This window comes from Kitasatospora sp. NPDC058048 (assembly GCF_042885555.1).
GTDB classification, from domain to species: Bacteria; Actinomycetota; Actinomycetes; order Streptomycetales; family Streptomycetaceae; genus Kitasatospora; species Kitasatospora lactacystinica.
The window spans coordinates 58,749-172,185 of record NZ_JBHVRT010000018.1 but is presented as its reverse complement, the minus strand read 5'-3'; the positions used below and the strand labels follow the sequence as shown (position 1 = coordinate 172,185).

The following is a 113,437-nucleotide window of genomic DNA, read 5'->3' as shown; positions in this document are numbered from 1 at the left end:
GCGCGCTTCTCCTCGCGCCGGTCGGCGTTGGCGAGGACGGCGTCGTGCAGCCACTGGGCCAGGCCCGGCGCGATCTTCTCGTAGGCCTCGGTCCAGCGCGGGTCGGAGACGTACAGCCCGGCCAGGCCGCGGTGGATGGTGTACGTGCAGTCGTAGAAGTTCCGGCAGATGTGCTGCCGGTGCTCCTCGGCGAGGTCCGTGGCCACCGGACCGTCCGCGGGCTCGCCGGCGGTGATCGCCTCGGCCAGACGGTCGTTGAGCCCGGTCATTTCGGCCTGGATCCGCTGCCAGTCGGCCTTGGAGTAGCCGCCGGTGCGGCGCTGCGACTCGGCCCAGGCCGCGGTGTCGCCCCAGCGCTGCTCGGCCTCCTGCTCCCAGTCCTCCTGGTAGTCCTCGCCGAAGATCTCGAACTTCTCCTCCGGGGTCAGCTGAATGCCCATTCTCCGTGCCTCCATGGCGTGTTCGACGGCTGAGGCGAGTTCCTGGAGGTGACTGATCCGGTCGGTGAGCAGCCGGTGCTGCCGCCGGAGGTGTTCGGTCGGGCTGACCGAGTCGTCGTCCAGGATCGCCGCGATCTCCTCCAGGGGGAACCCGAGTTCTCGGTAGAAGAGGATCTGCTGCAGCCGGTCGAGGTCGGCGTCCGTGTACCGGCGGTAGCCCGACCGGGTACGGCCGGCCGGGGACAGCAGACCGATCCCGTCGTAGTGGTGCAGGGTGCGGACGGTCACCTTGGCGATCTTCGCCACGGCGCCGACCGAGTAGCCCTCACTGGTCATCGGAGTTCCTCCCTGGTGCTGACCACCACCCTCGGCTCTCACGTCGCGTGAGGGTCAAGCGGTGAACGGGGGCGGGCCCTCCCGCGTCAGACCCCGGCGCCGGCCGGCACCCGCACGCGCCGCCGCCCGCCCCGCCGGCCGACGGCACCGCCCTCGCCGTCGCCCGGCGCACCGGACCGCGGCCGGCGGGACCGCTGCGCGGGCCAGAACAGCACGTACGCGGCGGAGACCACCACGAAGGCGAGCCGGACGAAGCCGCGGGCCGCGTCCGACGGGAGGAACAGCGTGCCGCCGTACAGCGCGGCCAGCGCGATCCAGCTCCACCACGGGACGAGCCGCTTCTGTCCCACCGCGTCCCAGAGCAGGGTGCCGAGCAGGATCGAGGCCGTGTAGTAGGTGTAGACGCTCGGGTCGAGCAGGACGCGGGCGTCCGCGCCCAGCAGCACCACGGCCGGCCAGCGGCCGCGCCAGACGGCGACGCAGCCGAGCCCGATGCCGAGCGCGAACTGGGTCGGCCGGTCCCACCAGGGGGTGGCCGGGTCGGTGACCCCGAACCAGCGCAAGGCGGAGGCGGGCTGGTTCGGGATGGTGAACTTGGCGGCCGCCATGGTGTCCAGGTTGCCCAGGTAGAACGGCAGCCAGGCGATCGCCACCAGGGCGCAGAACCAGAGCGCGGTGCGCAGCCAGGCGGGCCGGGGCAGCGCCAGGATCAGCGGGGCGAAGGCGATCGCCCAGGGCTTGGAGTCCACCGCCAGCGCCAGGAGCACCGCGACCTGGACGGGCTTGCCGCGGGCCAGGGCGTGCGCGGCGAGGGTGGTGAAGAACAGCGCGAGGACGTCGTCCAGGTGCGCGAAGCGGACCGAGACCTCGACCCACATCGGGATGAACGCCAGCCCGGCGATCAGCAGCCGCTGCTGGAGCCGCCGGTGGTTGATCCCGGTGCCGAGGTAGTACAGGGCGGCGGTGCGGCCGACCACGACCAGCATCACCAGGCCCAGCCCGGCGCTCACCGCCTCGGCGATCAGCTCGCCGGTGTGCGGTGCGAACGGGGCGGTGAGCCTGGCCGCGGCCAGGCTCACCGGGCCGATCTGGAGCTCCGGGTGGCGGGCGTAGAGCGACAGGCCGCCGTCGGGCTGATCGCTGAAGAGCAGTTGCTCGCCCTGGCGCAGGTAGTGCCAGGAGAAGCCGCCGCTGGGCTCGACCAGGAGGAACCAGAGCACCGTCCAGGCGGCCAGCAGGACGTGGTGCCTGCGCAGCGGCAACCCGGCGATCCGCCCGGTCGCCGCCTCGTAGTCGGTGGTGGCCCGTGCCGTGCGTGCTGTCCGCACCTGTCCTCTCCCCGCCGTTCCGCCCCCCTCCGGCCGGACATCCTATGTGACGGAGGAGAACCGTCCGCGCCGCCCGCGGATCCGTCCGACGGGACGGTGCGGGCGGCACGGGGGGCTCCGGGGGCGCGGCCGGAACGGCGGGAGCGGGCGTGCCCGGGAAACACCGGGGGGCGGGCCGGGAGGGGACACCGCCCGGGAACGCCGGGAGGGCCGGGCCGGCGTCAGCCGCGGCCCGGCCCTCCCGGGCGTCGGTGCGCTCCGGGTCAGCCCTGCTGAGCGGACTTGCGGCGGCGCAGCACCACGAGGGTGCCGACACCGGCCGCCAGGACGGCGCCGCCGGCGACCGCGATGGCGGTGGTGTCGTCACCGCCACCGGTCTGGGCCAGGGCCTTGTCGCTGCCGTCGGCGGCGGCCTTGGCCTTGTCGACGGCGGCCGGGGTCAGCGGCGGCGGGGTGATGACCGGGGGCACGACCGGGAAGTCGATCGGGCCCGCGGTGTCGCCGCTGCTCTCGGCCGGGGCCGGGGCGGTGGCCGAACCGGAGGGCTCGCCGGTGGCCGGGGTGGTCGGCTTCTCGGTGGGCTTCTCGGTGGGCTTCTCGGTCGGCTTGCCGGTGGGCGTCTCGGTCGGCTTCTCCGTCGGCGTGGTGGTGGCCGACGAGGAGCTGCTCGGGGTCGGGCTGGGCTTGCCCGTCTGGGTCGGGGTCGGGCTGGGCTTGCCGGTCTGCGACGCGGTGGGCGTCGGGGTCGGCTTGCCGCCGCCGTGCGCCTTGATGACGAAGCCCACGCCGCCGTCGCAGCTCAGGTGGCCGTTGTCGACCGGCTGGTGGCTGGAGTCGTCGAGCTCGGCGGCGAAGACGACCGGGATGACGCCGGCCCGGCCGAGCGGGGCACCGTCGGTGAAGGACGCGCGGACCTTGATCGGGACGTTCTTGCCGCGGTTCACTCCGAGCAGGTCGTCGCCGACCGGGTTGCCGGCCCCGTCGAGGGTGCCGAGCATCATCAGGACGGAGTCGTTCTTCTCCCCGCTCTGGTCGGGGGCGACCACGGCGTTCTGCCACTCGCCCCCGGGGAGCCGGTACTGGACCTTGAGGTCCTTCGCCTGGAGAGAGCCCGCCTTGTTCTTGAACTTGAGCAGCGGGATGAAGACGAAGTCGTGCTTCGTCCTGTTGTCGACCTTGAAGGTGAACTCGCGGGCGTCACCGCCGGCGATGAAGGTGCCGGGCACGCCGTTCAGCGAGAGGTCGAGGCTCGCGTGCGACGCCTTGTCGGCCTGCTGCGCGACGGCGGACGGGGTGCCGGTGGCACCGACGGCCATGGCGCCCTGGGCGCCGGCCAGGACGAGCGAGGACGCGAGCGCGACGGCTCCGGCAAGGGCAAAACTGCGACGTATGGACAAGGAGACCTCACGGAAGTGTCCGGGCGAGGCCCGGGGCGCGAGGGGGCGGCCGCAGACGCCACGTACCCCCCGCGAAGCTGAAAGTCCGACGGAGAGTACCGAACGACCCGACCGGTCCGGAAGCCGGGTGGCACGCTACGAATCGAACCCGGCGGCGGAGTGCCCGAATCATCCAACTCTGGCCACTCGTAAGGCTTTTGCGCCTTGCCCCGGGTCGCCCTCCGGGGTGCCGCGTGACGGGTACACGCCCGAAGGGCGATAACGCGCGGCCCCCGGCCCGGGGTTCAGCCCGCGAAGAACGACTTGGCCGCGATCACCGCCCGCTCGTCGTCCAGCACCTCGCCCGGGCGGCTGCCGTTGCCGAGCAGCACCCCGCCCCAGCGCATGCCCATGTACTCGGCGGTCAGCCGGAGGGTGCCGATCAGCGGCTCGGCCTTGTCGTCCTCGGTGGCGAGGGCGGTGACGCCCCAGAGCGTGCCGCCGCCCAGCCGGGCCTTGAGGTTCACCCCGGGCACCCGCATCCAGGCCGACCAGTGGTCGAGGTAGAGCTTGGCGCTGGTCGGCAGCGAGTACCAGTACAGCGGCGCGACGAAGACCAGGTCGGTGGACGCCAAGGTGGCGTCCAGCAGCGTCCGCTCGTGGCCGGCCGGCTCGGGGTAGCTGCCGTCGCCGGTGTGCCGCAGGTCCTGGAAGGGCGGCAGCGGGTGCTCGTCGAGGCGCAGCCAACGCTGCTCGGCACCGGCCGGCAGGCTCGACCCTGCGGCCAGCCGGGCGAGCCGGGCCGAGTTGCCGTCGGCGCGCGCGCTGGCGTCGAGGAACAGGAAACGACGCGGCGCCTCGGCGCCGGACGGCTGATCGGCCATCAGGACTCCTCCGTCGTGGGTACGGTGCGGACGCAGGAGTGAGCAGCCCTCGAACGCCGGTTTATTCCGCGCCCATGCCAAACCGCGGGCGCGGAGCACCGGGCGCGGGCCGGGGGCCGGCTCGGCCGACGGTCAGTCGGGCAGTCCGGCCCGGCGGCGGGCGACGGCCGCGACGGCCGCCCAGTCCTTGTCCCCGTCGCCGTGGGCCAGCGCGTCCAGGAAGGCGTCCCGCAGGATGCTGCCGAACGGCAGCGGAACGTTGCGCGCGGCCCCCGCCTCCAGCGCGAGGCCGACGTCCTTGAGTCCGAGCGGCAGCCGGAACCCCGCCGGCTCGTAGCGGCGCTCGGCCACCATCGAGCCGTAGCCGCTGTGGATCGGCCCGGGGAAGAGCGTCCCGCTGAGCATCTCCACCAGGTCGGTCGGCCGGACGCCGTGCGCCTCGGCCAGACTGCACGCCTCGGCCATCGACTCGATCGCGCAGGCGATCAGGAAGTTGGCGCTGATCTTGGCCGTGTTGGCCTGCCGGGGGCTCTCACCGAAGTGCCAGGTGCGCTCGCCCATCGCGGCGAACAGCGGCTCGGCCCGTTCCAGCAGTTCGGGCGCGCCCGCGACCAGGATGTTCAGCCGCCCCTCCGCCGCGACCGGCGGACGGCCGAGGACGGGCGCGGCGACGTAGCCGATGCCGTGCTCGGCGTACCGCTCCTCGGCCCGCTCGGCGAGGGCGAGCGAGACGGTGGCCATGTTGACGTGCAGGGTCGCCGCGGCGCCGGCCAGCAGCGCGGGGTCGAGCAGCTGCTCGACCGCCGTGTCGTTGGCGAGCATGGAGACCACCGTGTCGGCGGCGAACACCTCGGCGAGCGAGTCGGCCGCCTCCGCGCCCTCGGCCACCATGGCGGCCACCGGCCCGGGCGAGCGGTTCCAGACCCGTACGGTGTGGCCGGCCCGCAGCAGGCTGCCGGCCATGCCGCGCCCCATCGAACCCAGCCCCACGAAGCCGATCGTCCGCCCGGTCATCCCCGCACTCCCGTCGCCGCACCTGCTCGTGCACGACCGACTGTACGTCAGAACGCCCGCGGGCCGGCCGGTGACCCGGGCGGCGCACCCGCGGCCGGGCAGCGGCTCACGCGCAGGCGCGGGCCGGCATCGGGGTGCGGTCGTCGGCCGCCCCGCGCTCCAGTTCGGCGACCACCCGGCCGCGCAGCAGCTCGTACTGGGCCTGGAGCCGGCCGGGGCGGGCCGGTCGGGCCACCGGGCGGCCGGGACCGACCAGTTCGTCCGGCCCGAACTGCTCACGGGTGAGGTCGATCTCGAAGCCGGTGGCGAAACGGTTCCACCAGTGGAGGTCCGTCCGCACCCCGTCGACGTACACCTCGCCCATCATGAGCTCGCCGCCGAGCAGGTCGTGCACCACCATCGCCGTCACCCCGCACTGGCCGCGGGCGGGATTGTCGGGACGCCAGTGGGCCAGATCCTCGGGCGCACAGGTGTCGACACCCCAGGAGGAGCGGATCGCACGTTCGATGTCGTTGAGGGTCCACGCCGTCATACCGGGAAGCCTGCCACGCGCCACTGACAGTGGCACCGGCTTTTCGAAGGGTCATCCCGTGTTCTGCGGCGACCCTCCCGGTGTTCACCCGAACGAGACCATGACCCGGCCGCCGGCCCTCCCCTCGCACGGGGCGGTCCGGCGGCCGGGCTCACGTCACTTCGCCAGCTCGGCGACGCCGGCCTGCGCGAACTGCTCGTCCAGGTCGCCGCTGGGCGCACCCGCGACGCCGACGGCCGCGATCGGAGCGCCCTTCGACTGGATCGGGGCACCGCCGGCCAGGAACAGGGTGCCCGGGATGTCCTTCAGGTTCGGGGCCTGGGCCAGCCGCTTGGCCAGCTCCGAGGTCGGGGCGTTCCAGGACACCGCGGTGAAGGCCTTGCGCTCGGCCGAGACCGGGGCCTGCGGGCCGGCGCCGTCGCCCTTCAGCAGCACCCGGGTGACACCGTCGCGGTCGACGACCGCGACCGACACGTGCTGGCCGGCCTTGGTGGCCGCGTCCAGGGCCGCCTGGGCGGCGCGGGTGGCGGCGTCGATGGTCAGGCCGCTGCTCGCGGCCAGGTTCTTGTTCTGGGTGTCGGCCTTCGCCGCCACCGGGACGGCCGGGGTGTCGGTGGACTCGGCGCTCGCCGAGACGGCGCCCACGGTGGCGGCGGCGAGCGCGGCGGCGGCGACGGTGCCGGTCAGCACCCGGGTGCGCACGGAGGTCTTCTTCATGGTCCAGCTCCTCAGCGGATCTGCGGGGTGGGTGTGGCGGGGGTGGCGGGGGGTCGGGGGCCGCCGGGCCGTTGGGGGGATCGCCCGGCGGCGTGCTTCGATCCTCCGCCCGGGGAAGGCGCCGCCACATCGACGGTCCGGCGCGGACGTCCGGGCATGATGGTGGACGCCGGGGTCAACCGATCGGCTGATGCGGCCCCGGGCCGGACGGGTCACCATCGAGGGATCGACGCAGGTCGGTGCGGGGCGGCGCCGCGACGGTACGGGCCGGTGCAGGCCGGTCCGGGCCCGTGCCGACCGCGCCCGCACCACCCGTTCAGCCAGGAGCCACCCGTGCAGCAGCCCCGCCCGACCGCCGGCCGCGGCGCTGCGGACCGCACCGGCGCCGGCCGCCGGGACGCCCTCGGCACCCGCACCGGCACCGGCACCGACGACACCCGCGACACCGGCGACCCGGACGCGGGCCGGTTGGCACTGCTGCTGGACTCCGCCTTCCTGCTGCTGCTCGCCGCCTCGCTCAACCGCTACCTCAGCCACCACTCCGGCACCGCGCAGGCGCCCTGGGTGATCGGGCTGAGCGCCGCCCTCGCGGTCGCCCGGCCGGCCGGGTCCTGGCTCGACCACCGCCGTCCGCCCGCCCCGGGCCGGCCCCGCCGGTGGCCGCTGGCCCTGGTGGTGGCCCTCTGGGTGGTGCTGGTGCTGCTCGCGCCGAGCTTCGCCTGGTGCGCCGTCCCGCTGATCTACAGCGTGCTGCGGGTGCTGCCGGCGAGGGCGGCCATCCCGCTGGTCGGGGCGCTGACCCTGCTGGTGGTGATCGCCGAGATCCGGCTGCCCGGCGGCACCGACGCCACGCTGGTCCTGCTGCCGCCCGCGGTGGCCGGGCTCGCCACCGGCGTCTTCCTCGTCATGGCCCGGCAGGCCGCCCGGCAGCGCGCGCTGATCGCCGATCTGGTCCGCACCCGGCGCGAACTCGCCGCCACCGAGCGGCGGGAGGGCACCCTGGCCGAGCGCGAGCGGCTGGCGATGGAGATCCACGACACCCTGGCGCAGGGCCTGTCCAGTCAGCAGATGCTGCTCCAGGCCGCCGAGCGCACCTGGGACACCCACCCGGCGACCGCCCGCACCCACGTCCGCACCGCCGCCGAGGTGGCGGCCCGGAACCTGGCCGAGGCCCGCCGCTTCGTCCACGACCTCGCCCCGGTGGAGCTGTCCGACGGCCGCACCCTCGACCGGGCACTGCGGTCGCTGGCCGAGCGGGAGTCCACCGAGAGCGGGCTGCCGGTCCGTTTCCACCTGGACGGCACGCCGGTGCCGCTGCCCGCGGCCGCACAGTCCGCGCTGCTGCGGATCGCCCAGGGCGCACTGGCCAACGTCCGTGAGCACGCCGGGGCTTCGGCCGCCGCGATCACGCTGTCCTTCCTCGGCGACCAGGCCGTGCTGGACATCGCCGACGACGGACAGGGCTTCGACCCGGACGCGGCCGGGCCCGGGGGCGGGCGCGGGTACGGCCTGCCGGCGATGCGGGCCCGGCTGCGGCAGCTGGGTGGCAGGCTGACCGTGGAGAGCACGCCCGGTGAGGGCACCGTCGTCTCCGCCGCGATCCCCCTGACGCAGCGATGAGTGCGGAGCACCCGTGCACCCGGCGCGGCGGCGACCGGCCCGGAGCAGCCATGACCTTGGAGCAGAGATGAGCACGACTCCCGTCCGGACGACCCCGGTCCGCCTGCTGGTCTGCGACGACCACGCCGTGGTGCGGGCCGGCCTGCTGGCGTTGCTGGCGAGCGCCGGCGACATCGAGGTGGTCGGCGAGGCGAGCACCGGGGAGGAGGCCGTCGCGCTGGCCGCCCGGCTGGCGCCGCAGGTCGTGCTGATGGACCTCCAACTCGGCGACGGCATCGACGGGGTGGAGGCCACCCGGCGGATCACCGCCGCCCCGGGCGGACCGCACGTCCTGGTGCTCACCACCTACGACACGGACGCCGACATCACCCGGGCCATCGCCGCCGGCGCCACCGGCTACCTGCTGAAGGCCGAACGGCCGGAGGAGCTGTTCGCCGCCGTGCACGCGGCCGCGCGGGGCCGCACGGTGCTCTCGCCGCCGGTCGCCTCCAGGGTGATGGCGCAGATGCGGGCGCCCTCACCGCAGCTCACCGAACGCGAGCAGGACATCCTCGAACAGCTGGCGCAGGGGCTGGGCAACCGGGAGATCGCCCGGGCGCTGTTCATCAGCGAGGCCACGGTGAAAACGCACCTCGGCCGGATCTACGACAAGTTGGGCGTGGACACCCGGGCGGGCGCGGTGGCGGTGGCGAAGGAGCGCCGGCTGCTGCGCTGAGGCCGCCCACCCCCGCTTTCCGCTCCCCCGCTCCCCGTTCTCCCGGCTGCGCTGGGCGCTCGCCCGGTGTCACTGCGTGCTGCCATGATGCTCGGAATGTCGGATTCCGAGCCGATGCCCGCCCGTGAGCTCCACCGGCCCGGTGCGGGCGGCTCGGTCGCCGGCCGTCCCGGATCGGCCACAACTCCCTGGTCCGAGGCCTTTTCGGGTTCCGCCGAGGCCCTCGCCACAATGTGGATGTTTCGTGGATTTCGCTATTGACAAACCAACCACGCGGTTTGTTAGTTTGAGATCAACGACGTCCCCGGGGGGTGGGGGCTCGCCGGGGCCTGTGCGGACCGCTCTCGCCGGAGGGTGTGGCCAGGGGGGAACGGCGGGTTTGCCCGGGGTGTCGGGGGGAGCGGCAGCGCCGAAGCCGCGCGACGAGGCGGCGTGGAGCGGGTCCGGGGGGACTCGCTCCACGCCTCCCCCGGTCCCCTTCCGCCGGCCCCTCCGGCCTCCCCGGCGAGTCCCGGCGCGTTCCGGCACCTACGCCAGGGCGCTCCAGTACGGACAGCGGACGTACGGCAGCGGCGGCGCGCAGTGGTCGACGCTCCCGGACAGCACCGGGCCCCGCTCCGAGCGGGCCACTCCGGGCGAACTCGCGGTCAGCCCGGCCTCGCCCGACTCGCCGAAGCGCAGTGCCAGCCGGTAGCCGTCCGGGGTGGTCGCGGCGACGCCCGGGCGCTCCTGGCCGGCGTTCAGCGAGGTGATCGTCCAGCCGCGCCGCCGCCAGTGCTGCTCCACCACGTCCGCGAGCACCGCCCGCCGGGGCAGCGAGACGACGGTGAGGAGGTCCCGGCCCCGGGTGACGTACCAGAGCAGCTCCGACTCGCGCCCCGGCAGCGGCAGCCGCGCCCCCGCCCGTGCGGGCGCCCCCTGCCAGACCGGCGCCGGACGGACGGCGTCCAGGGTGTCCTGGAGCAGCGTCTCGCAGCGCTCGGCGGCGTCGAGTTGATCGACCGTCACCCCCGGCTCCGCCCCCGGCCCGGACCCGGACCGACGGACCGGCGCGACCCGCGCGCCCCCGGGGCCGCCGCCCGGACATCCGACGTTCAGCTCGGCACCACCTGACTGCACAGGGCCCTCCGTACTCCTCCCGGTGTTCAACCCGGGCAGGCATTCCGTCACTGCTTGGACGGCGGGCGGGTACGGGCAGTTCCCCTCCCGGCTCCATCCCTCACCGTTCCCACACCCTCAAAGTGCACTGCACGGTGCAGTTGAATCACTGATCTGCACCGTGTAGTTTACTTCTCGTGCCGAGCCGCCGGTCCGCCGGTCCGAAACCGCCGTCCAGCCGCTTGCCGCACGTCTCCTGACCCACCGTCCGCCCCCTGTCGAGAGGACCCGCCATGCCCGTCATCACCGTCGGCACCGCCCGCATCCCCTACCGCGTCGTCGGCGACGGCCCCGACACCCTCGTCCTGGTGCACGGCACCGGCCCCGGCTCGGCCATGTGGGACGGCCTGCTGGACGCCTTCACCGACCGCTGCACCGTGCTGCTGCCCGACCTCTCCGGCAGCGAGGCCGCCGACGACGACGGCGCGCCGCTCACCCTGGAGGCGCTGGCCGCCCAGGTCGCCGCCGTGATCGAGGACGCCGGCCGCGGCCCCGCCGACGTCCTCGGCTTCTCGCTCGGCGCCGTCGTCGCCACCGCGACCGCCGCCCTGCACCCCGAGCGGGTACGCCGGCTGATCGCCGCCGCCGGCTGGATCAGCGCGGAACAGGACGAGTACCTGCGGCTCTCCATGGCCACCTGGCTCTCGCTCGCCGACCACCCCGCCGCGTTCGGCGGCTACGCCACCCTCACCGCCTTCAGCCGCGGCTTCCTCGACCGGATCGGGCGCGCCGCCGTCCAGGCCAACACCGCCTACATGCGGCCGACTCCGGGCACCCTGCGGCACATCGCCCTCAACCTCGGACTGGACCTCGGCCCGCTGCTCCCGCGCGTCCAGGCGCCCGCCCTGGTGATCGGCTGCACCCAGGACGCCACCGTCCCGGTGGAGAACGCCCGCCGGCTGCACACCGCCCTGCCCGGCAGCGCCTACGCCGAGTTCGACACCGGCCACATCGTGCTCGCCGAGGAGACCGAGGCTTTCACCGGCGCCGTCCGGGACTTCCTCACGGCCGCGTGACCGACCGCCGCACGACCGACCGTCGCACAACCGACCGCCGTACGACCGGCCGCCGCGCAACCGACCGCCGGGAGGGAGCGGGCGGCGGCGTACGGGGGGTCCGGTCGGCGGGCGCGCACGGCCCGGGCGACCGGCGCGCGGAGCACACCGTTGCCCGAGAGGCAAGCCCTGCTCCAGAAAGGCCGATTACCGCGCATGGCGATCCTTATCAAATTGACTGAACGTCAACTTCAAAGGTGAGACTGCCTTGTCAGCGACATTCGCAAGGAGACCGCCATGCGCATACTCTTCACCGGCCCCACCGCGGCCGGTCACCTCTACCCGATGGTGCCCACCGCCCAGGCGCTGCGCGCCGTCGGGCACGAGGTCCTGTTCGCCGTCGGACAGCCGATCGAGCTGATCCGGTCCGCGGGCTTCCCCGTCGTCCAGATCGGCGACGGCCGGAGCCTGCGGGAGATCATCGAGGAGGCTCTCGGCGGCAAGGTCGAGTACGTCAACCAGAACAGGACCCAGGACGAGATCCTCGACATGGCGGCCGCGATGTTCGCACGCGCCTCCCGTCCCGACGTGGACGGCCTGCTGGCGGCCGCCACCGACTGGGGCGCCGACCTGATCGTCCACGACTCCTTCGCCGCCGCCGCCCCGCTGGTCGCCGCCCAGCTCAAGATCCCGTCGGTGGTGCAGAACTTCGGTGCCAGCCCCGGCCGTCCCATGGCCGAGCTGGTGGCCTCCCACGTGTCCGACCTGTACGAGGAGCGCGGCCTGACCGGCCCGGACATCACCGCGGTACTCAACGTCGGCCCGCTCGGCGGCGACCCGGACGGCCTGCCGATGCGCTACGTCCCGTACAACGGTGGCGGCATCGTCCCGGCCGAGTTCCTCCGCAAGGCCGACCGCCCGCGGGCGGTCGTCACCCTGGGCACCGTGCTCGCCGAGCTCGACGGCGTCCGCGCGGTGGTCCGCCTGGTCGAGGCGGCGGCCGAGGTCGACGCCGACTTCCTGCTCGCGGTCGGCAGCGCCGACCTCGCCCCGCTCGGCACCCTGCCCGCCAACGTCCGCGGCCTGCCCTGGGTCCCGCTCAACGAACTGCTCGGCCGCGCCGACGCGCTGATCCACCACGGCGGCTCGGGCACCATGCTGACCGCCCTCCAGGCGGGCCTGCCCCAGCTGCTGCTCCCCCAGGGCGCGGACCACTTCCTCAACGCCGACGCCATCACCGCCACCGGCGCCGCCCTGAGCTCCACCTCCGACGCCGTCGACACCCCGCTGCTCACCCGCGTCCTCACCGACGCCGCGCTGCGCGACGCCGCCCGCCGCCTGCAGGCCGACAACGCCGCCCTGCCCACCCCGGCCACCCTGGTCCCCGCCCTGGAGGGCCTCGCCGCCCGCCGCTGATCCACTGCCGGCTCCGGCCCACCCGGAGGCCGCACGACAGCCGCGGGCCGGTCGGCCTGCGGCTGTCGGCCGTCTGCGGGCGTCTGTCGGCGGGGCCGGGTCGCGCCGGGGCTCGCCGCACACCCGCGCCGGGTGGGCACGGCGTGCGGGGGCGGGACGGGTTCGGGCCCGTCAGTCGCCCCGGAGCAGGGCGCGCAGCCCGGCGGTGTCGACGACGTCGGCCCGGGAGGGGAGGACCCGGCGGAGCAGGACCTCGTGGACCTCCGGGTCCGGGTCGGCGACGCCGTCGGACAGGACGAGGAGCCGGTAGTCGCGGTCGGCCGCGTCGAGGACGGTGGACAGGACGGCGCCGCCGGTGGCGAGGCCGCAGACGACCAGCGTGGTGATGCCGCGCTCGCGCAGCCGCCGGTCGAGGTCGGTGGTGGACAGGGCCCCGTAGCGGGTCTTGCGCACGAGGATGTCGCCGTCCCCGGGCGCCAGGTCCTCGTGGACGGCGGCGGCCGGGTCCTCGTGGTGCATGGCGCGGTGCCGGGCCAGCGGGGCGAAGGTGGTGTTGGCGGCCGGGACGGCGTCCCAGTCGGCCTCGGTGAAGCCGACGCGTACGTGGGCGACGGTGCCGCCCCCGGCGCGGACGTCGGCGATCGCCCCGGCCACGCGGCCGAGCAGGGCCTCGCGGTCCCCGTCCCCGGGCAGCGCGGCCAGGATCGCGGGCTGGCAGTCCAGGACGAGGAGGGCGGTGTGCGCGGGTTCGAGTGCCCGGTCGGTGCTCATGCGGGTGTCCTCCGTACGGATGGTGCGGCCGGTGGGGTGCCCGGTACGGCGTCCGGCCGCGTCCGGTCGGGTCGGGGAAGCAGGAAGGGGGTGGCGAGGATGAGCAGTCCCGCGACCGTGAGGGCGGTGCGCGGGCCGGTGGCGTCGGCGAGCAGCCCGCCGAGCGCGGTGCAGACGGCGATGGACGCCTGCTGGCCGATCGACCAGGCCGACAGGGTGCGGGCGACGAGGTGCTTGGGCGTGCGTTCGAGCCGGTAGGTGGCGAGCACCGGGTTGAACAGGCTCATGTTGATGATGATCGCCAGCTCGACGGCCATCACGGTGACGAGCCCGACCACGCCGGGGCGGACGAAGACCAGGCCGATCAGCCAGACGGCCCGCAGGGTGCCGACGACCCGGAAGACCCGGTCCCGCCCGTGGCGCTCCACGACCCGCCGGGCCAGCCGGGAGCCGATCAGCCCGCCGAGGCAGGGGGCGGCGAAGGCGAGGCCGTACTCCCAAGGGGCGAAGTGGAGTTGGCGCAGGAGGAGGACGGCGATCACCGGCTCGGTGGCCATGATCAGACCGGCGACGAGCATGTTGTTGAGGTAGAGCGCCCGCAGACCGGGGTCGCCCAGGATGTGTCGCCAGCCGTCGAGCACCGCGCCGGCCCGGAGCGGGTTCCCGCCGGCCCGGACGGGCGGCTCCTCCCGGTCGCGGATCGCGGTGACGCCCAGCGCGGAGAGCAGGTAGCCGAGCGCGTCGGCCACCACGGTGGTGACCGGCCCGAACCAGCCGATCGCCGCCCCGCCGAGCGGCGGCCCGATCGCGATGGAGCTCCAATTCGTCGACTCGAAGCGTGCGTTGGCCACGAGCAGGTCCTCCGGCCGGACGAGCGCCTTGAGGTAGGCCCCACTGGCCGCGCCGAACGCGATCTTGGCCGCGGCGATCACGATCGAGACCGCGAGCAGCTGGACGAAGCCGAGCCACCCGAAGGCGTAGGCCACCGGGATCGTCGCCATGGCCGCGAACCGGATCAGGTCCGTCGCGATCATCACCGGCCGCTTGCGCCGGAACTCCACCCACGGCGCGAGCGGCACCGCGACCAGCGCACCCACCGCGGGCCCCACCGCGGACAGCGCGGACACCTCGGCGGGCCCGGCGTGCAGCACCAGGACGGCGATCAGCGGCAGTGCCCCGAACCCCAGTCCGGACCCGTACGCACTCGCCGCGTACGCCGCCCACAGCCATCCGAACCGCCGGCCCAGCCGTTTCCCGCCCGTCATGCGCGGTGCGCTCCCCTCGACGTCCCGACCCCGGCCGAACAAACCGGGGTTGACCGGTGAGAGCCAATCGGGCGCCGCTGCGGCAGGTCAAACAACCGATTCACCCACTCCGCACAACCCCTGGTTGTTCCCTAAGGTGGGTCGCGTGGACCTCGAAGCAGTGCGCACCTTCGCCGCCATCGCGGAGGCCGGCCAGTTCCAGAAGGCCGCCGTCGACCTGTCCGTCACCCAGCAGGCCGTCTCCAAGCGCATCGCCGCACTGGAGCGCGACCTCGGCGTGCGGCTGTTCACCCGCACCCCGCGCGGCGCCGAACTCACCATCGACGGGCAGGCGTTCCTGCCCCACGCCCGCGAGCTGCTGCGGGTCGCCGAGCGCGCGGTCGCGTCCGTGCGCGCCGGCCGCCGCCCGCTGCGGGTCGACGTGATCAACTCACGCGGCGCGGTCTCGGGCCTGATGCGCGGCTTCCACCGCAGCCACCCCGACATCGACCTCGACGTGCTGATGCTGTTCGACATCGACACCGCCGTCGCCGCCATCCGCTCCGGCACGATAGACGCGTCCTTCCGCGCCGTCGCCGCGCCCGGCAGGCCCCTGCCCGAGGACATCGAGTCCGTCCGGGTGCTCGACGAACCGCTCCAACTCCTCACCGGCCCCGACCACGCCCTCGCGGACGCCGGGTCCGTGACCGTCGCCGAACTGGTCGGCCACCGGATCTGGATGCCCGGCATCGCCCCCGGCACCGAGTGGGGCGCCTACTACGCCGACCTGGTCGCCGAGTTCGGCCTCACCATCGAGGCCACCGGCCCCAACTTCGGCTCCGACGTGCTCCTCGACACCATCGCCGACACCCCGGCCCTGGCCACCTTCATGAGCGAGCGGACCCGCCTCGTCTGGCCCGCCGGCCACGGCCTGCGCCGCATCCCGGTGACCGACCCGACGCCCGTCTACCCCCACTCCCTCCTCTGGCACCGCGACAACCCCCACCCGGCGCTGCCCACGCTCCGCGCCCACCTCGCGGCCGCCCCCGCGGACCCCGCCGCCCCGGACACCTGGACCCCCGCCTGGGCCCTCCCCCACTGACCACCCGAACCGGCCCGGGCAACGCGGCCCGAACCGGCCGGGACGGCACTTCAGAGAGCCTCGGTGCCGTAGCTGTAGTCGGAGATCAGTTCGCCCTCGGCGTCGGAGAGGTGTGCGGTGTCGCCCTTGTCGTTCCAGATGGCGCGTCCGCTGCCGTAGGAGTAGCCGCCCCACTCGGCATGGACTTCGTTGGTGTGGATGCGGATCCGCTGACCGGCCTTGAGCGTGGTGCCGGACGGGAAGGTGAAGTTCTGGCCGGGGTCGTCGGCGTAGAGGATCCAGCCGGAGATGTCCGCGTGCGCCGTGCCCTGGTTGACGATCTCCACGTACTCGTCGGCCTGGGTGTACTTGACCTCGCCCTTGTGGTGGACGTGGGTGATGACCACGTCCGGGGCGCCCACACGGGAGAGCACGGCGACGATGTCGGCGCTGTTGGCGCCGTTCTCCGGGCTGAGGAACTTGTTGACGATCTCTCCGTTCCGCTTGAAGCCGGTGATCACGGCGGCGTATTCCTCGCCGTCGATGGTCACGCTCTCCGGGGACACCCGCGTGGGCAGATCGACCTCGTCATCGGGCGTGGGGCCGTCGTTGGGCGTCTCGAAGTGGTGGAAGCTGAAACTGAAGTCGCGGTCCTTGTCGTCCTCTTCGAACCGGATGCGGACCACCAGATCGACATCGAACTGGTTGATGCCGCCGCCCATGATGGGGAAGTTCTGGTGGGTGAAGGTGCCAAGTGTCGCCTCTGAACCGTCGGCCTTCACTTCGACCGTGCCACCGGAGAACGAATAACCGCTCTTTCCGCCCCCGACGGGGACACCCCAGGTGATGTCGCTGGTGTTGAGGCCCGAAACGTTGGGCGGGGTCGGGGTGACAGCAGTCCAGGTTCCCGACGTCGTGACTGTGGACATGCTCGGACAACTCCTCGATTCGATGGGGTGGACACGCCGCCCGCGACACGGCTGCACGCGTTTCGTGGGCACCCGTCCCCGAGGGGACCTCGCCGGCGGATACCCACAGCGCCGGTTCGGCAGGAAGCCCGCCGCCGCCGCCGGCACACGAACGCTAGCCCCCGACCTCCCGACGAGCCCTGGGTTTCGCGCGCGATTCACCGGTTCGTGTGGCGCGGCCGGCTCCGCCGCTGCGCCGCTTCGACCAGCGCTCGAATCGGCCCGGACAACGCGAAAGCCCCAGGCCACTGGCCTGGGGCTTTACTGCTGGAGCGGGCGACGAGAATCGAACTCGCGCTCTAAGCTTGGGAAGCTCATGTTCTACCATTAAACTACGCCCGCCTGATGAGCCGTCAGAGACCGCTCGATCCAGTGTCACTGTACCCCATCTGCGACGGTGGTTGCACAGGGGGTCGGTGGACGTGGCGGAGCACGGTGGGGCGGGTGCGGGGGCGTACTGTTTGGGCCGCGTGCGAGTGCCCCGGTGGGTGGGGGCCGGGGCGGCGAGCCATGGTGAGGAATGTCCGGAACATCCCTTCGTGTGACGCTGTCCCGGGGCTCGGCCGCCGGGGCACGTGAGTACGGGTGAGTACTGGGTTAGGGATGGGAAGGGGATCGATGGAGCAGCGCGCCGTCGTTCGTTGTGCCGAGGGGCACCTGTTCAGCACCACCACGTTCCCGATGCAGAACCTCGGTCCGGGCCGGATCGGCCCCGGGCGGTTGATCCGATGTCCGCAGTGCGGACGGCTGCGGAGTTCGGTGCTGGCCGACGTGCGGGAGCTGTCGGAGCCGCAACTGGCGCGGGCGATGCGGCTGGAGGCCGCGGAGTTCCTGGCCTGAGGGCCGGCGGAAGGGCGGACGGGCTCCGGGCGGATTCGTCCGGGGCCCTTTCTTGCACGTAACCTCGAAGCGTGCTGCTCTCTGACAAGGACATCCGGACCGAAATCGACCGGGGCCGGGTCGTCGTCGACCCGTTCGACCCGTCGATGATCCAGCCGTCGAGTATCGACGTGCGCCTCGACCGCTTCTTCCGCGTGTTCGAGAACCACAAGTACCCGCACATCGACCCCTCGGAGGAGCAGCCGGACCTGACCCGGCTGGTCGAGCCGGAGGGCGACGAGGCGTTCATCCTGCACCCCGGCGAGTTCGTGCTGGCCTCGACGTACGAGGTCATCACGCTGCCCGACGACGTCGCGTCCAGGCTGGAGGGCAAGTCGAGCCTGGGCCGGCTGGGCCTGCTCACCCACTCCACGGCCGGCTTCATCGACCCCGGCTTCAGCGGCCACGTGACGCTGGAGCTGTCGAACGTCGCGACGCTGCCGATCAAGCTGTACCCGGGCATGAAGATCGGGCAGCTGTGCCTGTTCCGGCTCTCCTCGCCCTCGGAGCACCCGTACGGCTCGGAGCGCTACGGCTCGCGCTACCAGGGCCAGCGCGGCCCGACGCCGTCGCGCTCGTACCTGAACTTCCACCACACCAAGGTCTGAGCCGAAGGGCTCCGCAGAGCGCACGCACGACGGGCGGCCACCCCCTTCCGAGGTCGGAAGGAGGGGTGGCCGCCCGCGGCGTTCCTCAGGCCCGCTTCGGGCTGGTGACGGCGACCAGCTCGGTGCCGTCCTCGGACAGCCGCAGCTCGGTGCGCAGCTCGGCCAGCTCGCCGAGGTGGTGCAGGTGGGTGCCGCCGCAGGCGATCTGCGCGCCGCCCTCGGGCAGCTCGCAGTGCCACTGGCGGCGGGCGGTCAGCTCGGGGCCGGGCACCTCGATGCGGACCGGGGCGTCCGCGGCGACCCAGGCGGCCAGCCGGGCGTTGACGGCCTCGGTGAGGGCCGGCAGGGCGTCGGCGAGGGCCGGGAACTCCTCGGTGGCGTCCACCGTGAAGCCCTTCTTCTTCAGCGACTTGCCGAGCCGGTAGGTGTCGGTGCTGGCCGCGGTGTCCATCACCGAGCTCGCCATGGCGAGGCTGTCGAAGTCGGGGTGGCCGAAGGCGTCCGAGCGGCCCGGGTCCTTGCGCCAGCGCGGGGCGAGCGCGGCGTTCAGGGCGAGGGCGAGCAGGTGGCAGCCGCTGTGCGAGGCGCTGAGGGCGCCCCGGCGGTCGGCGTCGACGGCGAGCGCGGCGGTGCGGCCGACGATGTCACCGGGGTCGCCGCCGAGGACGTGCAGGACCAGCCAGGACCACTCCTCGTCACCGCGCCGGACCGGGATGTCGGCGCCGACCAGCAGCTCCCCGCCGTCCGGGCCGACGGCGCCGGTCAGGCAGTCGACGACGGCCAGCCCGGTGCCGTCCACGGTCAGGGTGCCGAGGTCGGCCGGCTGGTCCGGCCAGGTGTGGTCGAGCGGGTGGAACGGGGTCGCCTCGGTGACGACGGCGTACCGGCCGTCGGCCAGCGGGTGCACCGCGAGCACCCGGGACTCGCCGGTCACCGCCCCGGCCGGGAAGCTGACGTGGGTGGTGGGGAGGGTCATTCCTGGCTCCGGTGAAGGTGGGACGACGAGGGTGGGCGGGCCCGGCGCTCGGCCGCGGCCCGCCCCCATTCTGCCTTCCGCCCGCCGAAGGGTTCCGCCCGCCGGAGCCCGCCGGAGCCGTCCGCCCGCCGAAGGGCTCGGCCCGCCGGGGCGATCAGCCCAGCGTCGGCAGCTTGATCAGCACCAGCAGCGCGACCAGCTGTACCGCCGAGGCGGCCGCGGCCTTGCCCCAGGGCAGGTCGTGCAGCCGCCGGACCATGCTGGTCAGCAGGTACGCGCAGAGCATCCAGGTGGCCCAGCCGACGACCTGGACGACGGCGCTGCCGGAGGGCAGCACCAGGTCGAGCAGCAGCCGGGGCGCGTCGGTGAGCCAGCCGATCAGCGCGGCCAGGCCGACGGTCGCCTTCCACGGACCGTCGCCGCCGAGCTGGCGGGCCAGCGCGTAGGTGACTCCGCCGAAGAGCGCCCCGGTCACGGTGAAGCCGATGGCGGCGGCGAGGATGCCGGTGAGCGCCACGGTGAAGGTCGAGTTGACGATGTCGTCGTGGGTCAGCCCGATGCCGAGCACCGCGAGCGCGCCGTACAGCAGCGAGACGGTGAGGGCGGGCAGCCAGACCTGGTGGTCGCGGGTGCGGTCGAAGATGGCGGTCGGGGCGCGGAACAGACCGGTGAACAGCTCGCGCCAGTGCGGCCGGGGCCCGGCGACGTGCGGGGCGGACTGGCCGCCGGCCCGGTAGACGGCGACGTTGTCCTGGCCGTACGGCTGCTGGTCGTACCCGTGATCGGGCTGGTGCCCCTGGTCGGGCCCGTACCCGTGGTCCGGACCGTAGCCCTGATCCGGGCCGTAGCCCTGCGCGGGCCCGTACGGCGGCTGCTGCGCGTACGGGCCGCCGTCCGCGTACGGGTCGCCGGTCGGGAAGGCCCGGGTGCTGCCGGGCCGGTCCGCCGCGTACGGGTCGTACCCGTCCCCCGCCGGGTGCCCCGGACCGCCGGGCGGGCCGGCGGGCCCGCCGGGCGTCGCCGCGTGCGGGGCCGTGAAGTACTCCGGCCCGTCCGTCCCCCCGTGCCCCCCGGGCACCGACGGCGGCGGAGGGGCCGACCACCCGCCGTGCGGACGGTCGGCGCCCTGACCGCTGTCGTATCGATTACCAGCCACGGTCCGAAGGTACCCGCCCGGCCCGGCCCGCGTCGGCCCCGGACGGAGCCGGGGCCGGTTTGCAGCGAGGCTGAGACGAACGGGGCCGAAAACCCGCCGGAACGACCCCCGGGAGCCCGGCACCCCGGGAGCCCGACAGCCCCCGGAGGCGCTACCGCTGCGCGCCGACCGACGGCCCGTGCACCGCCGCGGCCGCGCTGGTGCCGGCCGGGCAGCCGCCCGGCCCGGCCGTGGTGCGGACGGCGCCGACCGGCAGCAGGGTGCCGCAGGCGATCCGGATGCCGTTCGGCAGCTCGTTGTCCGACTCCACGATCGCGCCGTCGCCGATCACCGCGCCGTCCAGCGCCGAGCGGTCGCCGACGGTGGCGAAGGCGCCCACGATCGAGTCCTTGACCAGGGTGTCCGGGCCGATCACCGCGCCCGGCAGGATCACGCTGCCCTCGACGATCGCGCCGGCCTCGACCACCGCGTCCTCGGAGACCACGGTGCCGCCGCTGAGCACCGCGCCCGGGTGGACGGTGGCGCCGGGCAGCAGCAGGGCGTCGCCGGTCGGGCCGGGGACGGCCGGGGAGTCGACCTTGCCGAGCACCAGGTCGGCCGAGCCGCGGACGAAGGCCGCCGGGGTGCCCAGGTCCAGCCAGTACGAGGTGTCGACGACGCCGCGCAGCAGTGCGCCGGTGGCCAGCAGCTCGGGGAAGGTCTCGCGCTCGACGGACACCTCGCGGCCGGCCGGGATGCGGTCGATCACGGACCGGGTGAAGACGTAGCAGCCGGCGTTGATCTGGTCGGTGACGATCTGCTCGGGGGTCTCCGGCTTCTCCAGGAACTCCAGCACCCGCCCGTCCTCGTCGGTCGGGACGAGGCCGAAGGCGCGCGGGTCCTCGACCCGGGTCAGGTGCAGGGTGACGTCGGCCCCGGCGGCCACGTGGCCGTCGCGCAGGGCGGCGATGTCGACACCGGACAGGATGTCGCCGTTGAAGACCAGGACCGGTTCGTCCGGGCCGCAGGTCAGCCCGGACGCGGCGTTGCGGATGGCCCCGCCGGTGCCCAGCGGCTCGCGCTCGGTCAGGTAGACCAGCTCGATGCCGTACGGGGTGCCGTCCTGGAAGTGGTCCTCGAACACCTCGGCCAGGTACGACGTGGCCAGCACGACGCGTGTGACGCCGGCGGCGGCCGCGCGGGCCAACTGGTGCGCGATGAACGGGACGCCTGCCACCGGCAGCATCGGCTTGGGGGTGTGGGTGGTCAGCGGACGCAGTCGCGTGCCCTTACCACCGACCAGCATGATCGCCTCGGTCATGGTCTGCGCTGTTCCCCTTGTGTCTCTGCGGCCCGGCCCGGCGGGCCGACACCTCGTCGTCGGTCTGGACCCGGCCGTCCGGCCGGCGCGGGTCGCCACCCGTCCGGGGCTTCCGTCCGGAACGGGTCGACCGGCACGAAGCCGGTCCGGGCCTACTGTATTTGCTTCCGACCGAATGCCCGTCCGGCGCCTGTGCGATTGCCGTCACTCCCCGTACGCCCGCCGTACCGGCGCGCGCCGTCGGGCCGCCCAAAAGCCCGGCCCGGCGGGCGCGTTCGGGGCGTCCACCGGGCCGGGCGGTTGTAGCAGAACTGTCGAACAGCGGGCTCTGCGGCGGGCGTTACGCGTCCACCGTCGCGGGCTGCTCCTCGCTCCCGGCCGGCGGGAGGGCCTTCACCGAGTCGAGCAGCAGCTGGGCCACGTCGACCACCTTCAGGTGCTCCTTGGCCGCGCCCTCGTTCTTCTTGCCGTTGACCGAGTCGGAGAGCATCACCAGGCAGAACGGGCAGGCGGTGGAGACGATGTCGGGGTTGAGCGACAGCGCCTCGTCCACGCGCTCGGTGTTGATCCGCTTGCCGATGCGCTCCTCCATCCACATCCGGGCACCGCCGGCGCCGCAGCAGAAGCCGCGCTCCTTGTGCCGGTGCATCTCCTGCTGGCGCAGACCGGGGACCTTGTCCATGATCTCGCGCGGCGGGCTGTAGACCTTGTTGTGGCGGCCCAGGTAGCAGGGGTCGTGGTAGGTGATCAGGCCCTCGACCGGGTTGACCGGGATCAGCTTGCCCTCGTCGATGAGGTGCTGGAGCAGCTGGGTGTGGTGGATGACCTCGAAGTGGCCGCCCAGCTGCGGGTACTCGTTGGCGATGGTGTTGAAGCAGTGCGGGCAGGTGGCGACGATCCGCTTGACCGGGGCGTCCTCCAGGGCCGCGTTCAGCGTCTCCACGTTCTGCGCGCCGAGCATCTGGAACAGGAACTCGTTGCCCAGGCGGCGGGCGGAGTCACCGGTGCAGGACTCCTCCTTGCCGAGGATCGCGAACTTCACGCCCGCGGTGTGCAGCAGCTCCGCGAAGGCCTTGGTGGTCTTCTTGGCGCGGTCCTCCAGGGCGCCGGCGCAGCCGACCCAGTAGAGGTACTCGACCTCGGCGGGGTCGATGTCCTCACCGATCACCGGCACCTCGATGCCGGTCTCCTTCTTGAGCTCCTTGACCCAGTCCAGGCGGGCCTTGGTGGCCATGCCCCACGGGTTGCCCTTGTTCTCCAGGTTCTTGAGCATCGTCCCGGCCTCGGTCGGGAACGAGGACTCGATCATCACCTGGTAGCGGCGCATGTCGACGATGTGGTCGATGTGCTCGATGTCCACCGGGCACTGCTCGACGCAGGCGCCGCAGGTGGTGCAGGACCACAGCACGTCCGGGTCGATGACGCCGTTCTCCTCGGCGGTGCCGATCAGCGGGCGCGCGGCCTCGGCCAGGGCGGCCGCCGGGACGTCCTTGAGCTGCTCGGAGGTGGCCTTCTCCTCGCCCTCCATGTCCTTGCCGCCGCCGGCCAGCAGGTACGGCGCCTTGCCGTAGGCGTGCTCGCGCAGGCTCATGATCAGCAGCTTCGGCGAGAGCGGCTTGCCGGTGTTCCAGGCCGGGCACTGCGACTGGCAGCGGCCGCACTCGGTGCAGGTGGAGAAGTCGAGGATGCCCTTCCAGGAGAAGTGCTCGACCTGGGAGACGCCGAAGACGGCGTCCTCGGCCGGGTCCTCGAAGTCGATCGGCTGACCGTCGCTGGTCATCGGACGGAGGGCGCCGAGCGCGGTGCCGCCGTCCTCCTCGCGCTTGAAGTAGATGTTGAAGAAGCCGAGGAAGCGGTGCCAGGCCACGCCCATCGAGGGGTTGAGGCCGATGGTGGTCGCCCACGCGAACGAGATGCAGATCTTCAGCATCGCGAACAGGTAGATCAGGTTCTCCAGCGTGCCGTGCGACAGGCCGCTCAGCGCGGAGACCAGCGGGTACGAGACCAGGTGCTCCGGCCCGTACGAGTCGACGCCGTTGAGGGCGCCCTCCAGGCCGCGCAGCATCAGGATGCACAGGCCGATGCCGAGGATCGTGTACTCGACGTAGAAGGCCTGCCAGGCGATCGAGCCGGCGAACCGGGACTTGCGGCCCGACCGGGACGGCAGGCTCATCAGCCGGATCACGATCAGGACCAGGATGCCCAGGGTGGTCAGGGTGCCGACCAGCTCGACGAAGAGCTGCCAGATCGTCCAGTGGCCGATGATCGGCAGCGCGAAGTCGGCGTCGAAGAGCTGGCCGAAGGCGTTGACGATGGTCAGCACCAGGCTGAAGAAGCCCACCGCGACGAACCAGTGGGCGATCCCGACGATCCCCCAGCGGTTCATCCTGGTGTGGCCGACGAACTCGGTCGCGACGGTCTTCACCCGCTGGGCGGGCTGCCCGAAGCGGGTGGAGTCCGGCGCACCGGTGCGGACCACCTTGTAGATGTACAACGCCGCACGGGCGGCGAGCGCGGTGCCGATCACGAATGTGACCAGCGAGATGACGATCGCTGCTAGCTGCATCGGCTCTCCGTCTCCTGCGGCTTTGCGGTTGAGCAGGCTCTGCGGTTCCACGTTCTTCGGGAACCGAGTGTACTGGTCGGTAACTTGCCGGGCCGACGGCCCGGACATTACCGGTGCACAACGGTTCTCCAGAAGATTCCCAAGCTATGGCGGCAGTCACGTGGGCGCACCCCGCCACGGCGCGGCGGGGCACTCCGGCGGCGGGCGCCCACCGATCCGCTCAGCAAAGTTGAGCGAGCCGCACTCATACCTGTTGACGCCGCCCACCGAGTCATGCATCCTTGAGCCCGTAAAGCTCAACTCTTCCGTGGAGGTATCTACGATGGCACGCGCGGTCGGCATCGACCTCGGTACGACGAACTCGGTCGTCAGCGTTCTGGAGGGTGGCGAGCCCACCGTCATCACGAACGCCGAGGGTGCGCGGACCACGCCGTCCGTCGTGGCCTTCGCCAAGAACGGCGAGGTTCTGGTCGGCGAGGTGGCCAAGCGCCAGGCGGTCACCAACGTCGACCGCACCATCCGCTCGGTCAAGCGCCACATGGGCACCGGGTGGAAGATCAACATCGATGGCAAGGACTTCAACCCCCAGCAGATCTCGGCCTTCGTGCTGCAGAAGCTGAAGCGGGACGCCGAGGCGTACCTGGGCGAGACCGTCACCGACGCCGTCATCACCGTCCCGGCGTACTTCAACGACTCCGAGCGCCAGGCCACCAAGGAGGCCGGTGAGATCGCGGGCCTCAACGTCCTGCGCATCGTCAACGAGCCGACCGCGGCCGCCCTCGCGTACGGCCTGGACAAGGACGACCAGACCATCCTGGTCTTCGACCTCGGCGGCGGCACCTTCGACGTCTCCCTGCTGGAGATCGGCGACGGGGTCGTCGAGGTGAAGGCCACCAACGGTGACAACCACCTCGGTGGTGACGACTGGGACCAGCGCGTCGTCGACCACCTGGTCAAGGTCTTCCAGGCCGGCCACGGCGTCGACCTGTCCAAGGACAAGATGGCCCTGCAGCGTCTGCGCGAGGCCTCCGAGAAGGCGAAGATCGAGCTGTCCTCGTCCTCCGAGACCTCGATCAACCTGCCGTACATCACGGCCTCCGCCGAGGGCCCGCTGCACCTGGACGAGAAGCTCACCCGCGCCCAGTTCCAGCAGCTGACCGCGGACCTGCTGGAGCGCTGCAAGGTCCCGTTCCACAACGTCATCAAGGACGCCGGCATCTCGCTCTCCGAGATCGACCACGTCGTCCTCGTCGGCGGCTCGACCCGCATGCCGGCCGTCGCCGAGCTCGTCAAGGAGCTGACCGGCGGCCAGGACGCCAACAAGGGCGTCAACCCGGACGAGGTCGTCGCCATCGGCGCCGCGCTCCAGGCCGGTGTCCTCAAGGGCGAGGTCAAGGACGTCCTGCTGCTCGACGTCACCCCGCTGTCCCTCGGCATCGAGACCAAGGGCGGCATCATGACCAAGCTGATCGAGCGCAACACCACGATCCCGACCAAGCGCTCCGAGATCTTCACCACGGCCGAGGACAACCAGCCGTCCGTGCAGATCCAGGTCTACCAGGGCGAGCGCGAGATCGCCGCGTACAACAAGAAGCTCGGCATGTTCGAGCTGACCGGCCTGCCGCCGGCGCCGCGCGGCCTGCCGCAGATCGAGGTCACCTTCGACATCGACGCCAACGGCATCATGCACGTCGGTGCCAAGGACCTCGGCACCGGCAAGGAGCAGAAGATGACCGTCACCGGCGGCTCCTCGCTGCCGAAGGACGAGGTCGACCGCATGCGCCGCGAGGCCGAGCAGTACGCCGAGGACGACCACAAGCGCCGCGAGGCCGTGGAGACCCGCAACTCCGCCGAGCAGCTCGTCTACTCGACCGAGAAGTTCATCGCCGACAACGCCGACAAGCTGCCGGGCGACGTCAAGACCGAGGTCGAGACCGCCATCGGCGAGCTCAAGGAGGCCCTGAAGGGCGAGGACATCGCGAAGATCCGCGAGGCCTCGGAGAAGGTCTCCACCACCGCGCAGAAGCTCGGCCAGGCGCTGTACGCCAACGCCGACGCCGCTGCCGGTGCCGCCCCCTCCGGTGACTCCGCCCAGGCCAAGGACGACGACGTCGTCGACGCCGAGATCGTGGACGACGAGAAGCCCAAGGGCGGTGCGGCATGACGGACAAGCCGCAGGGCGGTAAGCCCGGCGACGACTCCGCCGCCGAAGAGGCCGTGATCAAGGCTGCCGAGGAGGCCGCCGCGGCCGGCTCCGGGGAATCCGGTTCGGACGACCTCGCCACCGCCAAGCGCGAGCTCGCCGAGCGCACCGGTGACCTCCAGCGCCTCCAGGCCGAGTACCAGAACTACCGCAAGCGCGTCGAGCGCGACCGGCTGACCGTCCGCGAGATCGCCGTCTCCAACATCCTGGAGTCGCTGATCCCGGTCCTGGACGACATCGGCCGCGCCCGCGAGCACGGCGAGGTCACGGGCGGCTTCAAGTCCGTCGCCGAGTCGCTGGAGACGGTCGTCGCCAAGCTGGGCCTGCAGCAGTTCGGCAAGGAGGGCGAGCCCTTCGACCCGACCATGCACGAGGCGCTGATGCACAGCTACTCCTCGGACGTCACCGAGGACACCTGCGTGCAGATCCTCCAGCCCGGCTACCGCATCGGCGAGCGGATCATCCGCCCGGCGATGGTGGCCGTCGCGGAGCCCCAGCCCGGCAGCCAGGCGTCCGCCCCGGACGCCGAGCCGAAGTCCGCCGACGCGGACAAGTCCGACGGTGACTCGGACAGCTGACAACCTGTGACAGCTGACAACCAGTGCGCTGCGGAGTCGTACGCCGGCCAGTACGGCGGCCGGCTCCGCAGCGCTCTGTCAGCAGCCGTTTGCTCACCGGCTGTTGACAGCACAGTGACGATGGACATCGGGAGGTGGCGGAAGCCATGAGTGGCAAGGACTTTGTCGAGAAGGACTACTACAAGGTCCTCGGCGTGCCCAAGGACGCCACCGCCACCGAGATCAAGAAGACCTACCGCAAGCTCGCGCGCGAGTTCCACCCCGACGCCAACAAGGGTGACTCCAAGGCCGAGGAGCGGTTCAAGGACATCTCCGAGGCGTACGACGTCCTCTCCGACGAGAAGCGCCGCAAGGAGTACGACGAGGCCCGCAGCCTCTTCGCCAACGGCGGCTTCCGGGCCGGCGGCGCCCCCGGCGGCAACGGCAGCTACAGCTTCGACTTCGGCGACCTCTTCAGCGGCAGCCAGGGCGGCGCCGGCCAGGCCGGCGGCGGCCTCGGCGACGTGTTCGGCGGCCTCTTCAACCGCGGCGGCACCCGGCAGGCCCAGCCCCGGCGCGGCGCCGACGTCGAGACCGAGGTGACGCTCTCCTTCGAGGAGGCGGTGGACGGCGCGACCGTCCCGCTGCGGATGACCAGCCAGGCCCCCTGCCGGGGCTGCAACGGCACCGGCGCCAAGTCCGGCACCACCCCGCGGGTCTGTCCGACCTGCGTCGGCGCGGGCACCGTCAGCCGCGGCCAGGGCGCCTTCGCCCTCTCCGAGCCGTGCAAGGACTGCCGCGGCCGGGGCATGATCGTCGACGACCCGTGCCCCGACTGCCACGGCAGCGGCCGGGCCAGCTCGGCCCGCACCATGCAGGTCCGGATCCCGGCCGGCGTCCAGGCCGACCAGCGCATCCGGCTCAAGGGCAAGGGCGCCCAGGGCGAGCGCGGCGGGCAGCCCGGCGACCTCTACGTGACCGTGCACGTCGACCCCCACCCGGTCTTCGGCCGCAAGGGCGACAACCTCACCGTGACCGTCCCGGTGGCCTTCCCCGAAGCCGCGCTCGGCGCCACCATCGAGGTGCCCACGCTGAACGGCCCGACCGTGAAGCTCAAGCTGCCCCCGGGCAGCGCCAACGGCCTCACCATGCGCGCCCGCGGCAAGGGCGCCACCCGCAAGGACGGCACCCGCGGCGACCTCCTCGTCACCGTCGAGGTCGTGGTGCCCCAGCACGTCACCGGCGACGCGCTGAACGCCCTTGAGCAGTACCGCGAGGCCACCGCCTCCGACGATCCGCGCGCCGCCCTGTTCCGGGCGGCGAAGGGAGCGTGACGACCAGATGTCCCCGATGTCCCCGATGAACCCGATCGACCCCGACACCCCGATCGGCCCCGGCCTCGGCGAGGGCCTGCCCGGCGCCGGCCCCCGCCGCACCCGCCGCACCGCGGCCCCGCCGACGTACATCCTCACCGAGGACACTCCGGTGTACGTCATCTCCGTGGCCGCCGAACTGTCCGGTCTGCACCCGCAGACCCTGCGTCAGTACGACCGCCTCGGCCTGGTCTGCCCCGACCGCACCGCCGGCCGCGGCCGCCGCTACTCCGCGCGCGACATCCAGCAGCTGCGCGAGGTCCAGCGGCTCTCCCAGGACGAGGGCATCAACCTGGCGGGCATCAAGCGGATCATCGAGCTGGAGAACCAGGTCACCGCCCTGCGGTCCCGGGTCGCGGAACTGGTCGACTCCCTGGAGGGCGCCGCCACCGCCCTCCAGCAGCGCGAGGCCGCCGTCCACGCCTCCTATCGGCGCGACCTCGTCCCGTACCAGCCCCCCACCCCGCAGTCCAGCGCCCTCGTCGTCTGGCGCCCCAAGCGCTGACCGAAACACCCACCGGCCGCCGGCCCCTCCTCTCGGGGGGTGCCGGCGGCTGCCGTGCGGTGAGAGAGTGCGGTCGTATTCCCTCTCCGGGGGACTCACCAGATCTGGCATGCTAAAACTCGTTCAGCACCAGCGCTGATGGGACGCAGGTAGCACGGTAACGGCAAGGAGTCGCGAATGAGTGGACGAGAGCAACCCCTTGCCGCCGGCTTGACCATCGTCTCGCCAGAAGCACGGGAGCTATATCTCGCCGTCATCCGAGGAGACGGCAAACTGCCGTTGGACTCCGATGGCGACCAGGGTGATCCCGCGCGGGACGAGCTGGTGAGGATCGGCCTTCTCATACCCGACAGCGATGATCCGAATGTTTTCGTGGCCGCCGACCCCGCGCAGCTCTCGACAAGCCTCAGCCATTCGTGGCAGCGTCAGGCACTGGAACTCCTGTCACGCGCCGTATCGCTCCCCTCCGAACTGCAGGATCTCGCCCGGGAATTCCACACCCCGAAGCGGTCCGGAGGGTCCATAGAGCATGTGCGGGGGAAGGCGCTCATTCGGCAGCGGCTGGAGCAGTTCAGGGGTTCCGGGTTCGAGGAGGCCCTGGCGCTTCAACCCGGCGGCCCCCGGCAGCCGGATCTTCTCGCCGGAATGATCGCATACGATCTGGAGACGCTCCGCAGCGGGACGAAGATGCGGACGATCTACCACGCCAGTACCCGGTACCACCAGCCGACCAGGGATTACGTCGCCACACTCGCCCAAGTCGGCGGCCAGTACCGCACTCTTGACGAGCCCTATACGCGGCTCATAGTGATGGATCGGCGCGTGGCAGTGATCCCGATCGACGATGACATGAGCCTCGCGGCCTTCATCTACGACCCTGCCGTCGTCGACTATCTTGCCAATGAGGTCTTCGAGCAGTACTGGAGCCGGGCCCTGGAATTCGAGGGCGACCGCACGGTGCCGCAGCAGGTCGTGTCACGCCTGCGTCAGACGATCATTGACCAGATGCTCGAAGGGACCAATCACCGAGTTATCGCGCGACGCCTGGGAATTAGCGAGCGGACATTGGCCAGACATATAGCCGAAATGCGAGACGACTACAAGGTCGACTCGCTATTCCAACTCGGATATGTCCTCGGCCGAAAGGCGCAGGGGACTTCCGACTGACTCGCCCGGCCGGCTTCAGGCGGGTCCGTCAATAATCTGGCACGCGGCCGTGCGGTTACCCGGCCGTGCTCACTGCCAGGAGATGTCGTCTGCGATGCTCACGGAGGCATTGACGGCAATCGCGTCGTGCGAGTCGGCAGCACTCACGAGAGAGCCGGCACCGAGCACGGCGGCGACGGCAACCAATGAAAGCACAACCACGCGGACAAATTGGTGCATATCAGTCACGCCCTCACTTTTCTGGAGAATCGCCACTAGAAGCGTCAAGCAGGATAACGGTCCACATGGTGCCACGCCAGGGGGAGGCTGTCACCTGCTTCCGCATGCGGGGGTGTGCGTCATCTCTCTGCCAGTCATCCAGATGACACAGGCCAACCCTGGACGCGGCACGGAGATGCGATGGACGATCAGTTCGCCCTCAATGGTCTCGGCAGGGTGCCACACCTTGCCAATGTACCGTCAAATACTAAACCGTTCAGCAGCGGCATCAGTCCACCGAGCAGACCACATCCAACGCATCGCCGACACTCACTCCCCCGGTCGGCCTTTCCCCGGAGTCGACATGACCGAGCCCTACCTGCGTCACCACGACAGCCAGGCCCCTGAGGGTCGGCGTGCACGTGTGTTCCTGGCCGCCCCGCTGATGCGACTGACCGGGCCGGCCGACAGCGTGGTGACCCTCGCCAGCCGGACGCGGCTGACGACGCTCCGCACCACCCTCCTGCGCAGCGGTGCCGCCGTGTACAGCGCGCACCACAGCGACGCCTGGACCATCTCCGGCCGCGCGCCGGAGCCCCGCGTCCCCTCCGACTTCCGCGCCCTCCAGTCCGCCGACCTCGTGTTCGCCTATGTCGGCGCCCCCCTCTCGGCCGGCGTGAGCCTGGAGCTCGGCTGGGCGTCGGCGCTGCGCAAGCCGATCGTCCTCCTGGTCGACGAGGCCATCACCCACAACCCGCTGATCGCCACCATCGAGCAGGTCGCCCCCGTCCTGCCGCTGGTCTTCGACGACACCTGGTCGCAGGAGGCCCTCAACCACACGGTCGAGACCGCGCTCGACTGGGCGGGCATGGCACTCTCCCTGCGCGAGGGCTTCTGGACCGCCCCCGGCGAGCAGTTCAACGTCCCCCGGCAGCAGCCCGCCGTCCCCGGCTACTGGCCGACCGGCGCCGCCACCGGCTGAGCGGCGGCTACCCACCGGACTCCCCCGTCCGGGATCCCCGCCTCCGCCGGCCCCACTGGAACAGCGTCTCCGCGTCGAACAGCTCACGCAGCCGGGCGATGTGACCGGCCACCGTGCGCTCGCCCAGCCCCATCCGGCCGGCGATCGCCCGCTGCGTGAGGCCGCGGGCGACGGGTTGGGCACCGAGCGCCTCGTGCGGGTGGTCCTTGACCAACTGCGAGACCGGGTACCGGATCCCGGCCATGCCCCTCGGCCGGCGGACGCCTCCACCCGGCTCGCTCCGCCGCGGCACCGCGTCATGGGCCCGGGTGGGTTCGCGCAGCTGCTCGGGGATCCGGTCGGCCTCGGCCAACAGGCGGGTACCGGTCCTCCGGAGGTCGCCTCCGATCCGCTCGCCGACCGCCCGGGGATCCATCGCGCTGTCCGAACCGTCCACCAACTGCGGTACCGGCAGCCCGAGTTCCACCAGCCGTCGGAGCGCCGGCCCGTCCTCTGCGCCGACTTCGGCCGCCCGCACCCGGCCGCCCTCGTGCAGGACGGCGAGGTGGAGAGCGCGAGCGGCGGCGAGCGGGGTGGCGGGCGTGTCAGTCATGGTGCTCGCCCCGCAGCCGCCAGCCGAGGTGGAAGAGGGTGTGGGCGCCGTAACGGTCGCGCAGCCGGGAGATGTGGGCGGCGACGGTGCGTTCGCTCACGCCCAGCCGGGTGGCGACGGCCCGTTGGGTGAGGCCGCGGGCGAGCAGCCGGCCGATCCGCACGGTGGTGACGGACGGCGGGTCGAGGTGGCGGCCGGCGGGGGTGGCGCGGGCCCAGTCGCGTTCGAACTGGGCGGCGAGGTAGGCGACCGTGGTGGGGTCGGTGAGGAAGGCGGCCCGGCTGAGGTCCTCGGCGGCGGGGATGACGGCCACCGCGCGGTCGAAGACCAGCACCCGCTCGTAGGGCTCGGCGAGGACCCTCACCTGGGCGCCCTGCCCGGTGCGCAGGACGACCTGGCTCCGCACGGCGGTGTCGGCGAGGGTGACCGGCTGGTAGAGGGTGCGCAGCGAGCAGCCGCGGCGGAGCAGCGAGAGGTCCTGGGCGAGGGCCATCCGGAGGCCTTCGAGCGGCCGCGGTCCGGGCTGGGCGGCCAGGACCTCCTCCCGGCATTCCGAGACGAGCTCGCTGACCCGCCCGCGGACCTCGGCGGCGCCGACGACGGTGCCGCCGAGGGCGACGGCCGGGGAGCCGACGGAACCGACAGCAGGGGAACCGACAGCAGGGGACCCGGCCGCCGGCGGCCCCCCGACCGGGCCGCGCGCCTCGTCGTAGGCGCGGGACAGCGGCCCGAGGGTGCCCGGGAGCCGCTCGGCGTGCCGCAGCAGGCGGACGGCGCGGGTGCGCAGTTCCAGGCCGATCCGGTCGCCGAGGGCGCGCGGGCTGGCGGCGGTCCAGCCGGTGGCGGTGGGGGTGAGCAGGCCGCGGGCGACGAGGGCGGCCAGGGTGGGCCGGTCGGCGGGGGCGAGGTCCTCTGGGCGCAGCCGGCCGCCGGCCCGGACGGCGGCGAGGTAGAGGGCCCGCTCGGCCGGGCCCGGCTCATCGGTCATCGCGGGCGCCCCGCATCAGCCAGCCGAGCTGGAAGAGGGTCTGCGCGCCGTAGCGGTCGCGCAGCCGGGAGATGTGGGCGGCGACGGTGCGTTCGCTCAGGCCCAGCCGGGTGGCGACGGCGCGCTGGGTGAGGCCGCGGGCGAGCAGCCTTCCGACCCGGTCGGGGACGGTGCGGGCGGGTGCCTGGCCGAGGGCGGCGGCCTCGGCGGTGTCGGCGCGCGCCCAGTCGCGTTCGAAGGTGCCGACCAGGTAGGTGATGGTGGCCGGGTCGGTGATGAAGGCGGCGGTGCTGTTGTCGTCGTTGGCGGAGATCACGGCGACGGAGCGGTCGAAGACGATCAGCCGCTGGAAGGGCTCGTCGAGCACCCGGATGAGCGAGCCGTGCCGGATGACCTCCTCGGCGTAGGCGAGGGCGGGCGGGTCGGCGAGCGCGACCGGCTGGTAGATGGTGCGCAGCGAGCAGCCGCGCTGGAGCAGTTGGACGTCCTGGAGGAGGGCGACCTGGAGGGTGTCGGCGGGCCGGTGGCCGGGCTGGGCGGTGAGGACCTCGGAGCGGCAGTCGGAGACCAGCTGGGAGATCCGCTGGCGGATGTGGACGTGCCCCTCGACGTGGACGGCGCCGCCGGCCCGGTCGGTCGGGCGGGGCATCGCGTCGTAGGCCCGGGTGAGGCCGTCCAGGGCGCCCGGGAGGTTCTCCGCGCGGACCAGCAGCCGGGTGGCCTCGCTGCGCAGTTCGGCGCCGAGGCGGTCGCTGACCGAGCGCGGGCTGACCGCGGTGTAGCAGCGGTCCATCCGGTTGACCATCAACAGGCCGATGTCGATGAGTTGTTGGAGCGCTCCCCGGTCGACGTCGGCGACCTCGCCGGTGGGGACGCGGCCGCCCTCGGCGATGATGGCCAGGTAGAGCTGCCGGGCGGCCTCGTCGGGCTCCTCGCCCACGGGCCCGTGGTGCGGTGTGACCGCCGGTTCCGCCGTCACGTCGCACTCTCCCTGCCGAACGCCTCTCCCCTGGTCTGCCCGTGCTCCCCGCCGCACGAGCCGTGGCACCGGTGGGCCCGGCGGGCTCACGGTACCGGTGGGCCGGTACGGCGTGATCATGGATCAGGCGGTCACGGTACCGGGTGGGACGGCGGACCCCGGGTCCGGGTGCCGTCGCACGCCGGGTCGTCCGGGGGCCGCCATCGGTACGCCAGTCAAGGCGCTCCCGTCGAGGCGGAGCAGCAACGCCTCGACGGGATCCGGTCCGGGGGCCATCACCACACATGGACCCCGGCCCGGCGCTCTTCCCCCCCGTTCCACCGGCGCGGGATGTCGCACCTGCGGTCAGCATCGAAGAGCGTGTCGCCACCATCGGGCTGCGGTTGCCCGGACGACTTGGCGCGTCTCCACCCTCACAGCGTGACGGCCGGTGAACAAGTGCCGCCCGAGTGCATGTTCGCGCAATTGCAGCTACCTGCATCCGGCCGCGGGCGCGACGGTCCGGACGGCCGGGTGGATTCCGGTGGAACCGGGGCGGGCCGGGGCGTCGGCACCACCCGGCAGCGCCGTTGCCCGGCCGTGCGCGTTCCTGCACCGGCCGCGCGCTCCTGAGCTGCGTGTTCACGCAGGCCCGGGGGTCCGGCGCCGCCTCAGCGGGCCAGCAGCCGGCCCCGTGCCAGCCCGGCGGCGGTGCCGCCCGCGGCGAGCACCCAGGCGAGCGCCAGCAGCAGGTACAGGCCGACGGCCAGGCCGCTGAAGCCCCCGAAGCCGGTGTGCCGGGCGAGCGCGGAGGCTCCGGTGACGCAGGTGCCGACCGGGAAGGTGTACGCCCACCAGGTCATCGCGAACGGCATCCCGGCCCGCCGGGCCCGCAGGTTGGCGGTGAGCGCGACGGCCAGCCAGAGCATGGCGACGCCGATCACCGCCACGCCGTACAGCTCGGCGAGGTCGACCATGGCGGGCGCCAGCGCGGGCAGCACCGGGCGGGCGGCGTCGGCGAGCTGGTGGACCGCGGTGACGGACTGGCCGAGCGGGCCGAGCACCAGGAACAGCGAGGGGGTGAGCGCCAGGGCGGGCAGTTTGCTGTGGAGCAGCCCGGTGAACACCACCGGCAGCAGCACCAGGGTGGCCAGCAGGCCGATCCCGAACAGCGCCCAGCAGCCGTACAGCATGGCCTGCTGGGCCGTCCCGGCCGGCAGGTGGGGGACGAGCGCGGGGCCGCAGGCGGAGGCGACCAGCGGGGCGACCACGGGCAGCAGCCAGGTCGGGTTGGCCTCCAGGGCGGAGAGCCGGTGCCGGGTGATCATCAGGTACGGGATGCCGCCGGCCACGGCCAGCGCGTACAGGGTTCCGAGGGTCCACAGCACCGCGTCCAGGGCGACCGCCGGGCCGGTGCCGATGACCCGGGAGCCGAGCAGCAGGGTGCCCAGCCCGACCGCCAGCAGCGCCATCGGCGGGCAGCCGTAGAAGACCGCGGTGGCCGGGTTGTCCAGCAGCTGGGCGCGGGCCGCCTCGCGGTGCCGGGTCAGGTGGACCAGCCGGGCCCCGGCCAGCACCAGCAGGGCGGCCAGCGCGAGCGCCCACATCACCTCGCCGAAGGCGGTCAGCCCGGGCGGCCGCACCGGCAGCACGGCGGCGCCGTTCGCCAGGATCGCGGTGCCCATCACGGCGGCGTACCAGTTGGGGCCGAGTTGGGCGAGGTCGGGCCGGCGGCGGACGGCGGGGTGGGCGAGGGGGCGGATACCGGCCAAAGTGGACATGTCCCCACCGTCGCCCGAAGGCCGGGCGGCCGGTAGCGCCGGGGCTTCTATGGGGGCATAGCCTGAACCTATGGCCCTCTCCCCGCACGTCCCCGAACTCGGCGCCCTGGAACTGCTGCTCGCGGTGGCCCGGCTGGGCAGTGTCGGACGGGCGGCGGCAGAGCTGGGTGTCACCCAGCCCACCGCCAGTGCCCGGATCAAGGGCATGGAGCGGCAGGTCGGCGTCCCGCTGCTGGACCGCTCGCCCCGGGGCAGCCGGCCGACCGAGGCGGGCCGGCTGGTGGTCGAGTGGGCCCGGCAGGTGGTGGAGGCGGCGCAGGCGCTGGACGCCGGGATCGACGCGCTGCGCGAGCGGCGGGACGCCAAGCTGCGGGTGGTGGCCAGTCTGACGGTCGCCGAGTACCTGATGCCCGGCTGGCTGCTGGGCCTGGCCGAGGCCAGCCCGGGGACGGCGGTGACGCTGCGGACGGCGAACTCGGCGGAGGTCGCCGGGCACGTCCTGGACGGGGACGCCGACCTCGGCTTCGTCGAGGGCCCCACCACCCCGCCCGGGCTGGCCGGCGTGGTGGTGGCCGCCGACCGGCTGGTGGTCGTGGTGGCGCCCGGGCACCCGTGGGCGCGCCGCCGCGCCCCGCTGACCGGGGCCGAGCTGGCGGCCACCCCGCTGGCGCTGCGCGAGCCCGGCTCGGGCACCCGGGAGGTGCTGGAGATGGCCTTGCGGCCGTACGGGGGCGTGGCGCGGCCCCGGATGGAGCTGGCCTCGTCCACCGCGCTGAAGGCGGCGGCGATGACCGGGGCGGGGCCGGTCTGCCTGAGTGAGCTGGCGGTGACGGAGGAGCTGGCCACCCGGCGGCTGGTCGAGGTGCCGCTGGTGGCGGAGCTGGACCTGCGGCGGCCGCTGCGCGCGGTCTGGCCGGCCGGGCAGCGGCCGGGCGGTCCGGCCCGGGAGCTGCTGGGGCTGACCCGGCGGTCGGTCAAACGTTCACCGAGAAGTTGGGACGAGGACCGAAGAGGAGAAAGTTGAGCGGAATAGACTCAACTTAGTGCATGCTGTACGCAGCAGTAGTGAAGGACGACGAGGGAGGACCCCCCAGCAGTGGACGCCAGCAAGTTCACCACCAAGACCCAGGACGCCCTGTCCGCCGCCATCCGGCAGGCGGGCACGGCCGGCAACCCGGACGTCAGGCCGGTGCACATCCTGATCGCCCTGCTGGAGCAGCCCGAGGGCATCGCCCGGCCCCTGCTGGAGGCGGTCGGGGCCGACGTCGCCCGGGTCGACGCCGAGGCCCGCCGCCAGGCGGCCGCGCTGCCCAGCGCGATGGGCTCGACGGTCGCCGCGCCCCAGCTCGCCCGGGACACCGTCGCGGTGCTCACCGAGGCCGGCAGGCGCGCGAACGACCTGGACGACCAGTACGTCTCCACCGAGCACCTGATGGTCGGCCTGGCCGCCGAGGGCGGCCAGGTGGCCGATCTGCTGGCGCACCAGGGCGCCGCGCCGAAGGCGCTGCTCGCCGCGTTCAAGGAGGTCCGGGGCAGCGGCCGGGTCACCTCACCGGACCCGGAGGGCACCTACAAGGCGCTGGAGAAGTACGGCACCGACCTCACCCAGGCCGCTCGGGACGGCAAGCTCGACCCGGTGATCGGCCGCGACCACGAGATCCGCCGGGTGGTCCAGGTGCTCTCCCGCCGGACGAAGAACAACCCGGTGCTGATCGGCGAGCCGGGCGTCGGCAAGACCGCCGTGGTCGAGGGCCTGGCCCAGCGCATCGTGGCCGGCGACGTGCCGGAGTCGCTGCGCGGCAAGCGGCTGGTCGCACTGGACCTCAGCGCGATGGTCGCGGGCGCCAAGTTCCGCGGCGAGTTCGAGGAGCGGCTGAAGGCCGTCCTGAACGACATCAAGGCCTCCGACGGCCAGGTCGTCACCTTCATCGACGAGCTCCACACCATGGTCGGCGCGGGCGCCGGCGGCGACTCCGCGATGGACGCGGGCAACATGCTCAAGCCGATGCTGGCCCGCGGCGAGCTGCGGATGGTCGGCGCCACCACGCTGGACGAGTACCGCGAGCGGATCGAGAAGGACCCGGCCCTGGAGCGCCGCTTCCAGCAGGTGCTGGTCGGCGAGCCCAGCGTGGAGGACTCGATCGCCATCCTGCGCGGCCTCAAGGGCCGGTACGAGGCGCACCACAAGGTGCAGATCTCGGACGCCGCCCTGGTCGCCGCGGCCACCCTGTCCAACCGCTACATCACCTCCCGCTTCCTGCCCGACAAGGCGATCGACCTGGTCGACGAGGCGGCCTCCCGGCTGCGGATGGAGATCGACTCCTCCCCGGTCGAGATCGACGAACTCCAGCGCTCCGTGGACCGGTTGCGGATGGAGGAACTGGCCCTCGAGAAGGAGTCCGACCCGGCCTCGGTGGACCGGCTGGCCCGGCTGCGGCGCGACCTCGCCGACCGGAACGAGCAGTTGAGCGTGCTGACGGCGCGCTGGGAGCAGGAGAAGAAGAGCCTCAACCGGGTCGGCGAGCTCAAGGAGCGGCTGGACGACCTGCACGGCGCGCTCGAACGCGCCCAGCGCGACGGGGACTTCGAGCGCGCGTCCAAGCTGATGTACGCCGGGATCCCGGCCGCCGAGGCGGAGCTCACCGAGGCCCAGGAGCGCGCCGCGGACCAGGACACCTCGACCTCGATGGTCAAGGAGGAGGTCGGCCCGGACGACGTGGCCGACGTGGTCGCCTCCTGGACGGGCATCCCGGCCGGCCGGCTGCTGGAGGGCGAGAGCGCCAAACTCCTGCGTATGGAGGAGGAGTTGGGCCGGCGCCTGATCGGCCAGCAGGAGGCGGTGCAGGCCGTCTCGGACGCGGTGCGGCGCACCCGCTCCGGCGTCGCCGACCCGGACCGCCCGACCGGCTCCTTCCTGTTCCTCGGCCCGACCGGTGTCGGCAAGACCGAACTCGCCAAGGCCCTGGCCGACTTCCTGTTCGACGACGAGCGGGCGATGGTCCGGATCGACATGAGCGAGTACGGCGAGAAGCACTCGGTCTCCCGTCTGGTCGGCGCCCCGCCCGGGTACGTCGGCTACGAGGAGGGCGGCCAGCTCACCGAGGCCGTCCGCCGCCGCCCGTACAGCGTGGTGCTGCTGGACGAGGTGGAGAAGGCACACCCGGAGGTCTTCGACGTCCTGCTCCAGGTGCTGGACGACGGGCGGCTCACCGACGGGCAGGGCCGCACGGTGGACTTCCGCAACGCCATCCTGATCCTCACCTCCAACCTGGGCAGCCAGTACCTGGTGGACCCGGCCACCCCGGAGGAACGCAAGCGGGAGCTGGTGCTGGGCGCCGTCCGGTCCGCGTTCAAGCCGGAGTTCCTCAACCGGCTGGACGACATCGTGGTCTTCGAGCCGCTGGGCACCGGCGAGCTGAGCCGGATCGTCGACCTCCAGGTGGCCCGCCTGGGCGAGCGGCTGCGGGAGCGGCGGCTCACCCTGGAGGTCTCCGCGGCCGCCCGCGACTGGCTGGCGCTCACCGGCTACGACCCGGCGTACGGCGCCCGCCCGCTGCGCCGGCTGGTGCAGTCCGCGATCGGCGACCAGCTGGCCCGGGCGATCCTGTCCGGCGCGGTGCACGACGGGGACACCGTCCTGGTCGAGCAGGACGAGGCGGGCGACCGCCTGACCGTCCGCGGCCGGGGGCCGCTGGAGAAGTAGCACCGCCGGCGTCCGGCACCCGGGCCGCCCCTCCGCTCCGGCGGCGGGGGCGGCCCGTTCCGCGCCCGCGGGCCGCACCGGGGCCGTCCCGGCCGCCGGGGCGGCCGCCGTCACCGCGCCGCCGTCACTCCGCCGCCGCCTGTCGCAGCAGCCGCCGCGTCCGGTCCCGCCGGCTGCGCGCCAGCCGGTGCAGCTCGGCCACCTGGACGTCGGGCAGGCTCCAGGCCTGGGTCAGCAGCCTGAGCGTGGACACCCGCGGACAGGACACCCCCCGCTCCAGGTCCCGGATCGACCGCACGCTCAGCCCGGTCGCCTCGCCCAGCTGCTCCTGCGTCATGCCCCGGTCCAGCCGGATGCTCCGCAGCAGCGCCCCGAGCGTCGCGCCGTCCCCCGTCGCCGCTCCACCCACTCCTGTTCCCCCCTCAATTCCGGACAGCCCACCTCAGGACAGCTCAACTCCCCCGGCCGGGCCGGGATTTGATCGAAGCAAGTTCCGTCGCACGCTAACCGCAACCGGCCGGGACGGCAGCCGAACCAGCGCGCCGGGCGCGTGACGTGGCTCACGCGCGCCCCTCCGCGGGCCCACACCCCACCGGGGTTCCCACCCCCGGCCCGAGCCCCGCACACCCTCGGTGACCGACACCCTTCCCACCGCCGCCGGAGCCGCCGGACGACGGCGGGAAGAACGCCCGACGAAGATCGACGCGCCCCTCGGCCGCCCCTGTGAGCGGAGCCCCGGATGAGGCAGGATGGGAGGTGGAAAGGGCGGCCTCTCATTGCCGGCCACCACGTGCACTGAGGAAGAGGACCCCCATGAGCATCGACCCGTCGTCCATCCCGTCCTTCGGCGTTCCCCAGGGCGGCCAGCCCGGCGGCCAGGGCGGGCGGCCGGCCGGCCCGCCGCCGATCGTCGTCCCGGACCAGGCCCTGGTCACCCAGCTGCTGGACCAGATGCAGCTCAAGCACGTCGTGGACGAGGAGGGCGACCTCACCGCCCCCTGGGAGGGCTTCCGCGTCTACTACATGTTCCGCGGCGAGCAGAAGGAGCTCTTCGCGGTGCGCGCCTTCTACGACCGCGCCTACCCGCTGGAGAAGAAGGGCGAGATCCTCGACCTGATCGACGAGTGGAACCGCGAGACCCTCTGGCCCAAGGTCTACACCCACACCCACGAGGACGGCGTGGTCCGCCTGATCGGCGAGGCCCAGATGATCGTCGGCACCGGCGTCAACCTGGACTACTTCGTCACCACCACCGCCAACTGGACCCAGGCCGCGGTCGGCTTCGAGCAGTGGATCGTCGAGCGCCTCGGCCTCCAGAACGAGATCGAGGGCGAGGACGGCGAGGACACCGAGGGCACCGACGAGGCCTAGGACGTGTCTGACCATTCGAGTCGGATCAGGGCGCGGCGTTGGGGTGCGTGCATCGCAAGGCGGAGGAGGGAGCCACTGCGGAGCATTGGCGACCGACGACAACGCGGCGAGGTGCGTGCCCCGGCGTCGCGCACCCGGCGGGAATTGTCAGACACGCCCTAATCCCGTCCCGGTACTCCGGTCCGGCCCGCCACCGCCCTCCGCGCCGGTGGTGGGCCGTTCTTGTCCCCGGCCCCCGGCTGACCCAGGATGGCCCTGACGACGAGCCGTGAGGAGCCACCGATGGGTACCAGGCCGCTGCTGAACCGCCGACTGACCGGGATGGGCACGACGATCTTCGCCGAGATGTCGGCCCTGGCCACGGCCACCGGATCGATCAACCTCGGCCAGGGATTCCCCGACACCGACGGGCCCGAGGAGGTCCGCGAGGCGGCCGTACGGGCCCTGCGCGACGGCCGGGGCAACCAGTACCCGCCCGGCCCCGGCATCCCCGAGCTGCGTACCGCGATCGCCGAGCACCAGCAGCGCTTCCGCGGCCTCGCGTACGACCCGGACACCGAGGTGCTGGTCACCGCCGGCGCCACCGAGGCCATCGCCGCCACCCTGCTGGCCCTGCTGGAGCCCGGCGACGAGGTGATCGCCCTCGAACCCTTCTACGACTCCTACGCCGCCTGCATCGCGATGGCCGGCGCCACCCGGGTTCCGCTCACCCTGCGGGCCCCGGCCTTCCGCCCCGACCTGGACGAGCTGCGCGCCCTGATCACCCCGCGCACCCGGCTGCTGCTGATCAACACCCCGCACAACCCCACCGGCACCGTCCTCACCGCCGAGGAGCTCGCCGCCGTCGCCGCGCTCGCCGTCGAGCACGACCTGCTGGTCGTCACCGACGAGGTCTACGAGCACCTGGTCTTCGGCGCCGTCCACCACCCCCTCGCGGCCCTGCCCGGCATGCGCGAACGCACCGTCACCATCTCCTCCGCCGGCAAGACCTTCTCCTTCACCGGCTGGAAGGTCGGCTGGGTCACCGCGAGTCCGGACCTGGTCGCGGCCGTGCGCACCGCGAAGCAGTACCTCACCTACGTCAGCGCCGGCCCCTTCCAGTACGCCGTCGCCGAGGCCCTGCGGCTGCCCGACACGTACTTCGACACCCTCCGCGCCGATCTGCTGCGCAAGCGCGACCTGCTGCTCGGCGGTCTCACCGCGGCCGGCTTCCGGGCCTTCACCCCCGAGGGCACGTACTTCGTCACCACCGACATCACGCCGCTCGGCGAGAAGAACGGCATCGACTTCTGCCGTGCGCTGCCCGGACGTTGCGGTGTCGTCGCCATCCCGAACGCGGTGTTCTACGACGACGTGGAGGCCGGCCGTAGCCTGGTCCGCTTCACTTTCTGCAAAAAGGACGAGGTCCTCCAGGAGGCCGTCACCCGCCTGCGGCGCCTGTGAGGGGCCGCACGCCCCCTTTCGCGCCCTTCGAACAGGGATGCCCGTGATCCGACACCAGTACTGATGGATCATCAACTTCCTTGATCGGCTTGCTTGTTTGCCACCATTGCGGCAATCCTTCCGAGCATCCGGGCACTCCCCGCCGCCCTCCACGCCCCGCGCCTGGAGGGCGGCGGTGTGTGATGCACCCGGACAGCGCACACCCGGCGCGCACGGCGCACGATCCGGTGATAGGGGCGCGCGCTGTGCAGACTCGTACACGGGCTCGATCAGAGCCGGGAAGCAGGTGTGCTCGAAACGGTGAATGCTTGACAAAGTTGGGTAAATCACCGGCGGACCCGGCGTATTCGTGCTTCTCTGCTGCTGAATCTCCAGCCGGAATCCTTCCTTCCACGGTCGGCCGCGCCCAGGGCCGCACAGCCACGAACAGCCTCGCCATCGCCTAGGCCTACTCGATGCTGCTCGGCGGGCGCGCACGGAGCTGAAACGCGGAGCCGAGCATGCTCACCACACTGCAGACCTCCTACACGGACACCCGGGCGGGTGACCTCGCCTGGTGCCTCGGCGGCGACCCGCTGCCCGCTCTCGCCGTCCGCGACCTGAGACTCGACGGGGGCGGCCACCCGGGCACGCCCGGCACCCTCCAGCTGCGCCTGCTGGGCGCCTCCCACCAGGTGGTGATCGACGCGGGCCCCGGCCAGTGCCTGGAGACCGTCGCCTGCCTGCCCGGCCGCCGCACCCCGCTGCCGGCCCGGGTGGCCAAGCAGGTCGGCGGCTGGGAGTACGAGTTCGCGGCCCGGATCGAGGCGCTGCCGCCGCACGACTTCGCGGCCCGCGCCCAGGAGCTGCTGGCCCTCGTCGAGGGGCACCCGCGGGGCCTCGCCGGGGTCTTCCCGGGCGACCCGAGCGCCTTCACCGCGCTGGTCACCCAGGGCGGCGCGGACCGGCTGCTCTGGCGCACCTGGCACGCCTACCCGCAGGAGGGGCAACTGGTGTGCACCCGCTCCTCGCTGGTGGTGACCGGGGTGGCCGGGGCATGACCGCCGGAAGTCCGGACCGGAACACCGATCCGGCCGTAGGCCGCCCGACCCAGGCCTACGAATCGTACGCAGGAACGGTTCGTCAATCCGACGTCGCCCACTGTCCGTCGGATGGGCGCATCCATCCGTCCCGCACGTCCCCTAGCGTTTGTTCGTGATCAACCATCCGACCGGTCCGCCCGCACGCCCGCGAGTGGACCTCGACGACGGCGCCCCACCCCGGCCCGGGCGAGGCCTCGCCCCACTCCCGCCCGCCCGCCGTCGGTCCCGGCTGCGCTCCAGCCCCCGGCTCGCCCGCCTGACCGTCCTGCTGGCCGCGTTCGTCTGCGCGGCCTGCGGACTCGTCTACGAGCTCGAACTCGTGGCGCTCGGCGACTACCTGCTCGGGGACACGGTCACCCAAACCTCCGTCGTGCTCTCCGTCATGGTGTTCGCGATGGGCCTCGGCTCACTGCTCGCCAAACGGTTCACCAGCCGGCCCGCCACCGCCTTCGCCCTCGTCGAGTGCGCGCTCGCGCTCACCGGCGGACTCTCCGTCCTCGCGCTCTACTCCTGCTGGGCCTGGATCGGCCGCTACCAGGCCGCCATGGTCGGCCTCACCTGCCTGATCGGCATCCTGATCGGCGCCGAGATCCCCCTGCTGATGACCCTCATCCAACGGATCCGGCGCGAGGACGCCGGACGCGCCGTCGCCGACCTGTTCGCCGCCGACTACGTGGGCGCGCTGATCGGCGGCCTCGCCTTCCCGTTCCTGATCCTGCCCGCCCTCGGACCGGGCGACGGCGCCCTGCTCACCGGCGCCGTCAACGCCGTCGCCGGGGCGGCCGTGGTGCTCTGGCTGTTCCGCGAGGAACCCGCCCCCCGGATCCGACGACTGCTCTGGGGCGGCTGCCTGCTGGTCCTCGCCCTGCTCGCGACGGCCGCGGCCGGCTCCGACGCCGTCGAGCGCGCCGCCCGGCACGCCCTGTACGGCGACCAGGTCCGCTACGCCACCCGCAGCCGGTCCCAGGAGATCGTGCTCACCGGCCCCGCCGAGGGCCCCCTGCGGCTCTACCTGGACGGCCGGCTCGCGGTCTGCGGACCGGACGAGTACCGGAGCAGCGAGGGCCTGGTCCACCCCGCCATGGCGGCCGGCCCGGACGCCCGCGTCCTGCTGCTCGGCGGCGGCGACGGGCTCGCCCTGCGGGAGGTGCTGCGGCACCGGGGCGTGCGCACCGTCCGGCTGGTCGACGCCGACCCCGCCCTCCCCCGGCTCGCCCGCACCGACCCCGGGCTCGCCGCCCTCGGCGGCCGCTCGCTGGACGACCCCCGGGTCCGCACCACCGCGGCCGACCCGCTGGCCTGGCTGCGCGGCGCCGGCGCCCCCGGCGGGGACGGACCGTACGACGTGGTGCTCGCCGACCTCCCGGCACCGGCCGACGGCGGGCCGGTCAAGTTCCACTCCCAGGAGTTCTACGGCCTCGCCGCACGGCTGCTCTCCCCCGGCGGCCGGATCGCCGTCCGCGCCGGGAACGACCTGGACGGCCTCTGGCAGATCGAGTCCGGTCTGCGGACGACGGGCCTGCAGACCGCCCCGTACGCCGTCCCGGGCAGCGCCACCGCCACCTGCCGCCCCGGCCCGCCGGACGACCCCCAGAACTTCCTCCTCGCCGCCGCCACCCGGCCCCCGCTCACCCTCGCCCCCGACGCCCCGTCGCCCCGCGCCCTCACCCCCGACGTCCTCCACGCCACCACCGCCCGCCTCACCGCCCTCCGCCCGGCCCACCCGCCGGCGGCCCTCACCCTCCTCGGTCCCCGCTGAGGCCGCCCGGCCCCCGCCGAGGCCGCCCCGGGGAACCCTCTTCTCGGAAGCCCCGGCCCACGCCCGTGGCGGGCCGGGGCGGGTGCCCGTGCGGGCGGCCGTGCGGGCGGCCGCGGCGATGGTGCGACGGCCAAGGGAACAGGTGGGGCGGGGAAAATCCGGTGGTGGTGGGTAGGGACCGGGCGCGGCCCAGTCGGTAGGCTCCGTGACATGGAGCATGAGGTTCTCGTCCCGTTGTCCGCCGAGCCGGTCCGGCAGGCCTTGCAGGATCCGGCGCTGCTGGCGCGGAGTGTGCCGGGGCTGAGCACCGAGCCGGCCGCGGTCGGCGCCGGTGCGGCCGAGGAGATCGGCGGCCGGCTGAAGCTGCGGATCGGCGGCTCCACGATCACGTACAAGGGCGTGCTGTCGCTGATCGGGGGCCGGGAGGGCGTGCTGACCGTGCTCGCCGAGGGCGAGGAGGCCCGGGGCACCGGTGAGGTGACCGCCACCGTCCGGGTCAGCGTCGCGGACGGCGCCGAGGACGGCACCGCGGTGATCCGCTTCACCGGCGACCTGAGCGCCACCGGCCGGCTGACCGAGTTCGACGAGGAGACCCTCGACGCCACCGGCCGCCGCCTGCTGGACCGGTTCGCCGCCGCGCTGGTCGCCCCGGAGGGCGAGCAGCCGCAGGACCAGGACCAGGACCAGGAGGAGGACGCCGAGCAGGACGGGTCCGGGAACGCCGGGGCCGACGCCGGTGTGGTCTTCATCGAGGACCGCCAGGACCAGCCCGGCGACGACCTGGACGACGATCTCTCCGACCTGATCGCCTTCTCCGACGCCGACGCCGAGCGCTTCGGCCTGCCCACCGGCTCCGCCGACGACGAGGACGAGGAGGACGACGTCGAGGACGGGGCCGCGGACGGCTCCGCCGAGCAGGACGGCGTCGCCGAGGAGATCCCCGCCGAGCCGCTCTTCGCGTACGAGGAGGAGCCGGTGCTCAGCGGCCCGGTGCGCCGCAGCATCGTCGGCCGGTCCGCCGAGGAGGTGGACCACGCCCCGCCGCGCGGCCCGTACGCCCCGGCGCTGCCCGCCCGCAGCGCGCGGGCCCGGGCGGCGTCCCGCTGGGGCGGCGAGGTCGGCGGGATCGTGGTGCCGGGCACCGGCGGCCGCAGCGCGGTGCCGTGGGTGATCGGCGGCTCGGTGGCCCTGCTGGGTGGCGCCGTGGTGCTGGTCAGGGCGCTGCGCCGGCGCTGAGCCCGGAGCGCCGCGGGAACCGTCAGGGCCTAGACTGAACGCTCATGAGCAACGACCGCGACGCCCTGCTGGCACAGATCAAGGACAAGGCCGTCGTGCACGGCAAGGTCACCCTCTCCTCCGGCAAGGAGGCCGACTACTACGTCGACCTGCGCCGGATCACGCTGGACGGCGTGGCCGCCCCGCTGGTCGGCCGGGTGATGCTGGACGCGACCTCGCACCTGGACTACGACGCCGTCGGCGGCCTGACCCTGGGTGCCGACCCGGTGGCCGCCTCGATGCTGCACGCCGCCGCCGCGCGCGGGCAGCAGCTGGACGCCTTCGTGGTCCGCAAGACGGGCAAGGCGCACGGCCTCCAGCGCCGGATCGAGGGCCCGGAGGTCAAGGGCCGCCGGGTGCTGGCCGTCGAAGACACCTCCACCACCGGCGGCTCGGTGCTGACCGCCGTGGAGGCGCTGCGCGAGGCGGGCGCCGAGGTGGTCGGCGTCGCGGTGATCGTGGAGCGCGGCGGCGCGGCCGCCGTGGAGGCCCAGGGCCTGGAGTACGTGACCGCCTACACCCTGGACGACCTGGGTCTCTGATCCCGTCCGGTACGACGAACGACTGAGGGCCGGTGCTGTTTCACGTGAAACAGCACCGGCCCTCGCCGTGTCCGGGGTTCCGGGCGCTCAGCCCCGCCGGTGCCGACCGCCGCCGGCCTGGACCTGGCTCTCGTCGTCGACCTCGGCCACGACGCCGGCCCGCTTCTTCTTCCGCTCGCGCATGATCTCGACCAGGATCGGCGAGATCGACAGCAGGACGATCAGCAGCACCGCCGGGATCAGGTACTTGTCGATCACCGGGGCGAGCGCGTCGCCGAAGAAGTAGCCGATCAGCAGCATGGACTCGGTCCACAGCACGCCGCCGATCACGTTCCAGAGGAAGAAGGTCCGGGCGGGCATCTCCAGGGTGCCGGCGACCGGGTTCAGGAAGGTGCGGATGATCGGCATGAAGCGGGCCAGCACCACGGCCTTGCCGGAGCCGAACTTGTTGAAGTACTCCTCCGCCTTCACCACGTAGTCGCGTCGGAAGATCTTCGAATCGGGCTTGTCGAACATCTTCGGCCCGACCTTGGCGCCGATCAGGTGCCCGAGCTGGGCGCCGGCGATCGCCGCGATCGGGCAGCCGATCAGCAGCACGGCGATCGGCAGCTTGGCACCGTCGCCGAGCACCGAGGAGGCCGCGTTCGAGGCGGCGACACCCGCGAGGATCAGCAGCGAGTCGCCCGGGAAGAAGAAGCCGACCAGCAGGCCGGTCTCCGCGAAGATGATCGCGATCAGCCCGATGGCGCCGAGGGACGAGATCAGGGATTTGGCGTCAAGCAGGTTGACGGCCAGCTGGTTGTAGTCCACGGGCGCAGGATAGCGGGCGCACCGTGCCGACCACGCGGGCGCACCGTGCCCACGACGCGGGCGCACCGTGCCGACGGCGCCCGGCGGGGGACGCCCCCCGGCCGCCCGCCGGAGCCGCCCGCGGCCGCCGTGCGCCCGTGTCGTGCGACGTTCCGCATGGCGGGCTCCTGCTGACCCGCGGGCACGAGTCTGGGAAGATGGCACAGGCGTCCGGTCCGCGGTGGCACACCACCCTCATGGCCGTACCGCGCAGGTCGCCGCGAACGTGCCGGAGAGCCACACCGCAACGCCGCGCGTCGGCGGGCCGGCACGGAGTCGTCACGAAGGCGTACACAGCGTCGGACAGCACCGTCCGTACGCCGCAACCCGACAGGAGCGGATCGCATGCCCATCGCAACTCCCGAGGTCTACAACGAGATGCTGGACCGGGCCAAGGCGGGCAAGTTCGCCTACCCGGCCATCAACGTCACGTCGTCGCAGACGCTGCACGCCGCACTGCGTGGTTTCGCCGAGGCCGAGAGCGACGGCATCATCCAGATCTCGACCGGTGGCGCGGAGTTCCTGGGCGGCCAGCACAACAAGGACATGGTGACCGGCGCCGTCGCGCTCGCCGAGTTCGCGCACATCGTCGCCGCCAAGTACGACGTCACCGTCGCGCTGCACACCGACCACTGCCCGAAGGACAAGCTGGACGGCTACGTCCGCCCGCTGCTGGCGGTCTCCGCCGAGCGCGTGGCCCGGGGCGAGAACCCGCTGTTCCAGTCGCACATGTGGGACGGCTCGGCCGAGACCCTCTCCGACAACCTGGGCATCGCCCAGGAGCTGCTGGCCCAGGCCGCCGCCGCCAAGATCATCCTTGAGGTCGAGATCACCCCGACCGGCGGCGAGGAGGACGGCGTCACCCACGAGATCAACGACGAGCTGTACACCACCGTCAACGACGCCGTGCGCACCGCCGAGGCGCTGGGCCTGGGCGAGAAGGGCCGCTACCTGCTGGCCGCCTCCTTCGGCAACGTGCACGGCGTGTACAAGCCGGGCAACGTCGTGCTGAAGCCGGAGCTGCTGCGCGAGCTCCAGGACGCGATCGGCAAGCAGTACGGCAAGACCGACCCGTTCGACTTCGTCTTCCACGGCGGCTCGGGCTCGAGCGCCGAGGAGATCGCCACCGCGCTGGAGAACGGCGTCGTGAAGATGAACCTGGACACCGACACCCAGTACGCCTTCACCCGCCCGGTGGCCGGCCACATGTTCGCCAACTACGACGGCGTGCTGAAGGTCGACGGCGAGGTCGGCAAGAAGAACACCTACGACCCGCGCACCTGGGGCAAGCTGGCCGAGGCCGGCATGGCCGCCCGCGTGGTCGAGGCCGCCGAGCAGCTGCGTTCGGCGGGCAAGCGCCTGAAGTGAGTCCCGCGCCCGAGGCGGGGCCCACGGCCGCGTGAGCGCCGTACCCCGGGCGTGACGTGACGGACGGGTGCCCCCGGCGGAGACCGCCGGGGGCACCCGTGTGTCCGGGGGTGTCTACTGCTTGAGCTCCGCGTACGCCTCCGCGCTGCTGTCCTTCAGGAACTGCCAGCAGCGGGTCTCCTCCTCGGTCTCCTTGATCGCGCCGGCCGCCCGGGCGAGCGCCGCCAGGCAGCGCAGGAAACCGCGGTTGCCGCGGTGCTCCCACGGCACCGGGCCGTGGCCCTTCCATCCGTTGCGCCGCAGCGCGTCCAGGCCGCGGTGGTAGCCGGTACGGGCGTAGGCGTACGACTCGACGTACCGGCCGGCCGCGTAGGCGTCGTCGGCGAGCATGGCCCAGGCCAGGCAGAAGACCGGGAACTCGGCTGCCACCTGGGTGGGGGAGGCCGACTCCTCCGCCAGCATCCGGTAGGGCCGCTCCTCCTCCGGGAGGAGAGTGGGTTCGGGACCGTCGAGAAGGTTCCTGTGAATCGCCATGCCCTGAAGTCTGCCACCCGAGACGCAGGGGTCAACCGCCGTCCCCGGCGGGCGCCCGTCCCGCGACGCCGAAGTCACAGACGAGGCGTGTGGACATTCACCCGTTCGCCTGCCACTGTGAAGATCATGTCCGCAGCCCGATCCGTCGGCCGGCGCACCGCACCGCCCCGGAAGGGCGGTCGCCGACGCCGCAAGCCGCGACGCGGACCCGGTCCTGGCATGCTCACGGCATTCGTGGTCTCCGCAGTGGTCCTGGGGGCCGCGGCGATCATGCTGTACCGCCCAGCGGGCACCCCGGCCGCCGCCCCGACCGCCCAGGCGAGGGTCGCCCCGCCGGGCGAGCAGGCCACCACGGCGGCACCGACGGCGGAGCAGGCGCCGCCCCCGGCTCCCACCCCGGCCGACACCCCGCCGCCCGCCCCCGCCGCGCCGGACCCCGGCCCCACCAAGGGCGCGGGCACCTTCGCCGTCGCCCCGGCCACCGCCAAGCCGGTCGGACGCGGCAACGTGCGCCGCTACCGGGTCGAGGTCGAGGACGGCATCGGCATCGACGCCCCGACCGCCGCCACGCAGATCCACGCCATCCTCGGCGACAAACGAGGCTGGACCAACGACCGCAAGAACGGCTTCCAGCTGGTCGCCGACGGCCCGTACGACTTCGCCGTGAAGATCGCCTCGCCGGCCACCGTGGACCGGATCTGCGGCGCCTCCGGGCTGGACACCCACGGCGAGGTCAACTGCAACGTCGGCAACCAGGTGCTCGTCAACTCCAAGCGCTGGAACACCGGTTCACCGCAGTTCAGCGGACCGCTGGAGGAGTACCGGGCGCTGATCGTCAACCACGAGGTGGGCCACCGGATCGGCCACGGGCACGAGGGCTGCCCGGGCGAGGGCAAGCCCGCCCCCGCGATGATGCAGCAGATCTACGGCCTCAAGGGCTGCACGCCCAACGCCTGGCCGTACTCGGCACAGGGCACGTACGTGGGCGGGCCGTCCGTCCCGTAGAACCGCGGCTTCGGGGGCGGGTCCTGTCAGACATGCCCTAACAGAGCACCGGAAGGTACTCCCGCAGGTCGCTGCGCTCCCCCGAGGCGGACACCTCGGCCGCCTCCACCGCCGCCGCCCAGTCGGCCCGGCCGGTGGCCAGCCGGATCCAGGTCAGCGGATCGGTCTCCACCACGTTGGGCGGGGTGCCCCGGGTGTGCTTCGGCCCCGGCACCGCCTGGACGACCGCGAACGGCGGGACGCGCAGCTCGACGGCGCCGCCGGGCACCTGCCCGGCGAGGGCGTCGGCCAGCATCCGGGAGACGGTGGCGAGGGCCTCGCGGTCGTGCGGGAAGTCGTCCAGGCCGAGCGCGTCGGCCAGGTCGTCGGCGTGCACCACGGCCTCGATCAGCCGGGTCACCAGGTAGTCGCTCAGGAGCATCGGATGACCGCTCAGGAAGGTCACCCGCCGCTCCGGTTCCGCCGCGGCCCGGCGGTCGAGCACGGTCAGCACGGCGTCGAGCGACCGGTCGAACTCGGCGGCCACCTCCTTGGGCGGGCCGGCGAACCCGGCCGCCGTGTGCTCCGTGGTCGCGGCGTCGACGAAGCCGGCCATCGTCCCGGCCAGCGCCGCGTAGTCGGCCAGCGGGAGCACCGGCCCGTCCACCTCCGGCAGGTCCAGCACGACGGACAGCTGGCTCAGCGCCAGGCTCAGGTGGGTCACCAGCTCCCGCACCCTCCAGGCGCCGAGCCGGGTCGGCCGTTCCAGATCGGACTCCGTCAGCCGGTGCACGACCACGCGCACCGCCTCGCTCTGCGCCGTCAACGCGGCGCTCACCTTCTGCGGCTGATACGTACGGGACTTGGCAGGCATGGGCGTCAACATACGCCGAGGGGCGGGTGGTTCACCAGAGAACCAACCGCCCCTCGTCGACCGTGCGTCAGGCCAGCAGGGCCTCGATGACACCGGTGCGGGCGTCCTTCAGCTCGGCCAGCGAGACGCTGAACAGGCCCTGGACGTCCAGGCTTTCGCCGTCCACGACACCGATCCGGGTGGCCGGCAGGCCGCGCGCGGTGCACATGTCGTTGAACCGGAGCTCCTCGCTGCGCGGCACCGCCACGACGGCGCGGCCGGCCGACTCCGAGAACAGCAGGACGAACGGGTCCTGGCCCTCGGGCAGAACGATCCGCGCGCCGTGGCCGCCCTTGAGGCAGCTCTCCACCAGCGCCTGACCGAGACCGCCGTCGGACAGGTCGTGCGCGGCGTCGATCATGCCGTCGCGCGAGGCGGCGATCAGGATCTCGCCGAGCAGCCGCTCGCGCTCCAGGTCCACCGCGGGCGGCAGGCCGCCGAGGTGGTCGTGGACGGCCTGCGACCAGGCCGAGCCGCCGAGCTCGTCCGCCGTGTCGCCGAGCAGGTAGAGCAGCTGCCCCTCCTCGGCGAAGGCCAGCGGGGTGCGCCGGGTGACGTCGTCGATGACGCCGAGCACCGCGACCACCGGGGTCGGGTGGATGGCGACCTCGCCGGTCTGGTTGTACAGCGAGACGTTTCCGCCGGTGACCGGGGTGCCGAGCACCAGGCAGGCGTCGGCCAGGCCGCGGGTGGCCTCGGCGAACTGCCACATCACGTCCGGGTCCTCGGGGGAGCCGAAGTTGAGGCAGTCGGAGACGGCGAGCGGCTTGGCACCGCCGGCCGCGACGTTGCGGTACGCCTCGGCCAGGGCCAGCTGGGCGCCGGTGTACGGGTCCAGCTTGGCGAAGCGGCCGTTGCCGTCGGTGGCGACCGAGACGCCGAGGTTGGTCTCGTCGTCGATCCGGATCATGCCCGAGTCCTCGCCGTGCGAGAGCACGGTGTTGCCGAGCACGTAGCGGTCGTACTGGTCGGTGATCCAGGACTTGGAGGCCTGGTTCGGGTGGCTCGCGACCTTCAGCAGGTCGACCTTGAGGCCCTCGCCGGTGGTCGGGCGGGCCAGCCGCTCGGCGGTCGGGGCGTCGGCCTGCAGCGCGTCCTGCCAGCTCGGGCGGGCGTACGGGCGCTCGTAGGTCGGACCCTCGTGGGCGACGGTGCGCGGCGGGACGTCCACCACGAGCTCGCCGTGCCAGAAGATCTCCAGGCGCTCGCCGTCGGTCACCTCACCGATGACGTTGGCGATGACGTCCCACTTCTCGCAGATCTCCAGGAAGCGGTCGACCTTGTCGGGCTCCACGATCGCGCACATGCGCTCCTGCGACTCGCTCATGAGGATCTCCTCCGGCGAGAGCGTGTGGTCGCGCAGGTGCACGGTGTCGAGCTCGATCCGCATGCCGCCGGAGCCGGCCGAGGCCAGCTCGCTGGTGGCGCAGGACAGGCCGGCGCCGCCGAGGTCCTGGATGCCCTTGACGAGCTTCTCCCGGAAGATCTCCAGGGTGCACTCGATCAGGAGCTTCTCCTGGAACGGGTCGCCGACCTGGACGGCCGGGCGCTTGGCCGGCTTGCTGTCGTCGAAGGTCTCGGAGGCGAGCACCGAGACGCCGCCGATGCCGTCGCCGCCGGTGCGGGCGCCGTACAGGATGACCTTGTTGCCGGCGCCGGAGGCCTGCGCGAGGTGGATGTCCTCGTGCTTCATGACGCCCACGCACAGCGCGTTGACCAGCGGGTTGCCCTGGTAGCAGGAGTCGAAGACGACCTCGCCGCCGATGTTCGGCAGGCCCAGGCAGTTGCCGTAGCCGCCGATGCCCGCGACGATCCCGGGCAGCACGCGCCGGGTGTCCGGGTGGTCGGCCGCACCGAAGCGCAGCGGGTCCATCACGGCGACCGGGCGGGCGCCCATCGCCAGGATGTCGCGCACGATGCCGCCGATGCCGGTGGCCGCGCCCTGGTAGGGCTCGATGTACGACGGGTGGTTGTGCGACTCGACCTTGAAGGTGACCGCGTACCCCTGGCCGACGTCGACGACGCCGGCGTTCTCGCCGATGCCGACGAGCATCGCGTCCGAATCCGGCTTCTTCTCGCCGAACTGCTTCAGGTGGACCTTGCTGCTCTTGTACGAACAGTGCTCCGACCACATGACCGAGTACATGGCGAGTTCGGCGCCGGTCGGGCGGCGGCCGAGGATCTCCCGGATGCGCGCGTACTCGTCCTCCTTGAGGCCGAGCTCGGCCCAGGGCTGGGCGGCGTCCGGGGTCTGCTCGGCGTTCTTGACGGTGTCGAGGCTCATCAGGCGTTCACCAGCTGCTTCAGGACGGAAGTGAAGAAGCCCAGGCCCTCGGTGGTCGGGCCGGTGAGCGGCTCCACGGCGTGCTCCGGGTGCGGCATCAGGCCGACGACATTGCCGGCGGCGTTGGTGATGCCGGCGATGTCGCGGTACGAACCGTTCGGGTTGACGTCCAGGTAACGGGCGACGACCCGGCCCTCCGCCTCCAGTTCGTCCAGCACCCGCTCCTCGGCGACGAAGCGGCCCTCGCCGTTCTTCAGCGGGACGACGATTTCCTGGCCGACCGAGTAATCCCGGGTCCAGGCGGTGCCGGCGTTCTCGATGCTCAGCTTCTGGTCGCGGCAGATGAAGTGCAGCGAGTCGTTCCGGGTGAGCGCCCCGGGCAGCAGGTGCGATTCGCAGAGCACCTGGAAGCCGTTGCAGATACCGAGCACCGGCATTCCGAGCTTCGCCTGCTCGATGACGGTCTCCATCACCGGCGAGAAGCGGGAGATCGCACCGCAGCGCAGATAGTCGCCGTAACTGAATCCGCCGGGCAGGACGACGGCGTCGACCTGGTGGAGATCCTTGTCACGGTGCCACAGGGCGACCGGCTCGGCGCCGGCGAGGCGGACCGCCCGCTGCGCGTCGCGGTCGTCGAGGGAGCCGGGGAAAGTGACGACGCCGACGCGGGTGGTCACTTGCCCTCCTCCTCGACCCGGACGGTGAAGTCCTCGATCACGGTGTTGGCGAGAAAGGTCTCGGCGGCTTCGCGGATACGGGCGAGCGCCGCGTCGTCGACCGGGCCCTCCACATCCAGCTCGAAACGCTTGCCCTGGCGGACGTCGGCGATCCCGGTGAATCCGAGGCGGGGCAGTGCACGCTGCACCGCCTGTCCCTGGGGGTCGAGGATCTCCGGCTTGAGCATGACGTCGACTACGACGCGTGCCACTGGCACTCCCGGTGGTGTCTTCGGTGAGGCGGGGGAACTCCAGACTACCGGTGGTTTCGGGCAGGATTGCTGGCCGGGGATAGCGACGCGCGTAGACCCGAGACCCTTACGCCACAAGGGATCCGGACCCCTCACCCGCCGCCCGGGCCGGCCGGTTTCCGTGGAATCGGCACTCGGAACGGCCCCGCCCGGAGAACACCCGAATACGGCACTTGGGGACAGAACCGCCCGTCCCGCACATCGGTATCCAGGAGTCCCGCGAAGAGACGTGAATATCCGGAAAAGAATGCCGGACTCTTCGATTTCTGCCCCCTTCGGGTGCAGAATAGGGCCACCTGTCGCGGCAAGTGCTGCGTATCAGGCGAGCCGTCCGGCCCGCCCGTACGCGCTTGCGCGAGTTGGTGCACATCAGGCCCCGGTACCCCCTCGGACCGGCGGCCGAATTGCCCGAGAGGATTGACACCCATGGCACAGCGTGTAGTTGTCACGCTCTCCGACGACCTGGACGGCGGCTCCGCCGCGGAAACCGTCCACTTCGGCGTCGACGGGAAGTCGTACGAGATCGACCTGTCCGTGGACAACGCGGAAAAGCTGCGGGAGGCCCTCGCTCCGTTCGTCGCCGCCGGCCGCCGCCAGAGCCGCACCGGAAAGTCCTTCCGCCGCACCGCCCTCACCCCGGACCCGGCCGCCGTCCGCGCCTGGGCCCTGTCCCGCGGGATGGAACTGCCGGCCCGCGGCCGCATCCCCAAGCACGTGTACGAGGCGTTCGCCGAGGCGAACTGAGCCTCGCGGGAGTCCGCTCCCCGGTCGCCCCGCCCGCCCTGGCCGAAAGGGTGGGGCGACCACCCCGAACGATGCTGTAGAGTATTCCTCGTCGCCGCAACGGAGAGATCCGAAGAGGCGGCGGGTGCCCCACCAGGCACCATGCGGACGTGGCTCAGTTGGTAGAGCATCACCTTGCCAAGGTGAGGGTCGCGAGTTCGAATCTCGTCGTCCGCTCGCAGTGCGCGAGCACAGCACAACTCAATAGTTTGTCCTGCGGACGTGGCTCAGTTGGTAGAGCATCACCTTGCCAAGGTGAGGGTCGCGAGTTCGAATCTCGTCGTCCGCTCAGATACGAAGGGCCCCCTCGTTTGAGGGGGCCCTTCGGCATTCCTCCCCGCACCCCCGGCACGGCGGTGCCCCGGGCGCCGGCGATATCGGCCATGACATTTGTCATCGCCGACCCGTGGATCCCCACCGCGATGTCATGACGGCCCGCACTGCCCGCGCGGCCCGGTCGGCGGAAGGCTTGGGGCATGGAGACGAGCCGGGCCCCCCGCCCCAGCGAAGACGTGATCGAGGTCACCGACCTGCACCGCCACTACGGCGGCGGTACCACCGGGTACCACGCCGTGCGCGGCGTCGACCTGACCGTCCGCCGCGGCGAGCTGTTCGCCCTGCTCGGCACCAACGGGGCCGGCAAGACCTCCACCATGGAGGTCATCGAGGGCCTGGCCGCGCCCTCCGGCGGCACCGTCCGGGTGCTCGGCCTGGACCCCCACAAGGAGCGCGCCGCCGTCCGCCCGCGGATCGGCATCATGCTCCAGGAGGGCGGCTTCCCCGGCGAGCTCACCGCCGCCGAGACCGGCCGCGTCTGGGCCGGGATGACCAGCGGCGCCCGCCCGGTGGCGGAGGCGCTGGAGCTGGTCGGCCTCGGCCACCGCGCGAACGTCCGGGTCAAGCAGCTGTCCGGCGGCGAGAAGCGCCGGCTGGACCTCGCGATGGCCCTGCTCGGCCGCCCCGAGGTGCTCTTCCTGGACGAGCCCAGCACCGGCCTCGACCCCGAGGCGCGCGCCGCCGTCTGGCAGCTGGTCCGCGAGCTGCGCGCCCAGGGCACCACGGTGCTGCTCACCACCCACTACCTGGAGGAGGCCGAGGAGCTCGCCGACCGGCTGGCCATCATGCACGGCGGCCGGGTCGTCACCTCGGGCACCGTCGCCGAGGTGATCGCCGACCGGCCCGCCCGGATCGGCTTCGAGCTTCCCGAGTTCACCGGCGCCGCACTGCCTGTCCTGGCCGGGGCCGAACTCGCGCTCGACGGCCGCAAGGTCACCGTGCAGACCCTCGCGCTCCAGGACACCCTCACCGACCTGCTCGGCTGGGCCCGGCACCACGGGATCGTGCTCGGCGCCCTGGACGCCCGCAGCGCCTCGCTGGAGGAGGCCTTCCTCGCGATCGCCTCCGAGGCCGCCCACCAGAACCCCCCGCAGGCGCCCGCCGCCGACCGCCCCGCCCGCCGCCGCCTGATCGGATCCGCCCGATGACCACCACCGCCGCCACCGCCGCCTCCGGTCCGCAGAGCACCGCCGCCCGCCGGCTGCTCGCCCTCGGCCGGGCCGAGGCCACCCTGCTGCTGCGCAACCGCACAGCCCTGTTCACCGCCCTGGCGCTGCCGCTGTTCCTGGTCTTCACCCTGAAGGGCGTGCTCTCCCAGCAGGCCGAGTCCAACCCCGGACTGGACGTCGACTCGCTGCTGGTCTACGGCTCGGTCGGGATGATCCTGGCCTTCGTCGTGTACTACAACCTGACCGCCGCGTACGTCGGGCGGCGCGGCGAGCTGGTCCTCAAGCGGCTGCGCACCGGCGAGGCCCGAGACATCGAGATCCTGCTCGGCACGGCCGTCCCCTCGGTCGCGCTCGGCCTGATGATGGCCGCCCTGATCGGGATCGGCGGCAGCCTCGGCCTCCACCTGGCCGTACCGGTCAACCCGGTGCTGATGCTGGTCGGCCTGCTCCTGGCGCTGGCCACCATGATCGCCCTGGCCGCGCTGTCCAGCGCCTTCACCAGGACCGTGGAGAGCGCGGGCATCACCACCCTGCCGATCATGCTGGTGATGCAGCTCGGCTCCGGGCTGTTCATCCCGCTGGAGGTCATGCCCAAGCAGCTGGCCGACATCTGCCGCCTGCTGCCGACCACCCCGGCCTTCCAGCTGATCCGCGTCGGCTGGTTCGGCACCGACGGCTCGGCCGCCGCGACCGGCTTCGCCGGCTCCTGGGGCGCCGCCGGCTCGCACCTGGTCACCGGGGCGATCTGGCTGGGCCTGGCGGTCTGGGGCGCGGTGCGCTACTTCCGCTGGGAGCCGCGCCGCTGAGCATCGAGCGGTAATCCGAAGGAACGCCCCCAGTACGGCCTCTGATATGAAGGCAGGAAGCAGGATCGTGGTCGAACTGGGGGCGGAAGAATTGAGAATGCGGTCGCCGCATCGGCACTGGAGCAGCCTGAGCAAACCCCAGCGCACCGAGCTGTACCTGCGCTGGTCGCTCTACCTGATGGCGCTGTTCGTCCTCCCCGGCGTCCTGCTCGGCGCCGGGAGCGCCGCCGGTCAGGCCGGGAACATCCCGGTGATCCGGATCTCCGTGCTGATCGGGCTCGCCACCACCCTGGTCCTGCTGCGGACCTACCGCGTCGCGATGGACCACTACCTCGGCCGCCCCACCGACCCCCGGCTCTGGCTCGCCCTCTCGGTCGGCCTCGCGGTGACGGGCTCCTGGACCGTCCTGCTGTTCGGCCCCGCCGACGGCGGACCGGAAAGCCCGGGAGGCCTCCCCTTCACCCTGTTCGTCACCAGCAGCCTGCTGCTGTTCGCCCACGGCCCGGTGTGCGTGGCGCTGGCTCCCCGCCGGGCCGCCGCCGTCGGGCTGGGCATGCTGCTGGCCGTCTACCCGGCCGCGGTACTCGCCGGGATCGACCCCGGCGGCACCGCCGGCTACCTGACCGGACTGACCGTCGGGATGGTCTTCCTCGGCCCCAGCTGCCGCAGCTTCGCCTGGCTGACCTCGATCGTCTGGGAGCTGGACGCCGCCCGCGAGGCCCAGTCCCGGCTGGCCGTCGCCGAGGAGCGGCTGCGCTTCTCCCGCGACCTCCACGACGTGATGGGCCGCAACCTCACCACCATCGCGCTGAAGAGCGAGCTCGCCGTCCAGCTCGCCCGCCGGGGGCGCGAGGAGGCCGCCGACCAGATGGCCGAGGTGCAGAAGATCGCCCAGGAGTCGCAGCGCGAGGTCCGGGACGTCATCCGCGGCTACCGCACCGCCGACCTGCACGCCGAGGCGATCGGCGCCCGGGCGGTGCTGCGCTCGGCCGACGTCTCCTGCGAGATCGACCTCGGCGAGCACGCCGACCGGCTGCCGGGCCCGGTCCAGTCGGTGTTCGGCTGGGTGATCCGCGAGGCCACCACCAACGTGCTGCGGCACAGCGAGGCCGGCCGCTGCCTGATCCGGCTGCGGACCGAGGACGGACGGGCCGTACTGGAGCTGGAGAATGACGGGGTGCCCGACATCCCGTTCCCCTCCCAGGGCAGCGGCACCGGGCTGCGCGGACTGCGCGAGCGGCTCGCCGCCCACGACGGCGAACTGACCGTGTCGACCGCCGAGGCGGGCGTCTTCCGGATGCTCGCCACCGTCCCGCTCCCCCGCTGAGGAAGAAAGACCGCCCGATGACCGAGAACGCCGCGCCCGTCCGCGTCCTGCTCGCCGACGACGAGCACCTGATCCGGGGCGCGCTGGCCGCGCTGCTCTCGCTGGAGGACGACATCGAGGTGGTCGCCCAGGCCGGCTCCGGCACCGAGGCAGTGGCCATGGCGCTGGCCCACCGCCCGGACGTCGCGGTGCTGGACCTCCAGATGCCGGGCAAGGACGGCATCGAGGTGGCCACCCAGCTGCGGCTGGCGCTGCCGGACTGCCGCTGCATGATCGTCACCGGCCACGGCCGCCCCGGCTACCTGAAGCGGGCGCTGGAGGTCGGGGTGCGCGGCTTCCTGCCGAAGACCGTCTCGGCGGCGGACCTGGCCGGCATCATCCGCACCGTGCGCTCCGGCGGCCGGTACGTGGACCCCGAGCTGGCGGCGGACGCGATCAGCGCCGGCGAGACCCCGCTGACCCCGCGCGAGACGGACGTCCTGGAGCTGGCCGCCGACGGCACCCCGATCGCCGAGATCGCCGAACGGGCCTCGCTCTCCCAGGGCACCGTGCGCAACTACCTGTCCTCGGCGGCCACCAAGCTGGGCGCGGAGAACCGCCACGCGGCGGTGCGGATCGCCCGCGAGCACGGCTGGATCTGAGGCCGTGCCCGCGGGCGGTCGAGCGGGTCAGGCCCAGGTGGTCCCGGTCAGCCGCTCGTACACGTCGATGTACTTGGCGCGGGTCAGCTCGACGATCTCGGCCGGCAGCGCCGGCGGCGGCTGCTCGCTGTAGCGGTCCCAGCCGGAGTCCGGGGAGACCAGCCAGTCGCGGATCAGCTGCTTGTCGAAGGACGACTGCGAGCGGCCCGCCTCGTACTCGTCGGCCGGCCAGTAGCGGGAGGAGTCCGGGGTGAGCACCTCGTCGCCGATCACCAGCTCGCCGTCCAGCAGGCCGAACTCGAACTTGGTGTCGGCCAGGATGATGCCGCGCTCGCGGGCGATGTCCCGGGCCCGGGCGTAGACGTCCAGGGTGGTGCGGCGCAACTGCGAGGCGAGTTCGGCGCCGATCCGGCGGGCGGTCTCCTCGTAGGAGACGTTCTCGTCGTGCTCGCCGACCTCGGCCTTGAGCGCGGGGGTGTAGATCGGGGCGGGCAGCTCGGAGCTGTTCTCCAGGCCCTCGGGCAGCGCGATGCCGCAGACCGTGCGGCTCTCCTGGTACTCGGCCAGGCCGGAGCCGGCCAGGTAGCCGCGGGCGACCGCCTCGACCGGGATCATCTCCAGGCTGCGGCAGACCAGCGTGCGGCCCTTCCAGTCGGCCGGGGCGCCGGCCGGGACCTCGGTGGAGATCACGTGGTTGGGAACGATGTCGGCGATCCGGTCGAACCACCACAGCGACAGCTGGGTGAGGATGCGGCCCTTGTCCGGGATCTCGTTCGGCAGCACCCAGTCGTGGGCGGACGTCCGGTCGCTGGCCACCATGACCAGCTCGCCCGAACCGGTGCGGTAGAGGTCGCGCACCTTGCCGGTGTGCAGGTGGACCAGGCCGGGTACCTGGACCGGCTCGGGCTTGGTGACAAATCCGCTCAAGGTGTTCAGTCCTCAGGGGTCGTTCACGGGCGGGGGCACCGCGAAAGGGGAGGTCACTGCCCCCGCAGTCTTTCACGCCCGCCGGAACGCCGGTTCTCCGGCCACCGCGCGCCGGTTCTCGGCTGCCGCGCGCCGGTTCTCGGCCACCGTGGTCAGTGCAGCTGGTTCTTGCAGAGCCGGTCCAGCAGGTTGGCGGTGGCCCGCTGGATGCGCTCGTCGGTCAGGCCCGGGCGCCCCAGCGCGGGCGACCAGGCGAAGGTGCCGGCCGCGAAGACGTACGCGCCGCTGGGCGCGCGGTACAGCGAGGTCTCCTGGTAGCGGGTGCGGCCGGCCGGGTCCTGGTACGGCGAGTGCGCCAGCAGCACCCGCTCGACGTGTTCGGGCAGCGCCACCTTGGGGTAGTAGCGGTCGGCCTCGCCGGCGACCAGCCCGGGCAGCTCGTCGCCCTCCTGGAGGCCGGTGCCGTCCCAGAGCCAGTGCGCGGTGTGCCGGGCGACCAGTGGGACGGGCGCGGCGACCCGCCCCGAGTACTGCACCCCGAGCAGGTGCTGCTCGGGCTCCCCGGCGTCCCGCCACAGCGCGCTGGCCGCGCCGGGCGCCCCGGCGGCCGGGCTGCCGGCGCCGACCTTCTGCCGTTTGCGGCAGTTGAGCAGCCGGTTGGGCTCGCCGGAGGCGGCGGCGGTCAGCTCGACCCGCCAGTACATGGTGTTGGCGGAGAGGAACACCAGCGAGGTGCCGCCGTCCCTGGCCCGCTCGGCGGCCCGGCGCATCGGCTCGGACCAGTACTCGTCGTGGCCGGGGAAGACCAGCGCCCGGTGCCGGGACGGGTCCACCAGGCCGGCGTGCAGGTCGGTGGCGGTGGCGTAGGAGAGGTCGTAGCCGAAGCGCTCGGCCCAGCGGATGAAGTCGTACGCGTGGCCGACGTGCAGCGGCAGTCCGGCGGTGGCGTGCGGGCGGTCGAAGGAGACGGTGACGGCCGCCTCCGGCTCGCCGACCAGGCCGCCCCGGCCGTCCCAGGCGTGGTAGAGGCTGGCGCCGGTACGGCCGTCCTCGGGGAAGAGGTTGTACGCCTGCCAGGTCACGTCCGGGAGCACCAGGAGCAGTTCGGCGGTGCGCGTCCGGTCCTCGAAGTCCCGGACGGTGAAGGGGATGTGGCTGCGGTGCAGCATGTCCGCGGTGGTCAGCACGGCGACGTAGGCGCCGGGCTTCCAGTGCGCCGGGATCTGCTGCCGCCAGGAGTGCCACCAGTGGTGGCAGGAGACCGTCCGGTCGACCACCAGCGGGGCGGGCTGGGCGAGGCCGGCGATCGACGGGCTGGAGGTCATGTGGCGGGCGCCGTCGCCGCCGTAGTGGCCGATCCGGAAGATGTTCACGGTGAACTCGCGGGGCGGGTTGACGGTGACCCGGAAGTCCACCGAGCCGCCGGGGCGGACCACCCCGGCCGAGGCGAAGCCCTTGATCTGCTGGTCCACGTCGTTGGCGCCCTGCGGGGTTCCGACGGACGGCTTCCTGCGGACTCCGGCCGTCAGTGACTGCTGGCCCGGCGCGCCCACCGAGACGTACCAGGGCACGGCGCCCTCCGCCCCGGCCAGGTACTGGTCCGGGCTGCGCAGCCAGGGCAGCGGGCCCTGGCCGAAGGGGTCGGAGACGCTGTAGGCGTGCGTCCCCGACTCCCAGCGGCGGTTGAGTTCGGTCCCCACGCGCCCCTCCCAGGTGCACTTCCGCCCGGTTGGCACGTGCCCCCCGGATGTGCGTGCGGTCTAATACACCACAGACTGCTGGCGCAGCGTCACCCTCCGGTAGCGATTGGTGCGGGGAATCTCGCGCGCCTCCCGGGAGGGGCCTCCGGCCTGCGAAGACGCCCGGCGGCCGGCCCTTTTGGGGGCGCGTGCGGTGGTGCCGAGCGCCCTCCTGTGACTCCCGGGACGTCAGAGGCGCACGGGTTTCTCAAGACGGACGTCGGCGGCGTCCAGCCAGGCGCGCAGCGGACCGTCCTGGCCCTGTTCGACGGCCTGGGCGACCGGACCGGCCAGGTCGGTGCGGCGCACCCCGCCGAGCAGCAGCACCGGCCCGTCCAGCCAGTCCAGGCCGGGGGCGCCGCCGGCGGTGTCCACGGCGGCGCAGCAGACCATCGCGGTGACGTGGTCGACCAGCAGGTCGCGGCCGCTGCGGTCGGGTTCGAGCAGCGGGGCCGGGGCGGTGGTGCGGGCCAGCTGGGCGGCGAGCGCGGCGGCCAGCAGCTCTCCGTCGCCCTCGGCGAGCCGGCCCAGCAGCCGGGTGAGGGTCGGGGCGCCGGGGCGGGACTGCGGGGCGAGCCGGTCCAGGGCCGTCTGCAGGGTGGCGGCGCCCGCCCGCCAGCCGGCGTCCACCACCTCGGCCGGGTAGTCGGCCCACTCCAGCTCGCGCCAGGCGCCGGCCGCCGGGCGGCCGAAGAACAGGTCGGCGGCGAGCCGGGAGACCGCCCGGTCGACGGTGCCGGGCTCCTCCAGCAGGTCGCAGGCGGGGCGGTCGCCGAGCCGGCTGCCGTAGCCGTCGGCCAGCCGGTCGCGCCGGGACAGCTCGGTGAGCGCGGCGACCACGCCGGCGTTGAGGTGGGCCGGGTGGCGGCCGAGCCGCCAGGCGGGCAGCGCGACCCGGGTGAGCAGCCGGTCCCAGCCCGCGTAGGCCAGGCCGACCTGCTCCTGGGCGGCGATCCGCAGTCCGTAGTCGACCGTCCTGGCCTGCTCGGAGGCCCAGCTCGCGACCGAGCGCTCCAGCTCGGCGGAGTGGCCCCGGCAGGCGCCGAGCAGGCGGCGCACGACCCTGCGGACGATCCGGTCGGCGAGCGCGGCCGGACCGCGCCGGGGCGGCCGGGGCGGGGCGGCCAGGGTGGCGCCGCCGAGACCGGGGGCCGCGCCGGCGCCGGAGTCCAGACAGGCGTCCAGGCTGCGCAGGAAGCGCCGGGCGGCGGCGATCTCCGGGTCGGCGGAGGCGGCGGTGCCGGCCACCACGGGGGCGAGCAGGGCGCGCAGTTCGCCGGCCCGCATCCACCACAGGAAGGGCGAGCCGATCACCAGGACGGGGGCGGGCGCCCCGGGCCCGGGCCGGGCCGGAGCCGTCCGCCGGCTCGGCGGGACGTCCTCCAGCCAGCTGTCGCAGTCCGGGGTGAGGGCCACGGCGGAGGGCGCGGGCACCTCCAGCCGGTCGGCCAGCTCGCCGATCAGCCGGTACAGCTCGGGGGCGTCGGCGCGCTCCAGCGGGACGGCCGGGGTGCGCGGCGGGACGGTCCGGTGCAGGGCCCGGGCGGTCAGCCCGGCCACCGCCAGGGTCAGCGCGGCGACCGCGCAGACCGCCCAGCGGGCGGCGTCCCAGCCCGCGGCGTCGGCGGCCCCGGGCGCGCCGATCCGGCCGGTGAACCGGCCGGCGAGCAGGACCACCGCCACGGCGGCGGGCAGGGCGGCGGCGGCCCGGGCGAGGCCTCGGATCCGCAGCACCACCTGGGCGTGAGCGCGCGCGATGTCGATTGCGGCCATACGGTGCGGCACCCCCTTCGGAGCCCTCGGGCGCCCGGCTTCGGGCCCTGAGCCGACTCGAAACGATCAGTTCCGACCGGGAAGCGGAGGCGTCCGATCCCGGTAGTGCATGCTGCGTGGCGCTACTGACATTTTCGACGCCCCGGTCCGGGTGGGCGTTCCGGATCACCCCGGTTTCCACTCGTCCCGGTGACACCGCCCGGTTGTTCCGGTGACGCCGCCCGGTTGTTCCGGTGGTTCCGGTGACACCGCCCGGACGCCGGCGACCGGTCCGGTGCGAAGCACCCCGACGACCGACCGGCCGGACGCCGTCCAGCATCCCCCCGTGGGAGCACCGCTACCCGGCGGCGACCCCGGCGCACGGGCCCCGCGCACCGCGATCCAGCGCACCATAAGGCCGCGCGGCCGGTTGCGTCAGCCGGATACGGGTGCTGTCACCCGATGGGCTGGAATCCGTCGGCCGAACGGTGCGTCGGCCCCCGCGGCCGCTCCAGCCCCGAAACGCCGGGAACGCTGCGCCCATGGGGTTGACCGGTGGGCGCAGATGTTCGAATCCCGCTCGCCCCTGCTGGTACGGGCGGCCGCGGGCCGCCGCCCGTACCGCGGTGGCACGCACCGCGGCCCCCGTGCGAGCGGTTCGCACGGGGGCCGCGGTCGGAGCGGGCGGGGGCTCAGGCGGTGGCCGCCTTCAGCGCGATGTCGGTGCGGTGCTGGCCGCCCTTGAGGGAGATCCGGTCCACCGCGGCGTACGCGCGCTCGCGCGCCTCGGCCAGGTCGGTGCCGGTGGCGGTGACCGACAGGACGCGGCCGCCGGCGCTCAGCACCCGGCCGTCCTCGTCCGCCTTCGTCCCGGCGTGCAGCACGAACGCGGTGCCGTCCGCCTCCGCCTCGGCCAGGCCCTCGATCGGGTCGCCGGTGCGCGGGGCGTCCGGGTAGCCCTCGGAGGCGACGACCACGGTGACGGCCGCGCCCTCGTCCCAGCGCAGCGGCTCCAGCTGGTCCAGGCTTCCGGTGGCGGAGGCGAGCAGCACGCCCGCCAGCGGGGTGCGCAGCCGGGCCAGCACGACCTGGGTCTCCGGGTCGCCGAAGCGGGCGTTGAACTCGATCACCCGGGTGCCGCGCGAGGTGAGCGCCAGGCCCGCGTACAGCAGGCCGGAGAACTCGGTGCCGCGGCGGCGCAGCTCGTCCACGGTCGGCTGGAGGACGGTCTCCAGGACCTCCTCGACCAGCCCGGCGGGCGCCCACGGCAGCGGGGAGTAGGCGCCCATGCCGCCGGTGTTCGGGCCCTCGTCTCCGTCCAGCGCGCGCTTGAAGTCCTGGGCGGGCTGGAGCGGGACGACGGTGGTGCCGTCGGTGATCGCGAACAGCGAGACCTCGGGGCCGTCCAGGTACTCCTCGATGACCACGCGCTCGCAGCCGGCGGCGTGCGCCAGCGCGGCCGCGCGGTCGGAGGTGACCACGACGCCCTTGCCGGCGGCCAGGCCGTCGTCCTTGACCACGTACGGGGCGCCGAAGGCGTCCAGCGCCTCGGCGGCCTCGGCCGCGGTGGTGCAGACGTAGGACCGGGCGGTGGGGACGCCGGCCGCGGCCATCACATCCTTGGCGAAGGCCTTGGAGCCCTCCAGTTCGGCGGCCGCGGCGGACGGGCCGAACACCGGGATGCCGGCCGCGCGCACGGCGTCCGCGACGCCGGCCACCAGCGGGGCCTCCGGGCCGACCACCACCAGGGCGGCACCGAGCCGGCCGGCCAGCGCGGCGACCTGCGCGCCGTCCAGCTGGTCGACCGGGTGGACCGTCGCGACCTGCGCGATCCCGGCGTTGCCCGGGGCACAGTGCAGTTCGGTCACTGCGGGATCTTGGGACAGGGAGCGGCACAGGGCGTGTTCGCGGGCGCCGCCGCCGATGACGAGGACCTTCACGCCTGGCAGCGTAGTCGGTGGCCTGTTCCGGCCGCTCTCCGGTCCCGTCGGATCCTCCAGCGGAGGAGCTCCGTACGCCGAGGATGTCGGAGAATCCTCCAAGCCCGGCGGGGCCGGTTCGGCGGTGGGTGGTCGGGTCACGACGTCGGGTCACCGGCCCCTCGCTCGGACGGGTGAAATCTCGCCGCCTCCCGCAACCCGCCCACCTCGGGTTCCGTTGGCCGAAACCGGTAACGATCAGCGGAGAAGCGCCCCCACGGTCAGCCATTTGGCGGTAAGAAGTGCTGTTGGAGAACCACCGGCGGACACCACGTCAGCCGTTGCGCCGACAGAGCCAGCAGTCCGCCCGCCACAGGGAGCCCCACAGGTGAGCCAGCCGGAAATGCAGCCCGAGGAGAGTGCCTGGGGCAAGGAGATCGGTGAGGAGGACCCGCCCGCCGCCGCCGTCGTCCGACGGGCCTCCACCCGCCAGCGGGCCGATCTGAGCACCCGCCAGTTCCCGCTGGGGGACTGGGGCGAGCCCGCCGAACGGCTGGAGGAGCTCTACCGCTGGTCCGAGGAGCGGGCGGTCGAGGCGATCGAGTGGTACCGCCGGGACCGCGTCTGGAAGCGCCGCTGGGCCCGCGTGCTGCGGTTCGGCGCGGCCGGCTTCGCGGTGGGCGGGGTGACCGCCCCGCTGGTCGACCTGGCCGGCGCCTTCGCGCACGGCACCGGCTGGGGCTACGTCGGCTTCGCACTCTCCGCCGCCTGCCTGGCCACCGACCGGGTCTTCGGCCTCACCTCCGGCTGGATGCGGGACGTCTCCACCGGCCAGGCCCTGCAACGCCGCCTGGAGGCCTTCCAGTTCGACTGGGCGTCGGAGTGCGTTCGCGAGGTGCTCGGCCCGACCGAGGGCACCGCGGGCGAGGCCGCCGAGCGCTGCCTGGGCGTGCTGCGCCGGTTCTGCGAGGACGTCTCGGACATGGTCCGCTCCGAGACCTCGGAGTGGATGCTGGAGTTCCGCGCCTCGATGACCCAGCTGCCCACCCAGTCCGGCGGGGCCTGGGGCGGGCGCAGCGAGCCCGGGGTGGGCGCCCAGGTGCGGGTGCTGCCGCCGCCGGGCACCCGGCCCACCATGCCGCGCCAGCGGCCGCCGGAGGGGCCGCTGCGCTGAGGCGTGTCCGACAATTCCCGCCGGGTGCCCTTGAATCTGTCCGCCCGGGGTCAGGCGAAGACGATCATCGAGCCCTGGGTGACGCTCCTGGTCGCCGCCGCGTACAGGCCCGACCAGGCGTGCCGCTCCCGGGCGAAGGGGTGGACGTCGTCGATCGGCGGCCCGAACGGCTGCTCCAGGCCGGTCGGGCCGAGCGGCCGGGTCGGGTCCGGCGGGTTGAGCGGGTCGATGCCCAGCGCCGGTGCGACGGCCTGGAGTTCGCGCAGCAGCCCGTGGCTGGAGCCGAGCGGGCCGCCGGCGGCGAGCAGCGTGTCGTCCACCAGCGGCACCGCGAACTCGACCGGCACGTACGCGCCGGCGTGGTCGAAGTGCCAGACCAGGTGCGACTGTTCGGCGCTGCTCTCGAACATCTCCAGCAACTGCTCGTAGTCGCCGCCGAGCGCGTCGACCGGGGTGATGTCCAGGCCGGTGAGGCCCAACAGGTAGGCGCGGCGCAGGAAGTGCAGCGAGTCGTAGTCGAAGGCGGCTATCGGCTCGACCGCGCCGCTGATGCCCGGGACGAACCGGTAGACCGGCACCTCGGGCAGCCCGCGCGAGGCCAGCACCGAGTTGTAGAGCGCGAGGTCGTCCCGGAAGGGGTTGTCGGGGCTGTGGCTCAGCGCGTCCACCAGCGGGACGAGCCAGAGGTCGCAGGCCATGGCCGGCAGTTCCTCTCCGGAGGCGGGGATCGCCCGCGCGGGCGGGGCGACGACGGGGGTCGGGTCGGTATCCGGACGGCCCTTCAGGAGGCGCCCGGTCCGATGACCGCCCACCCTACCGGCCCGGCGCGGCGTGCGGGTCGGGCCGTCCCCGAGGGGCCTCCGGGGACGGTTCGGACAGCCGTCGGCCGAACCGGCCGTACGGCACCGTGCGCGGCTGCGGCACCAGCCCGAGGCCCAGTCCCAGCTCACGGCCGAGTTCCCGGCCGACGTCGGCGCTGCGGGTCCGCCCGGTGCGGGCCGCACCGGGCCCGGCACCGGCCTCGGGCTCGTCGCCCGGCTCCGGCGGGGCCGCCGGCGCGGGCGGCGGTTCGGCCGGCACCGGCGCCGGCTCCTCCCCGACGAACTCGGTGAGCAGGTCCAGCACGGTCACCGACTCCAGCGGCTGCCCGGCCAGCCCGGCCAGCAGCCGGACGGTGTACAGGTTGTACTCGCAGATGATCCGGTGCGCGCCGAGCGCATCGCGGGCCTCGATCGCCGCGACCAGGTCCGGGTGGCGCTCCCAGCAGATCCCGCCCAGCGCGGGCAGCTCCCGCAGGTAGGGCGCGGCGAACATCCAGGACTGCACCCGCAGCCAGTCCAGGTAGTCGGCGATCCGGCGGTTGCCGAGCAGCGCGCCGACCTCCTGCCAGAACCGGCGGTCGCAGCCGACCATGACGTCCAGGTTCCCGGCCCGGGCCGCCCGCACCGCCGCGTCGGCCCGCCGGTGCAGCGAGGGCAGCCGGCCGAGGTCGGGCAGTGCCCGGCGGGTGGCGTACTGGCGGTGGAAGCTGTCGGTGATCAGCACCCGGGACTCGAAGATCTCCAGGAAGTCGTCCCACCCCAGCTCGGGCACGGTGAAGCCGCGGTGGTGCTCGGCCCGCAGCAGGCCCTGCGCGCCGAGGTCGACCAGGGCCTCGCGGGCCGGGGTCGCGGAGACGCCGTACAGCTCGGCGATCTCCTTGACGGTGAAGTTGCGGCCGGCCGCGAGCCGGCCGGCCATCATCTCCTCGCGCAGCGCGCCGGCGATCTGCTCGCGCAGGCTGTTGCGGTGGATGACGGGGCGGGGGGTGTCGCCTGCGCCGTTGTCAGGCATGGGGCGACCTCCTCGGGCGGCCTACCGTGCCGGCCCTCGTCCGGGCCGGCGGGGAACACGACGAGTGCTCATCTTCTCAAACCCGACCGACCCAGGTACGAACCAACCCTCCGGAACGCCGTCCCCGGCGCCCCGCCCACCCCCGCTCAGCGCTGGACCGGCGCCGGAATCCCCAGCAGACGGTCCCGCAGCACCGGGAACTCCGCGCGCGCCTTCGCCACCTCGGCCGGATCGAACTCGACCGTCAGGACTTCCTCGCCCGCCCCCGCCTCGGCCAGCACCCGGCCCCACGGGTCCACCACGATGCTGTGCCCGGCCTGCTCGACCCCGGCGTGCGTCCCGGCGGTGTTGCAGGCCAGCACGAAGGCCTGCTCCTCCACCGCCCGGGCCCGGGCCAGCAGCGTCCAGTGCTCGCGCCGCCGGGCGGGCCACGCCGCCGGCACCACCAGCAGCTGCGCCCCGGCGTCCAGCAGCGCCCGGAACAGCTCCGGGAAGCGCAGGTCGTAGCAGGTGGCCAGGCCCAGCGTGGCGAAGTCGGTGGGCGCGGTGACGATCTCCTGCCCGGCGCCCATCACCACCGCCTCGCCGCTGTCGAAGCCGAAGCGGTGGATCTTGCGGTACGTGTGCACCAGCTCGCCGTCCGGGGAGAACAGCAGCGAGGTGTTGTAGATCGGCCCGTCCGGATCGCGTTCGACGACCGAACCGGCGTGCAGCCAGACCCCGGCGGCCCGCGCGGCGGCCGACATCACGTCCGAGGTGGGCCCGTCCAGCGTCTCCGCGCCGTCCGACCAGAGGTCGTAGGCGAAGCCGCCGAGCGGCCACAGCTCCGGGAGCACCACCAGGTCGGCGCCCTGCTGTGCCCGTACCAGGGCCGCCGCCCGAGCCCTCCGCTCGGCGGGCGGCTCCTCGTCGGAGACCGCGAGTTGGATCAATGAAGCGCGCACAGTACCACCGTCCACGGCAAGAGACCTACGATCGTCACCCGAAAGCGCTGCCCAGCTGTCTCCCGGCAGCGTAACGTGCGGTTAGCGTGCGCGCCCGGAAAGCCGGACCATCCCGGTCGGCCGTGACGGCGGGGCGCAGGCGGCAAGGAAGCTGACGGAGGGCCGGAGATTCCCGTGACGGACAACCAGACCGTGCAGGCTTACACCGAGGCGTGGACCCAGACCATCGAGTCCATATCGGAGCTGGTCGCCCCCCTTCCCGAGGGCTCCTGGAACCGGGCCACCGAGTGCCCCGGCTGGTCCGTCCGCGACATCGTCTCGCACGTGATCGCGGTCGAGTCCGACCTGCTCGGCGACCCGCGCCCGATCCACTCGCTGCCGCGTGACCTCCGTCACGTCACCACCGAGTTCGCCCGCTACGTCGAGCTGCCGGTCGACAAGCGCCGCTGCCACACCGCGCTGGAGATGACCGGCGAGCTGGAGTACACGATCATCCGCCGCTCCCGGGCGCTGCGGAACGCCAAGCAGACGCCCGAGGAGCCGGTGCGCTGGCCGGCCGGGCCGCTGGCCAGGGACGTCCCGTACCACGAGCTGCTGCGGATGCGGGCCTTCGACGTCTGGGTGCACGAGCAGGACCTGCGCCGGGCCCTGGAGACCCCGGGCAACCTGGACGCCCCGGCCGCCCTGATCACCCGGGACCTGCTGCTGGAACTGCTGCCCAAGGCCGTCGCCAACAAGGCCGGGGCCCCGGCCGGGACGGCCCTGGTGCTGGACGTCACCGGCCCGGTGGAGTTCCTGCGCACCGTCCGGGTGGACGCCACCGGCCACTGCACCGTGGACGAGTCGATCAGCCTGGCCCCCGACGTCCAGCTCACCATGGACTGGGAGACCTACCTGCGGCTCGCCTGCGGCCGCGGCCGGCCCGGCCCGGTCTCCGTCGAGGGCGACCGGGAGCTGGCCGAGCGGGTGCTGGCCAACTTCTCGGTCACCATCTGAGGCCCGGGGCCGTACGAGCCGTCGCCCGGGGCCCGTCCGGCCCCGGGCTCAGCCCGCCTGCGCCGCGACCTTCCGGCGCAGCCGCAGGATCATCGCCGTGCCCACCGCCAGCGGGACGTACTGCCAGCAGAACGCCCAGCGGAAGGCGGTGGCCGAGTACGACCCGGCGCCGTCCGGGGAGAGCGCGTCCAGCAGCACGCCGATGCCGAACAGGGTGATCATCGTGCCGATGAAGCCGCCCATGTTGACGATCCCCGAGGCGGTGCCGAGCCGCTCCGCGGGGTTGCGGGAGCGCGCGTAGTCCAGGCCGACCAGCGAGGCCGGGCCGTTGCTGCCCATCACCAGGATGATCCCGACCAGCAGCCAGGCCGGCGGGTGGCCGCCGGGCCAGGCCAGCACCAGCGCCCAGCCGAGCGCGGTGGTCGCGACGACGGTCAGCACGATCGGCATCCGGGCCCGCGCCGAGACGGAGAGCAGCCGGCCGAAGACGAAGCCGAAGGTCATGTTGCTGAGCACCAGCAGGGTCAGCAGCCCGCCGGCCCCGGCCCGGGACATCCCCTGGGCCTGCACCAGGTACGGCAGGCCCCAGAGCAGGCCGAAGGCGTTGCCGGGGAACTGGGTGGTGAAGTGGATCCAGAGCCCGAGCCGGGTGCCCGGCTCCCGCCAGCAGGCGAGGACCTGCCGGCCGACCTTCGGCCGCGCCGCGGCCGCCCCGGGCCGGACGACGGGCTCCTGGTGGGGCGCGTCCCGCAGGAGGAACGCGACCGGCGCGAACACCACCGCGCCCAGCAGCGCGATCGCGGTGAACGTGGCCGTCCAGCCCTCGCTGTGCAGCGCCCTGGCGAGCACCACGGTGGTGACCAGGTTGCCGCCCATCCCGGCCAGACCGGTCAGCTGGGCCACGAACGGGTTCCGGGCCGCCGGGAACCACCGGGCGGCGATCCGCAGCACGCTGATGAAGGTCATCGCGTCGCCGCAGCCGAGCACCGCGCGGGAGGCCAGCGCGGGGCCGAAGTCGGAGCTGAACGCGAAGGCCAGCTGGCCGGCGCTCAGCAGCACGACGCCGGACAGCAGCACCCGGCGCGGCCCGTACCGGTCGACCAGCAGGCCGACCGGGATCTGCATGGCCGCGTAGACCAGCACCTGGAGGATCGAGAAGGTGGAGAGCGCCGAGGCGCCGATGCCGAAGCGGTCGGCGGCGTCCAGTCCGGCCACCCCGAGGCTGGTGCGGTGGATGACGGCCAGGATGTAGACACTGACCCCGATGGACCAGGCGAGCCAGGCCGCCCGGCCGCCGGGCGGCGCGGCCGCGAGCACGGACGCGGGCGCGGGCGCGGCACCGGGCGTGGGTACGGGCGCGGCCGGGGGGTCGGCGATGAGCCGGGGAGCGGGGACGGACGGGGACGGGGCTGGGCGAGCGGGCTCCACGGTCATAGTCCGACCAGATTAGTCATCCCATGATGGGATGCTCGGACCCGGGGGCACGCGACCGGGCCTCAGCCGGTCAGCCGGTCAGCGTCCAGGACACCGAGCGGGTCATGGAGCGCTCCCGGAAGGCCTCGTCCCGCACCCAGTCGGTGGTGTCCCGGACGGTCGCCGTCACGGTGGCCGTCCGGCCCGGGGCCAGCTCCAGCCGGGCGGTGTCCAGCCAGGAGCCGTCGGCGGACTGCGGGGCCACCGGGACGCCGTCCACCTTCCATTCCACCTTCAGCTGCCGCGGGCCGGTCAGCGGCAGCGGCCGGACGTCGAGCCGGGGCCGCCCGGACACCTCGCCGGGAGCCGGCACCGGGGCGTCGGTCGGCCGGACCCTGCGGTACAGCTCCTCGATGATCGCCTCGCGCGAGGGGAGGTTGTACGCGCTGCCCAGGGTGCGCATCACCGAGTCCGGGGTGGGCCGGTAGAGGCCGTTGGCGCTGCGGTACGCCCCGATCACGCCGGCCCCGTCCGGGGACTCGGCGCCCAGCCAGCGCCACCACTTGGTCTGCTTCCTGCGCATGTCGTCGGCGTTGAGGGTGGCGAGGTTCGGGTAGTCGGCGTCGTCCGGGGCGCTGTCGTACTCGTCTCCGAGGTCCCCCACGGTGTGCCCGATCTCGTGCTGGATGATCCGCCCGGCGTCCGGGCTGCCGCCCGCCAGGGTGGTCACCCCGGTGCCGCCGGCGCCGCCGTACTCGGTGGAGTTGGCCAGCGCTATCAGGTACTGCGGCCCAGCGCCGTTGCCCGCGTAGCGGGCGGTGGCGGACTCGTCGGCGCAGAGCAGCCGGGCGGTGCCCTCGCACCAGAAGTGCATGCCGAGCGGGGTGGCGGTCCTGCGGCCGCGGCTCTCGGACTCGGCGATCCCGGAGACCGGGGAGACCACCTCGACCCTCCTGATGTTGAAGAAGCCCTGGTAGGTGCGGAAGGGCTCGATGTCCATCAGCGCGTGCCAGGCCTTGTCGGCCTGCTGCCGGAAGAGCTCCTGCTCGTCTGTCGTGTAGCCGTCGCCGAGCAGCACCAGGGTGATCCGGTTGGCCGGGTCCCCGGTGCGGCGTATGTCGACCGTCGGGGCGGCCGCGGATATCCGCTGGTCGGCCTGGAGGGCCGTGTGCGGCGGCACCGCGCGGTCGGCCGGGGCCCCCGGACCGATCACCCCGAACGGCGGGGGGCCGGTCAGTTCCAGGGCGGCCGGGAGAGCGGCGGCGGACACCAGCACGAGTGCGGCCAGACTCCGGACGAGACGGCCAGGGTTGCCAGGCGGCATACGGGTGCGTCCTCCGGGAGCCGGTCGCCCGGTGTCGCCCGGGTGATGGAGCGGAGACGTACCCGGGCGGCCGGGACTCCCCTATCCGGCCGCGAAAAAGTCACCGACCTGGCCGAACGATCCGCACATTTCGGATCATCCAGGTCATACCAACCATTCCTCGGGCCGTCTTCGGGACCCGCCGGAGAAGCCCGAAAAAATTTCGGAACCCGTCTGCAACCCCCCGCGGGGATGCGCGTCTATACGGATGAAGGCACGGAGAGCGAGACCGGCGGAGCCGGGGGGCGCTTCCGCTCACGAGGAGCGGAGCCGGTCGTCTTCACCCACTCACACCATCAGCACGCCGACCCTGGGGACTCACGTCATGCGCATGCCCGTTATCACCCGTTTTGCGAAGAACGACCGCGCGCTCTCCGGCCGCCGCCGCATCGCCACCGTCGCCGCCACCGTCGTCCTCGCCGGCGGCGTCCAGTTCCTCGCCACCGACACCGCCTGGGCCTGCGGCGACCACCGGCTCGGCGGCGCGTACGAGGCCCCGACCAACGTGCCTGGGCTCTCCCCCGACACCGCCATCACCTCGGCCAAGTCCTCGGTGGTCGCGGACGGCAGCTGGAACGAGGTCTCCCTCAAGGTCACCAACAAGGGCGACGAGGACGCCCACGGCATGGAGCCCTTCCTCGGCCTCGTCACCCCGGGCTCGGGCGCCGCGACCCGCCTCAAGGACGTCAGGATCCAGTACCTGGACTACACCGGCGCCTGGAAGAACCTCCAGCTGCAGGACGGCTGCATGCGCTCCGTCGAGGTCACCGGCTCCCAGCGCCAGCGCATGGCCGCCAACAGCTCCGACACCTTCAAGTTCCGCTACTCGCTGGCCGCCGCCACCCCCGCCGGCGTGACCACGATCAACCTGTTCGCCTCGGCGGAGATGGCCGGTTCCCAGGGCGCCGGCAGCTCGGCCTTCAAGACGGTCAAGGTGACCCACCCCCAGGGCACCGCCACCGCCAAGCCGACCACCACCGCCAAGCCGACCACCCCGGCCAAGCCCAAGCCCGCGCCCACCAAGGCCGCCGAGCCCGCCGCCGACCGGACCGCGGACACCGCCCCGGCCGCCCCCGCCACCCAGGCCCCGAAGGCGTCGGCCCCGGCCACCACCGCCCCCGCCGGCACCCCCGAGCTGGCCCAGACCGGCTCCTCCTCCAGCAACACCTTCCTCGCCCTCGGCTCCGCCGCACTCCTCGCCCTCGGCGCCGGCGTCCTGGTCGCCGTCCGCCGCCTGCGCCACCAGCGCTGACCGGCGCCCGCCGGGTCCGGGCGCCGCTCGGCCCCGGCGGGAAACTCTCGGAAACCGACCTGCGACCCCCGCCGGGGCTGCGCGTCCCACGGATGAAGGCACGGCGAGCGGGACCGGCGGAGCCGGGGAACGCTCCCGCTCACGAGGAGCGGAACCGGTCGTCTTCACCACTCACACCATCAGCACGTCGACCCTGGGGGACTCACATCATGCGCACGCCCGTTATCACCCGATTCGCGAAGAACGACCGCGCGCTCTCCGGCCGCCGCCGCATCGCCACCGTCGCCGCCACCGTCGTCCTCGCCGGCGGCGTCCAGTTCCTCGCCACCGACACCGCCTGGGCCTGCGGGGCCCCGGACGACGCCCCGGTCACCGCCCCGGCGAAGCCGTCCGCCGCGGACGAGCAGGACAACTCCTTCGAGCTGCACGGCCAGGGCGCCACCACCACGTTCCTCAAGGCCCCCACCGCGATCACCGTCGGCGGCCCCAAGGTGGAGATCAGCATCAAGGTCACCAACAACACCGGCGCCGACTACCACCGGATCGCCCCGGGCATCTCGTTCTTCAACCCCGACGGGACCACCCCGAAGCCCTCGCAGGTCACCGCCGAGGTCATGTCGAACGGCCAGTGGCAGCGCATCACGCTGCGCAACGGCTGCGACCCGGCGATCGGCGGCGAGTCCCGGTCCGCGGGCGTGCCGATCGCCAACGGTCGCACCGTCACCTTCCGCTACCGGGTGGGCCTCTCCGCCGACGTGGCCAAGGGCATCAACGGGCTCCAGGTCATCGCCACGCCGAGCCAGGGCCGGGGGGCGATCGCCGAGGTCGAGGTGGTGCACCCGAAGCCGTCCGCGAAGCCGACCACCCCGGCCAAGCCGAAGCCGACACCCACCAAGGACGCCAAGGACGCCGACGCCAAGGGCTCCGCGCCGGCCGCCGACACGACCAAGGACGCCTCCCCGGCCGCCGAGGCCCCGAAGGCGTCGACCCCGGCCACCACCCCGGCCACCACCGCCCCCGCCGGCACCCCCGAGCTGGCCCGGACCGGCTCCTCCTCCAGCAACACCTTCCTCGCCCTCGGCTCCGCCCTCCTCCTCGCCCTCGGAGCGGGCGTCCTGGTCGCCGTCCGTCGACTCCGTCCCCAGCGCTAGTCGACGGGCGGTACACCGAAGGGGCCCTCCTCCGCACGGCGGTGCGGAGGAGGGCCCCTTCTTCGGTTTCTTCGGTCCTGCCGGTTCCTTCGGTCCCGTCAGCCCCAGGTGATCAGGCGCTTCGGGCGCTCCAGCAGCGCGGCCACGTCGGCCAGCACCTTGGAGCCCAGCTCCCCGTCCACCAGGCGGTGGTCGAAGGAGAGCGCCAGCGTGGTCACCTGACGCGGGACCACCTTGCCCTTGTGCACCCACGGCAGTTCCCGGACCGCCCCGAAGGCCAGGATGGCGGCCTCGCCCGGGTTGAGGATCGGGGTGCCGGTGTCGACGCCGAAGACGCCGACGTTGGTGATGGTGACCGTCCCGCCCTGCATGTCGGCCGGCGAGGTCTTGCCCTGACGGGCGGTCTCGACCAGTTCACCGAGCGAAACGGCCAGCCCGGCGAGGGTCCTGGACCCGGCGTCCTTGATGTTCGGGACGATCAGGCCGCGCGGGGTGGCCGCGGCGATGCCGAGGTTCACCTGGCCCTTGAGGACGATCTCCTGGGCCGCCTCGTCCCACTGCGCGTTGATCCCGGGGTGCCGCTTGATCGCGGTGAGCAGCGCCTTCGCGACGATCAGCAGCGGGCTGACCCGGACGTCCCGGCCCAGCTCCCCGCTCTCCTTGAGCCGGCGGACGAACTTCATCGTGCGGGTCACGTCGACCTGCACGAACTCGGTGACGTGCGGGGCGGTGAAGGCCGAGGCCACCATCGCCTGCGCGGTCGCCTTGCGGACGCCCTTGATCGGCACCCGGACGTCGCCCGCGGCGGGCACCGGCACCTGCGGCGCGGCCGGCTCGGCCACGGCCGTTCCGGCCACCTCCGCCACCGCGACGGCCGGAGCGGCCTGAGCGGCGGCGTGGGCGTGCACGTCCTCGCGGGTGATCACGCCGTCCCGGCCGGTCGGGGTGACCGCGCGCAGGTCGACGCCGAGGTCCTTGGCCAGCTTGCGCACCGGCGGCTTGGCCAGCGGCCGCTCCCCGCCGGGCACTTCGGCGACCGGCGCGGGCGCCGCGGGAGCCGGGGCGGCGACCGGGGCCGGAGCGGCCGCCGGAGCCGGCGTGGTCGCGGCGACCCTGGTGGTGGTCGTCCGCCGAGCCCGGCGCTGGGCGGTGCCGGTGCGCGGGCCGTACCCGACCAGCACCTCGCGCCGCTCGGGCTCGACCTCCTCGGCCGGAGCCGGAGCCTGCGCCTGCGCCGGAGCCGCGGCGGGGGCGGCCGGAGCCGCGGCCCCCGCTTCCCCGGCGACCGCGATCGAGATGATCACGGTGCCGACGTCGACCGTCGAGCCCTCGGGGAAGTGCAGCTTCTCGACCACCCCGTTGAACGGGATGGGCAGCTCCACGGCCGCCTTGGCGGTCTCCACCTCGCAGACGACCTGCCCGTCGGTGACGGTGTCACCGGGCTTGACGTACCAGCTGAGGATCTCGGCCTCGGTGAGGCCCTCGCCCACGTCGGGCATCTTGAACTCGCGGAGCGAGCGAACTTCGGTGGTCATCTTCGCTCCCCGGTTCAGTACGCGAACGCGCGGTCGACGGCGTCGAGCACGCGGTCCAGGTCGGGCAGGAAGGCCTCCTCGACCCGGGACGGCGGGTACGGCGCGTGGTAGCCGCCGACCCGCAGGACCGGTGCCTCCAGGTGGTAGAAGCACTTCTCGGTCAGCCGGGCGGCCAGCTCGGCGCCCATGCCCAGGAAGACCGGTGCCTCGTGCACCACGACGGCCCGACCGGTGCGCTTGACCGACTCCTCCAGGGCGGCGAAGTCCACCGGGGAGAGCGAGCGCAGGTCGACGACCTCCAGGCGGCGGCCGTCCTCCTCGGCGGCCGCGGCGGCCTCCAGGCAGACCTTGACCATCGGGCCGTACGCGATCAGCGTCGCGTCGGTGCCGGGCCGGACGATCCGGGCGTCGTGCAGGCCCAGGTCCGCGGCGTCGCCGACCTCGCCCTTGTCCCAGTAACGGCGCTTGGGCTCCAGGAAGATGACCGGGTCGTCGGACTCGATCGACTGCCGCAGCATCCAGTGCGCGTCGTGCGCGCTGGCCGGGGTGACCACGCGCAGACCGGCGGTGTGCGCGAAGTAGGCCTCGTGCGACTCGCTGTGGTGCTCGACCGCGCCGATGCCACCCGCGTAGGGGATGCGCACGGTGACCGGCAGCTTGACGTGGCCCAGCGCACGGGCGTGCATCTTGGCCAGCTGGGAGACGATCTGGTCGAAGGCCGGGTAGACGAAGCCGTCGAACTGGATCTCCACGACGGGACGGTAGCCGCGCAGCGCCAGACCGATCGCGGTGCCCATGATGCCGGACTCGGCGAGCGGGGTGTCGATCACCCGGTCCTCGCCGAAGTCCTTCTGGAGGCCGTCGGTGATCCGGAAGACGCCGCCGAGCTTGCCGATGTCCTCGCCCATCAGGACGGTCTTCGGGTCGTTCTCCAGCGACTTGCGCAGCGCTCCGTTCAGCGCCTTGGCGATGCTCAGCTGACCGGCCATCAGTGGTTCTCCCCCGCCTCGAAGGAGGCCGCGTACTCGGCGTACTCGGCCCGTTCCTCATCGACCAGCGTGTGCGGCTCGCTGTACACGTGGTCGAAGATCAGGGTCGGGTCCGGGTCCGGCATGCCGCGCACGCCCTCGCGCACCCGCAGCCCCAGCTGCTCGCTCTCGGCGTCGACGGCGGCGAAGAACGCCTCGTCGGCCAGGCCCTCCTTCTCCAGGAGGGCGCGGAGCCGGCTGATCGGGTCCTTGGCCTTCCAGGCCTCGGTCTCCTCGGCGTGCCGGTAGCGGGTGGGGTCGTCGGACGTGGTGTGGGCACCCATCCGGTAGGTGAACGCCTCGATCAGCACCGGGCCGTTGCCGCTGCGGGCGTGGTCGAGCGCCCAGCGGGTGACCGCCAGGCAGGCCAGCACGTCGTTGCCGTCGACCCGGACGCCGGGGAAGCCGAAGCCGGAGGCGCGGCGGTACAGCGGGATCTTGGTCTGGGTGGTGGTGGGCTCGGAGATCGCCCACTGGTTGTTCTGGCAGAAGAAGACCACGGGCGCGTTGTAGACCGAGGCGAAGGTGAAGGCCTCGTTGACGTCGCCCTGGCTGGAGGCGCCGTCGCCGAAGTACGCGATCACCGCGTCGTCGGCGCCGTCCTTGGTGATGCCCATCGCGTAGCCGGTGGCGTGCAGGGCCTGCGCGCCGATCACGATGGTGTACAGGTGAAAGTTCTTCTCGTTCGGGTCCCAGCCGCCGTGGTTCACGCCGCGGAACATGCCGAGCAGGTTCAGCGGGTCGACGTCGCGGCACCACGCGACGCCGTGCTCGCGGTACGTGGGGAAGGCGTAGTCGCCGGGGCGCATGGCGCGGCCGGAGCCGACCTGGGCGGCCTCCTGGCCGAGCAGCGAGGCCCACAGGCCCAGCTCGCCCTGGCGCTGGAGCGCGGTGGCCTCGCCGTCGAACCGGCGCACCAGCACCAGGTCGCGGTAGAGGGCGAGCAGCTCCTCGGGAGTGGTGGTGAGGGGGTAGTCAGGGTGCTCGACCCGCTCGCCTTCCGGCGTGAGCAGCTGGACGAGCTCCGGCTGGGCGTCCTTGCCCTTGGCGCGGAGGGTGTCAGGGACGCCGGGGGCCGCCTTCTTGCGAGCCCTCGCCGTGCTTTTGACGGTCACGTTCACTCCTCGGTCTGTCCGGCCGCCCGGGGTCGCCGGTGACCGGTCCGGTCACCGCCTCGCGGGGCGCGCGTGGGTGTGCGCTCCCACTGCGGGGCAGGTGGTGATCCTGTTCCGACGGCGTCCCTCACGAGAACGTTACCCAGCGTCCGCCCTCGACGCGCTTGCGCTAGGACGTCCTACTTGTTCAGGGCCTACAACCCCGAGGGTGCCGCGATCGGCTCGCCGTCGGAAGGGTGGGGGTGACGGTCGGCGTGACGCAGCTCTCAATTCGAGCGCCTTCAGGACACCAGCGCACGTTATCCGGGCGGAAGCCCGTGCGTAAGGGGGTTCTCGGTATCGGTTTCGGACGGCCCTGGCCGGATCACGTCGTGACCGGGGTACGGGTGATAGGTCTTTCGTACGGTGGTATGGGAGGCTTTGGACGTGACTGATAACGGACAAATCAGGGTATTCCTGCTCGACGATCACGAGGTCGTCCGGCGGGGCGTGCACGATCTGCTCTCGGTCGAGGACGACATCGAGGTGGTCGGCGAGGCCGGCACGGCCGCCGAGGCGCTCACCCGGATCCCGGCGGTCCACCCGGACGTGGCAGTGCTCGACGTCCGGCTGCCGGACGGCAACGGGGTCGAGGTCTGCCGCGAGATCCGGTCCAGGCTGCCGGAGATCAAGTGCCTGATGCTGACCTCGTTCTCGGACGACGAGGCGCTGTTCGACTCGATCATGGCCGGCGCCTCCGGCTACGTGCTGAAGGCGATCCGCGGCACCGACCTGATCACCGCCGTCCGGGACGTCGCGGCCGGCCGCTCGCTGCTCGACCCGATCGCCACCAGCAGGGTGCTCGCCCGGCTGCGCGACGGCGGGGAGAAGGAGGACGAGCGGCTCGCCCAGCTCACCAAGCAGGAGCGGCGAATCCTGGATTTGATCGGCGAAGGTATGACAAATCGTCAGATCGGCAACGAGTTGCACCTGGCCGAGAAGACGGTGAAGAACTACGTCTCGAGTCTGCTCGCCAAGATGGGCATGGAGCGGCGCACCCAGGCGGCCGCCTTCGTGGCACGGCACCAGGTCGACCACCAGTACTGACCGCACGACTGCACAGAACTGATGACTTGTCAAGGGCCCCCGCAAGGGGGCCATAACCTCTGCACGTGACTTTCAGCCAGACCCTCGCCTGCGCCCCGGCCCGCCCCGACCTCTCCGCACCGCCGATGGGGACCCTCAGCCCACCCGTCCCGCTGGGCGCGCTCGCCGAGGTACTGGCCCGCTACCGGACAGGACGGCTGCTGACCGCCGAACCGGTCGCCGAGGGCCTGCTGAACCGGGGGTACCTGGTCACCACCGAGGCCGGTCCGTACTTCCTGAAGTGCTACGTCGACTCCGCCACCGCCAGCCGCCCGAAGATCGTCGCCCACCACCGCGCGATGGCCGCGCTGAACGCCCTCGGACTGCCTGTCGCACCCCCGCTGGCCTGCGCCGAACGGTCCGGCACGGTGGCCTCGTGGGGCGGCCGGCTGTTCGCGCTGTTCCCCTGGGTCGAGGGCCGGCACCGGCACGGCGGCGAGCTCGAACCGTCGCAGTGCGACGCGCTCGGCACGCTGCTCGGCCGACTGCACGGCGCACTCGACGACGTCTGCGCCCCCCTCGAACAACCCGCCGGATACCGGAGCGCCGACGCCGTCGACAGCGCCGCCCTCGCCCGCGACCTGCGGCGCCGCGCCCGCGAGCAGCACCCCGCCGGGGAGCTGGACGCCCTGGTGGTGGAACGGCTCACGGAACGGCTGGAACTGCTCGCCGAGCACGCCCACCGCCGCCCCGCCCCGGCGGCCGCGCCACCCACCGGCTGGACCCACGGCGACTTCCACGGACTCAACCTGCTGTACGGCGACGGCCCGCGGAGCGGCCTGGTGACGGCCGTCCTGGACTGGGACAAGCTCGGCCCGCAGCCCCGCGCCGAGGAGGCGGTCCGGGCCGCCACGCTGCTCTTCAACGACCGCTCGTCCGGCGTCCTCGACCTGGTCCGGGTCCGCCGCTACTCACAGGCCTACCGGGCCTCCGGCGCCGCCACCGCCGAGCACCTGGCCGCCGCCGTCCACCGGGTCTGGTGGGAACGGCTGAACGACTTCTGGATGCTGCAGTGGCGCTACCAGCGGGCCGACCACCGGGCCGACCCGCTCTACCCCGCCTCCGCGGGGCAGCTGGCGTGGTGGTGCCAGGAGTACGAACAGGTCCTGGACGCCTTCGCCAACTGACCGCCTACCGGCCGGTCCGGCCGACCCGCGAGGTCGGCAGGACCGGTCGAGGCCGGTCGGCCCGTCGGCCGGTCAGCCGTTCCCGGACTGCGCGGGCGCCGAGGGTGGCGGCGTCACCGGCGGGTTCGTCTTGCTCGGCAGCGGGTTCGGCGGCAGCGTGTTGCCGCCCCCGCCGCCGGGCGTCGCACCACCGGTCGTGGGCGCCGTCGAGGCGGGCGTCTGCGTGCGGCTCGCGGTCCCGGTCGGCGTCGGGGTCGGGGTGTGCTTGCCCCAACCCGGCGACGGCGACATGTTGTTTCCGCTGTTCCCGGTGTTGTTCCCGGTGGTGTTGGGGTCGGTCGGCTGCTGCGGCTTCTTGCTGCCGGAACCCGAGGTGGGCGGAGGCGTCAGGCCGCTCTGGACCGGCACCGGCGTGTCGCTGCTGGTGACCGCCGGGGGCTGCGTCGGGGACACCGTGGGGTCGACCTTGTCGTTGCCGCTGAGCGCGAAGGCGATGCCCGCACTGGCCGCGACCAGCACGGCGATCGCACCGGCCACCCAGGCCCACGGCCCGCGCCGCCGGCCGCCGCCGTCCTCCTCGCCCGCGCCGTCGCCGTACGGGCCGCCGGCCGCCGGATAGGGCGACGAGGGAGTGTGCGGGCCGCCCGTCGGGTACGGCAGCACGGAGGTCTGGTCGCCGGGGCCCACCGCGCCGAAGGCCGCGGTGGCCGCGGCCTGGTCCGGCCGGAGCACCTGGGTCGCGCCGGTGTCGCCCGCCGTCGCGCCCGCCCAGACCGCCCCGCCCGCGCCGTGCATCTCGCGCAGCGCGTGCTGCACGTGGGCGCGGAACTCGTCGGCGTCCTGGAAGCGGTCGTCCGGGTTCTTGGCGAGCGAGCGCAGCACCAGCGGGTCGAGCCCGGTCGGCACCCGGCCGTTGGCCTGCGAGGGCGGCAGCGGCGGGTCCTGGACGTGCTGGTAGACCACGGACAGCGGGGTGTCACCGGTGAACGGCGGGCGCAGCGTGAGCAGTTCGTAGAGCATGCAGCCGGCCGCGTACAGGTCCGAGCGGTGGTCGACCGGCTTGCCGAGCGCCTGCTCGGGCGAGAGGTACTGCGGGGTGCCCATGACCATGCCGGTCTGGGTCATCGTGGTCGCCCCGCCGGTGAGCGCCCGGGCGATGCCGAAGTCCATCACCTTGACCGCGCCGGCGTTGGTGATGCTCACGTTGGCGGGCTTGATGTCACGGTGGACGATGCCGTTGCGGTGGCTGTAGGCGAGCGCCTCCAGCACCCCGGCGATGATGATCAGCGCCTGGTCGACCGGCGGCGCCTCCTCGTCCGCCAGCAGCTCGCGGACGGTGCGGCCCTCGACCAGCTCCATCACGATGTACGGCGTGGACTCGTCCCCGACGTACTCCTCGCCGGTGTCGTAGACCGCGACGATCGAGTGGTGGTTGAGCGCGGCGACGGCGTGTGCCTCGCGGGTGAAGCGCAGCCGGGCGACGTCGTCCTGGGCCAGCTCGCCGCGCAGCAGCTTGACCGCGACGGTGCGGCCGAGCCGCACGTCCTCGGCGGCGAACACCTCGGCCATGCCGCCACGGCCGAGCCGGTAGGTCAGCCGGTAGCGGCCGTCACCGACGGTGCTCAGCGGCACGGCGGTGCCGCGGCCCGGGGTCTGCGGACCGCCGAACGGCGGCAGCGCCGAGGTCTGGGCCTCGCTGCCGGGCTCGGGAATCCTCGGGGTCCCGCCGGTCCGGCCGACCGCTCGGACACCCGCGTCGTCGTCCGGCTGCTGCGTCTGTGCCATCGCTCCTCGCCCCGGGCGTTCGCTCGGATCGCGCTGCCCTGTCGCTTACGTATCCCCGAACGCTACCGCTTCCGGCGGACGGACGCGGCACCCCCGAACCGGCCGGAATCCGTCAGAGCAGGCCATTCCGGTCGGCGGGGAGGTCGGCGACCAGCACGTTGGCGGGACGCTCCCCGTGGCTGTACTTGCCGCCGGTCTTCACGTCCGCCTTGTTGACCACGATGGCGATGATGATGCCCGCGAGCACCAGCACGCCGACGATGATCCCGATCACGACCACGGCCGTCGAGCAGCCGCCGCCGGTGGGCGCCTTGGGCTGCTGGTACGGCGGCATCGGCTGCGGCGGCGGGGTGTGCGCCTGCGGCGCCCCCTGCTGCAGGAACTGCGGGTGCGGGGTGTGCGGGGCCTGCGGCCGCGGGGGCTGGAAGGCGGGCGGCGGGGTCTGGTACTGCTGCGGGAAGGGGTGCGGGGTCTGCGGCTGCGGCGTCGGGTACGCCGGCGGCGGGGTCCGGTACTGCTGCGGCCCGCCCTGCTGGAGGTACTGCGGCTGCGGCGTCTGCGGGTTGTGCGGCGCCTGCGGGGCCTGCGGGGCCTGCGGGGCGGCGTGCACCGAGCGCGGACCCTCGTTGATCACCAGCGGGGTGCTGGCCTGCAGCCACTGCCCGTTGCCGCCGCCCTTGGCGGCCTCGATCAGCCGCTCCGCCTCGTCCCGCATCGCCGCCGCGCTCTGGAAGCGGTGCGCCGGGTCCTTGCGCAGCGCCTGGGCGACGAAGGCGTCCACCTCGGGGGTGACCGAGCGGTTGAGGGTGGAGGGGGCCGGCGGCTCCTCCTGGACGTGCTTGTAGGCGATCGAGAACGCCGAGTCGCCGTCGAAGACCAGCTGCCCGGTGATCATCTCGAAGAGCATCACGCCGACCGAGTACAGGTCGGAGCGGGCGTCCACCGGCTTGCCGAGCGCCTGCTCGGGCGAGAGGTACTGCGGGGTGCCGACCACCATGCCGGTCTGGGTCATCGACGTGACGCCGGATTCCAGCGCACGGGCGATGCCGAAGTCCATGACCTTGACGTTGCCCTTGCGGTCGAACATGACGTTGCCGGGCTTGATGTCGCGGTGCACCAGGCCCATGTCGTGCGAGGCCTCCAGCGCGTTCAGCACGCCGATGGTGACCTTCAGGGCCTCCTCGGCCGGCATCGCGCCGTACTGGCCGATCGCCTCGTTGATCGCCTCGCGCAGACCCTTGCCGTCGATCAGCTGCATGACGATGTACGGCGTGCTGGAGCCGTCCGCGGCGACGTCCTCGCCGCTGTCGTACACCGTGACGATGTTGGGGTGCTCCAGCCGGGCCACGGCCTGGGCCTCGCGGCGGAACCGCTCCTTGAACGAGTCGTCCCGGCCCAGCTCGCTGTGCATGCTCTTCAGCGCGACCTGCCGGTCCAGCACGCGGTCGTGGGCGAGGTGCACGGAGGCCATGCCGCCCTCGCCCAGCAGTCGCTGCAGCACATAGCGGCCGTTGCCCAGCGAGAAGCCCTCGACCGCCGCGTTGCCGTGCTCGCTCATGGTCCTCTGCTCCCCCTCGGCGCGGGCGTGCTCGCCGCAGCCTGACGTTCGGTCTCGTCCGTGCGTGGTGGGCCCGGCCCGCTGGCCCGGCGGGCCCCTGCCGCGGCGGTTCCACCGGCCGGCGACAGGGGTCAGGGTATCGGCTCGCGCCGACGGTGATCGGCCCAGGGCCGGGCAGCGGTCCCGGGCCGCCGGCCCCCGGTCCCGGTGGCCGGGGCCGGGGCGGACCGTCGCGGTACGTCCGGTCCGTCGGCGGTCCGGGCGGACCGGCCGGCGGGTACCGGCGCGTACCCGCCGGGTGCGGTTACAGGTAGGGACCGGAGCGGATGCCGCGGCCCGGGCCCGGCTCGTCCTCGTCCGACTCTCCGCTGTGCAGACCGGGCGGCAGTGCCCGCCGCATCTGCTCCAGCTGGGCCCGCGCCGCCATCTGCTGCGCGAACAGGGCCGTCTGGATGCCGTGGAACAGACCCTCCAGCCAGCCGACCAGCTGGGCCTGGGCGATCCGCAGCTCGGCCTCGGTCGGGATGGTGTCGTCGGTGAACGGCAGCGACAGCCGTTCCAGCTCGGCGACCAGCTCCGGAGCCAGTCCCAGTTCGAGCTCCTTGATCGAGCTCGCGTGGATGTCCTTCAACCGGACCCGGCTCGCCTCGTCGAGGGGCGCCGCCCGGACCTCCTCCAGCAGCTGCTTGATCATGCTGCCGATGCGCATGACCTTGGCGGGCTGCTCGACCATCTCGGTCACCGGGAGCTCACGCGGCACGTCGCCCTCGTCGTCCCCGTCCCCGACCGTGCCGGCGAACCCCTGGCCCACGGGCAGCCCATCCGGTCCGACGATCAGCACCTTCTGGCCGTCCTGCGACTGCCCGCCGGCGGCCCGGAAGGGCTCCTGCGACGGGCGCTCGTTCATCGGATTCGTCATGAACAACATTCTCTCTCACTGGGGTTGGTCGGGCGGAAGCCCCCGGTCGTCCCGCCGTCCTGCGCCACCCGTGACGAAGGTACGCCCCCGGCCGCCGCACGGGAATCCGTACGGATACTCAGTTCCGGCTCCCCGGCCACCGCCCGCCCGCCGACGGCGCCCCGGCCCGGACCGGCCCGGACCGGCCGGAATCCCGGCCCGGCCCGGCGCCTCAGCCCTTGCGCAGCCGCACGCCGACCAGTCCCAGGCCGCAGCCGATCAGCCCCAGGCCGACGCCCAGCGGCAGCTGGGTGGTGGAGGCGTCCTGCCAGTGGACGGGGAAGATCGCGGGCACGGCGGCGACGGCCGCGACCGGCTGTCCGGCGGCAGTGGCGGCGTCCGCGGTGTCCACGGCGGCCGGGTCCGGGGCGGCGGCATTGCCGGGGGCCCCGGTCTCCGCCGCCTCCCCGTCGGTCTCCGGCGGCTCGGCCTCGACGCCCTGCTCCGGGGCCTGCTCCGGGGCCTGCTCCGGGGCCTGCTCGACCGCCTGCTCGGCGGTCCGGTCCGGCGCCTGCTCGGGAGCCTGCTCGACGGCCTGCTCGGGGGCCTGCTCCACGGCGGCGTCGGAGCGCTCGGGCAGCGAGGCCGGGTGGTGCCGGTGGGCCTGCGGGAGGTCGCCGTCCGGCTTCGGATGCGGATGCGGCACCGGCCGTCGCCGCGGCGCGGCCACCGGCCCGGAGGTGTCCGGTTCCCCGCCCTGCCCGGCGCTCGCCCCCGCCTCCGGCGAGCGAGCGGCCTCCGGCGGGGACAGCACCGCGGACGAGGGCAGTGCCATCGCCGCCGAGGCGGCGGCCAGTGGGAGCGTGAGCCCCAGCACGGCCGCCGCGACCAGCCGCTGGACACGGCCCGGGGAGCGGTGGGAAGAACGACGGTGGTGCGGCGCGACGGGCAGCGGCCCGAGGGATGCGTGCGGTGATGCGGCCACGGTCGGAGTCCTTCCGACGGCCGACGGCGCCCGGGGGCGGGATCGGCGGCGGGACTGCTCCGGACCAGATTCGCACGCCCCCGGCGCTACGGCATTTCGGGCGAATTCACGCCCTGCCTGGTGTCGCCCCGCCGCCGGGCCGCCCCCTTCTCAGGCCCGCAGCACGACCTTCCCGACCTGCTCCCCGCGCTCCAGCACCCGGTGCGCCTCGGCCACGTCGGCCAGCGGCAGCACCCGGTCCACCACCGGCTGCACCACCCCGGACTCGACCAGCGGCCACACGTGCTCCCGCACCGCCGCCACGATCGCCGCCTTCTCCGCCAGCGGCCGCCCGCGCAGGTTGGTGGCGATCACCGCGCCGCGCTTGCGCAGCAGCGCGTTGAGGTCGAGCTCGCCCTTCACCCCGCCCTGGAGTCCGATGATCACCAGCCGCCCGTTGACCGCCAGCGCGTCCACGTTCCGCTGGAGGTACTTGGCGCCCATGATGTCCAGGATCACGTCCGCCCCGGCCCCGCCGGTGGCGTCCCGGAGCGCCTCGACGAAGTCCTGCTCGCGGTAGTCGATCAGGATGTCCGCGCCCAGCTCGGCGCAGCGCGCCAGCTTCTCCCGGCTGCCCGCCGTGACCGCGACCCGCGCGCCGACCGCCTTGGCCAGCTGGATCGCCATCGTGCCGATCCCGCTCGCACCGCCGTGCAGCAGCACCGTCTCGCCGGGCCGCAGGTGCGCGGTGAGGAAGACGTTGGACCACACCGTGCAGGCGACCTCGGGCAGCGCCGCGGCCTGCTCGACGGACAGCCCCGCGGGCAGCGGCAGCAACTGCCCGGTGGGCACCGCGACCCGCTGCGCGTAGCCGCCGCCGGCCAGCAGGGCGCACACCTCGTCGCCGACCGCCCAGCCGGACACCCCGGGCCCGAGCGCGACGATCCGCCCGGCGCACTCCAGCCCCGGGTAGGGCGAGGCGCCGGGCGGCGGGTTGTAGAAGCCCTGCCGCTGGAGCAGGTCGGCACGGTTGACGGCGGTGGCCGCCACTTCGACCAGGACCTCGCCCTCGGCGGGCACCGGGTCGGGCACCTCGGCCCACACCAGTGCCTCGGGACCTCCGGGTACGGGAATCGTCATCGCATGCATGCCCCGAACCTACTGCGGGGCCGGGGCGGTTGCGCGGTACGGCTCAGCCGGTCGGCAGGACCGTACTGGACTTGATGACGATCACCCGGTCGGTGAGCTGGAGCACGGCGGCCTCCGGCTCGGTGTAGTTGAGCACCCGTCGGCCCCGGACCACCGCGACCACCAGGTCCGCGCACTCGCGCGGGCTGTGCCCGGCCTCCGCCCGGGTGACCGGGCGCTCCACCACGTCCAGCCCGTTGCCGTACGTCAGCAGGTCCTCCATCACCGCCCCGGCGTGCGGGCTGAGCATCGACATCCCGAGCAGCCGTCCGGCCGAGCTGGAGCTGGTGACCACGACGTCGGCCCCGCTCTGCCGCAGCAGCGGCGCGTTCTCGTCCTCCCGGACGGCGGCGACCACGGTGGCGGCCTTGTTCAGCTGCCGGGCCGTCAGCGTGATCAGCACGGCGGTGTCGTCCCGCTCCGGCGCGACCACCACCCGGGCCGCGGTGGGCAGCGCGGCGCGCACCAGGGTGTCGGTGCGGGTGGCGTCGCCGACCACCCCGACCAGGCCGTGCTGGGCGGCGTGGTCGATCACCTTGCGCTGCGGGTCGACGACGACGATCTCCTCCTTCTTCACCCCCTGTCCGAGCAGGGTGTCGACGGCGCTGCGGCCCTTCGTCCCGTAGCCGATGACGACGGTGTGCTCGCGCACGGTGGACCTCCAGCGGTTCAACCGCCATTGCAGGCGGGTCCGTTCGGTGAGCACCTCCAGGGTGGTGCCGACCAGGATGATCAGGAACACCACGCGCAGCGGGGTGATCACGAAGATGTTGGTGAGCCGGGCGCTGTCGCTGAACGGGGTGATGTCGCCGTACCCGGTGGTGGAGAGCGTCACCGTGGCGTAGTACGCCGCGTCCAGGAAGCTGAGCTCGCCCCCGGCGTTGTCGTTGTAGCCGGCCCGGTCCACATAGACGATGAACGAGGTGGCGACCAGGACGGCGAGCGCCAGCAGCAGCCGGAAGCCGACCTGCCGGACGGCGGGATCGGCCCGCCGGGCGGGCAGCACGATCCCGGCGTCCGCCCACGGCTCCGTCCCCGGGGCCAGGTTGCGTCGGAATCGGTTCACGGCACCTCCAGGAGTTCGACCGGCTCCCCCGCCGCCGCCCCGCCGGGCGGCACCACGGCCAGCGCGTCGGCCCGGGCGAGCCCGCGCAGCATCGCCGGTCCGTCGAAGGCCAGCGGCAGGACGCCCTCGGCGGTCCGCCGGACCGGGTGGAGCCGGGTGTCCGTCCGGTGCCCGGGCAGGGCCGCCGCGGCCGGGGCGAGGACGGGGGCGCCGACGGTCCGCCCGCTGCGGGCGTGCAGCAGCGGCAGGGCGAGGGTGACCGTTCCGGCGACGGCGGCCAGCGGGTTGCCGGGCAGGCCCACCAGGTGGCGTCCGCCGGGGAGTTCGGCCAGCAGCATGGGGTGGCCCGGCCGGACGGCGACGCCGTCCACCAGCAGCCGGGCGCCGACGTCGGCGAGCGCCCGGTGCAGGAAGTCGACCGGCCCGGCGGCGGTTCCGCCGGTGGTGACCACGAGGTCCGCGGTGGAGTGCCGCAGCGCGTCCCGGAGCAGCCCGAAGTCGTCCCGGACGTACCCCACTTCGGCCGGGTCGGCGCCGGCCGCCCGCAGCCAGGGCGGCAGCAGCGGCCCGAGCGCGTCCCGGACCAGCCCCGGACCGGGTACCCCGGCAGTGAGCAACTCATCGCCCAGGACGAGCAGTTGGACCTCCGGGCGGCGGTGGACCGGCAGCCGGTCGTGGCCGCAGGCGGCGGCCAGGCCGAGCACGGCCGGCCCGACCGGAACGCCGGACGGCAGCAACTCCTCGCCCCGGCGGCACTCCTGGCCGCGCGGGCGGACGTCCTGGCCGGTGGTCAGCGGCTGCGGACCGCGGTCGTGCAGCAGCACGCCGTCCGCCCGCCCGTGCTCACGGCGCAGTACGGCGGTGGCTCCGGGCGGGAGTTGGGCACCGGTGGCGATCTCCACGGCGGTGCCGTCGGCCAGCGCGGCCGGTTCGGCCCGGCCGGCCAGCACCCGGCCCGCGACCCGCCACGGACCGGGGCCGGCGACCGCCCAGCCGTCCATCGCGGAGGTGTCGAAGGCGGGCAGGTCGGTCAGCGCGGAGAGCGGCTCGGCGAGGGTGCGGCCGAGCGCCTCGGCCAGCGGGGCCCGGACCCCGGGCAGCGGGCGCAGCCCGGCCCGGCGCGCGGTCTCCCGGGCCCGGGGCCAGCTCAGCACGCCGGGACCGGTGGACGGTGCGGCCACGGTGGACTGTCCGACCGCGCTCACGACTCGTCCGGCCGCTCGGCGGCGCCCCAGCGCTCGGCGAGCGCCTCCGTCCGCCGGGCCGCCTCGGCGACGGCCTGCTCCCCGCCGCCCTGCCGGGCGGCCGCGTAGCCGATCAGGAAGGCGGTCAGCGGTGCGGCCGGCCGGGCCACTCCGTGCGCGACCACCCGGGCCGTGTCGAGCAGACCACGGACGTCGACGTCCAGGTCGATGCCCAGGTCGGCCTTGACCTCGGCGATCCAGTCATCCAGCGTGCGCTCCATGCGCCCATGCTGCCCGATGGCCGGTTCGCCGAGGTGTTCGCCCCGTGTGCGGCGCGCGTCGTTTCGCTCACACGCCGGTGACGGTGCCGGTGAGGATCACGTCCGGTCGCGCTCGCGGGCCTGCTCCAGGTCCTCCCAGGTGTCGCAGTCGTAGGCGACGTTGTCGGTGTCGGCCACCCGCAGCCGGGCCAGCCCGCCGACCAGGCGGCGCAGCGGCTGGTCGGCCGGATCGCCGAGCGCGGCCAGCGCGGCGCGCAGCGGGCCGGTGCGGTAGGCGGCGGCGAGCGGCTGGTCGCGGCCGCCCGCGTCGACCAGCACGGCGGCGTCCGCGGCCGCGCCGGCCCCGTCGAGGGCGGCGACCAGCCGTTCCACCGTCCGCCGGTCCAGGAAGGGCAGGTCCGCGGCGAGCAGCAGCACGGTGTCCGCGGTGACCAGGCCGAGCCCGGCCGCGACGGCGGCCACCGGTCCGCCGCCGGGCGGCCGCTCCCTGGTCCAGTGGACGCCGCCGAGCACGGTCGGCCGGGCCGGGCCGACCACGACGGCGGTCCGGGCGCCCGCGCAGGCGGCGAGGACCCGGTCCAGCAGGGTGGTCTCGCCGACCGTCAGCCCGGGTTTGTCGGCGCCGCCGAGGCGCCGGGCGGCCCCGCCCGCCGGAACGATCACGTCGTACGGCGTCATGCGGCCAGTATCCGCCCTACCGCGCCGCGGTCCCGTCGTCCTCCGGCCGCTCCGGCGCCTCCTGCGCGTCCTGCGCTTCCTGCGCTTCCTGCGCTTCCTGCGCCTCCGCGCCGGGCGCGGCCCCGGCCGCGCGGGCGGTGTTGGCCGCCGCGCCCAGCTCCAGGATGGACGGCAGGGTCAGCTCCCCGTACCGCTCGTTCATCGCCGTGACCAGCGCCTCCGGGTCGTCCGGGTGCTCGGCCAGCAGCCGGTCGAAGTCCTGGAGGTACTCGCCGGTGAAGGCCAGCACCCGGGCGGCGTCGTCGCCCTGGCCCGGGGCGCGGTGGCCGGCGATCACCCGGTCCGCGCCGAGGTCGGCGATCCGGCCGAGGTTGTGCCCCCAGGTGGTGCGCTGGGCCGGGGTGGTGTCGGCGGTCCAGACGTGGGTGCCGTTGTGGACGAAGTCCCCGGCGATCACGGTGCGGACGCTCGGCACGTGGACGACCGTGGAGTCCCCGCAGTCGGCCTGGCCGAGCAGCAGCACCGGGATCACCTGCCGGTCCAGCATCAGCGGCTGCGGCAGCAGCGGGGCGGGGATCAGCGGGTGGTCCGGGATGTCGTCGCCGTACACCGGCTTCCACTGCGCGACCTTCGCGGCGACGGTGCGCCGGATGCCCTCGACCACGGCCGGGGCGGCCAGCAGCTGCGCGTCGGGGAAGAGCCGCAGCACCTCCTCGGCGCCGAAGTAGTGGTCCGGGTGCTGGTGGGTGACCACCACCGCGAGCAGCCGTCTGCCCTTGCCGGCGACCCACTCGGCCAGCTCGCGCCCGGCGCTGCGGGTCAGCTGGGCGTCCACCAGGATCGCGGTCCGCTCGCCGAGGATCAGGGTGGAGGTGGCGAAGAAGGCCGACTCGGGGCCGGTGAAGACGGCGACCTCCAGCGGCCGGGCCGGCTGTCCGGCCTCCGGCGGCCCGACCTGGGCACGCTCCGCGCCGGCGCTCTCCTCGGACGGGGACGTCGTCACGGGCTGCTCCCTCTGGTCGGCGGTCGGATGTCCTGCGCCCTACAGCATGGGAGCACCGGCGGCCGAATGCGCGGAAGGCGCGCCCGGCGGGGCGCGCCTCCGCTCCACGTCACACCGCGCTCCGGGCGGCACATGCGCAAGGGCCCGGCCACCGGTTCCGGCGGACGGGCCCTTCGGGCACGGGAGGGCTGTCCGGTCGGTCAGCGCCGGGCGCCGCGCAGCCGGGCCAGCCGGTCGGTGACGCCCCAGGTGGTCACCCGCCACAGTGCCTCGACCACGATGCTGCGGCTCATCTTGGACGCGCCGAGCTCGCGCTCGACGAAGGTGATCGGCACCTCGGCGACCTTGAACCCGGCCTTCACCGTGCGCCAGGCCAGGTCGACCTGGAAGCAGTACCCGGCCGAGGCGACCTCGTCCATGCCCAGGCCCAGCAGGGTCTCCTTGCGGAACGCCCGGTAGCCGCCGGTGACGTCCCGGATCGGCACGCCCAGCATCAGCCGCGAGTAGGTCGAGCCGCCGCGCGAGAGCAGCAGCCGCGACTTCGGCCAGTTCACCACCCGGCCGCCCGGCACCCAGCGCGAGCCCAGCACCAGGTCGGCGCCGCGCAGCGCGCCCAGCAGCCGGTCGAGCTCCTCGGGCTGGTGCGAGCCGTCCGCGTCCATCTCGACCAGGACGTCGTAGCCGTTGTCGATGCCCCAGCGGAAGCCCGCGAGGTAGGCGGCGCCCAGGCCCTCCTTGCCCTTGCGGTGCATGACGTGGACGTGCTCGTCCTCGACGGCCAGCTTGTCGGCCAGTTCGCCGGTGCCGTCGGGGCTGTTGTCGTCGGCGACCAGCACGTGCGCCTCGGGCACGGCGGCACGGACCCGGCCGACGATCCGCTCGACGTTCTCCGCCTCGTTGTAGGTCGGGATGATCACCAGGACCTTGCCGAGATCAGCAAAACTCTGCTGGTTCACGGTCACGTACAAACCTCTCGGCCGATGGCGGGGGTCTCGGAACACCGGCGCCCGCACTCTGGAACGCGGCTCCGCCGGCAACCCGCCGGGGGGACCCGGTGGCGAACTGCGCGCAGGGCGGAGGCTACTGCGTCCTGGCATCCTACTACCGCGCCGGGAACCACCCGCCCGACCGCGGCACTCCCACCCGATGCCCGCCGTTTCCCGTTGGGTGACACCGGTCGGCTAGGGTCGTTTCCCTTGCCCGTGCCCGGACCGCCCGCACCGCCGGGAGCGTCCCGGCGATCCGGACTCGGAACACCCGGGGCCGCCCAGACAGCGAAGGAGTAGGACCGCGCGCATGGACAGGCTCGTCAACACCGTCCGCCCGTACGCCTGGGGGTCGCTCACCGCCCTGCCCGAGCTGCTCGGGCAGCGGCCGACCGGTGAACCGCAGGCCGAGCTGTGGATGGGCGCCCACCCCGGGGCACCGTCGCGCGCCGACCGCGGCGAGGGCCCGCGCCGGCTGGACGAGCTGATCGCCGCCGACCCCGAGGGCGAACTGGGCGCCGCGAGCGTCGCCAGGTTCGGCCCGGCCCTGCCGTTCCTCTTCAAGGTCCTGGCCGCGGGCATCCCGCTGTCCATCCAGGCCCACCCCACCCTCGACCAGGCCCGGGCCGGCTTCGCCGCCGAGAACGCCCTCGGGATCCCCCTGGACGCCCCCGAGCGCAACTACCGGGACGCCAACCACAAGCCCGAGATGGTCTGCGCGCTGGGCGATTTCGAGGGCCTGTGCGGCTTCCGCCGGCCCGCCGGGGCGGCCCGGCTGCTGACCGGACTCGCGGTGCCCGGGCTCGCCCCCGTGATCGAGCGGCTGGCCGCCGGTGGGGGCACCTCCCGGCCGAAGGCCGGGGGAGAGTCCGAGGCGCTGCGCGGCGCCCTGACCGCCGCCCTCTCGCTGGACGGGGAGACCGTCCGGCGGACCGTCGAGGTGCTGGCGCTGACCGACCCCGACGGGGAGTACGCCCCGTACGCCCGGATCGCCGAGGACTTCCCGGACGACCGCGGCGTGATCGCCGGCATGCTGCTCAACCACGTCCGGCTGCGGGCCGGCCAGGCGCTCTACCTGGGCGCCGGGGTGCCGCACGCCTACCTGTCCGGCGTCTGCGTGGAGCTCCAGGCCAACTCCGACAACGTGCTGCGGGCCGGCCTCACCCCGAAGCACATCGACGTGCCGGAGCTGCTGGAGGTCGTGGTCTTCGAGGCCGGCGCCCCCGAGGCGCTGGAACCGGCCCCGGTCCCCGGCACCCCGGGCGAGGAGCTCTACCCCGTCCCGATCGACGAGTTCCGGCTCTCCCGCTTCGTCCTGGACGGCACGGAGCGCCGGATCGACGGCCGCACCCCGCAGATCCTGCTCTGCACCGAGGGCGCCACCCGCCTGACCGCCGCCGACGGCACCGTCCTGGACCTGGCCCGCGGCCAGTGCGCCTTCCTCCCCGCCACCGGCGCCCCGACCCGCCTGAGCGGCACCGGCAGCACGCTGTTCCGCGCCACCGTCACCGTCTGACCGGCCCCCCTCGCGCTCCGGGCTCAGTCCCGGGTCATGTCGACGAAGCGCGAGTAGTGGCCCTGGAAGGCCACCGTGATGGTCGCGGTCGGACCGTTTCGGTGCTTGGCGACGATCAGGTCGGCCTCGCCCGCGCGGGGGGACTCCTTCTCGTAGGCGTCCTCGCGGTGCAGCAGGATGACCATGTCGGCGTCCTGCTCGATCGAGCCGGACTCGCGGAGGTCGGAGACCATCGGCCGCTTGTCGGTGCGCTGCTCGGGACCACGGTTCAGCTGGGACAGCGCGATGACCGGGACTTCCAGCTCCTTGGCCAGCAGCTTGAGGTTACGGGACATGTCCGAGACCTCCTGCTGACGGTTCTCGGCCCGCCGGGAGCCACCGGACTGCATCAGCTGGAGGTAGTCGATGACGACCAGCTTGATGTCGTTGCGCTGCTTCAGCCGACGGCACTTGGCCCGGATCTCCATCATCGACAGGTTCGGCGAGTCGTCGATGAACAGCGGCGCCTCGCTGACGTCGGGCATCCGGCGGGCCACCCGCGTCCAGTCGTCGTCCGTCATGTTCCCGGAGCGCATGTGGTGCAGCGCCACCCGCGCCTCGGCGGAGAGCAGGCGCATGGCGATCTCGTTGCGGCCCATTTCGAGCGAGAAGATGACGCTCGGCAGCTTGTGCTGGATCGAGCAGGCCCGCGCGAAGTCCAGCGCGAGGGTGGACTTGCCCATGGCGGGGCGGGCCGCGATGACGATCATCTGGCCGGGGTGGAGGCCGTTGGTCAGCGCGTCGAAGTCGGCGAAGCCGGTCGGCACGCCGGACATCTGGCCCTGCCGGGAGCCGATCGCCTCGATCTCGTCGAGGGCGCCCTCCATGATGTCGGCGAGCGGCGCGTAGTCCTCGTTGGTGCGCTGCTCGGTGACGGCGTAGATCTCCGCCTGGGCGGCGTTGACGATCTCGTCCACGTCGCCCTCGGCCGCGTAGCCCATGCCGGCGATCCGGGTGCCCGCCTCGACCAGCCGGCGCAGCACCGCGCGCTCGTGGACGATCTGGGCGTAGTACTCGGCGTTGGCCGCGGTCGGGACGGAGTTGACCAGGGTGTGCAGGTACGAGGCGCCGCCGACCCGCTGGAGCTCGCCGCGCTTGGTCAGCTCGCCGGCCACGGTGATCGGGTCGGCCGGCTCGCCGCGGGCGTAGAGGTCGAGGATCGCGCCGTGCACCATCTCGTGCGCGGGCCGGTAGTAGTCGGCCGGCTTGAGCACCTCGACCACGTCGGCGATGGCGTCCTTGGAGAGCAGCATGCCGCCCAGGACGGACTGCTCGGCGGCCAGGTCCTGCGGCGGGACGCGCTCGAAGCCGTCCGCCCCGCCGTCGCCGTCGCCCTCGTCCCGGCGCTGCCGGCCGCCCTTGCCGCCCTTCTGGAAGCCGCCCTTCTGGAAGCCGTCGCGGCCACCGCCCTGACGTCCCTCGCCGCGGCCGCGCGAGACCGGCAGCCGGTCCCCCGGGCCGTCCGGGAAGGGCGCGTCGTCGAAGGCGCCGGCCGGGAAGGGGTCCTCGGCGGTCTGCCACTCCTCCTCCGGCGGCGGGGCGTCGTGGTCGTCGTACTGGGGGCCGGTCACGCGTGTTCCCCGATCAGCGAGTGGTGCGAAGTTGGAGCGGGCTTGCCGGTGGCTGGGTGGAGCGGATCCGCTCCTCTTTGTACGCCACGGCTCCGACAAATCGGACGCCGGTGCGGCGGGAGTGTCGGGCGGAGGGCCCACGCTAAGGCGCCGGACGCCGTTGCGCCAAGGCGGTTATCCACAGGGGGTGTGGATGACCGGCCCTCTCCTGTGGAGAACTGCCGCAAAGCTGTGGACACCCCTGTGGACGTTCCTGTGGATAACCGGACCATCGATCCACCGTCAACCTGTTGACCTGGGATTACCTCGTTCCGGGCCTGTGCATGAGAAATTCTTCACACACCTCCGAACGGCTGTGGGCACAGAGCGGGCGAACCGCACCGCTCAAGATTTCGAGTAATGGTCACATAGCACTTACATCCATTACCTGTGGATGAGTAGCCTGGAGCCCATGACCGCCTCGCCCACGACCCCGGCCCCGGCTCCCTCGCGACGCCGGCACGACCGGGAGATCCTCGCCCTGGCCGTCCCGGCCTTCGGCGCGCTCGTCGCCGAACCGCTCTTCCTGATGGCCGACTCGGCGATCGTCGGCCACCTCGGCACCCCCCAGCTGGCCGGGGTGGGCGTCGCCTCCGCCGCGCTCTCCACCGCGACCGGCGTGTTCGTCTTCCTCGCCTACGCCACCACCGCGGCGGTCGCCCGCCGGATCGGCGCCGGAGACCGCCGGGGCGCCGTGCAGCAGGGCATCGACGGCATCTGGCTCGCCCTGGGCCTGGCCGTCCCGGTGGTGCTCCTCACCCTGGTGCTGGCCCCCTGGGCGGCCGACGCGCTGGGCGCCTCGGCGACCGCCGCGCCGCACGCGGTGACGTACCTGCGGATCAGCTCCCTGGGCATCCCGGCGATGCTCATGGTGCTGGCCGCCACCGGTGTGCTGCGCGGCCTCCAGGACACCCGCACACCGCTGGTGGTGGCCGTCGCCGGCTTCGCCGCCAACATCGGCCTGAACGTCGGCCTGGTGTACGGCGCCGGGCTCGGGGTGGCCGGGTCGGCCTGGGGCACCGTGCTCGCCCAGACCGGGATGGCCGCCGCCTACCTGGTCGTGGTGGTCCGCGGCGCCCGCCGGGAGGGGGCCTCGCTGCGGCCGGACACGGCGGGCATCCGGGCCAGTGCCAGAGCCGGCGGCCCGCTGCTGGTCCGGACGATCAGCCTGCGCGCGGTGCTGATGACCGCCACCGCGGTGGCCGCCAGGCTCGGCGACGACCAGGTGGCCGCCCACCAGATCACCATGGCGCTGTTCAACTTCCTGGCCTTCGCGCTGGACGCCATCGCGATCGCCGGCCAGGCCATCATCGGCCGCTGCCTCGGCGCCTCGGACGCCCCCGGCGCCCGGGCCGCCACCCGGCGGATGGTCGAGTGGGGCATCGTCTCCGGGCTGGTGCTCGGCCTGCTGGTGGTCCTCGCCCGCCCGCTGTACGTCCCGCTGTTCACGCCCGATCCGGCCGTCCGGGCCCAGCTGGACACCGCCCTGCTGCTGCTCGCGCTCACCCAGCCCGTGGCCGGCCTGGTCTTCGTGCTGGACGGCGTGCTGATGGGCGCCGGGGACGGGCCGTACCTGGCGTGGGCGGGGCTCGCGACCCTGGCGGTGTTCGTCCCGGTGGCCCTGGCGGTCCCGGCCACCGGCACCGGACTGGCCGGGCTCTGGTGGGCGATGAACCTGTTCATGCTGTTGCGGGCCGGCTTCCTGGCCTGGCGCGCCCGCGGCGGCAAGTGGCTGGTCACCGGGGCGGTGCGCGGCTGAAACGGCTCCGGACGGGACTCCCGCGGGGGTCCCGTCCGGAAATGACCGAGGGCCGGACTCCCGGAGGAGTCCGGCCCTCGGGCCTTGGCTACGGAGCTCAGGCAGCCACGACGGCGACGTCGAGGTTGGCCACGACGTCCGAGTGCAGCTTGACCGAGACCTTGTGGGAGCCCACGGTCTTGATCGGCGAGGCGATCGCGACGGCGCGCTTGTCCACGGCCGGGCCGCCGGCGGCCTTGATGGCCTCGACGACGTCGGACTGGGTCACCGAGCCGAACAGGCGGCCGGCCTCGCCCGAGCGGACGGCCAGCTTGACCTGGACGCCCTCGAGCTGACCCTTGACCTCGTTGGCGGCCTCAAGGGTCTGGATGGCGTGGATCTTCCGGGCGCGACGGATGGCGTCGACGTCCTTCTGACCACCCTTGGTCCAGCGGATGGCGAAGCCACGCGGGACCAGGTAGTTGCGGGCGTAGCCGTCCTTGACCTCGACGACCTCGCCGGCGGAGCCGAGACCCGGCACCTCGTGCGTGAGGATGATCTTCATTACTTGGTCACCCTCTCTTAGCGCGCGGTGCTGGTGTAGGGCAGCAGCGCCATCTCACGGCTGTTCTTCACGGCCGTGGCGACGTCACGCTGGTGCTGGGTGCAGTTGCCGGTCACCCGACGGGCACGGATCTTTCCGCGGTCGGAGATGTACTTCCGCAGCAGGTTCGTGTCCTTGTAGTCAACGTAGTTGACCTTGTCCTTGCAGAAGACGCAAACCTTCTTCTTCGGCTTGCGAGCAGGCGGCTTCGCCATTGTGTGCTCCATTTGGGGTTCACGGCCCGGCGGGCGTCCGGGGACGCCGGCCGCCGGGCCGCACGAAATCTGTCAGCTCTTAGAACGGGGGCTCTTCCGAGAAACCGCTACCACCGGACGGGGCACCCCAGCCGCCGCCCTGGTTTCCACCGGACGGGGCGCTGGAGGCCCAGGGGTCGTCGGAGGGACCGGACTGGCCGCCACCGGAGTTTCCACCCCAGTTGCCGCCGCCCTGCTGGCCGCCACCGCCGCCGCCCCAGTTACCGCCGCCCTGCTGGCCGCCACCCTGCTGGCCGCCGAAGCCGCCACCGGGGCCGCCGGACCGGTTGGCCCGGGTGACCTTGGCGGTCGCCGAGCGCAGGCTCGGGCCGACCTCGTCGACCTCGACCTCGAAGACCGTCCGCTTCTCGCCTTCCTTGGTCTCGTAAGACCGCTGGCGCAGTCGGCCCTGCACGATGACGCGCATGCCGCGCTGCAGCGACTCGGCCACGTTCTCCGCCGGCTGCCGCCAGACGTTGCACGTGAGGAAGAGGCTCTCGCCGTCCTTCCACTCGTTCGTCTGACGGTCGAAGGTGCGGGGGGTGGACGCGATGCGGAACTTCGCGACCGCCGCACCCGACGGGGTGAAGCGCAGCTCGGGGTCGTCGACGAGATTGCCGACGAGGGTGATGACGGTCTCGCCTGCCATGGTGGTGATGACCTCTCGGGAAGATGTCCGTTCGTCGCTGTTTCACGTGAAACAGCGGACGCGAGCTACCCGAGACCCGAAGGCCTCAGAGGTGGCTCAGTGGGTGTCCGGGCGCAGGACCTTGGTCCGCAGAACCGACTCGCTCAGGCCCAGCTGGCGGTCGAGCTCCTTGACGACCTCAGGCGTGGCCTTGAGGTCGATGACCGAGTAGATGCCCTCGGACTGCTTGTTGATCTCGTAAGCCAGACGGCGGCGACCCCAGGTGTCGACCTTCTCCACCTTGCCACCCGCGTTGCGGACGACAGCGAGGAAGCTCTCGATCAGGGGGGAGACAGCGCGCTCCTCGACCGAGGGGTCGAGGATGACCATCAGCTCGTAGTGACGCATGAGTAACCCACCTCCTTTGGACTCAGCGGCCACGGTCTCTCCGTGGCAGGAGGGTTGTGCGTAGCGTCGGCACCGGAGCAGTGACGACTCCGGCCCACCGTAGCGGCCGGGTCGGACAGTCGGCCCCCTGCTCCACCCGAAAGTGGTCGTCGCCCGGAAGCGGACGCAAGGGGGGCACAACTACACCAGTGCAGACGGCACAGCCTACCTGCACCCGGACGGCCGAACAAAACGCATAGGGGTTGTGAGAGCGACCCAAGCACCGCAATCTGGACGGAACGGGATTCCTGCCCGTTCGTCTCCACGCCAGGAGGTGGGACCCATGGCCCAGTCCGTCCACCGCATGCCCGCCCTCACGCTGAACACCGACGGCCACCCGCACCCCCGCGAGAACACCCTGGTGGGCGTCACCGCCCTGCTGGGCGTGATCGCGTTCACCACCTCGTTCTTCCACAACCTGCACCTGCTGACCTCGTGGACCGGCCTGTTCGGCATCGTCACGGGCCTGTGGGGCATGTTCGTCTCGGTCACCACCGCCGAGCGCTTCGTCCTGATGGTCTCGCTCGGCGCCGCCGCGCTCGGCTTCTACCTCGGCATCGCCCGGGGCGGTCTCTGGGGCTGACCCCTCCCCCGCGCCCGCCCCGCGCCGCCGCCACTGGGACCGAGCCCACAGGGCCCGCCCGGAACCCTCGCCGCCCCCGTCGCGTATCTGCAGAGGAGACAGGTACCCGGCGGGGGCGCCGTCGTGCCCACCACGACGGGTGCGCGAGCCCCGGACGATAGGGTCAAGCCCGAGAACTGGGGCCACCGCAGCCCGACCGACGAGGAGCACCGAGCAATGAGCCTGCGCCTGAGGACGATCACCCGCGAGGAGCACCTCGCCTTCATCAGGAGCCGCGCCTCGGCCAGCCACATGCAGGTGCCGTCGTGGGGTGACGTGAAGGCCGAGTGGCGGTCCGAGTCGATCGGCTGGTTCGACGAGGCCAACCAGCTCGTCGGCGCCGGCCTGGTCCTGTACCGCCAGCTGCCCAAGCTCAAGCGCTACCTCGCCTACCTGCCCGAGGGCCCGGTCATCGACTGGTTCGACCGCGACCTCGACCGCTGGCTCTCCCCGATGCTGGCGCACCTCAAGTCGCAGGGCGCGTTCTCGGTGAAGATGGGCCCGCCGATCGTCATCCGCCGCTGGAACGCCCCCACCATCAAGGAGGCCATCGCCGCCAAGCAGGCCAAGCGGCTGCGCGATGTCGAGGCCGACTGGTACGAGGCCCGCGCCTTCGAGGTGGCCGACCGGCTGCGCAAGGCCGGCTGGCTCCAGGGCGAGGACGGCGGCGCGGGCTTCGGCGACGTCCAGCCCCGCTACGTCTTCCAGGTGCCGCTGGCCAACCGCTCGCTGGACGACATCCACAAGAACTTCAACCAGCTCTGGCGCCGCAACATCAAGAAGGCCGAGAAGAGCGGCGTCGAGGTCGTCCAGGGCGGCTACGACGACCTGCCGATCTTCCACCAGCTCTACCTGGTCACCGCCGAGCGCGACAAGTTCACCCCGCGCCCGCTGGCCTACTTCCAGCGGATGTGGAAGGCCCTCGTGGCCGAGGACCCGAACCGCATGCGGCTCTACATCGCCTACCACCAGGGCGAGCCGCTGGCCGCCACCACGATGCTCGTGGTCGGCGAGCACGTCTGGTACTCCTACGGCGCCTCGGCCAACCACAAGCGCGAGGTCAAGCCGTCCAACGCCATCCAGTGGCGGATGATGCGCGACTCCTACGCCCTCGGCGGCGGGGTGTACGACCTGCGCGGCATCAGTGACACCCTGGACGAGGACGACCACCTGTTCGGTCTGATCCAGTTCAAGGTCGGCACCGGCGGCCAGGCGGCCGAGTACCTCGGCGAGTGGGACTTCCCGCTCAACAAGCTGCTGCACAAGGCCCTCGACCTCTACATGTCCCGCCGCTGAGGAGGCTGCCCCGATGACGCTGTCGCTCTACCTCGACACCGAACGCTGGCGCACCCACCAGCGCTCCGTCCTCGCCGAGTTCCCCGGCCTGGTGCCGGTCGCCAAGGGGAACGGCTACGGCCTGGGCAACCACCGGCTGGCCGAGGAGGCGACGCTGCTGGGCACCGGGGTGCTCGCCGTCGGTACCGCGTACGAGGCGGCCGACGCCGCCGAGTGGTACGGCGGCGAGCTGCTGGTGCTCACCCCGTACCGGGTCGGCGAGGAGGCGCTGCCGCTGCCGCACGCCCGGGTGATCCGGACGGTGGCCAGCGTGGACGCGCTGCGCGCGCTGCACGGCGCCCGGGTGGTGCTGGAGTGCATGACCACCATGCGCCGGCACGGCGTGAGCGCGGACGACCTGCGCACCGTCGCCGCCGAGCTGGAGGGCGTGAGCTTCGAGGGCCTGGCGCTGCACCTGCCGATGGACCGGCCGGACGGCTCCAACACCGTCGAGGAGGTCGCGTACTGGGTGGACACCGCCCGGGCGGCCGGCATCCCGGTGCACACGGTGTTCGTCAGCCACCTCGGCGCGGCCGGCCTGGACCAGCTGGCCCAGCGCTACCCGCAGACGGTCTTCCGGGCCCGGATCGGCACCCGGCTCTGGCTGGGCGACCACGCCGCGCTGGAGGTCCGGGCCACCGTCCTGGACGTCACCCAGCTGCGGAAGGGCGACCGCTACGGCTACCGCCAGCACCCGGCGCCCTCCGACGGCCACATCCTGGTGGTCGCCGGCGGCACCGCGCACGGCATCGGCCTGGAGGCGCCCAAGTACGTCCAGAGCATGGGGGCGCGGGCCAAGGGCATCGCCCGGGCCGGCCTGGCGACGGTCAACAAGACCAAGTCGCCGTTCCACTGGGCCGGCAAGCAGCTGTGGTTCGCCGAGCCGCCGCACATGCAGGTCTCGCTGCTGTTCCTGGACGGGGAGACCACGCCCCCCGCGATCGGCGAGGAGCTCGGTCTCCAGGTCCGGCACACCACCACGCACTTCGACCGCGTGGTGGACCGCTGAGCTACGGCTTCTCGGCCGGCTCCGGCAGTTCGGGCTCGTCGAGCCACTGCCCGGGGCCGGCCGGCGCGTACGCGGCGTAGCTCTCCTCCTCGCGCAGCCGACGGGCGGTGCCCAGCACGGACACGTCCGGGGCGTGGTCCAGCACCCCGCCGGAGGGGTCGTCGCTGCCGTCCCAGCGGACCGGGTCGCGGTCCGGGTGGAGGACGTCGCGGACCACCAGGGCGACCAGGTAGAGCGTGCCCAGCAGGTGCAGTCCGATCGCGAAGTGGTACCAGCCCTCGCTGATCCCGTGCTGCTTGGAGCCGGTGACCAGGCCCAGGTGGGACCAGATGCCCAGGGTGTAGAGCACCTCGCAGGCCTGCCAGATCAGGAAGTCCCGCCAGCGCGGCCGGGCCAGCACCGCGAGCGGCAGCAGCCAGAGCGCGTACTGCGGCGAGTACACCTTGTTGGCCAGCACGAAGAGCGCGACCACCAGGAAGGCCAGCTGGGCGAAGCGCGGCCGGCGCGCGGCCGAGAAGCCGAGCCACGCTATGGCCAGGCAGCCCAGCACCATCAGCACGCCGATGTAGACGTCGAGGTCGGCCAGCCCGGCGCCGCGGCGCTGCATCAGGATCAGCCAGAACGAGCCGTAGTCCTCGCCGCGGTGCTTGCTGAACACGTAGAAGGTCGACCAGCCCCGCCAGTTGGCCACCATGATCGGCAGGTTGACCACCAGCCAGGCGCCGACCGCGCCGCCCAGCATCACCCGGAACTCGCGCCACCTGCCGGCCCGCCAGCAGAGCACCAGCAGCGGGCCGATCAGCAGCAGCGGATAGAGCTTGGCCGCGGTGGCCAGACCGATGAAGACACCGGCCCAGCCCGGCCGGGCACCGGCCCACCAGGCCATCGCCACGGCGGCCAGGGCGACCGCGAGCAGGTCCCAGTTGACGGTGCCGTTGAGCAGCAGGACCGGGGCGAGCGCGAACAGCAGCGCGTCCCACGGGCGGCGCCGGTGGGTGCGCGAGAGCGCCACCGCGGCGACCACGGCGCAGGCCATCAGCAGCCCGGCGTTGATCGCCCAGAACCACTGCTCCTGGCTCTGCTGGTCGCCGCCGCCGGGCGTCAGCCAGGCCGCGACCTGCATGAACAGGCCGGTCAGCACCGGGTACTCCAGGTACTGGAGGTCCCCCGAGGAGCCCGGGATGCGGTCCACGTACGGGTGCAGCCCGGCCGCGAAGCCGCGTCCGGAGAACAGGTGCGGGATGTCGCTGTAGCAGGCGTGGATGTACTGCGGCGAGCCCGGCTGGAACCAGGCCTGCTCGTAGCAGGGCAGCTTCTGCACCATGCCGAGCACCGACACCACGATCACCGCGAGCGCCAGGAAGCGCGCCGGGATCCACCAGGAGACGCCGAGCAGCGCCCGGCGGCCCGGCGGCCCGCCGAACACCTCGCTGCCGGCCGCCGCCACCGGGTCCTCGTCGGCCGGGACGACCACGGTGTTGACCGGTGGCGCGGCCGTGGCGACGGCTGCCGGGAGGGGCCCTGCGGCGGCGCCGGACCCGACCGGGCCGGCGGTTTCGTCACGATCGCTCGACGTCATGCCGGACATCCTGCCGCACCGATCCCGTCGGGACGAGGAGGCCCCCGCAACGGTCCGCGCCCCCGCCCGGCGGGCGGCCCGCCGGTCGCGACGCGACGGCCGGGCCGGAAACGGCGGTGATCCGGACGAAAACGGCGGTGGCGGCCCTCCGAGGAGGACCGCCACCGCCGTTCGGGGTCGAGCCGGGACCGGACTACTGCCCGGCTGCCGCGCCCTGTTGGCCGCCGCCGGTGCTGCTCGGCGTCGGCTTTCCGCCACCGCCCGGCTTTCCGCCGCCGCCCGGCGACGAGCTGTCCGTCGGTCCCGGGGGCTGCGTCTGGCAGCCGACAAACGGCAGACAGCTGTTGCCCGGGTGCGGGTTCCTGGTGCTCGACGGGCTGGGCTGGTCGCCGGGGCAGTCCACGCCGGGCACGCAGGTCTGGGTGGGCTGCGGCTGCACCGGCGGCTGCGGCGCCTGCGACTGGGGCTGCGCCGGGGCCGTCGGGGTGTCGGCCGTGGTCGGAGTGGCCGCCGCGGAGGCCGTGGACGGCGCACCGGAGGAGTCGACCTCGGTGCCGACCGGCTGCGGGGTCGGGAAGTCCATCTTCTTCTCGTTGGCCAGCGCGGCCCTCATGTACCGGGTGAAGACATCGGTCGGGATGTCACCACCGTGGATGGACTCCTTGCCGCCGGTCCCGTTGAGCGACTGCCGCTCGTGCTTGGTCGGGTCCTCGCGCCACATCGCGACGCTGGTCACCAGCTGCGGGGTGTAGCCGACCCACCAGGCCGACTTGTTCTGGTCGGTGGTACCGGTCTTGCCGGCCACCGGGCGGCCCAGGTCCTTCGTCTTCTTACCGGTACCGTTCACGGCCACGTTCACCAGCACGTCGGTGACGTTGTCGGCGACGGCCGGCTCCAGCGCGACCTTGGGCTCCTTCTTGCCGAAGCCCGGCCGCTCCACGCCGCTCACCTCGACCTTGGTGACCGAGTACGGCTCGGCCTCCTTGCCGCTGGCCGCCAGGGTGCCGTAGGCGGTGGCCATCCGGATCGGGCTGATGGTGGAGGTGCCGAGCGGGAAGGTCGCCGTCTTCGGGTCGGCGAGGCTCTCCTTCTTGACGCCCATCTGCACCGCGATGTCGGCCACGTTCTGGCCGCCGACGTCCTGGTTCAGCTGGACGAAGGGCACGTTGTACGAGTACTGCATGGCCATCCGCAGCGAGACGTAGCCGCGCTTGCCGGAGTCCTCGTTCTTCTGCCGGTACGGCTTGCCGTCGTCTCCGATCACCAGCGAGCCGTCCGCCTTGCGGATCTCGGACATGTCGTCGGCGAGGTAGCGGCTGTCGGCGTTGATCCGCTTCGGCTTGCCCTTGTCGTCCTTCGCGGTCTGCACGCCGGTCTGCATCGCGGTGGCCAGCACGAAGGGCTTGAAGGTCGAGCCGACCTGGACGCCGGTGGCGTCGGCGTTGTTGTCGAAGTGGCCGTTCTCCACGCCGTCGCCGCCGTAGAGGGCGACGATCGCGCCGTCGCCGGGGCGGATGCTGGCGGAGCCGAACTGGATGTTGGTGTCGTTGTCCGGCCGCTTCTGCGGGTTGAGGTTCTCCGACTTGACGGCGTCGACGGCGCTCTTCAGCGCGTCGACCTTGTCCTTCTCGAAGGTGGTGTAGATCTTCAGGCCGCCCCGGTCGATCATCTGCGGGGTGATCGACTTGTCGGTGGCCATCACGTACTTGTTGGCGGTGTCGACCAGGTAGCTGATCTCACCGTTCATGTTGGAGCTGGGCTTCTGCGGGATCGGGTCCGGGAACACGTTGCACTTGGCGCGCTCGTCCGGGGTGATGGCCTTGGTGTCCACCATCTGGTCCAGGATCCAGCTCCACCGGCCCTGGGCCCGTTCCTTGTTGTCCGGGTTGGTGGGGTCGTAGTACGCCGCACCCTTGAGCAGACCGGCCAGCATGGCGCTCTGGCAGACGTTGAGGTCCTTGGCGTCCACCCCGTAGTACGCCTGGGCGGCCGCCTGGGCGCCGTTCGCGCCGCGGCCGAACCAGCTGGTGTTGAGGTAGCCGGTGAGGATCTCGGGCTTCTTCTTCTCCTGATTGATCTTCAGCGTGATGAAGAACTCCTTCACCTTGCGGCTGAGGGTCTGCTCCTGGCTCAGGTAGGCGTTCTTCACGTACTGCTGGGTGATCGTCGAGGCGCCCTGGGTCTCACCCCCCTTCGCCATGTTCCAGACGGCGCGGAGCATGCCCTTGGGGTCGATGCCGCTGTCGGTCTGGAAGCTCTTGTTCTCCGCGGCGATGACGGCGTTCTGGAGGTTGGGGCTGATGTCCTTGAGCTCGACGATCTGACGGTTGGTCTGGCCCTTGCGGGTCATCTCCGTGCTGTCGGCCCAGTAGTAGATCGTGTTCTGGTTCTGCACCAGATCGTTCAGCTCCGGGACCTTGGTGCTCTGGTACAGGTAGAACACCAGGCCGACGAAGCAGCCGAAGACCAGCAGGAAGCCGCTCAGCCACTGCTTCCAGGACGGCAGCCAGCGCCGGATGCCGCTCTTGCCGAACCGCGGGTAGTCGATGAAGCGCTTCTTGCCGGGGCTCGCGGCCACGGCGGCGGAGGCCGCGGCGTCACCGCGCCGGCCGCCCCCCTTGCCCTTCTTCTGGGCAGCCTTGCGCATCTCCGCACGGGTCATCCGGGGCTGTTGTGCGGTCTCCCTCACCCCCGAGGGGCGGCGTCGGCCGACGCCGTCCGAGCTCAGCTCGTCGGGCTCCGACCCACCTCCCCGACGGCCGCCGCCTCCCGGGGGCTGCTGCCCGTCACCGCCCGGGTTGGGCGTCCTTCGCCGTCGCTCGCTCATCTTCCAGCCACTCCTCGCCAGGCGTTTCCAGCCTGAAGGCAGGGTTCACGTCCGATGCCCGCCAACCGCCCTGATCCCGGAGGTGGTCCTCGTGCACACGCGACAGCGTACGCAGCACGGATATACAACTAATCGGACATCAGTTGCCAATGCCCGCAAAACGGCAACAGATCATTACAAGCCCGTTGCCAACCTCACCTGCGCGTCGGCTTGTGATCACATTCACGCGTGCCCCCCTTGCTCGTTCCGAGGGCCGGGTTTACTGTTCTCGATATATCGAGCCGATACATCGAAGCGGAATACCGCCGGATGCGGCGGCCGGACGGACACCGAGAGGGAGGAGGACGAAGGCGATGGGCAGACGCTCAGGAGTGCTGGAGTTCGCCGTCCTCGGACTGCTCCACGACGCCCCGATGCACGGCTACGAGCTGCGCAAGCGGCTGAACATCCTGCTCGGCACGTTCCGGGCGCTCTCCTACGGAACGCTCTACCCCTGCCTGAAGAGCCTGGTCGCCCAGGGCTTCCTGGTCGAGGACAACCCGGACGTCGAGTACGTCCCGGCCACCGCGCTCAACGGCAAGCGGTCCAAGATCGTCTACCGGCTCTCCGCCGAGGGGAAGCAGCGCTTCGAGGAACTGCTCGCCGACTCCGGCCCGGACGCCTGGGAGGACGAGCACTTCGGCGTGCACTTCGCCTTCTTCGGCCAGACCGACCGGGCCGTGCGGATGCGCGTCCTGGAGGGGCGCCGCAGCCGGCTGGAGGAGCGGCTGGAGCGGATGCGCAACTCGCTGGCCCGCGCCCGCGAGCGGTTCGACGACTACACCGTCGAACTCCAGCGGCACGGACTGGAGTCGGTGGAGCGCGAGGTCCGCTGGCTCAACGAGCTGATCGAGACCGAGCGGTCCAACCGCACCGGTCGGACCGGCTCCGACGCCGGCGGCCCCGCCGCCGGCCCCCACAAGACTTCGGACGGCCGTGGCCAGGAGGACGGGTCCCAGGACCCGCCCGGGCCACCGTACGACCGCCCGGGGCGCTCCGCCCAGGAGCGCTGACACCGCGCCAGCCCTGTGCCGCGCGGCAGGATCGGGCGCCTCGCGCCCGTACATGCAGTCATCGAAGAAGCAGGACGAGTTCCGCCGACCCCGGCGGTCCTCATGAGATCACAGGGAGCAACCGGAATGGGTTCGGTTCGCGTAGCCATCGTGGGCGTGGGCAACTGCGCCGCGTCGCTGGTGCAGGGTGTCGAGTACTACAAGGACGCCGACCCGGCCGGCAGGGTCCCCGGGCTGATGCACGTCCAGTTCGGTGACTACCACGTCCGTGACGTGGAGTTCGTCGCCGCCTTCGACGTCGACGCCAAGAAGGTCGGCTTCGACCTGGCCGACGCCATCGGCAACAGCGAGAACAACACCATCAAGATCTGCGACGTGCCGCCGACCGGCGTGACCGTCCAGCGCGGCCACACCCTCGACGGCCTGGGCAAGTACTACCTGGAGACCATCGAGGAGTCGGACGAGGCTCCGGTCGACGTCGTCCAGGTCCTCAAGGACCAGCAGGTCGACGTCCTGGTCTGCTACCTGCCCGTCGGTTCCGAGGCCGCGGCCAAGTTCTACGCCCAGTGCGCCATCGACGCCAAGGTCGCCTTCGTGAACGCCCTGCCGGTGTTCATCGCGGGCACCAAGGAGTGGGCGGACAAGTTCACCGAGGCCGGCGTGCCGATCGTCGGTGACGACATCAAGTCCCAGGTCGGCGCCACCATCACGCACCGCGTGATGGCCAAGCTGTTCGAGGACCGCGGTGTCATCCTCGAGCGCACCATGCAGCTGAACGTCGGCGGCAACATGGACTTCAAGAACATGCTCGAGCGCGAGCGCCTGGAGTCCAAGAAGATCTCCAAGACCCAGGCCGTCACCTCGCAGATCCGCGACCGCGAGCTGGGCGCCAAGAACGTCCACATCGGTCCCTCGGACTACGTGGCCTGGCTGGACGACCGCAAGTGGGCGTACGTCCGCCTGGAGGGTCGCGCGTTCGGCGACGTCCCGCTGAACCTGGAGTACAAGCTGGAGGTCTGGGACTCCCCGAACTCCGCCGGTGTCATCATCGACGCCGTCCGCGCCGCGAAGATCGCCAAGGACCGCGGCATCGGTGGCCCGATCCTGTCGGCCTCCTCGTACTTCATGAAGTCCCCGCCGGTCCAGTACTTCGACGACGAGGCCCGCGAGAACGTCGAGAAGTTCATCCGCGGCGAGGTCGAGCGCTGAGCGGCTGACCGCTCACGGCTCGCACAGCCGTAGGAGGGGCCCACGGTCTTCGGACCGTGGGCCCTTCACGTTCTCGCGGCCAATGTTTCACGTGAAACAGTGGCCGGTTCCATGGCACTCTGGGCGGGTGGCGATCACCGAGAACGGCAGCACCCACCAGTCCGCGCACCGCGCCACGCTCCTGGACCTGCTGAAGGGCCGCGACTTCCGGCGGCTGCTGACCGCCCGGGTGCTCTCCCAGCTCTCGGACGGCGTCTTCCAGGTCTCGCTCGCCGCGTACGTGGTGTTCTCTCCCGAGAAGCAGTCCTCCCCCGCCGACATCGCCTCGGTGCTGGCCGTGATGCTGCTGCCGTTCTCGGTCATCGGCCCGTTCGCCGGTGTGCTGCTGGACCGCTGGCGCCGCCGCCAGGTGCTCTACTTCGGCAACCTGGCCCGCTTCGTGCTGGGCCTGGGCACCGGCGCGCTGCTGCTGGCGCAGGCACCGACCTGGCTGTTCTTCGCCTCGGCCCTGCTGGTCACCGCGCTCAACCGGTTCATCCTGGCCGGACTGTCCGCCGCCCTGCCCCGGGTGGTGGAGCAGGACCAGCTGGTCACCGCCAACGCCCTCTCCCCCACCCTCGGGACGGTCGCCGCCGCCTCGGGCGGGGGCATCGGCTTCGCGCTGCACCAGCTGATGGCTCCCGGGCCTCAGGCCGACGCCGCCCTGGTCACGGTGGCCGCGCTGCTCTACCTGTCGGCCGCGCTGGCCGCCCGGCGGATGGACCGCGACCTGCTCGGCCCGGAGCAGCACGAGGGCCGCCCGGCGCTCGGCCAGGCACTGGTCCGGGCCGCCGTCGAACTCGGCGCCGCGGTGCGCCACCTCGTGCGGGACTGCCGGCCCGCCGTGCACGCGCTGGCCGCCGTCACCGCGGCCCGGTTCTGCTACGGCGTGCTGATCGTGGTCGTGGTGATGCTCGCCCGGTACACCTTCAACGACCCGACCGACAGCGCGGCCGGGCTGGTCACCCTCGGCCAGGCGGTGGGTCTGTCCGCCGCCGGGTTCTTCGTCGCCGCGCTGGTCAGCCCCTGGTGCACCCGTCGGCTGGGCCTGGCCGGGTGGATGACGGCCTGCCTGGTCGCCCCCGTGGCCTTCGTCCCCGCCCTGGGCCTGAGCTTCACCCTGGTGCCCTGCCTGATCGCCGCCCTGCTGCTCGGGGTGGTCACCCAGGGCACCAAGATCTGCGCCGACACGGCGGTGCAGGAGTCGGTCGAGGACGAGTACCGCGGCCGGGTCTTCGCCATCTACGACGTGCTGTTCAACGTCGCCTTCGTGGCCGCCGCCCTGGTCACGGCGCTGGTGCTGCCGCTGTCCGGCCGCTCGGTCGCGGTGGTGCTGGGGGTCGCCGGGGTATACGCCCTGACGGCGGTCCTCTACCTGCGCGCCGCCCGCCGGAGCCCGCTCCCCCGGTGACCAGGCCTCCTGGGAACCCTCGGGACTCGCGGCCGACGGCGTCCGACCGACTCGCTAAGGTACTCGAACCTGTCGGATCGACAGAACTCCGTCTCGGGGGACGAACTGATGAGCACACCGCCGAATCCGTACGGCCCGGCCCCGGTGGGGCCGCCCGTCGCCACGCCGTACGGGGCACCGCCTCCCCCGCCGGCCGCGCCGTACGGACCGCCGCCGGCCTACGGGCAGCCCGCGCCGCCGACCCCGCCCGGCTACGGCCCGCCGCCCGGGTACGGACAGCCGCCCGCCTACGGGCAGCAGCCGCCCGGCCAACCGCCCTACGGACAGCAGCCGTACGGACAGCCGGCCCCCGGACAGCAGCCGTACGGGCAGCAGCCGCCCGCCGGACCGTACGGCCCGCCCCAGCCCGCCCCGGCGGTGCCGCCCGCGCCGGCCGCCAAGCGCGGCATCCGGTCCAAGCTGCGGATCGTCGGGCTGGTCGGCGGCTGCGTGGCGCTGGCCGTGGGCTACTTCGTGGCCGGGCCGAGCGTCAGCAGCGCCAAGCCCGGGGACTGTGTGCGGGCGAGCGGCTCCCGCGACGTCGAGATCGTCAAGTGCACTGACAGCAAAGCGAATTACCGCGTTCTGTCGAAGTTCGAGGGCACCACGGACGTGACCCGCTGCAAGCAGACGCCGCAGACCACGAGCGCGGTCTCGGGCAAGAGCGGCCGCCGCTGGAACAAGAAGCGGTACGTGCTCTGCCTCGGCCCGCTGGCGCCCGCCACCACCGGCATCCCGCCGGTGAAGAAGTCCTGACCTCTTCCGCCTCTCCTTTTCCTTCCCGGGGGACCCCCTTGTCCGCTCCGCCTCCGCCTCCGCCGCAGATGCCGTACGGCCCGCCACCGGGCGACGGCAACCCGTACGCCTCCGGCGGCTCCTACGGCGCACCGCCCCCACCGCCGCCGGCGCCCGGATACGGCGCACCGCCGCCGGCGCCCGGATACGGCTACCCGAGCGCCCCGCCGCCGCCCGAGCAGCCGTACGGCGTCCAGCCCCCGCCGGACGGCTACGGCTACGGGTACCCGCCGCCGCCGACGGACGGGACCACCTGCCGGTTCTGCGGCGGCTACCCGGCGGTGAACGCCACCGTCCGCGGCCACCAGGGCCTGATCATCGCCTACCGGATGCTGCGGATGACCGGCCCGTTCTGCCGCACCTGCGGAACGGCGACGGTGCGCGACATGTCGGCCCGGACGCTGGTCCAGGGCTGGTGGAGCCTGGTGTCCTGGCTGCTGACCCCGATCACGCTGCTGCTGAACCTCGGCCCGCACAACAAGTTCAAGCAGTTGCCGCCGCCCGTCCCGGGCAGCCACGGCCCCCAGCTGAACCCGGGCGTTCCGCTGACCGGCCGGCCGCACATCGCGATGCTGCTGGTGCCGGTCTCGCTGGCGGTCACCGTGGCCCTGGCCGCGACCGGGGTGCTCGGCCCGAAGAAGGTCGACCCGGTCGCCGACCCGACGCCGTCCCCCACCGTGCTGACCTTCTCGCCCATGCCGCTGCCGAAGCCGACCTACACGTCACCGGTCATCCCCGCGCCGACCTTCACGCTGCCGGTCCCGACGCTGACGTTCCCGCCGGTCACCACGCCGACCGACTCGGACAGCAAGGTGGACGCGGCCAACCCCGGCGACTGCCTGCGCAACGCGAACGGCACCAGCGAGACCACCGACACCCACCCGAAGATCACCGTGGTGCCCTGCACCGACACCAAGGCGCAGTACAAGATCGTCTTCAAGTACCTCGCCACCTCCGACGAGAAGGTCTGCGAGAAGCAGCCGAAGTCGGACAGCTGGTACACCAGCAAGCACCCCAACCTCCCGGCCCTGGACTACGTGCTCTGCCTGAAGCAGCTCAAGTAGCCCGGTACGGAGGAGGGGTGGGGGCGGGCGCGGGCGGGGGGGGCCCCCCCCCCCCCCGCCGGCCCCGCGGCCGCGGGGGCGGCGCCGGGGGGCCGCCCGGAGGAGGGGCCCCCCCC

98 protein-coding genes, 3 tRNA genes and 2 pseudogenes (1 of these 103 running past the window's edge) are annotated in these 113,437 nt (G+C 73.0%); 46 read left to right on the top strand and 57 right to left on the bottom strand.

The window, feature by feature from the left end:
* The 7 genes from ACFVVA_RS20820 to ACFVVA_RS20790 form a co-directional block, all read right to left on the bottom strand.
* Positions 1-776 carry the 5' portion of a MerR family transcriptional regulator gene (locus ACFVVA_RS20820; RefSeq protein ID WP_387691439.1) on the bottom strand. The gene continues 10 nt to the left of window position 1, outside the view, so 776 of the gene's 786 nt are visible here — the first part of the coding sequence; the start codon lies at positions 774-776; its stop codon lies beyond the left edge, outside the window.
* A gap of 86 nt (positions 777-862) precedes the next feature.
* The gene (locus tag ACFVVA_RS20815) at positions 863-2,104 is read right to left on the bottom strand and encodes a hypothetical protein (protein WP_387691437.1); all 1,242 of its coding nucleotides are present in this window, start codon (positions 2,102-2,104) and stop codon (positions 863-865) included.
* 263 nt (positions 2,105-2,367) lie between these two features.
* Positions 2,368-3,501 (bottom strand): LPXTG cell wall anchor domain-containing protein, encoded by a 1,134-nt coding sequence (locus ACFVVA_RS20810; protein ID WP_387691435.1) that lies wholly within the window; start codon positions 3,499-3,501, stop codon positions 2,368-2,370.
* Positions 3,502-3,785: 284 nt separating this feature from the next.
* Complete coding sequence (locus ACFVVA_RS20805) at positions 3,786-4,364, bottom strand: flavodoxin family protein (RefSeq protein ID WP_387691433.1); 579 nt, start codon at positions 4,362-4,364, stop codon at positions 3,786-3,788.
* Between the two features lie 132 nt (positions 4,365-4,496).
* Positions 4,497-5,378, bottom strand: coding sequence for an NAD(P)-dependent oxidoreductase (locus tag ACFVVA_RS20800; RefSeq protein WP_387691432.1), 882 nt, complete (start codon positions 5,376-5,378; stop codon positions 4,497-4,499).
* A gap of 106 nt (positions 5,379-5,484) precedes the next feature.
* A complete protein-coding gene (locus tag ACFVVA_RS20795; protein WP_387691430.1) occupies positions 5,485-5,910 on the bottom strand; it encodes a hypothetical protein in 426 nt (141 codons plus the stop codon).
* Between the two features lie 156 nt (positions 5,911-6,066).
* Positions 6,067-6,627 carry a heme-binding protein gene (locus tag ACFVVA_RS20790; protein ID WP_387691428.1) on the bottom strand — a complete coding sequence of 187 codons (561 nt, stop codon included), beginning with the start codon at positions 6,625-6,627 and terminating at the stop codon, positions 6,067-6,069.
* Positions 6,628-6,960: 333 nt separating this feature from the next.
* On the opposite strand from ACFVVA_RS20790, the gene ACFVVA_RS20785 reads away from it, so the two are divergent.
* Together ACFVVA_RS20785 and ACFVVA_RS20780 are read left to right on the top strand one after the other, a co-directional pair.
* Positions 6,961-8,247 carry a sensor histidine kinase gene (locus tag ACFVVA_RS20785; protein WP_387691426.1) on the top strand — a complete coding sequence of 429 codons (1,287 nt, stop codon included), beginning with the start codon at positions 6,961-6,963 and terminating at the stop codon, positions 8,245-8,247.
* A 67-nt stretch (positions 8,248-8,314) separates the two neighbouring features.
* Entirely contained in the window at positions 8,315-8,962 is a 648-nt protein-coding gene (locus tag ACFVVA_RS20780) for a response regulator (protein ID WP_380549859.1), read from the top strand.
* Between the two features lie 528 nt (positions 8,963-9,490).
* On the opposite strand, the gene ACFVVA_RS20775 is transcribed toward ACFVVA_RS20780, so the two are convergent.
* Complete coding sequence (locus ACFVVA_RS20775) at positions 9,491-9,970, bottom strand: hypothetical protein (protein WP_387691424.1); 480 nt, start codon at positions 9,968-9,970, stop codon at positions 9,491-9,493.
* A 383-nt stretch (positions 9,971-10,353) separates the two neighbouring features.
* On the opposite strand from ACFVVA_RS20775, the gene ACFVVA_RS20770 reads away from it, so the two are divergent.
* Both ACFVVA_RS20770 and ACFVVA_RS20765 read left to right on the top strand, forming a co-directional pair.
* Positions 10,354-11,136, top strand: coding sequence for an alpha/beta fold hydrolase (locus tag ACFVVA_RS20770; protein WP_387691422.1), 783 nt, complete (start codon positions 10,354-10,356; stop codon positions 11,134-11,136).
* A gap of 276 nt (positions 11,137-11,412) precedes the next feature.
* A complete protein-coding gene (locus tag ACFVVA_RS20765; RefSeq protein ID WP_387691420.1) occupies positions 11,413-12,531 on the top strand; it encodes a nucleotide disphospho-sugar-binding domain-containing protein in 1,119 nt (372 codons plus the stop codon).
* A gap of 171 nt (positions 12,532-12,702) precedes the next feature.
* Here ACFVVA_RS20765 and ACFVVA_RS20760 read toward each other — a convergent pair whose 3' ends face one another.
* Positions 12,703-13,302, bottom strand: a complete 600-nt coding sequence (locus tag ACFVVA_RS20760) for a cysteine hydrolase family protein (protein WP_387691418.1) — start codon at positions 13,300-13,302, stop codon at positions 12,703-12,705.
* Complete coding sequence (locus tag ACFVVA_RS20755) at positions 13,299-14,567, bottom strand: MFS transporter (RefSeq protein WP_387691416.1); 1,269 nt, start codon at positions 14,565-14,567, stop codon at positions 13,299-13,301. The genes ACFVVA_RS20760 and ACFVVA_RS20755 overlap by 4 nt, the downstream gene beginning before the upstream one ends.
* A gap of 145 nt (positions 14,568-14,712) precedes the next feature.
* Between ACFVVA_RS20755 and ACFVVA_RS20750 the strand changes: the two genes are divergently transcribed.
* Entirely contained in the window at positions 14,713-15,648 is a 936-nt protein-coding gene (locus tag ACFVVA_RS20750; RefSeq protein ID WP_387691415.1) for a LysR family transcriptional regulator, read from the top strand.
* Positions 15,649-15,698: 50 nt separating this feature from the next.
* Here the strand turns inward: ACFVVA_RS20750 and ACFVVA_RS20745 are convergent, their stop codons facing one another.
* Positions 15,699-16,556: a choice-of-anchor K domain-containing protein gene (locus ACFVVA_RS20745; RefSeq protein WP_387691413.1), complete on the bottom strand. Its 858-nt coding sequence runs from the start codon at positions 16,554-16,556 to the stop codon at positions 15,699-15,701.
* Between the two features lie 307 nt (positions 16,557-16,863).
* A tRNA-Gly gene (locus ACFVVA_RS20740) sits at positions 16,864-16,937 on the bottom strand.
* Positions 16,938-17,213: 276 nt separating this feature from the next.
* On the opposite strand from ACFVVA_RS20740, the gene ACFVVA_RS20735 reads away from it, so the two are divergent.
* Both ACFVVA_RS20735 and dcd read left to right on the top strand, forming a co-directional pair.
* Positions 17,214-17,435, top strand: a complete 222-nt coding sequence (locus tag ACFVVA_RS20735; protein ID WP_380351225.1) for a hypothetical protein — start codon at positions 17,214-17,216, stop codon at positions 17,433-17,435.
* A gap of 71 nt (positions 17,436-17,506) precedes the next feature.
* Complete coding sequence (gene dcd, locus ACFVVA_RS20730; protein ID WP_380548121.1) at positions 17,507-18,082, top strand: dCTP deaminase; 576 nt, start codon at positions 17,507-17,509, stop codon at positions 18,080-18,082.
* A gap of 85 nt (positions 18,083-18,167) precedes the next feature.
* Here the strand turns inward: dcd and ACFVVA_RS20725 are convergent, their stop codons facing one another.
* The 4 genes and pseudogenes from ACFVVA_RS20725 to ACFVVA_RS20710 form a co-directional block, all read right to left on the bottom strand.
* Positions 18,168-19,058 (bottom strand): metal-dependent hydrolase, encoded by an 891-nt coding sequence (locus ACFVVA_RS20725; protein WP_387691411.1) that lies wholly within the window; start codon positions 19,056-19,058, stop codon positions 18,168-18,170.
* 154 nt (positions 19,059-19,212) lie between these two features.
* Positions 19,213-20,214: a YIP1 family protein gene (locus tag ACFVVA_RS20720; protein WP_387691409.1), complete on the bottom strand. Its 1,002-nt coding sequence runs from the start codon at positions 20,212-20,214 to the stop codon at positions 19,213-19,215.
* 235 nt (positions 20,215-20,449) lie between these two features.
* Positions 20,450-21,514: pseudogene (locus tag ACFVVA_RS20715) on the bottom strand (sugar phosphate nucleotidyltransferase); the annotation flags it as partial.
* Positions 21,515-21,854: 340 nt separating this feature from the next.
* The gene (locus ACFVVA_RS20710) at positions 21,855-24,080 is read right to left on the bottom strand and encodes a heterodisulfide reductase-related iron-sulfur binding cluster (protein ID WP_387691407.1); all 2,226 of its coding nucleotides are present in this window, start codon (positions 24,078-24,080) and stop codon (positions 21,855-21,857) included.
* A gap of 322 nt (positions 24,081-24,402) precedes the next feature.
* Between ACFVVA_RS20710 and dnaK the strand changes: the two genes are divergently transcribed.
* The 5 genes from dnaK to ACFVVA_RS20685 all read left to right on the top strand — a co-directional run bounded on the left by dnaK (position 24,403) and on the right by ACFVVA_RS20685 (position 29,885).
* Positions 24,403-26,244, top strand: coding sequence for a molecular chaperone DnaK (gene dnaK, locus ACFVVA_RS20705; RefSeq protein ID WP_359897741.1), 1,842 nt, complete (start codon positions 24,403-24,405; stop codon positions 26,242-26,244).
* On the top strand, positions 26,241-26,861 hold the full coding sequence (grpE, locus tag ACFVVA_RS20700; RefSeq protein ID WP_387691405.1) for a nucleotide exchange factor GrpE: 621 nt from the start codon (positions 26,241-26,243) through the stop codon (positions 26,859-26,861). Before dnaK ends, grpE begins: the two co-directional genes overlap by 4 nt.
* A gap of 146 nt (positions 26,862-27,007) precedes the next feature.
* On the top strand, positions 27,008-28,174 hold the full coding sequence (gene dnaJ, locus ACFVVA_RS20695; protein WP_387691403.1) for a molecular chaperone DnaJ: 1,167 nt from the start codon (positions 27,008-27,010) through the stop codon (positions 28,172-28,174).
* 16 nt (positions 28,175-28,190) lie between these two features.
* Complete coding sequence (locus ACFVVA_RS20690; protein ID WP_387691452.1) at positions 28,191-28,718, top strand: heat shock protein transcriptional repressor HspR; 528 nt, start codon at positions 28,191-28,193, stop codon at positions 28,716-28,718.
* 177 nt (positions 28,719-28,895) lie between these two features.
* Positions 28,896-29,885, top strand: coding sequence for a hypothetical protein (locus ACFVVA_RS20685; protein ID WP_387691401.1), 990 nt, complete (start codon positions 28,896-28,898; stop codon positions 29,883-29,885).
* A gap of 69 nt (positions 29,886-29,954) precedes the next feature.
* Here ACFVVA_RS20685 and ACFVVA_RS20680 read toward each other — a convergent pair whose 3' ends face one another.
* Positions 29,955-30,140: a hypothetical protein gene (locus ACFVVA_RS20680; RefSeq protein ID WP_387691400.1), complete on the bottom strand. Its 186-nt coding sequence runs from the start codon at positions 30,138-30,140 to the stop codon at positions 29,955-29,957.
* Between the two features lie 307 nt (positions 30,141-30,447).
* Between ACFVVA_RS20680 and ACFVVA_RS20675 the strand changes: the two genes are divergently transcribed.
* Positions 30,448-31,065, top strand: coding sequence for a hypothetical protein (locus tag ACFVVA_RS20675; protein ID WP_143204511.1), 618 nt, complete (start codon positions 30,448-30,450; stop codon positions 31,063-31,065).
* Positions 31,066-31,072: 7 nt separating this feature from the next.
* On the opposite strand, the gene ACFVVA_RS20670 is transcribed toward ACFVVA_RS20675, so the two are convergent.
* From ACFVVA_RS20670 to ACFVVA_RS20655, 4 genes are all read right to left on the bottom strand, one after another.
* A complete protein-coding gene (locus tag ACFVVA_RS20670; protein WP_387691398.1) occupies positions 31,073-31,657 on the bottom strand; it encodes a hypothetical protein in 585 nt (194 codons plus the stop codon).
* Entirely contained in the window at positions 31,650-32,645 is a 996-nt protein-coding gene (locus ACFVVA_RS20665) for a LuxR C-terminal-related transcriptional regulator (protein WP_387691396.1), read from the bottom strand. The genes ACFVVA_RS20670 and ACFVVA_RS20665 overlap by 8 nt, the downstream gene beginning before the upstream one ends.
* Positions 32,635-33,624, bottom strand: coding sequence for a LuxR C-terminal-related transcriptional regulator (locus ACFVVA_RS20660; RefSeq protein ID WP_387691394.1), 990 nt, complete (start codon positions 33,622-33,624; stop codon positions 32,635-32,637). The genes ACFVVA_RS20665 and ACFVVA_RS20660 overlap by 11 nt, the downstream gene beginning before the upstream one ends.
* A gap of 650 nt (positions 33,625-34,274) precedes the next feature.
* Positions 34,275-35,384 carry a TDT family transporter gene (locus tag ACFVVA_RS20655; protein ID WP_387691392.1) on the bottom strand — a complete coding sequence of 370 codons (1,110 nt, stop codon included), beginning with the start codon at positions 35,382-35,384 and terminating at the stop codon, positions 34,275-34,277.
* A gap of 70 nt (positions 35,385-35,454) precedes the next feature.
* Between ACFVVA_RS20655 and ACFVVA_RS20650 the strand changes: the two genes are divergently transcribed.
* Entirely contained in the window at positions 35,455-36,408 is a 954-nt protein-coding gene (locus tag ACFVVA_RS20650) for a LysR family transcriptional regulator (protein WP_387691390.1), read from the top strand.
* Positions 36,409-36,480: 72 nt separating this feature from the next.
* Complete coding sequence (clpB, locus tag ACFVVA_RS20645) at positions 36,481-39,087, top strand: ATP-dependent chaperone ClpB (protein ID WP_387691389.1); 2,607 nt, start codon at positions 36,481-36,483, stop codon at positions 39,085-39,087.
* A 124-nt stretch (positions 39,088-39,211) separates the two neighbouring features.
* Here the strand turns inward: clpB and ACFVVA_RS20640 are convergent, their stop codons facing one another.
* Positions 39,212-39,496, bottom strand: a complete 285-nt coding sequence (locus ACFVVA_RS20640; protein WP_387691387.1) for a helix-turn-helix domain-containing protein — start codon at positions 39,494-39,496, stop codon at positions 39,212-39,214.
* Between the two features lie 404 nt (positions 39,497-39,900).
* Between ACFVVA_RS20640 and ACFVVA_RS20635 the strand changes: the two genes are divergently transcribed.
* From ACFVVA_RS20635 to pyrE, 6 genes are all read left to right on the top strand, one after another.
* Positions 39,901-40,458: a YbjN domain-containing protein gene (locus ACFVVA_RS20635; protein WP_380630603.1), complete on the top strand. Its 558-nt coding sequence runs from the start codon at positions 39,901-39,903 to the stop codon at positions 40,456-40,458.
* Positions 40,459-40,740: 282 nt separating this feature from the next.
* The gene (locus ACFVVA_RS20630) at positions 40,741-41,901 is read left to right on the top strand and encodes a pyridoxal phosphate-dependent aminotransferase (RefSeq protein WP_387691383.1); all 1,161 of its coding nucleotides are present in this window, start codon (positions 40,741-40,743) and stop codon (positions 41,899-41,901) included.
* A gap of 500 nt (positions 41,902-42,401) precedes the next feature.
* Positions 42,402-42,941: a DUF2617 family protein gene (locus tag ACFVVA_RS20625; protein ID WP_380541384.1), complete on the top strand. Its 540-nt coding sequence runs from the start codon at positions 42,402-42,404 to the stop codon at positions 42,939-42,941.
* A gap of 154 nt (positions 42,942-43,095) precedes the next feature.
* Complete coding sequence (locus ACFVVA_RS20620) at positions 43,096-44,742, top strand: polyamine aminopropyltransferase (RefSeq protein ID WP_387691381.1); 1,647 nt, start codon at positions 43,096-43,098, stop codon at positions 44,740-44,742.
* 210 nt (positions 44,743-44,952) lie between these two features.
* Positions 44,953-45,978: a hypothetical protein gene (locus ACFVVA_RS20615; protein WP_387691380.1), complete on the top strand. Its 1,026-nt coding sequence runs from the start codon at positions 44,953-44,955 to the stop codon at positions 45,976-45,978.
* A gap of 44 nt (positions 45,979-46,022) precedes the next feature.
* A complete protein-coding gene (gene pyrE / locus ACFVVA_RS20610; protein ID WP_359897723.1) occupies positions 46,023-46,559 on the top strand; it encodes an orotate phosphoribosyltransferase in 537 nt (178 codons plus the stop codon).
* An 87-nt stretch (positions 46,560-46,646) separates the two neighbouring features.
* Here the strand turns inward: pyrE and ACFVVA_RS20605 are convergent, their stop codons facing one another.
* Positions 46,647-47,369 (bottom strand): DedA family protein, encoded by a 723-nt coding sequence (locus ACFVVA_RS20605; RefSeq protein ID WP_387691378.1) that lies wholly within the window; start codon positions 47,367-47,369, stop codon positions 46,647-46,649.
* A gap of 384 nt (positions 47,370-47,753) precedes the next feature.
* Between ACFVVA_RS20605 and fbaA the strand changes: the two genes are divergently transcribed.
* A complete protein-coding gene (fbaA, locus tag ACFVVA_RS20600) occupies positions 47,754-48,776 on the top strand; it encodes a class II fructose-bisphosphate aldolase (RefSeq protein ID WP_380541376.1) in 1,023 nt (340 codons plus the stop codon).
* A 114-nt stretch (positions 48,777-48,890) separates the two neighbouring features.
* Here fbaA and ACFVVA_RS20595 read toward each other — a convergent pair whose 3' ends face one another.
* Positions 48,891-49,310, bottom strand: a complete 420-nt coding sequence (locus ACFVVA_RS20595; RefSeq protein ID WP_359897720.1) for a DUF3151 domain-containing protein — start codon at positions 49,308-49,310, stop codon at positions 48,891-48,893.
* A 219-nt stretch (positions 49,311-49,529) separates the two neighbouring features.
* Between ACFVVA_RS20595 and ACFVVA_RS20590 the strand changes: the two genes are divergently transcribed.
* The gene (locus ACFVVA_RS20590) at positions 49,530-50,315 is read left to right on the top strand and encodes a DUF3152 domain-containing protein (RefSeq protein ID WP_387691376.1); all 786 of its coding nucleotides are present in this window, start codon (positions 49,530-49,532) and stop codon (positions 50,313-50,315) included.
* Between the two features lie 37 nt (positions 50,316-50,352).
* On the opposite strand, the gene ACFVVA_RS20585 is transcribed toward ACFVVA_RS20590, so the two are convergent.
* The 4 genes from ACFVVA_RS20585 to purS all read right to left on the bottom strand — a co-directional run bounded on the left by ACFVVA_RS20585 (position 50,353) and on the right by purS (position 54,419).
* On the bottom strand, positions 50,353-51,168 hold the full coding sequence (locus ACFVVA_RS20585; RefSeq protein ID WP_387691374.1) for a sterol carrier family protein: 816 nt from the start codon (positions 51,166-51,168) through the stop codon (positions 50,353-50,355).
* 67 nt (positions 51,169-51,235) lie between these two features.
* On the bottom strand, positions 51,236-53,491 hold the full coding sequence (gene purL / locus ACFVVA_RS20580; protein ID WP_387691373.1) for a phosphoribosylformylglycinamidine synthase subunit PurL: 2,256 nt from the start codon (positions 53,489-53,491) through the stop codon (positions 51,236-51,238).
* The gene (gene purQ, locus ACFVVA_RS20575) at positions 53,491-54,168 is read right to left on the bottom strand and encodes a phosphoribosylformylglycinamidine synthase subunit PurQ (RefSeq protein ID WP_359897716.1); all 678 of its coding nucleotides are present in this window, start codon (positions 54,166-54,168) and stop codon (positions 53,491-53,493) included. Before purQ ends, purL begins: the two co-directional genes overlap by 1 nt.
* Positions 54,165-54,419: a phosphoribosylformylglycinamidine synthase subunit PurS gene (gene purS, locus ACFVVA_RS20570; RefSeq protein WP_049654013.1), complete on the bottom strand. Its 255-nt coding sequence runs from the start codon at positions 54,417-54,419 to the stop codon at positions 54,165-54,167. Before purS ends, purQ begins: the two co-directional genes overlap by 4 nt.
* A 465-nt stretch (positions 54,420-54,884) precedes the next feature.
* On the opposite strand from purS, the gene ACFVVA_RS20565 reads away from it, so the two are divergent.
* The 7 genes from ACFVVA_RS20565 (at position 54,885) to ACFVVA_RS20535 (ending at position 59,520) form a co-directional block, all read left to right on the top strand.
* Entirely contained in the window at positions 54,885-55,202 is a 318-nt protein-coding gene (locus ACFVVA_RS20565; RefSeq protein ID WP_359897715.1) for an Lsr2 family protein, read from the top strand.
* 143 nt (positions 55,203-55,345) lie between these two features.
* A tRNA-Gly gene (locus ACFVVA_RS20560) sits at positions 55,346-55,418 on the top strand.
* A 39-nt stretch (positions 55,419-55,457) separates the two neighbouring features.
* A tRNA-Gly gene (locus ACFVVA_RS20555) sits at positions 55,458-55,530 on the top strand.
* A 187-nt stretch (positions 55,531-55,717) separates the two neighbouring features.
* Positions 55,718-56,725, top strand: a complete 1,008-nt coding sequence (locus ACFVVA_RS20550; RefSeq protein ID WP_387691370.1) for an ABC transporter ATP-binding protein — start codon at positions 55,718-55,720, stop codon at positions 56,723-56,725.
* A complete protein-coding gene (locus ACFVVA_RS20545) occupies positions 56,722-57,552 on the top strand; it encodes an ABC transporter permease (RefSeq protein ID WP_387691368.1) in 831 nt (276 codons plus the stop codon). Before ACFVVA_RS20550 ends, ACFVVA_RS20545 begins: the two co-directional genes overlap by 4 nt.
* A gap of 97 nt (positions 57,553-57,649) precedes the next feature.
* Entirely contained in the window at positions 57,650-58,879 is a 1,230-nt protein-coding gene (locus ACFVVA_RS20540; RefSeq protein WP_387691366.1) for a sensor histidine kinase, read from the top strand.
* Positions 58,880-58,896: 17 nt separating this feature from the next.
* Positions 58,897-59,520, top strand: a complete 624-nt coding sequence (locus tag ACFVVA_RS20535; protein WP_387691365.1) for a response regulator — start codon at positions 58,897-58,899, stop codon at positions 59,518-59,520.
* Positions 59,521-59,547: 27 nt separating this feature from the next.
* Here the strand turns inward: ACFVVA_RS20535 and ACFVVA_RS20530 are convergent, their stop codons facing one another.
* The 4 genes from ACFVVA_RS20530 to purD form a co-directional block, all read right to left on the bottom strand.
* Positions 59,548-60,447 (bottom strand): phosphoribosylaminoimidazolesuccinocarboxamide synthase, encoded by a 900-nt coding sequence (locus ACFVVA_RS20530; protein WP_387691363.1) that lies wholly within the window; start codon positions 60,445-60,447, stop codon positions 59,548-59,550.
* A gap of 152 nt (positions 60,448-60,599) precedes the next feature.
* Positions 60,600-62,147, bottom strand: a complete 1,548-nt coding sequence (locus ACFVVA_RS20525) for a N,N-dimethylformamidase beta subunit family domain-containing protein (RefSeq protein ID WP_387691361.1) — start codon at positions 62,145-62,147, stop codon at positions 60,600-60,602.
* A 228-nt stretch (positions 62,148-62,375) separates the two neighbouring features.
* Positions 62,376-63,959: a hypothetical protein gene (locus ACFVVA_RS20520; protein ID WP_387691359.1), complete on the bottom strand. Its 1,584-nt coding sequence runs from the start codon at positions 63,957-63,959 to the stop codon at positions 62,376-62,378.
* 671 nt (positions 63,960-64,630) lie between these two features.
* Positions 64,631-65,878, bottom strand: coding sequence for a phosphoribosylamine--glycine ligase (gene purD / locus ACFVVA_RS20515; RefSeq protein WP_387691357.1), 1,248 nt, complete (start codon positions 65,876-65,878; stop codon positions 64,631-64,633).
* Positions 65,879-66,245: 367 nt separating this feature from the next.
* Between purD and ACFVVA_RS20510 the strand changes: the two genes are divergently transcribed.
* A complete protein-coding gene (locus tag ACFVVA_RS20510) occupies positions 66,246-67,031 on the top strand; it encodes an SLATT domain-containing protein (RefSeq protein WP_359897705.1) in 786 nt (261 codons plus the stop codon).
* A 50-nt stretch (positions 67,032-67,081) separates the two neighbouring features.
* On the opposite strand, the gene ACFVVA_RS20505 is transcribed toward ACFVVA_RS20510, so the two are convergent.
* The 3 genes from ACFVVA_RS20505 to ACFVVA_RS20495 all read right to left on the bottom strand — a co-directional run bounded on the left by ACFVVA_RS20505 (position 67,082) and on the right by ACFVVA_RS20495 (position 69,808).
* Positions 67,082-67,729 carry a hypothetical protein gene (locus tag ACFVVA_RS20505; protein ID WP_359897704.1) on the bottom strand — a complete coding sequence of 216 codons (648 nt, stop codon included), beginning with the start codon at positions 67,727-67,729 and terminating at the stop codon, positions 67,082-67,084.
* A 115-nt stretch (positions 67,730-67,844) separates the two neighbouring features.
* Positions 67,845-68,864, bottom strand: a complete 1,020-nt coding sequence (locus tag ACFVVA_RS20500) for a GntR family transcriptional regulator (RefSeq protein WP_387691356.1) — start codon at positions 68,862-68,864, stop codon at positions 67,845-67,847.
* A gap of 146 nt (positions 68,865-69,010) precedes the next feature.
* The gene (locus ACFVVA_RS20495; RefSeq protein WP_380541343.1) at positions 69,011-69,808 is read right to left on the bottom strand and encodes a carbon-nitrogen family hydrolase; all 798 of its coding nucleotides are present in this window, start codon (positions 69,806-69,808) and stop codon (positions 69,011-69,013) included.
* A gap of 174 nt (positions 69,809-69,982) precedes the next feature.
* Between ACFVVA_RS20495 and ACFVVA_RS20490 the strand changes: the two genes are divergently transcribed.
* On the top strand, positions 69,983-70,804 hold the full coding sequence (locus ACFVVA_RS20490; protein WP_387691354.1) for a maleylpyruvate isomerase family mycothiol-dependent enzyme: 822 nt from the start codon (positions 69,983-69,985) through the stop codon (positions 70,802-70,804).
* A 48-nt stretch (positions 70,805-70,852) separates the two neighbouring features.
* Here ACFVVA_RS20490 and ACFVVA_RS20485 read toward each other — a convergent pair whose 3' ends face one another.
* On the bottom strand, positions 70,853-72,238 hold the full coding sequence (locus ACFVVA_RS20485; RefSeq protein ID WP_387691352.1) for a nitrate/nitrite transporter: 1,386 nt from the start codon (positions 72,236-72,238) through the stop codon (positions 70,853-70,855).
* 70 nt (positions 72,239-72,308) lie between these two features.
* On the bottom strand, positions 72,309-73,541 hold the full coding sequence (locus ACFVVA_RS20480) for a M64 family metallopeptidase (RefSeq protein WP_387691350.1): 1,233 nt from the start codon (positions 73,539-73,541) through the stop codon (positions 72,309-72,311).
* Between the two features lie 364 nt (positions 73,542-73,905).
* On the opposite strand from ACFVVA_RS20480, the gene ACFVVA_RS20475 reads away from it, so the two are divergent.
* Both ACFVVA_RS20475 and ACFVVA_RS20470 read left to right on the top strand, forming a co-directional pair.
* Complete coding sequence (locus ACFVVA_RS20475; protein ID WP_387691348.1) at positions 73,906-74,832, top strand: LAETG motif-containing sortase-dependent surface protein; 927 nt, start codon at positions 73,906-73,908, stop codon at positions 74,830-74,832.
* A gap of 209 nt (positions 74,833-75,041) precedes the next feature.
* The gene (locus tag ACFVVA_RS20470) at positions 75,042-75,983 is read left to right on the top strand and encodes an LPXTG cell wall anchor domain-containing protein (RefSeq protein WP_387691346.1); all 942 of its coding nucleotides are present in this window, start codon (positions 75,042-75,044) and stop codon (positions 75,981-75,983) included.
* 98 nt (positions 75,984-76,081) lie between these two features.
* On the opposite strand, the gene ACFVVA_RS20465 is transcribed toward ACFVVA_RS20470, so the two are convergent.
* Genes ACFVVA_RS20465 through pdhA form a run of 3 tightly spaced genes read right to left on the bottom strand, consistent with a single transcriptional unit; the run spans position 76,082 to position 79,661 of the window.
* The gene (locus ACFVVA_RS20465; RefSeq protein ID WP_387691345.1) at positions 76,082-77,518 is read right to left on the bottom strand and encodes a dihydrolipoamide acetyltransferase family protein; all 1,437 of its coding nucleotides are present in this window, start codon (positions 77,516-77,518) and stop codon (positions 76,082-76,084) included.
* 14 nt (positions 77,519-77,532) lie between these two features.
* Positions 77,533-78,507 (bottom strand): alpha-ketoacid dehydrogenase subunit beta, encoded by a 975-nt coding sequence (locus ACFVVA_RS20460; protein ID WP_387691343.1) that lies wholly within the window; start codon positions 78,505-78,507, stop codon positions 77,533-77,535.
* Positions 78,507-79,661 carry a pyruvate dehydrogenase (acetyl-transferring) E1 component subunit alpha gene (gene pdhA / locus ACFVVA_RS20455; RefSeq protein ID WP_380353393.1) on the bottom strand — a complete coding sequence of 385 codons (1,155 nt, stop codon included), beginning with the start codon at positions 79,659-79,661 and terminating at the stop codon, positions 78,507-78,509. The genes ACFVVA_RS20460 and pdhA overlap by 1 nt, the downstream gene beginning before the upstream one ends.
* A 426-nt stretch (positions 79,662-80,087) precedes the next feature.
* Between pdhA and ACFVVA_RS20450 the strand changes: the two genes are divergently transcribed.
* Entirely contained in the window at positions 80,088-80,747 is a 660-nt protein-coding gene (locus ACFVVA_RS20450) for a response regulator (RefSeq protein ID WP_387691341.1), read from the top strand.
* Between the two features lie 65 nt (positions 80,748-80,812).
* The gene (locus ACFVVA_RS20445) at positions 80,813-81,913 is read left to right on the top strand and encodes a phosphotransferase (RefSeq protein WP_387691339.1); all 1,101 of its coding nucleotides are present in this window, start codon (positions 80,813-80,815) and stop codon (positions 81,911-81,913) included.
* 72 nt (positions 81,914-81,985) lie between these two features.
* Here ACFVVA_RS20445 and ACFVVA_RS20440 read toward each other — a convergent pair whose 3' ends face one another.
* The 10 genes and pseudogenes from ACFVVA_RS20440 to ACFVVA_RS20395 all read right to left on the bottom strand — a co-directional run bounded on the left by ACFVVA_RS20440 (position 81,986) and on the right by ACFVVA_RS20395 (position 93,480).
* A complete protein-coding gene (locus ACFVVA_RS20440) occupies positions 81,986-83,698 on the bottom strand; it encodes a protein kinase (RefSeq protein WP_387691338.1) in 1,713 nt (570 codons plus the stop codon).
* A gap of 112 nt (positions 83,699-83,810) precedes the next feature.
* Positions 83,811-85,256, bottom strand: coding sequence for a protein kinase (locus ACFVVA_RS20435; RefSeq protein WP_387691336.1), 1,446 nt, complete (start codon positions 85,254-85,256; stop codon positions 83,811-83,813).
* A 304-nt stretch (positions 85,257-85,560) separates the two neighbouring features.
* A complete protein-coding gene (locus ACFVVA_RS20430; protein ID WP_387691334.1) occupies positions 85,561-86,175 on the bottom strand; it encodes a bacterial proteasome activator family protein in 615 nt (204 codons plus the stop codon).
* 211 nt (positions 86,176-86,386) lie between these two features.
* Positions 86,387-87,139 carry a hypothetical protein gene (locus ACFVVA_RS20425; protein ID WP_387691332.1) on the bottom strand — a complete coding sequence of 251 codons (753 nt, stop codon included), beginning with the start codon at positions 87,137-87,139 and terminating at the stop codon, positions 86,387-86,389.
* A 150-nt stretch (positions 87,140-87,289) separates the two neighbouring features.
* Complete coding sequence (locus tag ACFVVA_RS20420; protein WP_387691330.1) at positions 87,290-88,267, bottom strand: NAD(P)H-quinone oxidoreductase; 978 nt, start codon at positions 88,265-88,267, stop codon at positions 87,290-87,292.
* Between the two features lie 43 nt (positions 88,268-88,310).
* Positions 88,311-89,372 (bottom strand): potassium channel family protein, encoded by a 1,062-nt coding sequence (locus ACFVVA_RS20415; RefSeq protein ID WP_387691328.1) that lies wholly within the window; start codon positions 89,370-89,372, stop codon positions 88,311-88,313.
* Positions 89,369-90,577: a molybdopterin molybdotransferase MoeA gene (locus ACFVVA_RS20410; RefSeq protein ID WP_387691327.1), complete on the bottom strand. Its 1,209-nt coding sequence runs from the start codon at positions 90,575-90,577 to the stop codon at positions 89,369-89,371. Before ACFVVA_RS20410 ends, ACFVVA_RS20415 begins: the two co-directional genes overlap by 4 nt.
* Positions 90,574-91,515: pseudogene (locus tag ACFVVA_RS20405) on the bottom strand (NTP transferase domain-containing protein). Before ACFVVA_RS20405 ends, ACFVVA_RS20410 begins: the two are co-directional and overlap by 4 nt.
* A 16-nt stretch (positions 91,516-91,531) precedes the next feature.
* Positions 91,532-92,518, bottom strand: coding sequence for an MBL fold metallo-hydrolase (locus ACFVVA_RS20400; RefSeq protein WP_387691325.1), 987 nt, complete (start codon positions 92,516-92,518; stop codon positions 91,532-91,534).
* Positions 92,519-92,718: 200 nt separating this feature from the next.
* Complete coding sequence (locus tag ACFVVA_RS20395) at positions 92,719-93,480, bottom strand: polyprenol monophosphomannose synthase (RefSeq protein ID WP_380353374.1); 762 nt, start codon at positions 93,478-93,480, stop codon at positions 92,719-92,721.
* Positions 93,481-93,814: 334 nt separating this feature from the next.
* On the opposite strand from ACFVVA_RS20395, the gene manA reads away from it, so the two are divergent.
* A complete protein-coding gene (manA, locus tag ACFVVA_RS20390; protein WP_387691323.1) occupies positions 93,815-95,020 on the top strand; it encodes a mannose-6-phosphate isomerase, class I in 1,206 nt (401 codons plus the stop codon).
* A 23-nt stretch (positions 95,021-95,043) separates the two neighbouring features.
* Here the strand turns inward: manA and dnaB are convergent, their stop codons facing one another.
* Positions 95,044-96,504, bottom strand: a complete 1,461-nt coding sequence (gene dnaB, locus ACFVVA_RS20385; RefSeq protein ID WP_387691450.1) for a replicative DNA helicase — start codon at positions 96,502-96,504, stop codon at positions 95,044-95,046.
* Between the two features lie 577 nt (positions 96,505-97,081).
* Here dnaB and ACFVVA_RS20380 point away from each other — a divergent pair.
* Positions 97,082-98,428 (top strand): MATE family efflux transporter, encoded by a 1,347-nt coding sequence (locus tag ACFVVA_RS20380; RefSeq protein ID WP_387691321.1) that lies wholly within the window; start codon positions 97,082-97,084, stop codon positions 98,426-98,428.
* A 97-nt stretch (positions 98,429-98,525) separates the two neighbouring features.
* On the opposite strand, the gene rplI is transcribed toward ACFVVA_RS20380, so the two are convergent.
* From rplI to rpsF, 4 genes are all read right to left on the bottom strand, one after another.
* A complete protein-coding gene (rplI, locus tag ACFVVA_RS20375) occupies positions 98,526-98,972 on the bottom strand; it encodes a 50S ribosomal protein L9 (RefSeq protein ID WP_387691319.1) in 447 nt (148 codons plus the stop codon).
* Between the two features lie 17 nt (positions 98,973-98,989).
* A complete protein-coding gene (gene rpsR, locus ACFVVA_RS20370; protein WP_030059640.1) occupies positions 98,990-99,226 on the bottom strand; it encodes a 30S ribosomal protein S18 in 237 nt (78 codons plus the stop codon).
* 79 nt (positions 99,227-99,305) lie between these two features.
* Complete coding sequence (locus ACFVVA_RS20365; protein WP_359909464.1) at positions 99,306-99,914, bottom strand: single-stranded DNA-binding protein; 609 nt, start codon at positions 99,912-99,914, stop codon at positions 99,306-99,308.
* 96 nt (positions 99,915-100,010) lie between these two features.
* The gene (gene rpsF / locus ACFVVA_RS20360; protein WP_188298654.1) at positions 100,011-100,301 is read right to left on the bottom strand and encodes a 30S ribosomal protein S6; all 291 of its coding nucleotides are present in this window, start codon (positions 100,299-100,301) and stop codon (positions 100,011-100,013) included.
* A gap of 322 nt (positions 100,302-100,623) precedes the next feature.
* On the opposite strand from rpsF, the gene ACFVVA_RS20355 reads away from it, so the two are divergent.
* The 3 genes from ACFVVA_RS20355 (at position 100,624) to ACFVVA_RS20345 (ending at position 103,306) form a co-directional block, all read left to right on the top strand.
* Positions 100,624-100,923, top strand: coding sequence for a hypothetical protein (locus ACFVVA_RS20355; RefSeq protein WP_359909468.1), 300 nt, complete (start codon positions 100,624-100,626; stop codon positions 100,921-100,923).
* 216 nt (positions 100,924-101,139) lie between these two features.
* Positions 101,140-102,258 carry a peptidoglycan bridge formation glycyltransferase FemA/FemB family protein gene (locus tag ACFVVA_RS20350; protein ID WP_359909471.1) on the top strand — a complete coding sequence of 373 codons (1,119 nt, stop codon included), beginning with the start codon at positions 101,140-101,142 and terminating at the stop codon, positions 102,256-102,258.
* A 13-nt stretch (positions 102,259-102,271) separates the two neighbouring features.
* Positions 102,272-103,306, top strand: a complete 1,035-nt coding sequence (locus tag ACFVVA_RS20345; protein ID WP_387691316.1) for an alanine racemase — start codon at positions 102,272-102,274, stop codon at positions 103,304-103,306.
* Between the two features lies 1 nt (position 103,307).
* On the opposite strand, the gene ACFVVA_RS20340 is transcribed toward ACFVVA_RS20345, so the two are convergent.
* Positions 103,308-104,885 carry a glycosyltransferase family 87 protein gene (locus tag ACFVVA_RS20340; protein ID WP_387691314.1) on the bottom strand — a complete coding sequence of 526 codons (1,578 nt, stop codon included), beginning with the start codon at positions 104,883-104,885 and terminating at the stop codon, positions 103,308-103,310.
* Positions 104,886-105,078: 193 nt separating this feature from the next.
* A complete protein-coding gene (locus ACFVVA_RS20335; RefSeq protein ID WP_387691312.1) occupies positions 105,079-107,547 on the bottom strand; it encodes a transglycosylase domain-containing protein in 2,469 nt (822 codons plus the stop codon).
* Between the two features lie 518 nt (positions 107,548-108,065).
* On the opposite strand from ACFVVA_RS20335, the gene ACFVVA_RS20330 reads away from it, so the two are divergent.
* The 5 genes from ACFVVA_RS20330 (at position 108,066) to ACFVVA_RS20310 (ending at position 113,321) form a co-directional block, all read left to right on the top strand.
* Positions 108,066-108,764, top strand: a complete 699-nt coding sequence (locus ACFVVA_RS20330; protein ID WP_359909483.1) for a PadR family transcriptional regulator — start codon at positions 108,066-108,068, stop codon at positions 108,762-108,764.
* A gap of 126 nt (positions 108,765-108,890) precedes the next feature.
* Positions 108,891-109,973: an inositol-3-phosphate synthase gene (locus ACFVVA_RS20325; RefSeq protein WP_387691310.1), complete on the top strand. Its 1,083-nt coding sequence runs from the start codon at positions 108,891-108,893 to the stop codon at positions 109,971-109,973.
* Positions 109,974-110,100: 127 nt separating this feature from the next.
* The gene (locus tag ACFVVA_RS20320) at positions 110,101-111,423 is read left to right on the top strand and encodes an MFS transporter (protein WP_387691309.1); all 1,323 of its coding nucleotides are present in this window, start codon (positions 110,101-110,103) and stop codon (positions 111,421-111,423) included.
* A gap of 108 nt (positions 111,424-111,531) precedes the next feature.
* A complete protein-coding gene (locus tag ACFVVA_RS20315; RefSeq protein ID WP_387691307.1) occupies positions 111,532-112,218 on the top strand; it encodes a hypothetical protein in 687 nt (228 codons plus the stop codon).
* A 38-nt stretch (positions 112,219-112,256) separates the two neighbouring features.
* Positions 112,257-113,321, top strand: coding sequence for a hypothetical protein (locus ACFVVA_RS20310; RefSeq protein ID WP_387691305.1), 1,065 nt, complete (start codon positions 112,257-112,259; stop codon positions 113,319-113,321).
* The last annotated feature ends 116 nt before the right edge of the window (positions 113,322-113,437 follow it).

Bases quoted from the DNA above. Each gene is read 5' to 3' on its own strand.
- ACFVVA_RS20565 (WP_359897715.1), top strand. From the start codon at position 54,885: ATGGCACAGCGTGTAGTTGTCACGCTCTCCGACGACCTGGACGGCGGC.
- ACFVVA_RS20365 (WP_359909464.1), bottom strand. From the start codon at position 99,914: ATGGCAGGCGAGACCGTCATCACCCTCGTCGGCAATCTCGTCGACGAC.
- ACFVVA_RS20345 (WP_387691316.1), top strand. From the start codon at position 102,272: ATGACGCTGTCGCTCTACCTCGACACCGAACGCTGGCGCACCCACCAG.
- ACFVVA_RS20745 (WP_387691413.1), bottom strand. From the start codon at position 16,556: ATGTCCACAGTCACGACGTCGGGAACCTGGACTGCTGTCACCCCGACC.
- dnaK (WP_359897741.1), top strand. From the start codon at position 24,403: ATGGCACGCGCGGTCGGCATCGACCTCGGTACGACGAACTCGGTCGTC.
- ACFVVA_RS20760 (WP_387691418.1), bottom strand. From the start codon at position 13,302: ATGAGCACCGACCGGGCACTCGAACCCGCGCACACCGCCCTCCTCGTC.
- ACFVVA_RS20625 (WP_380541384.1), top strand. From the start codon at position 42,402: ATGCTCACCACACTGCAGACCTCCTACACGGACACCCGGGCGGGTGAC.
- ACFVVA_RS20505 (WP_359897704.1), bottom strand. From the start codon at position 67,729: ATGGCCTGCGACCTCTGGCTCGTCCCGCTGGTGGACGCGCTGAGCCAC.
- ACFVVA_RS20520 (WP_387691359.1), bottom strand. From the start codon at position 63,959: ATGGCCGCAATCGACATCGCGCGCGCTCACGCCCAGGTGGTGCTGCGG.
- dnaJ (WP_387691403.1), top strand. From the start codon at position 27,008: ATGAGTGGCAAGGACTTTGTCGAGAAGGACTACTACAAGGTCCTCGGC.
- ACFVVA_RS20765 (WP_387691420.1), top strand. From the start codon at position 11,413: ATGCGCATACTCTTCACCGGCCCCACCGCGGCCGGTCACCTCTACCCG.
- ACFVVA_RS20615 (WP_387691380.1), top strand. From the start codon at position 44,953: ATGGAGCATGAGGTTCTCGTCCCGTTGTCCGCCGAGCCGGTCCGGCAG.
- manA (WP_387691323.1), top strand. From the start codon at position 93,815: ATGGACAGGCTCGTCAACACCGTCCGCCCGTACGCCTGGGGGTCGCTC.
- ACFVVA_RS20595 (WP_359897720.1), bottom strand. From the start codon at position 49,310: ATGGCGATTCACAGGAACCTTCTCGACGGTCCCGAACCCACTCTCCTC.
- ACFVVA_RS20755 (WP_387691416.1), bottom strand. From the start codon at position 14,567: ATGACGGGCGGGAAACGGCTGGGCCGGCGGTTCGGATGGCTGTGGGCG.
- ACFVVA_RS20780 (WP_380549859.1), top strand. From the start codon at position 8,315: ATGAGCACGACTCCCGTCCGGACGACCCCGGTCCGCCTGCTGGTCTGC.
- ACFVVA_RS20650 (WP_387691390.1), top strand. From the start codon at position 35,455: ATGGCCCTCTCCCCGCACGTCCCCGAACTCGGCGCCCTGGAACTGCTG.
- ACFVVA_RS20380 (WP_387691321.1), top strand. From the start codon at position 97,082: ATGACCGCCTCGCCCACGACCCCGGCCCCGGCTCCCTCGCGACGCCGG.
- ACFVVA_RS20465 (WP_387691345.1), bottom strand. From the start codon at position 77,518: ATGACCACCGAAGTTCGCTCGCTCCGCGAGTTCAAGATGCCCGACGTG.
- ACFVVA_RS20500 (WP_387691356.1), bottom strand. From the start codon at position 68,864: ATGCCTGACAACGGCGCAGGCGACACCCCCCGCCCCGTCATCCACCGC.
- ACFVVA_RS20475 (WP_387691348.1), top strand. From the start codon at position 73,906: ATGCGCATGCCCGTTATCACCCGTTTTGCGAAGAACGACCGCGCGCTC.
- ACFVVA_RS20315 (WP_387691307.1), top strand. From the start codon at position 111,532: ATGAGCACACCGCCGAATCCGTACGGCCCGGCCCCGGTGGGGCCGCCC.
- ACFVVA_RS20550 (WP_387691370.1), top strand. From the start codon at position 55,718: ATGGAGACGAGCCGGGCCCCCCGCCCCAGCGAAGACGTGATCGAGGTC.
- rpsR (WP_030059640.1), bottom strand. From the start codon at position 99,226: ATGGCGAAGCCGCCTGCTCGCAAGCCGAAGAAGAAGGTTTGCGTCTTC.
- ACFVVA_RS20540 (WP_387691366.1), top strand. From the start codon at position 57,650: ATGCGGTCGCCGCATCGGCACTGGAGCAGCCTGAGCAAACCCCAGCGC.
- ACFVVA_RS20335 (WP_387691312.1), bottom strand. From the start codon at position 107,547: ATGACCCGTGCGGAGATGCGCAAGGCTGCCCAGAAGAAGGGCAAGGGG.
- ACFVVA_RS20675 (WP_143204511.1), top strand. From the start codon at position 30,448: ATGACCGAGCCCTACCTGCGTCACCACGACAGCCAGGCCCCTGAGGGT.
- fbaA (WP_380541376.1), top strand. From the start codon at position 47,754: ATGCCCATCGCAACTCCCGAGGTCTACAACGAGATGCTGGACCGGGCC.
- ACFVVA_RS20440 (WP_387691338.1), bottom strand. From the start codon at position 83,698: ATGGCACAGACGCAGCAGCCGGACGACGACGCGGGTGTCCGAGCGGTC.
- ACFVVA_RS20690 (WP_387691452.1), top strand. From the start codon at position 28,191: ATGTCCCCGATGAACCCGATCGACCCCGACACCCCGATCGGCCCCGGC.
- ACFVVA_RS20630 (WP_387691383.1), top strand. From the start codon at position 40,741: ATGGGTACCAGGCCGCTGCTGAACCGCCGACTGACCGGGATGGGCACG.
- ACFVVA_RS20430 (WP_387691334.1), bottom strand. From the start codon at position 86,175: ATGACGAATCCGATGAACGAGCGCCCGTCGCAGGAGCCCTTCCGGGCC.
- grpE (WP_387691405.1), top strand. From the start codon at position 26,241: ATGACGGACAAGCCGCAGGGCGGTAAGCCCGGCGACGACTCCGCCGCC.
- ACFVVA_RS20325 (WP_387691310.1), top strand. From the start codon at position 108,891: ATGGGTTCGGTTCGCGTAGCCATCGTGGGCGTGGGCAACTGCGCCGCG.
- ACFVVA_RS20350 (WP_359909471.1), top strand. From the start codon at position 101,140: ATGAGCCTGCGCCTGAGGACGATCACCCGCGAGGAGCACCTCGCCTTC.
- ACFVVA_RS20805 (WP_387691433.1), bottom strand. From the start codon at position 4,364: ATGGCCGATCAGCCGTCCGGCGCCGAGGCGCCGCGTCGTTTCCTGTTC.
- ACFVVA_RS20485 (WP_387691352.1), bottom strand. From the start codon at position 72,238: ATGACCGTGGAGCCCGCTCGCCCAGCCCCGTCCCCGTCCGTCCCCGCT.
- ACFVVA_RS20710 (WP_387691407.1), bottom strand. From the start codon at position 24,080: ATGCAGCTAGCAGCGATCGTCATCTCGCTGGTCACATTCGTGATCGGC.
- ACFVVA_RS20790 (WP_387691428.1), bottom strand. From the start codon at position 6,627: ATGAAGAAGACCTCCGTGCGCACCCGGGTGCTGACCGGCACCGTCGCC.
- rplI (WP_387691319.1), bottom strand. From the start codon at position 98,972: ATGAAGATCATCCTCACGCACGAGGTGCCGGGTCTCGGCTCCGCCGGC.
- ACFVVA_RS20330 (WP_359909483.1), top strand. From the start codon at position 108,066: ATGGGCAGACGCTCAGGAGTGCTGGAGTTCGCCGTCCTCGGACTGCTC.
- ACFVVA_RS20470 (WP_387691346.1), top strand. From the start codon at position 75,042: ATGCGCACGCCCGTTATCACCCGATTCGCGAAGAACGACCGCGCGCTC.
- ACFVVA_RS20685 (WP_387691401.1), top strand. From the start codon at position 28,896: ATGAGTGGACGAGAGCAACCCCTTGCCGCCGGCTTGACCATCGTCTCG.
- ACFVVA_RS20665 (WP_387691396.1), bottom strand. From the start codon at position 32,645: ATGACCGATGAGCCGGGCCCGGCCGAGCGGGCCCTCTACCTCGCCGCC.
- ACFVVA_RS20670 (WP_387691398.1), bottom strand. From the start codon at position 31,657: ATGACTGACACGCCCGCCACCCCGCTCGCCGCCGCTCGCGCTCTCCAC.
- purL (WP_387691373.1), bottom strand. From the start codon at position 53,491: ATGAGCCTCGACACCGTCAAGAACGCCGAGCAGACCCCGGACGCCGCC.
- ACFVVA_RS20420 (WP_387691330.1), bottom strand. From the start codon at position 88,267: ATGCATGCGATGACGATTCCCGTACCCGGAGGTCCCGAGGCACTGGTG.
- ACFVVA_RS20655 (WP_387691392.1), bottom strand. From the start codon at position 35,384: ATGTCCACTTTGGCCGGTATCCGCCCCCTCGCCCACCCCGCCGTCCGC.
- ACFVVA_RS20800 (WP_387691432.1), bottom strand. From the start codon at position 5,378: ATGACCGGGCGGACGATCGGCTTCGTGGGGCTGGGTTCGATGGGGCGC.
- ACFVVA_RS20545 (WP_387691368.1), top strand. From the start codon at position 56,722: ATGACCACCACCGCCGCCACCGCCGCCTCCGGTCCGCAGAGCACCGCC.
- ACFVVA_RS20635 (WP_380630603.1), top strand. From the start codon at position 39,901: ATGAGCATCGACCCGTCGTCCATCCCGTCCTTCGGCGTTCCCCAGGGC.
- ACFVVA_RS20725 (WP_387691411.1), bottom strand. From the start codon at position 19,058: ATGACCCTCCCCACCACCCACGTCAGCTTCCCGGCCGGGGCGGTGACC.
- rpsF (WP_188298654.1), bottom strand. From the start codon at position 100,301: ATGCGTCACTACGAGCTGATGGTCATCCTCGACCCCTCGGTCGAGGAG.
- ACFVVA_RS20340 (WP_387691314.1), bottom strand. From the start codon at position 104,885: ATGACGTCGAGCGATCGTGACGAAACCGCCGGCCCGGTCGGGTCCGGC.
- ACFVVA_RS20460 (WP_387691343.1), bottom strand. From the start codon at position 78,507: ATGGCCGGTCAGCTGAGCATCGCCAAGGCGCTGAACGGAGCGCTGCGC.
- ACFVVA_RS20435 (WP_387691336.1), bottom strand. From the start codon at position 85,256: ATGAGCGAGCACGGCAACGCGGCGGTCGAGGGCTTCTCGCTGGGCAAC.
- ACFVVA_RS20355 (WP_359909468.1), top strand. From the start codon at position 100,624: ATGGCCCAGTCCGTCCACCGCATGCCCGCCCTCACGCTGAACACCGAC.
- ACFVVA_RS20590 (WP_387691376.1), top strand. From the start codon at position 49,530: ATGCTCACGGCATTCGTGGTCTCCGCAGTGGTCCTGGGGGCCGCGGCG.
- ACFVVA_RS20770 (WP_387691422.1), top strand. From the start codon at position 10,354: ATGCCCGTCATCACCGTCGGCACCGCCCGCATCCCCTACCGCGTCGTC.
- ACFVVA_RS20585 (WP_387691374.1), bottom strand. From the start codon at position 51,168: ATGCCTGCCAAGTCCCGTACGTATCAGCCGCAGAAGGTGAGCGCCGCG.
- ACFVVA_RS20795 (WP_387691430.1), bottom strand. From the start codon at position 5,910: ATGACGGCGTGGACCCTCAACGACATCGAACGTGCGATCCGCTCCTCC.
- ACFVVA_RS20535 (WP_387691365.1), top strand. From the start codon at position 58,897: ATGACCGAGAACGCCGCGCCCGTCCGCGTCCTGCTCGCCGACGACGAG.
- ACFVVA_RS20735 (WP_380351225.1), top strand. From the start codon at position 17,214: ATGGAGCAGCGCGCCGTCGTTCGTTGTGCCGAGGGGCACCTGTTCAGC.
- pyrE (WP_359897723.1), top strand. From the start codon at position 46,023: ATGAGCAACGACCGCGACGCCCTGCTGGCACAGATCAAGGACAAGGCC.
- ACFVVA_RS20480 (WP_387691350.1), bottom strand. From the start codon at position 73,541: ATGCCGCCTGGCAACCCTGGCCGTCTCGTCCGGAGTCTGGCCGCACTC.